Source organism: Spirillospora sp. NPDC000708 (assembly GCF_040299565.1).
In the GTDB taxonomy this organism is placed as follows: Bacteria; Actinomycetota; Actinomycetes; order Streptosporangiales; family Streptosporangiaceae; genus Spirillospora.
This window is the reverse complement of record NZ_JBEPCJ010000040.1, coordinates 1-89102: the sequence shown is the minus strand read 5'-3', so window position 1 is coordinate 89102 and position 89102 is coordinate 1. Positions and strand designations below refer to the sequence as shown.

Annotated in this window: 80 protein-coding genes and 1 pseudogene; 40 read left to right on the top strand and 41 right to left on the bottom strand. The window is 73.4% G+C overall.

The features are described from left to right. Positions 1-204: 204 nt before the first annotated feature. Positions 205-699 (bottom strand): DUF3145 family protein, encoded by a 495-nt coding sequence (locus ABT299_RS26840; protein ID WP_190862793.1) that lies wholly within the window; start codon positions 697-699, stop codon positions 205-207. A 284-nt stretch (positions 700-983) separates the two neighbouring features. On the opposite strand from ABT299_RS26840, the gene ABT299_RS26835 reads away from it, so the two are divergent. The 4 genes from ABT299_RS26835 to ABT299_RS26820 all read left to right on the top strand — a co-directional run bounded on the left by ABT299_RS26835 (position 984) and on the right by ABT299_RS26820 (position 5815). Continuing rightward, a complete protein-coding gene (locus tag ABT299_RS26835) occupies positions 984-2147 on the top strand; it encodes a S8 family peptidase (RefSeq protein ID WP_500252397.1) in 1164 nt (387 codons plus the stop codon). Positions 2148-2247: 100 nt separating this feature from the next. Then, the gene (locus tag ABT299_RS26830) at positions 2248-2778 is read left to right on the top strand and encodes an RNA polymerase sigma factor (protein WP_500252396.1); all 531 of its coding nucleotides are present in this window, start codon (positions 2248-2250) and stop codon (positions 2776-2778) included. Further along, complete coding sequence (locus ABT299_RS26825) at positions 2775-3224, top strand: hypothetical protein (RefSeq protein ID WP_500252395.1); 450 nt, start codon at positions 2775-2777, stop codon at positions 3222-3224. Before ABT299_RS26830 ends, ABT299_RS26825 begins: the two co-directional genes overlap by 4 nt. Continuing rightward, the gene (locus tag ABT299_RS26820; RefSeq protein ID WP_500252394.1) at positions 3221-5815 is read left to right on the top strand and encodes a CHAT domain-containing protein; all 2595 of its coding nucleotides are present in this window, start codon (positions 3221-3223) and stop codon (positions 5813-5815) included. The genes ABT299_RS26825 and ABT299_RS26820 overlap by 4 nt, the downstream gene beginning before the upstream one ends. Before the next feature lie 52 nt (positions 5816-5867). On the opposite strand, the gene ABT299_RS26815 is transcribed toward ABT299_RS26820, so the two are convergent. The 3 genes from ABT299_RS26815 to ABT299_RS26805 form a co-directional block, all read right to left on the bottom strand. Continuing rightward, a complete protein-coding gene (locus tag ABT299_RS26815) occupies positions 5868-6698 on the bottom strand; it encodes a sulfurtransferase (RefSeq protein WP_500252393.1) in 831 nt (276 codons plus the stop codon). A 164-nt stretch (positions 6699-6862) separates the two neighbouring features. Next, entirely contained in the window at positions 6863-7987 is a 1125-nt protein-coding gene (locus ABT299_RS26810) for an alkaline phosphatase family protein (RefSeq protein ID WP_387029775.1), read from the bottom strand. A gap of 7 nt (positions 7988-7994) precedes the next feature. Continuing rightward, positions 7995-8576 (bottom strand): DUF5998 family protein, encoded by a 582-nt coding sequence (locus tag ABT299_RS26805; protein WP_151544098.1) that lies wholly within the window; start codon positions 8574-8576, stop codon positions 7995-7997. Positions 8577-8769: 193 nt separating this feature from the next. Between ABT299_RS26805 and ABT299_RS26800 the strand changes: the two genes are divergently transcribed. Continuing rightward, positions 8770-9099 carry a hypothetical protein gene (locus ABT299_RS26800; RefSeq protein ID WP_433150528.1) on the top strand — a complete coding sequence of 110 codons (330 nt, stop codon included), beginning with the start codon at positions 8770-8772 and terminating at the stop codon, positions 9097-9099. A 27-nt stretch (positions 9100-9126) separates the two neighbouring features. Here the strand turns inward: ABT299_RS26800 and ABT299_RS26795 are convergent, their stop codons facing one another. Continuing rightward, positions 9127-11580: a bifunctional acetate--CoA ligase family protein/GNAT family N-acetyltransferase gene (locus ABT299_RS26795; RefSeq protein ID WP_387029768.1), complete on the bottom strand. Its 2454-nt coding sequence runs from the start codon at positions 11578-11580 to the stop codon at positions 9127-9129. A gap of 163 nt (positions 11581-11743) precedes the next feature. Here ABT299_RS26795 and ABT299_RS26790 point away from each other — a divergent pair, with 163 nt between their 5' ends. Continuing rightward, entirely contained in the window at positions 11744-12667 is a 924-nt protein-coding gene (locus tag ABT299_RS26790; RefSeq protein ID WP_190857913.1) for a carbohydrate kinase family protein, read from the top strand. A gap of 299 nt (positions 12668-12966) precedes the next feature. Here the strand turns inward: ABT299_RS26790 and ABT299_RS26785 are convergent, their stop codons facing one another. Beyond that, positions 12967-14004, bottom strand: a complete 1038-nt coding sequence (locus ABT299_RS26785) for a LysR family transcriptional regulator (protein ID WP_190857914.1) — start codon at positions 14002-14004, stop codon at positions 12967-12969. A gap of 171 nt (positions 14005-14175) precedes the next feature. Between ABT299_RS26785 and ABT299_RS26780 the strand changes: the two genes are divergently transcribed. After that, positions 14176-14385, top strand: a complete 210-nt coding sequence (locus ABT299_RS26780) for a hypothetical protein (protein ID WP_190857916.1) — start codon at positions 14176-14178, stop codon at positions 14383-14385. Positions 14386-15958: 1573 nt separating this feature from the next. Continuing rightward, positions 15959-16864, top strand: coding sequence for an NADP-dependent oxidoreductase (locus tag ABT299_RS26775; RefSeq protein ID WP_387029763.1), 906 nt, complete (start codon positions 15959-15961; stop codon positions 16862-16864). 47 nt (positions 16865-16911) lie between these two features. Here ABT299_RS26775 and ABT299_RS26770 read toward each other — a convergent pair whose 3' ends face one another. Beyond that, complete coding sequence (locus ABT299_RS26770; RefSeq protein ID WP_500252392.1) at positions 16912-19005, bottom strand: RecQ family ATP-dependent DNA helicase; 2094 nt, start codon at positions 19003-19005, stop codon at positions 16912-16914. A 149-nt stretch (positions 19006-19154) separates the two neighbouring features. On the opposite strand from ABT299_RS26770, the gene ABT299_RS26765 reads away from it, so the two are divergent. The 3 genes from ABT299_RS26765 to ABT299_RS26755 are packed head-to-tail and all read left to right on the top strand — an operon-like array spanning position 19155 to position 22071. Continuing rightward, the gene (locus ABT299_RS26765; RefSeq protein WP_190857925.1) at positions 19155-20525 is read left to right on the top strand and encodes a threonine/serine exporter family protein; all 1371 of its coding nucleotides are present in this window, start codon (positions 19155-19157) and stop codon (positions 20523-20525) included. Positions 20526-20580: 55 nt separating this feature from the next. Further along, entirely contained in the window at positions 20581-20907 is a 327-nt protein-coding gene (locus ABT299_RS26760; protein WP_190857927.1) for a DUF8820 family protein, read from the top strand. Between the two features lie 12 nt (positions 20908-20919). Further along, entirely contained in the window at positions 20920-22071 is a 1152-nt protein-coding gene (locus ABT299_RS26755) for a DUF6745 domain-containing protein (protein WP_500252391.1), read from the top strand. Positions 22072-22206: 135 nt separating this feature from the next. Here ABT299_RS26755 and ABT299_RS26750 read toward each other — a convergent pair whose 3' ends face one another. The 12 genes and pseudogenes from ABT299_RS26750 to ABT299_RS26695 all read right to left on the bottom strand — a co-directional run bounded on the left by ABT299_RS26750 (position 22207) and on the right by ABT299_RS26695 (position 33995). Continuing rightward, positions 22207-22593 carry an ATP-binding protein gene (locus ABT299_RS26750; protein WP_347256753.1) on the bottom strand — a complete coding sequence of 129 codons (387 nt, stop codon included), beginning with the start codon at positions 22591-22593 and terminating at the stop codon, positions 22207-22209. Between the two features lie 270 nt (positions 22594-22863). After that, the gene (locus ABT299_RS26745) at positions 22864-23718 is read right to left on the bottom strand and encodes an STM4011 family radical SAM protein (RefSeq protein ID WP_500252390.1); all 855 of its coding nucleotides are present in this window, start codon (positions 23716-23718) and stop codon (positions 22864-22866) included. After that, positions 23718-25041 (bottom strand): annotated as a pseudogene (locus tag ABT299_RS26740) (STM4012 family radical SAM protein). Before ABT299_RS26740 ends, ABT299_RS26745 begins: the two are co-directional and overlap by 1 nt. Continuing rightward, a complete protein-coding gene (locus tag ABT299_RS26735; RefSeq protein ID WP_387029755.1) occupies positions 25005-25805 on the bottom strand; it encodes an STM4013/SEN3800 family hydrolase in 801 nt (266 codons plus the stop codon). The pseudogene ABT299_RS26740 and the gene ABT299_RS26735 overlap by 37 nt, the downstream one beginning before the upstream one ends. After that, positions 25793-26878 (bottom strand): STM4014 family protein, encoded by a 1086-nt coding sequence (locus ABT299_RS26730; RefSeq protein WP_500252389.1) that lies wholly within the window; start codon positions 26876-26878, stop codon positions 25793-25795. The genes ABT299_RS26735 and ABT299_RS26730 overlap by 13 nt, the downstream gene beginning before the upstream one ends. 22 nt (positions 26879-26900) lie before the next feature. Continuing rightward, the gene (locus ABT299_RS26725) at positions 26901-27875 is read right to left on the bottom strand and encodes an STM4015 family protein (protein ID WP_500252388.1); all 975 of its coding nucleotides are present in this window, start codon (positions 27873-27875) and stop codon (positions 26901-26903) included. A 113-nt stretch (positions 27876-27988) separates the two neighbouring features. Continuing rightward, positions 27989-28804: a MetQ/NlpA family ABC transporter substrate-binding protein gene (locus ABT299_RS26720; protein WP_387029750.1), complete on the bottom strand. Its 816-nt coding sequence runs from the start codon at positions 28802-28804 to the stop codon at positions 27989-27991. Between the two features lie 32 nt (positions 28805-28836). Further along, positions 28837-29493: a methionine ABC transporter permease gene (locus tag ABT299_RS26715; RefSeq protein ID WP_387029747.1), complete on the bottom strand. Its 657-nt coding sequence runs from the start codon at positions 29491-29493 to the stop codon at positions 28837-28839. Then, complete coding sequence (locus ABT299_RS26710; RefSeq protein WP_500252387.1) at positions 29490-30554, bottom strand: methionine ABC transporter ATP-binding protein; 1065 nt, start codon at positions 30552-30554, stop codon at positions 29490-29492. Before ABT299_RS26710 ends, ABT299_RS26715 begins: the two co-directional genes overlap by 4 nt. 665 nt (positions 30555-31219) lie before the next feature. Then, positions 31220-32092: a DUF4097 family beta strand repeat-containing protein gene (locus ABT299_RS26705; RefSeq protein ID WP_500252386.1), complete on the bottom strand. Its 873-nt coding sequence runs from the start codon at positions 32090-32092 to the stop codon at positions 31220-31222. Then, the gene (locus ABT299_RS26700) at positions 32089-32736 is read right to left on the bottom strand and encodes a response regulator (RefSeq protein ID WP_190857950.1); all 648 of its coding nucleotides are present in this window, start codon (positions 32734-32736) and stop codon (positions 32089-32091) included. Before ABT299_RS26700 ends, ABT299_RS26705 begins: the two co-directional genes overlap by 4 nt. Beyond that, complete coding sequence (locus ABT299_RS26695; protein ID WP_500252385.1) at positions 32724-33995, bottom strand: sensor histidine kinase; 1272 nt, start codon at positions 33993-33995, stop codon at positions 32724-32726. The genes ABT299_RS26700 and ABT299_RS26695 overlap by 13 nt, the downstream gene beginning before the upstream one ends. A 173-nt stretch (positions 33996-34168) precedes the next feature. Between ABT299_RS26695 and ABT299_RS26690 the strand changes: the two genes are divergently transcribed. From ABT299_RS26690 to ABT299_RS26670, 5 genes are all read left to right on the top strand, one after another. Next, positions 34169-35356, top strand: coding sequence for a hypothetical protein (locus ABT299_RS26690; RefSeq protein ID WP_500252384.1), 1188 nt, complete (start codon positions 34169-34171; stop codon positions 35354-35356). Between the two features lie 95 nt (positions 35357-35451). Then, on the top strand, positions 35452-36024 hold the full coding sequence (locus ABT299_RS26685; protein WP_387029736.1) for a hypothetical protein: 573 nt from the start codon (positions 35452-35454) through the stop codon (positions 36022-36024). 39 nt (positions 36025-36063) lie between these two features. Then, entirely contained in the window at positions 36064-36645 is a 582-nt protein-coding gene (locus tag ABT299_RS26680) for a TetR/AcrR family transcriptional regulator (protein WP_500252383.1), read from the top strand. A 195-nt stretch (positions 36646-36840) separates the two neighbouring features. Next, positions 36841-37602 (top strand): SDR family NAD(P)-dependent oxidoreductase, encoded by a 762-nt coding sequence (locus ABT299_RS26675; protein ID WP_190857961.1) that lies wholly within the window; start codon positions 36841-36843, stop codon positions 37600-37602. Between the two features lie 38 nt (positions 37603-37640). Continuing rightward, positions 37641-38330, top strand: coding sequence for a class I SAM-dependent methyltransferase (locus ABT299_RS26670; protein WP_190857963.1), 690 nt, complete (start codon positions 37641-37643; stop codon positions 38328-38330). A gap of 292 nt (positions 38331-38622) precedes the next feature. Here the strand turns inward: ABT299_RS26670 and ABT299_RS26665 are convergent, their stop codons facing one another. From ABT299_RS26665 to ABT299_RS26645, 5 genes are all read right to left on the bottom strand, one after another. Then, positions 38623-39228: a response regulator gene (locus ABT299_RS26665; RefSeq protein ID WP_500252382.1), complete on the bottom strand. Its 606-nt coding sequence runs from the start codon at positions 39226-39228 to the stop codon at positions 38623-38625. Further along, on the bottom strand, positions 39225-40361 hold the full coding sequence (locus tag ABT299_RS26660) for a sensor histidine kinase (protein ID WP_500252381.1): 1137 nt from the start codon (positions 40359-40361) through the stop codon (positions 39225-39227). The genes ABT299_RS26665 and ABT299_RS26660 overlap by 4 nt, the downstream gene beginning before the upstream one ends. A 122-nt stretch (positions 40362-40483) precedes the next feature. Then, the gene (locus ABT299_RS26655; protein ID WP_500252380.1) at positions 40484-41188 is read right to left on the bottom strand and encodes an ATP-binding cassette domain-containing protein; all 705 of its coding nucleotides are present in this window, start codon (positions 41186-41188) and stop codon (positions 40484-40486) included. Positions 41189-41279: 91 nt separating this feature from the next. Continuing rightward, positions 41280-42572, bottom strand: a complete 1293-nt coding sequence (locus ABT299_RS26650; protein WP_500191111.1) for an alpha-amylase family protein — start codon at positions 42570-42572, stop codon at positions 41280-41282. A gap of 53 nt (positions 42573-42625) precedes the next feature. Beyond that, the gene (locus ABT299_RS26645; protein ID WP_500252379.1) at positions 42626-43069 is read right to left on the bottom strand and encodes a MarR family winged helix-turn-helix transcriptional regulator; all 444 of its coding nucleotides are present in this window, start codon (positions 43067-43069) and stop codon (positions 42626-42628) included. Between the two features lies 1 nt (position 43070). Between ABT299_RS26645 and ABT299_RS26640 the strand changes: the two genes are divergently transcribed. Continuing rightward, positions 43071-44654, top strand: coding sequence for an FUSC family protein (locus ABT299_RS26640; protein ID WP_500252378.1), 1584 nt, complete (start codon positions 43071-43073; stop codon positions 44652-44654). Here the strand turns inward: ABT299_RS26640 and ABT299_RS26635 are convergent. Then, positions 44608-45774, bottom strand: a complete 1167-nt coding sequence (locus tag ABT299_RS26635; protein ID WP_500252377.1) for a lactate 2-monooxygenase — start codon at positions 45772-45774, stop codon at positions 44608-44610. The genes ABT299_RS26640 and ABT299_RS26635 overlap by 47 nt on opposite strands. Before the next feature lie 175 nt (positions 45775-45949). Here ABT299_RS26635 and ABT299_RS26630 point away from each other — a divergent pair, with 175 nt between their 5' ends. After that, positions 45950-48463 (top strand): DNA gyrase/topoisomerase IV subunit A, encoded by a 2514-nt coding sequence (locus ABT299_RS26630; protein ID WP_500252376.1) that lies wholly within the window; start codon positions 45950-45952, stop codon positions 48461-48463. 52 nt (positions 48464-48515) lie between these two features. Here the strand turns inward: ABT299_RS26630 and ABT299_RS26625 are convergent, their stop codons facing one another. The 4 genes from ABT299_RS26625 to ABT299_RS26610 form a co-directional block, all read right to left on the bottom strand. Continuing rightward, a complete protein-coding gene (locus ABT299_RS26625) occupies positions 48516-49112 on the bottom strand; it encodes a cysteine hydrolase family protein (RefSeq protein WP_500252375.1) in 597 nt (198 codons plus the stop codon). Further along, positions 49109-50788 (bottom strand): purine-cytosine permease family protein, encoded by a 1680-nt coding sequence (locus ABT299_RS26620; protein WP_500252374.1) that lies wholly within the window; start codon positions 50786-50788, stop codon positions 49109-49111. Before ABT299_RS26620 ends, ABT299_RS26625 begins: the two co-directional genes overlap by 4 nt. 195 nt (positions 50789-50983) lie before the next feature. Beyond that, positions 50984-51535 carry a flavoprotein gene (locus ABT299_RS26615; protein ID WP_190857982.1) on the bottom strand — a complete coding sequence of 184 codons (552 nt, stop codon included), beginning with the start codon at positions 51533-51535 and terminating at the stop codon, positions 50984-50986. A gap of 45 nt (positions 51536-51580) precedes the next feature. Continuing rightward, positions 51581-51943: a nuclear transport factor 2 family protein gene (locus ABT299_RS26610; RefSeq protein ID WP_190857984.1), complete on the bottom strand. Its 363-nt coding sequence runs from the start codon at positions 51941-51943 to the stop codon at positions 51581-51583. Between the two features lie 137 nt (positions 51944-52080). On the opposite strand from ABT299_RS26610, the gene ABT299_RS26605 reads away from it, so the two are divergent. After that, entirely contained in the window at positions 52081-52734 is a 654-nt protein-coding gene (locus ABT299_RS26605) for a TetR/AcrR family transcriptional regulator (protein ID WP_500252373.1), read from the top strand. Here the strand turns inward: ABT299_RS26605 and ABT299_RS26600 are convergent. The 4 genes from ABT299_RS26600 to ABT299_RS26585 form a co-directional block, all read right to left on the bottom strand. Next, positions 52731-53225 (bottom strand): hypothetical protein, encoded by a 495-nt coding sequence (locus ABT299_RS26600; RefSeq protein ID WP_500252372.1) that lies wholly within the window; start codon positions 53223-53225, stop codon positions 52731-52733. The genes ABT299_RS26605 and ABT299_RS26600 overlap by 4 nt on opposite strands. 121 nt (positions 53226-53346) lie before the next feature. Continuing rightward, entirely contained in the window at positions 53347-54009 is a 663-nt protein-coding gene (locus ABT299_RS26595; protein WP_190857990.1) for a response regulator, read from the bottom strand. 28 nt (positions 54010-54037) lie between these two features. Next, complete coding sequence (locus tag ABT299_RS26590) at positions 54038-55174, bottom strand: sensor histidine kinase (protein WP_387029711.1); 1137 nt, start codon at positions 55172-55174, stop codon at positions 54038-54040. Then, complete coding sequence (locus ABT299_RS26585) at positions 55171-55653, bottom strand: hypothetical protein (RefSeq protein ID WP_387029709.1); 483 nt, start codon at positions 55651-55653, stop codon at positions 55171-55173. Before ABT299_RS26585 ends, ABT299_RS26590 begins: the two co-directional genes overlap by 4 nt. A 255-nt stretch (positions 55654-55908) precedes the next feature. Between ABT299_RS26585 and ABT299_RS26580 the strand changes: the two genes are divergently transcribed. Next, complete coding sequence (locus ABT299_RS26580; protein ID WP_500252371.1) at positions 55909-56781, top strand: hypothetical protein; 873 nt, start codon at positions 55909-55911, stop codon at positions 56779-56781. 108 nt (positions 56782-56889) lie between these two features. Here the strand turns inward: ABT299_RS26580 and ABT299_RS26575 are convergent, their stop codons facing one another. After that, a complete protein-coding gene (locus ABT299_RS26575) occupies positions 56890-58980 on the bottom strand; it encodes a DNA gyrase/topoisomerase IV subunit B (RefSeq protein ID WP_387029704.1) in 2091 nt (696 codons plus the stop codon). Positions 58981-59206: 226 nt separating this feature from the next. On the opposite strand from ABT299_RS26575, the gene ABT299_RS26570 reads away from it, so the two are divergent. From ABT299_RS26570 to ABT299_RS26560, 3 genes are all read left to right on the top strand, one after another. Then, entirely contained in the window at positions 59207-60109 is a 903-nt protein-coding gene (locus ABT299_RS26570) for an ABC transporter ATP-binding protein (RefSeq protein ID WP_190857996.1), read from the top strand. Next, entirely contained in the window at positions 60106-61179 is a 1074-nt protein-coding gene (locus ABT299_RS26565) for an ABC transporter permease (RefSeq protein ID WP_387029702.1), read from the top strand. The genes ABT299_RS26570 and ABT299_RS26565 overlap by 4 nt, the downstream gene beginning before the upstream one ends. A gap of 140 nt (positions 61180-61319) precedes the next feature. Beyond that, the gene (locus ABT299_RS26560; protein WP_347256757.1) at positions 61320-61550 is read left to right on the top strand and encodes a DUF7455 domain-containing protein; all 231 of its coding nucleotides are present in this window, start codon (positions 61320-61322) and stop codon (positions 61548-61550) included. Between the two features lie 188 nt (positions 61551-61738). Here ABT299_RS26560 and ABT299_RS26555 read toward each other — a convergent pair whose 3' ends face one another. Then, positions 61739-62482 carry a GNAT family N-acetyltransferase gene (locus ABT299_RS26555; RefSeq protein WP_500252370.1) on the bottom strand — a complete coding sequence of 248 codons (744 nt, stop codon included), beginning with the start codon at positions 62480-62482 and terminating at the stop codon, positions 61739-61741. Positions 62483-62508: 26 nt separating this feature from the next. Between ABT299_RS26555 and ABT299_RS26550 the strand changes: the two genes are divergently transcribed. After that, positions 62509-63249 (top strand): YaaA family protein, encoded by a 741-nt coding sequence (locus tag ABT299_RS26550; RefSeq protein WP_500252369.1) that lies wholly within the window; start codon positions 62509-62511, stop codon positions 63247-63249. Between the two features lie 84 nt (positions 63250-63333). Here the strand turns inward: ABT299_RS26550 and ABT299_RS26545 are convergent, their stop codons facing one another. From ABT299_RS26545 to ABT299_RS26535, 3 genes are all read right to left on the bottom strand, one after another. Next, complete coding sequence (locus ABT299_RS26545; RefSeq protein ID WP_190858002.1) at positions 63334-64986, bottom strand: RNA polymerase sigma factor; 1653 nt, start codon at positions 64984-64986, stop codon at positions 63334-63336. A gap of 261 nt (positions 64987-65247) precedes the next feature. Further along, complete coding sequence (locus ABT299_RS26540) at positions 65248-67383, bottom strand: SpoIIE family protein phosphatase (RefSeq protein WP_190858004.1); 2136 nt, start codon at positions 67381-67383, stop codon at positions 65248-65250. Positions 67384-67785: 402 nt separating this feature from the next. Further along, positions 67786-68367, bottom strand: coding sequence for an HhH-GPD-type base excision DNA repair protein (locus tag ABT299_RS26535; protein ID WP_387029693.1), 582 nt, complete (start codon positions 68365-68367; stop codon positions 67786-67788). 189 nt (positions 68368-68556) lie between these two features. Here ABT299_RS26535 and ABT299_RS26530 point away from each other — a divergent pair, with 189 nt between their 5' ends. The 10 genes from ABT299_RS26530 to ABT299_RS26485 all read left to right on the top strand — a co-directional run bounded on the left by ABT299_RS26530 (position 68557) and on the right by ABT299_RS26485 (position 79053). Beyond that, positions 68557-69258, top strand: coding sequence for a molybdopterin-dependent oxidoreductase (locus ABT299_RS26530; protein ID WP_206700019.1), 702 nt, complete (start codon positions 68557-68559; stop codon positions 69256-69258). Then, on the top strand, positions 69245-70006 hold the full coding sequence (locus ABT299_RS26525) for a cytochrome b/b6 domain-containing protein (RefSeq protein WP_387029691.1): 762 nt from the start codon (positions 69245-69247) through the stop codon (positions 70004-70006). Before ABT299_RS26530 ends, ABT299_RS26525 begins: the two co-directional genes overlap by 14 nt. 135 nt (positions 70007-70141) lie before the next feature. After that, entirely contained in the window at positions 70142-70390 is a 249-nt protein-coding gene (locus ABT299_RS26520) for a hypothetical protein (RefSeq protein WP_387029689.1), read from the top strand. 200 nt (positions 70391-70590) lie between these two features. Next, positions 70591-72141, top strand: coding sequence for a hypothetical protein (locus tag ABT299_RS26515; protein WP_500252399.1), 1551 nt, complete (start codon positions 70591-70593; stop codon positions 72139-72141). Positions 72142-72238: 97 nt separating this feature from the next. Then, on the top strand, positions 72239-74125 hold the full coding sequence (locus tag ABT299_RS26510) for a TY-Chap domain-containing protein (protein ID WP_500252368.1): 1887 nt from the start codon (positions 72239-72241) through the stop codon (positions 74123-74125). Between the two features lie 62 nt (positions 74126-74187). Next, on the top strand, positions 74188-76431 hold the full coding sequence (locus ABT299_RS26505; RefSeq protein ID WP_500252367.1) for an SseB family protein: 2244 nt from the start codon (positions 74188-74190) through the stop codon (positions 76429-76431). Further along, entirely contained in the window at positions 76428-76796 is a 369-nt protein-coding gene (locus tag ABT299_RS26500; RefSeq protein WP_500252366.1) for a UCP033725 family protein, read from the top strand. Before ABT299_RS26505 ends, ABT299_RS26500 begins: the two co-directional genes overlap by 4 nt. Before the next feature lie 48 nt (positions 76797-76844). Continuing rightward, positions 76845-77597: a LamB/YcsF family protein gene (locus ABT299_RS26495; RefSeq protein ID WP_500252365.1), complete on the top strand. Its 753-nt coding sequence runs from the start codon at positions 76845-76847 to the stop codon at positions 77595-77597. Then, positions 77594-78208, top strand: coding sequence for a 5-oxoprolinase subunit PxpB (gene pxpB, locus ABT299_RS26490; protein WP_190858023.1), 615 nt, complete (start codon positions 77594-77596; stop codon positions 78206-78208). Before ABT299_RS26495 ends, pxpB begins: the two co-directional genes overlap by 4 nt. Next, positions 78205-79053 (top strand): 5-oxoprolinase subunit C family protein, encoded by an 849-nt coding sequence (locus tag ABT299_RS26485; protein WP_500252364.1) that lies wholly within the window; start codon positions 78205-78207, stop codon positions 79051-79053. The genes pxpB and ABT299_RS26485 overlap by 4 nt, the downstream gene beginning before the upstream one ends. Before the next feature lie 47 nt (positions 79054-79100). On the opposite strand, the gene ABT299_RS26480 is transcribed toward ABT299_RS26485, so the two are convergent. The 3 genes from ABT299_RS26480 to ABT299_RS26470 all read right to left on the bottom strand — a co-directional run bounded on the left by ABT299_RS26480 (position 79101) and on the right by ABT299_RS26470 (position 83607). Next, a complete protein-coding gene (locus ABT299_RS26480; protein ID WP_433247422.1) occupies positions 79101-79796 on the bottom strand; it encodes a histidine phosphatase family protein in 696 nt (231 codons plus the stop codon). 83 nt (positions 79797-79879) lie between these two features. Continuing rightward, positions 79880-80965 (bottom strand): winged helix DNA-binding domain-containing protein, encoded by a 1086-nt coding sequence (locus tag ABT299_RS26475; protein WP_500252363.1) that lies wholly within the window; start codon positions 80963-80965, stop codon positions 79880-79882. A 47-nt stretch (positions 80966-81012) separates the two neighbouring features. Beyond that, complete coding sequence (locus ABT299_RS26470) at positions 81013-83607, bottom strand: AAA family ATPase (RefSeq protein ID WP_500252362.1); 2595 nt, start codon at positions 83605-83607, stop codon at positions 81013-81015. A gap of 185 nt (positions 83608-83792) precedes the next feature. Between ABT299_RS26470 and ABT299_RS26465 the strand changes: the two genes are divergently transcribed. The 6 genes from ABT299_RS26465 (at position 83793) to ABT299_RS26440 (ending at position 88993) form a co-directional block, all read left to right on the top strand. Further along, the gene (locus tag ABT299_RS26465) at positions 83793-84749 is read left to right on the top strand and encodes an ABC transporter ATP-binding protein (RefSeq protein ID WP_500252361.1); all 957 of its coding nucleotides are present in this window, start codon (positions 83793-83795) and stop codon (positions 84747-84749) included. Then, a complete protein-coding gene (locus ABT299_RS26460; protein ID WP_500252360.1) occupies positions 84746-85474 on the top strand; it encodes an ABC transporter permease in 729 nt (242 codons plus the stop codon). The genes ABT299_RS26465 and ABT299_RS26460 overlap by 4 nt, the downstream gene beginning before the upstream one ends. A gap of 47 nt (positions 85475-85521) precedes the next feature. Next, positions 85522-86781 (top strand): sensor histidine kinase, encoded by a 1260-nt coding sequence (locus ABT299_RS26455; RefSeq protein ID WP_500252359.1) that lies wholly within the window; start codon positions 85522-85524, stop codon positions 86779-86781. Between the two features lie 94 nt (positions 86782-86875). Beyond that, the gene (locus ABT299_RS26450; protein ID WP_190858039.1) at positions 86876-87481 is read left to right on the top strand and encodes a response regulator; all 606 of its coding nucleotides are present in this window, start codon (positions 86876-86878) and stop codon (positions 87479-87481) included. A gap of 50 nt (positions 87482-87531) precedes the next feature. Then, entirely contained in the window at positions 87532-88290 is a 759-nt protein-coding gene (gene rnhB, locus ABT299_RS26445) for a ribonuclease HII (RefSeq protein ID WP_500252398.1), read from the top strand. A 73-nt stretch (positions 88291-88363) separates the two neighbouring features. Beyond that, positions 88364-88993 (top strand): HhH-GDP family DNA glycosylase, encoded by a 630-nt coding sequence (locus ABT299_RS26440; protein ID WP_190858041.1) that lies wholly within the window; start codon positions 88364-88366, stop codon positions 88991-88993. Positions 88994-89102: the final 109 nt, after the last annotated feature.

Here is an 89102-nt window from a genome sequence, read left to right as displayed (position 1 = left end):
GCCATCACGGACGGCCGCACGCCGATCAGCGAGCGGGCTGGGAACCCATCCTACAGCCTCAGCCGTCGCGCGAGCGCGTTATCTGACCGGTGGGGACGACGCCGGAGGCGAGCCCCCACCGGGAAGCTCGCGAAACGAGGTCGCGCTCGCCCAAGCCCGGTCAAGGTGCGAGCCGCCAGGCGAGCACCTTGGGCCGGGGTTGCCTTAAACCGCAGCGTGGAGCCAGCGCACCGGAGCGCCGTCGCCGGCGCGGCGGAAGGGCTCCAGCTCGTTGTCCCACGGCGTGCCGAGGAGCCGCTCGAGCTCGTGCTCCAGGTTCGTCTTGCCGACGGCGGCGTTGGCCATGACCGAGCGCAGCCGGTCCTCGGGCACCATGATGTCGCCGTTGGCGCCGATGACGCCGCTGAACACCCCGAGGGTCGGGGTGAAGCTGTAGCGGACGCCGTCGCTGCCGGGCGTCGGATCCTCGGTGGCCTCGAACCGCACCAGCTTCCAGTTGCGCAGGGCCGAGGTGATCCCTGCCGCGGTGCCCGGCCTGCCCTCCCAATGAAGCTCGGCGCGCAGCGTCCCCGGCGCGGCCGCTTGATCAGCCCACTCAAGGGAAACGGGCACGCCGAGAACACCTGCGGCGGCCCACTCGATGTGCGGGCTCAGCGCAGGTGGCGCGGAGTGGACGTAGAAAACGCCACGTGCGGTCACCGGACCTCCTGGATCTGTACCGAGGCTCGTCTTCCCCTACGGCCTCGTACGTCCCAAGACGGCGTCCGCGTCCCTCATTGTGCATCATCGGCCCGGGTCGCACCACCGTGACTTCACCGTTTGCCGAACGCTTGACCACGGGATGCGCGCCGTTCACCGCTCTCGGCCGCCAAGCGTAGGCCCTGACCCCGCCGCCGCGCCGCCGTTTCGGCGCGTTCGGCGGTCACTTTCGGTCGCCTTTCCGGCACGATGAGTGCCGATTCCGTGGGCAGGGAGGGAACGCGATGCTCGACCAGGAGGCGCGACTGGTCCGGTTGCTGGCGCGGCACCGCGACGCGGTGATGGTGGAGCCGGTGCCGGGGCGGCGGGCGCTGGTGCGCCGCGACCAGGTCCTCGTCTCCGGCCGGGACGCGGACGCCGCGCAGGACCTGGTGCGGCGCTGGTGCGACGCGCGGGAGGACGAGGCGGGCGCGACCCGGCTGCGGCTGCGGCCGTCGGCGAAGGTGGACGTGTGCGAACTGTCCGCCCAGTTGTCCGGTGGTGGCCGCCATCGGACGCTGAGCGTGTCGCCGAACCATCTCGTCCACGGCCAGCCGATGTGGTGGAGCGGCCCGGCCGACCGGCCGCGCCCGGCGGCGCCGCTGCCCGCTCCGGTCGCGGCGGGCGCGCGCCGGGACGTGACGGTGGCGATCCTCGACACGGGCCTGTCGCCGCATCCCTGGTACGAGGACACGGCGTGGTTTCGCGAGCAGCGCGACGAGGTGGCGGAGGTGCTCGACGCCGACCTCGACCTCGAACTGGACGCGCAGGCGGGCCACGGCACGTTCATCGCCGGCGTGGTGCTGCGGCACGCGCCGACGGCGGAACTCCGCGCGCTGCGCGTCATCGGCGGGGACGGCGTCGGCGACGAGCTGGACGTCATCCGCGCGCTCGCCCGGCTCACGGCCTGGGGGCGCGCGGACGTGGTGAACATCTCGCTCGGCTGCCACACCTTCGACGACCGCCCGTCGCCGGTGCTGGCGCGGGCGATCATCGCGCTCGGCCGCCGGACGGTCGTCGTGGCGTGCGCGGGGAACACCGCGAGCGAGCGCCCGTTCTGGCCGGCCGCGATGAAGCCCGTCATCGGGGTGGCGGCGCTCGACGGGGACGACCGGGCCTGGTTCTCCAACTACGGCTGGTGGGTCGACGCGTGCGCGCCGGGGGTCGACGTGGCGAGCACCCATGTGTGGTTCGACGGCCCGCGCGCCCCCTCGGGAGGCGTCGACGCGGACCGGTTCGAGGGCTACGCGACGTGGAGCGGGACGTCGTTCGCGGCGCCTGCCGTGGCCGGGCGGATCGCCGGGCTCGCCGCGCGGGAGGGCTTGGACGCGCCGTCCGCGGCGGACCGGGTCCTCGATCCGGCGCGCTGCGTGACCCTCCCCGATCTCGGCGTACTCATCAGTTCTTGAGCACGGTCCGATGGCGAAGCGGTAACCGCGCACGGAGCGTCGCCGCATTTCAACTTAGGGTGATCAACCGATGTCGGCGGATGACGTGGTGGGAGCCCCCTTGGCGACTTTGCAGGACGACGATACGAGCGCGCTGGTGGTGCGGGCTCGGGACGGCGACGATGCGGCGTGGGCGCGGCTCGTCGAGCGGTACAGCGGGCTGCTGTGGTCGATCGCCCGCGCGCACGGGCTGGACGACGCCGACGCGGGCGATGTGGTGCAGACGTCCTGGTTGCGGCTGGTGGAACGGATCGGCGCGCTCGACGACCCGTCCGCGGCGGGATGCTGGCTGGCGACGACGGCGCGCAACGAGTGCAGGGCCCTGGTGCGGCGGCGGGCCCGGGACCTGGCGCCGGTGCCGCTCGGCACCCGTCCGGCGTCCGGCCCGGACGAGGTGGCGGTCGCCCGCGACCGGCTGGGCCGCGTCGGCGCCGCGCTGGAGGCGCTCCCCCGCCGCTGCCGGACGCTGCTGCGGCTGTTCGCGCAGGCGGCCAGCTACGCCGAGCTCGCGGCGGCGCTGGGCGTCCCGGTCGGCAGCGTCGGTCCGACGCGGGCCCGCTGCCTGGCGGCGCTGCGGAGGCTCGTCCCGTGAACGACGAGGAGCTGATGGCGGGGGCGCGGGCCGCGTTCGACGTCCTCGACCCGGTGCCGGAGGGCGTGCTCGCGGCGGCGCGTTCGGCGCTCGCGTGGCGGACGCCGGCGGCGGCGCTGGCGGAGCTGCACCGGGACGGCGCCGTGCGTCCGGCGGCGGGCGTGCGCGGCGGGACGGGCCGGTCGCTGACGTTCAGCTGCCCCCGGTCGGCGGTGGAGATCGAGGTCACCGGCGACGGGCGGCACCGCGAGATCACCGGGCGGCTCGTCCCGCCGGCGAACGCCGAGATCGTCGTCCGGCACGGCGGCCTTCCGGCGGGGCGTCCGGCCGGGCGCACCGGGCCAGCCGGAATGTTCTGCCTTCCGCAGGTGCCGGAAGGGCTGGTCAGCCTGCTGTTCCGGCTGCCGGACGGCTCGTCGGTCGTCACCAGCTGGGTCCGCGTGTGAGCGGCGAGGACGAGCGGGCGCTGCTGTGGCTGGCGGCGATCGACCCGGCGACCGCGCACGCCCGCGCGACGACGCTGCTGGAGCGCGGCGACGACATCCTCGCGCTGCGGATCGCGGGCCTGGCGTGCAAGGAGCTGGGGCGCCTGGAGGAGGGGCTGGCCTTCCTGCACCGGGCGCTCGACCTGGCGACCGGGCGCGAGACGCCCCGCGCGTCGCCCGAGGACGACGGCTGGCCGGTGTTCGCCGACGACGCGTGGACCGGTGACACCCGTCCCGACCCGTACACCGCCGCGAAGGTCCGGATGAACCTCGTGGGTCTCCTGACGGCTCGCGGCGACCTCGCCGGGGCGCTGGCCCACGCGGAGGAGGCGGAGACCGTCCTGCGCGGTGAGGAGGCGGACCGGCTGGCCGCCAACAAGGCCTGCGCCCTGGCCCGCGCGGGACGCGTCGCGGAGGCGCACGACGTCGCGGAGCGCGCGCTCGCGGGGCTGCGGCGGGGGCACGACCGGGCGGCGCTCAACGGGCTGCTGACCAACATCGGGCTCGCGCGGGCGATGCGCGGCGACTTCGGCGGCGCCGAGGAGGCCCTCGCGGAGGCCGTCGCGGTCGGCGAGGCCGCCGGGCTGCGGCACCAGACGGCGATGGCCAAGGGCAACCTGGCGTTCGCGGTGTCGCGGCGCGGGGACGTCCCGCGCGCCCTGCGGCTGTACGCGGAGGCCGAGCCGTTCCTGACCGGGGAGCGCCTGGCGCAGTGCCGCCTGGACCAGGCGGAGACCCTCATCGTCGCGGGCCTGCCGAGGGAGGCGCGGCCCCTCCTCGACGCGGCCCTGGACGCGGCGAAGGCGCACGGCTACAGGTGCGACGTCGCGGACGCCCTCCTGCTCCGCGCGCACGCGGAACTCGCGGACGGCGACCCCGGACGCGCCGCCGGGAGCGCCGCGCGGGCACGGGACGCGTTCGCCGGGCAGGAGCGCCCCGGCTGGATCCCGCTCGCCGAGCACGTGCTGATCAAGGCGCGCTGGGAGGCGGGCGAGCGGTCCGGCGCGCTGCTGGCGGACGCCTCCGCGGCGGCGGGCCTGCTCGGCGACGGCGGATGGGCCGGGCCCGCCGCCGAGACCCGCGTCATCGCGGCGCGGGTCGCGATGGCCCTCGGCAGGCCGTCCGCCCATCTGCTGGCGGAGGTCGACGGTACGGACGGCCCCGCGGCGGTCCGGATCGCCGGATGGCACGCGACCGCGCTGGCATGCTCGGCGCGCGGCGACGTCCCGGGCGCGGTCGGCGCCGTCCGCGCAGGGCTGGAGGCGGCCGCGCGGCACGCGGAGGCGTTCGGCGCGCTGGACCTGCGGGCCCGCGCGGCGGGCCTCGCCGGGGAGCTGGCCGCGCTCGGGCTCGGCCTCGCCGGGTCCGCCACGGAGTTGCTGGGCCTGGAGGAGCGGCGGCGCGCCATCGCCCGCCCGGCGCGGCTGCGGCCGCCCGCCGACCCCGAGCGCGCGGGGGCGCTGGCGGCGCTGCGGGCGCTCAGCGCCGCGCACACCTGCGACGCGGCGGGCGGCGGCGTCCCGTCCGTGCTCGCCGCCGACCTGGCGGCCCTGGAAGCGAAGGTCAGCGCGCACACCCGCCGCCGTTCCGGCGGGCCGCCCGGCCCGGAGGCCCCCGAGCCCGCCGAGATCGCCGCCGCGCTCGGCGACCGCGCCCTCGTCGAACTGGTCGCCGTCGGCGCCGAGCTGCACGCGGTGACCGTCGCCGGCGGCCGGACCCGCAGGCACCGGCTCGGCGACCGCGACGCCGCCGCCCGCGAGACGGGCCTGATCCGCTACGCGCTGGGCCGCCTCGCGAGCGCGGACGACCCCGCCGCGATCACCGCCGCCGCCGAAGCCGCCGAACGGCTCGACCGGCTCCTGCTGGCGCCGGTCCGGGCCGACGTCGGCGACCGCGACCTGGTGATCGCCCCGGCGGGTCCGCTGCACGGCCTGCCCTGGGCGGTGCTGCCGTCGCTGGCGGGACGCCCGTTCACGGTCGTCCCGTCGGCCGCGGCCTGGCTGCGCGCCCGCGCCGACCGTCCGTCCGGCGGCCGCGCCGTCCTGGTCGCGGGACCCGGCCTCGCCCACGCCGGGCGCGAGATCGCCGCGCTCCGCCGCGTCCACGCCGACGCGCACGTCATAGACGGCTTGGAGGCGCGCGCGGAACCCGTCCGCGACGCGCTGGACGGCGCCGCGCTCGCCCACATCGCCGCCCACGGCGAGTTCAGCGAGGGCAATGCGCTGTTCTCGCGGCTGCGGCTGGCCGACGGGCCGCTGACCGTCCACGACCTGGACGCGCTCGCGGCGCCGCCGCGGCTGGTGGTGCTGTCGGCGTGCGACATCGGCCGCTCCGACGAGGGCGACGCCGCTGTCGGGATGGCGGGCGTGCTGCTGGCCCTCGGCGCCGCCACGGTGATCGCCAGCGTCGCGCCCGTCCGGGACGCCACGACACCGGAGTTCATGGCGGCGTTCCACGCCGGGCTGGCGTCGGGGCTGCCGCCGTCCCGCGCGCTCGCCGCCGTGCCGCGCCCGCCCGGCGCGGCAGGCTTCCTCTGTTTCGGCTCAGGATGACGACCGGCCCGTGGCCGGCCGGGACCACCCGGACCGGCCACGGGCCGTCATGTCAGGAATCGCCCGTCGCGACGGGATGGGCAGGGTCGGCGACCCAGTTCGACCAGGATCCGACATAGAGGGCCGCGGGTATCCCCGCGAGGTGGAGCGCCAGGATCTCGTGCGCCGCCGTCACCCCGGAACCGCAGTAGGCGCCGACGTCCAGCGCGTCGGTCGCGCCGAGCTGCGCGAACCGCTCGCGCAGCAGCTCCGGCGGCAGGAACCGGCCGTCCACGCCGACGTTCCCGGACGTCGGAGCGTTCCGAGCGCCCGGGATGTGCCCGGCGACCGGGTCGACGGGCTCGGTCTCACCGCGGTACCGCTCGGCGGCGCGGGCGTCCAGCAGCACCCCCGTCGTCGCCAGCGCGGCGGCCCCCTCCGCGTCCAGCACGGGCAGCCGGCCCGGACGGGCGAAGAAGTCGCCCGGCTTGACGTCCGGCTCCTCGGTGGTGACCGGGTGGCCCGCCTCCGTCCAGGCCCGGTAGCCGCCGTTCAGTACGCGGACCTTGTCGTGGCCGAAGTAGCGCAGCGACCACCAGACGCGCGCCGCCGCCGTGGAGTCGGCGTCGTCGTAGACCACGACGAGCCGGTCCCCCGACACGCCGGCGCGGCGCATCGCGGCCTCGAAGTCACCGGACGGGGGCAGCGGATGGCGCCCGGCCGGCCCCGGCGGCCCGGCCACGTCGCGGTCCAGGTCGACGAACACGGCTCCGGGGAGGTGGCCCTTGCGGTAGGAGTCGATTCCCGGCGGCCCCGCCAGATGCCAACGCACGTCCAGCAGGACCAAGGGGGTCTGCTGCCGGAGCAGCCGGTCCAGCGCGGGCACTTCGATGAGAGGGTGCACATCGCCAGTTTGACCTTCGTCGCCCTGATTGAGGAGGGGCTCGGCGGGGTTCGTCACGACCGGCAGCCTACGCACCACCGGCCCCGGGACACGCCGTACGCACGGATTCCACGACGGCCCAGGTCAGCGCCTGGGACGGCAGCGGGTCGGAAGCGGCGGCGCGGTCAGGGGCGGGTCGCCGTCAGCAGCGGGACGATCTGCTCGGCCGCCACGAGCGAGCCGTGCATGCCGACCATCCGGGTCAGCCAGGGCTCCCGCTCGGACGCCACGATCGCCAGGTCCGCGTGCGGCACCGCGATCACGTCGCCGATCCGCTCGGCCATCCCCGGGGCGAGCGGGCCGAACCAGCCGTCCGCCACCGCCTTCTCGCGCGGCACGACCCACGCCCGGTCGCCGACCAGCGCCGTCCACGCGGCGAAGACGTCGTCATGGGCGCCCGGCTCGCTGTAGACGTACCGGCAGCGCGCGTCGCCGCCGAGCAGCGCCACGCCCTCGCCCAGCTCCGGGACGGTGTCGGCGTCGATCCGTTCCACCGGGTCCACCATGCCGTGGTCGGCGGTCACGTACAGCGCCGACCCCGGCGGCAGGACGGCGGCGAGCTCCTGCACGAGGACGTCCACGAACCGCAGCTGGTGCCGCCACTCGGCGGACCCCACCCCGAACCTGTGCCCCGTCGAGTCGAGATCCGGGTGGTAGACGGTCACGAGCGACCGGTCGCCGCGCCGCAGCGCCCGCTCGGCCCGCCCGACGAGCTGGCCCAGGCTGTCCGCCGCGACGTAGTCGGCGCCGCGGGTCGTGGCCCGGCTGAGCGGCGAGTCCCGGTACAGGCCGAGGGACACGTAGGAGGCCGCGACGCCCGCCGCCGCGGCCCGCTGGTAGATCGTCGGCGCGGGCTGGAAGCGCTCCGGGTCGACCGAGTCGTCCCGCCAGCGCAGGCAGTTCAGCAGCCGCCCCGTGCCCGGGATCGCGACCTGCACGCCCAGCAGGCCGTGCCCGCCGGGCGGCAGGCCGGTGCCGAGCGACCCGAGGCTGGTGACGGTCGTGGCGGGGAACCCCGCGCTGATCGGCCCGCCGCCCATCGCGGTCAGGTACGGCGCCTCGTCCGGATGGGCGCGGAGCTGCTCCCAGCCGAGCCCGTCGATCACCAGCACGCAGGCGCGCGGCAGCGCGGGCAGGCCGAGCGCGTTCACCGCGTCCGGGACGCCCAGCGCGGCCAGCACCGACACCGGGACGTCGGCGAGCGCGCCCGTCCCGTAGCCGGGCACGGGCGGCGGCGGGGCTCCGCTCACCGGCCGCTCACCGCGCGGTCGCCGCGGACAGCTCCTCGGCGAAGGCCAGCACCTGCGCGACGGCGTCGGCGCCGTCGGCGGCCTCGCTCACGCGCAGCGACAGGTCGTCGGCGGTGACGCTGCCGGTGTAGCCGTGGTCGGCCTCGCAGTTCTCGTCGCCGCAGGTCGCGGGCTCCAGGTCGATGTGCGCGATGGCGCCCCACCCGATCGTCAGCACCACCTCGGTCGGCGGCACCCCCGGCACGTACGAGGCCGGGTCCGGGACGACCCGCGTCACCGCGACCGACTGGACGCGCTCCAGCTTCACCGCCTCCGTGGTCGTGGACGCGTGCGGGCGCTCCATGCCCTCGCCGGGCGGGTGCTCGTCGGTGTGGCACACCAGCAGCCGGCTCGCCGACAGCACGAGCACCGTCACGTGCCGCCGGACCTCCATCGCGGGGTCGAACGTCGCCTCGTGGTGCACGACGTACGCGACGACGCGCTCGTCCCCTATGGCCGACTCGACCGCGTCCGCGACCAGGGCCGGGTAGTAGCCGCTGCGCTCGATCGCCGTGCGCAAACCATGAGCGGTCGCTCGGGTTTCCCTCATGCCCCTATCCTGCCCTGTCCGGGGCCGGACGCGCACATGCCCGGCCAGGCGGGAGATCACCGGCGCGGCTCCGTGATCACGAGCCAGGGCGGCCCCGGCCGCACGAGCCCGCGTGCCCCCTGGCGGCGGCCCCGGGCAAGGCCGGAGCGCGGGCCGCACGGGTACCCGACGGGCACGCGGGTACGGGGGTCGTATGGACGAGAAAGAGCCGCTGCCGACCCCGCAGCCGGTGCCCCCGCCGACACCGGATCCCGCCCCCGCGCCGGAACCGCTGGTCCCGCCGACCGAGCCGCCGCCCGGCCCGATGCCGGGCCCCGGCCCCCAGCCGCCGAGGCCCGTGCCGCCCGGGCCCGCGCCCGACCCCGTCCCGCCCGGTCCGCCACCGGAGCCGACCCCGCCGGGACCCGCACCGCAGCCCACGCCGCCCGCGCCGGACCCCGACCCGGTCCCGCCCGGCCCCGAGCCCGACCCGATCCCGCCGACCCCGGCGCCCAGCCCGCCGCCGCCTCCCGGACGGCCCTAGAACCGCCGACTCTGGAACCGCCGGGCCCTAGAACTGCCGTAGGCGCCGAGGGGCCAGCTCCGTGCGCGGACCCAGCGGGCGTGCCAGGCTGAGAGCGACGCCGCGCACCGCGACGCCGGACACGTCCGCCATGACCGGATTCAGTTCGAGCCGCGCCACCTCCGGCAGGTCGTACCCGAGCCGGGACACCCGCAGCAGCAGCTCCTCCAGGGCCGCGACGTCCACCGGCTCCGCACCGCGATGGCCGAGCAGCAGCGGCGCCGTCCGGATCGCCCGGATCAGCTCCGCGGCCTCCACGTCGGTGAGGGGTGCCAGGCGGTAGGCGCGGTCGTCGAGGAGGGCGGCGGTCTCGTCGGCGAGGCCGAAGGAGACGACGGCGCCGAACGACGGGTCTTCCATGGTCACGACCCGCGTCGGCACTCCCCCGCCCGCCGCGTCCCCGGAGACCTCGATGCCGTAGCAGCCGAGGAGCTCTGCGGCCTGCTCCGGCGTGGCCCGCACCGGATCGCCCGCCCCCAGCCAGTCCTCGACCAGCGCCCGCGCGCGCCTGCGGTCGATGCCGTCCAGCTCCGGCACGCGGCCCGCCGGCGTCCGCCGCCACTGCGCGTACCGGACCACGTAGGCCAGCGCGCGGACGGCGTCCTCCGGCGCGGCGTAGGACGGCACCGAGCCCTCCGCCGCCGTCCCGTCCGGACCGGTGATCCGCAGGTCGGCCGGCATGCCCTCCGACCCCAGGTACGTCGCCACGATCGGCTTGCGGCCCTCCGCCGCCAGCCGCAGGATCTTCTCCGGGACGCGCAGGTCGTACCCGCCGATCGTGGGCGGGGTGAACAGCGCCACGATCGCGTCCACGGAATCGTCGGCCAGCGCGCCCGCCAGCGCCGCCTCGTAGTCGTCGGCGTCCGCGCGCGGCCCCAGGTCGACGCGCGGGCGTACCTCCAGGCCCAGCGCCGCCGCCGCGTCCTGCGCCAGCAGCCCCAGCGAGTCGGAGTTGTCGATGATCGCGATCCGGTCGCCCGACGGCAGCGGCTGGTAGGCCAGCAGCTGCGCCACGTCGAACAGCTCCGCCAGGTCCTCCACCCGGATCAGGCCGGCCTGCTGGAACAGCGCGCTCACTGCGTGGTCCGGCAGGGTCAGCGCGCGCGCCGCGTGCCCGATCGGGACGCCCTGCGTGCTGCGACCGCTCTTCACCGCCACGATCGGCTTGCGGCGGCCCAGCCGCCGCGCCAGCCGCGCGAACTTGCGCGGATTCCCCAGCGACTCCAGATAGAGCAGCACCGCCTTGGTCGCCGGGTCCTCCTCCCAGTACTGCATCAGGTCGTTGCCGGACACGTCCGCCCGGTTCCCCGCCGACACGAACGTCGACAGCCCGAGGCCGCGCTCCGCCGTCCGCTGCAGGATCGCGATGCCGAGGGCGCCCGACTGGGAGAAGAAGCCCACCGGGCCCCGGCCCGGCATCGTCGGCGCCAGCGTCGCGTTCAGCCGCACGTCCGGGTCCGTGTTGGCGATGCCCAGGCAGTTCGGGCCGACCACCCGCATCCCGTAGGCGCGGGCCAGCCGCACCAGCTCCTCCTGGTCCGCCCGCCCCTCCGGGCCCGTTTCGCCGAACCCCGACGACACGACGACCAGGCCCCGCACCCCCTTCCCCGCGCACTGCTCCACGACCTCGCGGACCGCGTCCGCCCGCACCGCGACCACCGCGAGATCCACGTCGTCGGGGATGTCCAGGACGGACGCGTAGGCTCGCACCCCCGCCACCGCCGTCGCTGTCGGATGCACCGGATACACCGGGCCCGTGAAGTCCCCGCTCAGCAGGTTCCGCAGGACGGTCTGCCCCACGCTGTGCTCCGCGCGGCTCGCCCCGACCACCGCGACCGACGACGGGAACAGCAGCCGCTGGATCGACCGCGACTCCGCCCGGTGCTCGCGCGCCGCCATCACCTCCACCGACGTCTCCGTCGGCTCCAGGTCCAGGACGAGCTCGATCACGCCCTCCTCGAACCGCTGCTCCGCCCGGTAGCCCGCCTCGCGGAACACCCGCGTCATCCTCCGGTTGTCCGGCAGCACGCTCGCCACGAACCGGCGCACGCCCCGCTCCCGCGCCGCCGCCGCGATGTGCTCCAGCAGAACCGCGCCCAGCCCCCGCCCCTGGTGGGCGTCCTCCACCAGGAACGCGACCTCCGCCGTCTCCGGCCGGTCGCTCAGCATGTCGTACCGGACGACCGCGACCATCTCCTCGCCGATCGTGGCGATCAGCGCGACACGCCGGTCGTAGTCCACTCCCGTGAAGTGCTCGACCTCACGGTCCGTGAGGTAGGGGCGCGGCGAGAAGAACCGGTAGTAGATCGTCTCCGGCGACAGCCGCGCGTAGAAGACCCGCAGGAGATCGGCGTCCTCGCTCCGGATGGGCCGCAGATGCGCCGTCCCGCCGTCGCTCAGGACGACGTCGGCCTCCCACTGGTCCGGATAACCCTCGGTCACGTACCGAGCGTAAGGCACGCGGCGCCGGCGGCACGCTGAGGGAAAAACCAGGTTCCCGGGTTTCGCTGCGCGTTCGAGACCTAATCGGGGGCCAAGAGCTGTTACCGTCGTTCCACGCCCTGAAGCCGCTCGCGCGGGCCGTGTTGATCGAGGTGATGACTCCATGACGCGCGTGGTCGTGGTCGGCGATCTCATGACAGACACCGTGGCTCGTGCCGCGTTCCCTTTGGCGAAGGGCAGTGACACGCCCGCCGCCGTGACGACCCATGGGGGAGGATCGGGCGCCAACGTCGCGTCCTGGCTCGCCCTGGAGGGGATCGAGGTCGCCTTCGTCGGCCGCCGAGGCTCCGACATCGCGGGCCGCAACCGGGACATGGAGCTGATGGGGTACGGCGTCGACGCCCGCCTCGTCATGGACCAGGAGCGCCCCACGGGCACCTGCGTGGTCATGGTCACCCACAAGGGCGACCGCACCATGCTGTCCGACCCGGGCGCCAACGCGGCCCTCCTCCCCGAGGACATCGAGCGCTGCAAGGACCTGTTCTCGCAGGGCACCCACCTGCACATGTCCGGGTACTCGCTGATCAACGAGGGCTCGCGCAAGGCCGCCATCCACACCCTCGAACTCGCCCGCCAGGCGCAGATGTCGGTGTCGGTCGACGGCGGCTCGTCCTCCCCGCTCAAGCGGATGGGCGCCGAGCCGTTCCTGGAGTGGACGCAGGGCGCCCGCCTCCTGGTGGTCACCGCCAAGGAGGCCGAGATCCTCACCGGCCGCGAGAACCCGGCCGCCGCCGCCAAGGTGCTCACCGCCTGGTACCCGCAGGTCGTCATCAAGGTCGGCGCCGACGGGGCCCTCTGGTACACCAACGGCCGCCCCGAGCCCGTCACCGTCGCCGCCGAACCGGTCGAGAAGGTCGTCGACGGCACCGGCGCCGGCGACGCGTTCATCGCCGGGTTCCTGCCGCCCTGGCTGGACGGCAAGCAGCCCGCCGACGCCCTCACCGCCGGCTGCCGCCTCGCCGCCCAGGCCACCCAGCACCTCGGCGCCCGCCCCTCCCTCGACGTGGTCGACAACCAGATCAAGTAAGAGTGTTCGCCCAGGGGGACGACCCCCTGGAACCCCCGTCACGGCTGGCAGGCCGTTTCCCCGCTCCGCTGGAGCTCCGCGGCGAAACAGCCTGTCAGCCGTCGGGCAGGCCCGCTGCGCTCGCCGGCGCTCGCTCCGCGTGCCCGCCCGCGACCCCGGCCGGGCTCCGCTCTTCCATACCACCGCTCAACCGACTCCCCGCACTTTCGCTCGACCAGCTCCCGTGACCCCGCCCAGCCGACTCCGCGGGCCGGTGCTCAGCAACTCCCCCGATCCCGCCCGCCCGGCTGCCAAGCGGGTCAGGCCAAGGGGGTGTAGGTGCGGACGTCCTCGTGGACGGCGGCCCAGAGGCGGTTCAGCGGGTGGCCGGCGTCGTAGCGCTCCAGGTCGGCCCGGCGGACGAAGGCGCCGGTCATCAGCTCCGCCTTCGGCTCCAGGTCGTCGTGCAGCCCGATGGCGCGCAGCGGGGCGGCGTCCGGGTCGTCGCGACCCGCCATCCCGCGCCCGATCGAGCCGGTGACGATCATGCAGCCGCGGACGAAGCCGGAGCGCAGCAGCGACAGCCCGTAGTGCACGTCGTCGATGTCCGCGACGACGTTCAGCCGGTCCCGGAACGCGGGGCCGTACCAGGTGGCCAGCAGGTCGGCGACCAGGCCGGCGGGCGGCAGCACCAGCGGCACGCCGCCGAGCCGGCTGGTGCGGACCGGTCCGTCGGGCAACTCGCTCTCCGGCAGGTTGGTGAGCAGCAGCGCCTGCCCGCGCGCGTACTCGATGACCTCGTACTCCTTCAGCCGCTGGTCGCCCTCCGGCGTGCTGACGATGCTGCCGCACACCAGGTCGACCTGCTTGGTCTCCAACCGGGACCACAGGTCCTTGGTGCGGACGTGCGCGACCTTGAACTCGACCTCGCGTTGGCGGAACTCCTCCGACACCCGCGCCCAGGCGCGCGACACGATCGGCAGCGTGAACTCGGTGGTGCCGACCGTGAGCATCCGGCCGAGGCGGCGCCGGCTCCAGTGGATCGACTCCAGCCAGTTCTCGATCGTCGTCCGCGCCAGCTCCACCGTCGTCTCGCCGGTCGGGGTGAACAGGAAGTCCTTCCCGCGCCCCTGCCGGACGGTCAGCACCTCCCCGCACAGCGCCTGGCTGTTGCGGTTCAGCGTGTCGAGCTGCTTCTGGACGCTGGACTGCTCCCGCCCGAGCGCCCGGGCGGCGCGCAGCGCGGACCCCGTCTCGTGGACCACCAACAGCGTGCGGAGCTGGTCGAACGTGGCGTCCAGCAGGCCGGGCGGGCAATCGAGGAGCGCGTCGAGGGTCAATGACACGGGGAGGGACATTACTACCTGCCTCCTTCGTCCCGCCGAAATGGCCGTCCGTTCACCTGAGCGGGAAATGATGACATTTCCCGCTGAACTTATCTCAAGATGTTCTCTCAAACAGCTGGACAGGGTTTTCTAACCTCTAGAACACTTTCTCCCGTCGCCACCTATACCCGAGGAAGCAGATCCGTGACCCCGACCGCCCCCGCGCCCTCCGTCCCGTCGACCGACGGCGGACCGCCGGAGAAGATCGCCGTCCCGGTACTGCCCTCGTCCGTTCCGCAGCAGCCGGGCGACCGGCTCGTCTACTCGGGCGTGCGGAACGAGCCGGCCGGACGGCACAGCCCCCGGCCTCGGCTCTCGGGCGGCGGCCCCGGAGGCCTCGGGGTCCGCCCCTAGAGGCCGCATCGACCCCGGTTCGCCGCGGCTCTTCTCCGCCGCGGCGCCCGGACCGGTCGCCGGTCCGTGCGCGGGGCCGCGCGCACGGGCCGGTCCACCATCTCCGCCCGCGCCTACAGGGGCGCGCGGGCGGCGTCCTCAAGGTCACGGCCGGGCCGCTCCCCGCCCCACCGCGGGCCCGGCCGACCAAGAGAACGCCCACCCGGCTCACCACCCGAAACACTTACTCGTTGAGTAGGCCCCGCCCTCCTGGCTCAGAAGTCCTTCGCAAGCCAGACCCCGGCAGGCGAGCACAGCCAAGAAGCCCTCCCGCAGCTTCCTCCCCGGCGCCCGGAGTGGCACCCGTCGAGCACGCCTATCAAGGGTCCTGTCGATAGCGAGCGCCCGTGCCGCGCCTCCACGCCGCCCGTCAAGGGTCCGCAGCGCGCGTCGAGGCCAGGCGTCAACGGCGAGGCGCCCGTGACGCCACCCACCCCATGCGCCCGTGCCAGGCACCCGAGGCAGTTGCCCGGGGCAGGCGCCCGTGCCGCACGCCGTGACGGGCGTCCGTGACGGGCGCATAGGAAGGCGTCTATGGCGGACGTCCGGAGCAGTCACCCGCGCCGCGCGCACGTAGTGCACGTCCAAGCAGGCGCCCGTGCCACACGCCGTGCCGGGTGTCCGGGGCAGGCGTCCGAGGCGCGCGCCTGCCGTGGCGCACGTCTGCCGTGCCGCACGCCTGCCGTGCCGCGCGCCGTGCCGCGCGCTGGGCAGGCGTCAGTGGCGGCACCCGTGCCTCGTCCGTGGCGGGCGGCCGGGCGGCCGCCTGTGCCGCGCGTACGTAGCGGACGTCCGTGGCAGCGCCCGAGCCAGGCGTCTATGGCAGCGTCCGTGCTGCCGCACGTAGCGCACGTCCAGCCAGGCGCCCGTGCCACCCACCCCGCCATCGACGCCGCCGCCACGTACCACTTGACATTGACCGCGCCGTCGCCGACCACCAGCACGCCGCGCCGCGTCGGCGGGACGTACAGCACCGACCCGGGCGTCGCCGCCCGCACCTTCGTCCACGCCCCGGTCGCGTCGCCGTCCAGCGGCTCGCACCACGACTCGTCCCCGTCCGGGATCGCCGCGCCGCGCCGTGCGCCATGCCGCGCCGTGCCGTGCGCCGCGCCGTACGCCGTGCCGCGCCATACGCCGTGCCGCGCCGTGCCGTGCATCCAAGGCAGGCGCCTGTGCCGCGCGTCCGTGGCCGTGCCCGTGCCGTGCCCGTGGTGGGGCTTCTGTGGTGAGCGTCCACGTCGGGCGTCCGTGCCGGGCCTGCGCGGTGAGCGTCCGTGCCGAGCCTCCGCGGCGGGTGTCTGTGGTGGGTGGTGACGACGCTGGTTGTGGCGCGTCGCGGGTGGGCGTCCGGGGTGGGGATGGAGCGTCGGTAGCGAAGGTGGGCGTTGAGGGTGGGCTTGCGTTTCGTTGGCGGGGTTAGGTGGGACGTTCGGGGTGCGGGGGGAACAGAGCGCGCGTTGTTCGGCTTTGCCACCTACGCCGGCGGTGAGCGCTCGGACCGGGCGCCCGCATACGACCGAAGGAGAGAGCCGCCATGCGTGCTGTCATATTCGCCGAGTACGGTGACCCGTCCGTCCTGGAAGTGGTGGAGACCGAGCGGCCCGAGCCCGGGCCCGGGCAGGTGCGGGTGGCCGTCCGCGCCGCCGGGGTGAACCCGATCGACGTCAAGCTGCGTTCGGGGTCCATGGCGGGCGGCAAGCCGCTCGCGGCGCCCCGTCGCCTGGGCTTCGAGGTCTCCGGTGTCGTGGACGCCGTGGGAGACGGGGTCGCGGACGCGGCGGTGGGCGACGCCGTCGCGGGGTGGCCCGTCGGCGGCGGCTATGCCGAGTACGCGCTGCTGTCCGTCTACGCGGCGAAGCCGGACGCCTTGACCTGGGAGCAGGCGGCGGCGCTGCCCGTGGCGGGCGAGGCGGCGGTGCGCTCGCTGCGTGCGCTCAAGACCCGCCGAGGGGAGACCCTGTTGATCAACGGTGCGTCCGGCGCCGTGGGCGCCCTCGCGACGCAGATCGCCGTGGCCGACGGCCTCACCGTCGTCGGCACGGCGGGCGCGGCGAACCTGGACCGGGTGCGGGCGCTGGGGGCGACCGCCACCACGTACGGCCCCGGCCTGGCCGACCGCGTCCGCGAGTTGGCGCCGCAGGGGGTGGACGCGGTGCTGGACGCGGCGGGGCACGGGGCGCTTCCTGACGCGATCGCCCTGCGCGGCGGCGTGGACCGCGTGGTGACGATCGCCGACCCCGCCGCCTTCGACCTGGGCGTGCCGTTCCTGTCCGGCGGCCCGGAGGACCAGACGGCGGAGGTGCTGCGCACGCTGCTGGAGGCGGCGGCGCAGGGGCGGATCACCCCGCCCGCGACCCGCGGCATGGCGCTCGACCAGGCCGCGCAGGCGCACGAGCAGGTGGAGAAGGGCGGAGCAGGGAAGATCGTTCTGATCCCTTGAGACCGCCGGTTCCGCGGTGGGCACCGCCCGCCGCCGCGGCGGGCGGGTCAGTTGGGGGTGGCCAGGGTGAGCGGGAGGATCGCCTGGGCGCCCGCCTCTCTCAGCAGGCGGGTGGCGACGGTCATGGTCCATCCGGTCTCGATCCGGTCGTCGATCAGGAGCAGGGGTCCGGCCGCCTCCTTCACGGCGACGGCGACGGACTCGGGCAGCGCCAGCGAGTCCCAGACCGAGCGGAGGCGCTGGGCGCTGTTGTGCCGGCGCGGGACGGGCTCGCCCACGGGGACCAGTTCGCCGAGGAAGGGCAGGCGGCCGATCTCCGCGATGCGCCGACCGAAGGTGCCGACGAGGCGGGGCCGGGAGCGCGAGCCGATCGTGACGACACCGGTGGGGCGGGCGGCCCAGTCCCACGCGGCGAGGACCTTGACGACGGCGTCGACCATGTCGGCGGGGACATCGGTGTCGCCGCCGGCGAACAGCTCGCGGAGCCGGTTGCCCCAGCCGATGTCGGTGAGGCGGCCGAGGGCGCGCCCCGTCTCCGCCTGCAGCTCCGGTCGGATGCGGCCGGAGACGCCGAGGTCGTCCTTGACGCCGGTAGGCCACATTCGGCGAGGGGCGACGTCGACGCCGGGCCGGTGCAGGCGGTCGCGGGCGCGGGTGGTCCCCTCGTCGGTGACGTCGGCGGGCCAGTGCTCGCCGGTGCAGTTGTCGCAGCGCCCGCAGGGCGCCGCGGCGGGATCGTCCAGCTGGCGGCGGAGGAACTCCTCGCGGCAGGCCCCCGTCGCGATGTAGTCGAGCATCGCCTGCTGCTCGCGGCGGCGTTCCGCCGTGACGCGCTCGTAGCGCTCGCGGTCGTAGGCCCACGGGAGTCCGGTGGACGTCCAGCCGCCCTTGACGCGGCGGACCGCGCCGTCGACGTCGAGGACCTTCAGCATCATCTCCAGGCGGTTGCGGCTCAGGTCGACCTGCGGTTCCAGGGCGCCGGTCGACAGGGGGCGGTCGGCGGCGTCCAGGACGTCGAGGGTGGTGCGGACGACGGGTTCCGGCGGGAACGCGAGGCTGGCGAAGTAGGCCCAGATCTCGCGGTCCTCGCGGCCGGGCAGCAGGATCACCTCGGCGCGGTCGACGCCGCGCCCGGCGCGCCCGATCTGCTGGTAGTAGGCGACCGGGGACTGCGGCGCGCCGACGTGGACGATGAAGCCGAGGTCCGGCTTGTCGAACCCCATCCCGAGGGCGCTGGTGGCGACGAGGGCCTTCAGCCGGTTGCCCTGGAGGTCCTGTTCGGCCTGGAGCCGCTCGGCCGGCTCCGTCTGGCCGGTGTAGACGGCGACCTCGTGGCCGCGGTCGCGGAGGTAGCCGGTGATCTCGTGGGCGGCGGCGATGGTGAGGGTGTAGATGATCCCCGAACCCGGCAGCGACGCCAGGTGCTCGCCGAGCCAGGCGATGCGCTGCTCGGCGGTGGGCACGGAGACGACCGCGAGGCGGAGCGAGTCGCGCTCCAGAGGCCCCCGCAGGACGAGGGCGTCGTCGCCGGCGAGTTGCTCGGCGACGTCCTGGGTGACGCGGGCGTTCGCGGTGGCGGTGGTGGCGAGGACGGGGATGCCCGGCGCGAGCTCGGCGAGCAGGGTGCGCAGCCGGCGGTAGTCGGGACGGAAGTCGTGCCCCCAGTCGGAGATGCAGTGCGCCTCGTCGACCACGACGAGCCCGGCGCCGGCGGCGAGCCGCGGCAGGACCAGGTCGCGGAAGTCGGGGTTGTTGAGCCGTTCGGGGCTGACCAGCAGGACGTCGACCTCGCCGGCCTCGACCTCGGCGAAGATCCGCTGCCAGTCCTCGGTGTTGGCGGAGTTGATCGTGCGGGCGTGGATGCCGGCCCGGTCGGCGGCCTCGATCTGGTTGCGCATCAGCGCCAGCAGCGGTGAGACGATCACGGTGGGGCCGGCGCCGCGCTCGCGCAGCAGCCGCGTCGCCACGAAGTAGACGGCGGACTTGCCCCAACCGGTGCGCTGCACCACGAGGGCGCGGCGCCGGTCGACGACGAGGGTGCGGATGGCCGTCCACTGGTCGTCGCGGAGCCTGGCGTGCTCGCCGGCGAGGGCGCGCAGGCACCGCTCGGCGTCGTCGCGGAGTCCGTCGGGAGTGCTCATGCCCCCTTTGGTACCAGCGGCGGGCGAGCACTCGCACCAGAACCCGGTTCTGTGGATAACCCTGCGCCGACCCGGCGGTGACGGTCGGTGGCGCCATGGGTAGCCTGCGTGGAAGATCGGTTTCATGGCGGAAGGGACACCAGCGGGGGATGGGAGCGGCGGAACGCTTGCGGCGGACGTGGCATGTCCTGTGGGACGGATCGCCGCCGGAGCCCCCCGAGGACGAGCCGAGCGAGGTCGTCGACCCGCGCGCGGTGGACCTCGTCCTCCGCGTCGGCGAACTCCTTCTGGCCAGCGGCGAGACCACTGAACGCGTGAACGAGGCGATGCTGGGCCTCGCGGTCGCCTACGAGCTCCCCCGCTGCGAGGTCCAGGTGACGCTCACCAGCATCCTGGTGTCGGCCCACCCCGGCAGGGGCGCGCCGCCGGTGACGGGATCGCGCGCCATCCGGCGCCGTACGCCCGCCTACTGGCGCCTCACCAAATTGCACGCCCTCGTCCAGGAGGCGTCCATCGGGATGCTGGAGCTCGATGAGGCCCACAAGCAGCTCGCAGAAATGAAGCGGGGGCGCGGCCCGTACCCGCCTTGGCTCATCGTGGCGGCGCTGGGTCTCATCGCCGCCTCGGCCAGTGTGCTGTCGGGCGGCGGCCCCCTGGTCGCGGGGACGGCGTTCGTCGCCACCCTGCTGGGCGACCGGACGGCCGCCGCCCTCGCCCGCCGCGGCATCGCGGAGTTCTTCCAGCTGACGGTGGCCGCCGCCATCGGCGCCGCGGCCGCGGCCATCGTCGTCGCGGCGGGCAACCCGCAGCACGCCTCGACCATCGTCACGGGCGCGATCCTCGCCCTGCTGCCCGGGCGGCCCCTGGTGGCCAGCATCCAGGACGGCATCACCGGCGACCTCGTCAGCGCCGCCGCGCGCGGGCTGGAGGTCTTCTTCATGATCGCGGCCATCGTCGCGGGCCTCGGCGCGGTGGTGTACATCGCGGTGAACCTGAACGTGCCGATCGACGTGAGCCACCTGCCAACGGCCCCGGTGACGCTGAAGCCGGTCCAGCTGATGGCGGCCGCCGCCGTCTCGGTGACGTTCGCGGTGTCGCTGGCGGCGCCGCGCGACGTGCTCCTGGCGTCCGCCCTCGGCGGCGCGCTGATCTGGACGATCTACGTGCTGCTCAGAGGATGGAACGTTCCGCCCGTGCTGGCCTCGGCGGTGGCGGCGATCGTCGTCGGCGTGCTGGCGAACTGGCTGGCCCGGCGCCACGGCGCGCCCGTGATGCCGTTCGTGGTGCCGGCGATCGGTCCCCTGCTGCCGGGAACGGCGCTCTACCGCGGCATGGTCGAACTGAACACCGGCTCCCCGCAGTCCGGGGTACTGAGCCTCATCGGCGCCCTGTCCGTGGCCCTCGCGCTCGGCGCCGGCGTCAACCTCGGTGGAGAGTTCGTGCGCGCGTTCCAGCGCGTCGGGCTCACCGCGGGGGGACGCTGGGCGCGTCCTGCGGCCCGCCGGACGCGGGGCTTCTGACAGCCCGCTCTCCACGGCCCCCGAAACTGTCGGTGGCGGGCGTTACCTTCGCGGCATGTACCGACAGGGAGACATCCTGATCCTGCCCGTGCCGGAGGCGGAGGTCCCGCAGTCCGTGCGGGAACTGCCGCCGTCCCCGAGGGACGGCCGGGGGCGCATGGTGCTGGCGCTGGGCGAGGCCACCGGTCACGCGCACGCGCTCACGGCGCCGGGTTCGCTGCTGCGGGTCCCCGATCCGCTCGCGCCCGACCACCTGCACCTGCCGTCCGGCGGCCGGCTCGTGCACGAGGAGCACGCGGCGATAACCCTGCCCAAGGGCTGGTACAAGGTGATCCGGCAGCGCGAATACGTGCCGGGCGCCGTCCGGGTCGTGGCGGACTGAGGGGCGGCGTAGATGGTCACCGAGATGCTGCGCGAGCCGCACTTCGTGGTCGGCGACTGGCAGGCGGACGCCTTCCGCACCGATCCCGCCGACCGGGCGCGGGCGGAGGCCGGGGTGGCCGCCGCCTACGTGGCCGCGGGCCTGGCCGCTCCCGAGCGGTTCGTGTGGGTGCCCTCCCCCGCGCGCGGGGCCGTCGCGGCCGCCGTGCTGGGCGGGCATGAGGCGGCGCTGCGCAAGGCCGGGCTGGACGACCTGCTCGACCGGGCCCGCGCCGACCTCGGCGAAGGCGCGGCGGGGGCGAGCGTCCTGGCGGACGTGCGGACCCGCCCGTGGGAGGCCGAACGAACGGCGGCCTGCTCCGAACAGGGGCCGGAGCAGTGGCCGCGGACGTGGGCCGAGACCGGCGGCCTGCTCTGGAACCAGGTCCAGTCGCTGGTCACACGGGTGCGCAGCGCCGTCGGCGAGCAGGCACAGGGCCGGTCGGCCAGGGCGGGCGGCCTGATGTCGACGCCGGAGGAGAACGCGGCCGAGAGCATCCTGCGCGCCGCGACGCTCGACGCCGTCTTGGGCCAGCACGACGCGCCGTGGCTGGCGCTGTTCGAATCGGTGGGCCGGCTGGACGGGCCTTTGGCGGGCTTGGCGGAGGCGGCCCGCTCGTCCGGCTGGTGGTGGCCCTACGAGCGGCTGGTCATCCTGTCGGAGCGCCCTTGCGAACTGCACCGCGACGAACCGGGGCGGCTGCACCGCGGAGACGGACCGGCCCTCGCCTACCCCGACGGGTTCTCGCTGCACGCCTGGCGCGGCATGCCGATCCCGCCGGATTTCGTGGCCTCCCTCACCGGCCTCACGGCCGACCGCATCTCCGCCGAGGAGAACGCCGAGCTGCGCCGGGTGATGCTGGAGATCTTCGGCTACGACCGGTACCTGGCGGAGACGGGCGCGCGGCCCCTGCACCAGGACGAGACCGGCGTGCTGTGGTCCATCGACCTGCCCGGGGACGAGCCCGTCGTCATGGTCGAGGTGGTCAACTCCACGCCCGAACCGGACGGCACGCACCGCACCTACTACCTGCGGGTCCCGCCGTCCACGCGCACTGCGCGCGCGGGGGTGGCATGGACGTTCGGCGTCGACGAGGCCGACTACCGCCCGCAGAAGCAGACCTGACCCCTGGACGGCCTCCAGCGGGTCCGCGCCGTCCGTCCTCGTGGCGGGAGCCCCTTGGTAGCACTTCCCCAGTCACCAAGGGGCGCCCGCCCGCTCCCGTCCTCCCGTTCCCGTCCTCCCGTTCCCGTCAAGCGGTCACGTCGTCGCGGCCTGCGCCCAGGTCACCTTGCCCTCACCGGTCGGCCGCCAGCCCCAGGAGCGGGACAGAGCGCCGACGAGGAAGAGCCCGCGGCCGCTTTCGGCCTGCAGGTCGTGCGGGGGCTCGACAGGTCCCTCGGGGTTGTCGTCCCATACCTCCACCATGGCCGTCTTGTCGTCCGGCAGGTAGAGCACGAGGGTGACGGTGCTGGCGTGACGGATCGCGTTGGTGACGAGTTCGCTGGTGATCAGTTCGACGTCGCCCGTGGTGTCCGGGCGGTCCCAGCCCTCCAGCGCGGCGCGGACGACGTCGCGCGCCGCGCGCACCGACGTGTCCGCCGGCTTCAACGCGAGGAGGAAGTGGGGGCGTTCGAAATAGTCCACGGCATCGCCTAACGGTCGCCTGCTATCGCCAGCATGCGCCCTCCAGGGCGGTCGTGCACGGGAACCGCTCCCTATGTCATGACCGTCCGCGCGGCTCGACCACCGCTTGAGTCGTTCACTGTTCGCAGTCATTCAGCTCCGTTTGGTGACCATGCGGGACCATCCACAGAGTGGCGGCACGGACGGAGAATTGCAAGGCGTCCGCGAACGCCCGTCCCGTCCGCGATCGGACGGCGCCCTGGCAGGTCGCAGAGGTGGGTCACCTCGCGGCTACATCTCGCCGAGCAGGGCGGGGATGCGTTCGAGGACGCCGCCGGCGAAGGTGTCGTAGAGGCCGAGCGGCTTGAGGTGGACATAACCGATGTGACAGTCGCACGTGTCCATCGGGCAAGGGCGGGGTGCGAGGGCGTCGCGGAACGAGCCGTCGTAGAGGTTGCCCAGGACGGCCGGGACGAAGTGGCAGCGGCGGACCGTCCCCTCACCGTCGACCGACACGACGGTCTCGCCCGTGCGGCAGGCGAGACCGCGGCTGGCGTGGGGGTGCCGGCTGACCGGGAACAGCGGATCGATCGCCGTCCAGGCGGCGGCTTCCTTGTCGCTGTAGGCGCGCCCTTCCGCGGCGTTGACCCACAGGTAGGTGTCGGCCGGTAGTTCTCCGCGGAGGCGGCGCGCCGCGTCCAGGTGACTCGGCTCGCCGACGATCCCGACGCTGTGGCGGACGCCGCGTTCGGTCAGCTCGCGGCACTTCCCCAGGAAGCGGTCGTAGGTGACCTGACCGGGGTGGTACGTCGCCCACAGGGCGAGCTTGGACAAGTCTGCGTCGGACGTCCACGACACGCGGTGGCTGAGGTTCGTCTGGATCGCGACCCGCTCGACGTGCGGAAGGTGGCTCAGCTCCGTCAACGCCCGCCGGTACCAGGACCTGACGAGCCCCTCTCCCCAGGGCGTGAAGAGGACCGACACGGGGTGCTCCTGCGCGGCCACCCAAGCGGTGAAGCGTTCGAGGGCCGCACGGTCCGCGCGGAGTTGTTCCGGTGTGTCGCGCCGTTTGGCGAACGGGCAGTAGGGGCAGTCGTAATCGCAGCTGGCGAGCGGGCCCCGGTAGAGGATCGTGAGGTGCTGCATCAGCGCGCCTGGTAGGAGGCCATCAGTTCCCTGACGGGCCACGAGAAGAGCGCTGGTCCGATCGCGTCGGAATGGGCGAGCCCTTCGGGCGTGAGCCTCAGGACCGCCTCCGTGGTCTCCAGCCAGCCGAGGTCGTCGAACGGCGCCAGTTCCGTGGCGAAGTCGGCGCACGGGTCGGTGCCGAAGCGGGCCTTGTAGGAGTCCCGGTCGAGCCCGTCGGCCTGAAGGAGCGATTGGAGGAGATGGCGGCGGCGCCGCTCCCCCTCGTCCAGTTCGAATCCGACGCGCGCGGTGGTGAAGTCGTCCTCGCGCACGTAGCCGTCGATGATGGAACGGACGTGCCGCTGCTCGACCGCGTACTCGAACGAGTAATGCAGGCTGCTCGTGTACGAGCGCGCTCCCGAGCCCAGGCCGACCATCCCGTCGGTCTGGCAGCAGTATTCGGTGCCGCCGGTCGCGCCGTTCGGGAGCCGGAACATGCGCATCGAGACCTGCTCATAGCCTTCGCTCAGGAGATGGTCGCGGCCGAGCCGGTAAAGGGCGAGGCGCTCGTCGTCCCAGTCCTGCGTGCGGCGCCCCAGTCCGGTGAGGGGGCGCACATAGAGCGGGTAGAGGTAGAGCTCCTCCGGACGCCATTCCAGTGCGGCGTTCAAGGAGTGGAGCCACGTGGCGGGCGTCTGTCCGTCGATGCCGTAGATGAGGTCGATGTTGAGCGTCGGGAAGCCCACGGCGCGGATCCGGTCGAGAGCCGCCTCCACCTCCGCGCTTCTGCGGGCGGACGGCGGCGCGGGCCTCCTCGTCGATGAAGCTCTGCACCCCGATGGACACCCGGCTGGTGCCGCGTTCGGCGAGGACGGCGAGCCGGTCGGTGGTCGCGGTCGCCGGGGACGTCTCCACGCCGAGCGGGATCTCGCCGAATCCGGGGAACCTGCCGGCGATGCCGCAGAGCCGTTCCAGTTCCGCCGCGGTGAAGTAGGTGGGCGTTCCGCCGCCAAAGGCCGCGGTGGCGAACGAGGCACCGTCGCCCAGCGCTTCCAGTACGGCGGTCGCCTGCCGGTCGAGCGCGTCCAGGTAGGCGCCGGTCAGCTCTTCGGGGGCGCCCGTCCGCGTAAAGAGGTTGCAGAAGCCGCACCGCATCTCGCAGAACGGCACATGCATGTAGAGGAAGAGCGCGTCCAGCGGTTCCTTCGCCCACACCTCTCGCAATGCGGGTTGCGGCGTCAGCGGGCGGTAGGCGGTCTTGTGCGGATAGGCGTAGACGTACGCCTGGTACGGCCCGGTGGTGGTCACGATAGAACGAACTCCCCGTACGGAACGGTCCACACGACTTCGTGGCCGATGCGGTGACCGGTGTGGCCGTCCTCTCCGTACGCCGTTCCATGGTCGGAGCAGACGATGACGAAGCACGGACGGCGCATCAGGTCGAACAAGCGCCCTATATGAGCGTCGACATGGCGGAGGGCGGCGGCGTGACTGGCGCGAGTGTCCCCGTGCGCGCGCGTACCGCCGTCCAGGTAGAACCAGTTGGGCTGGTGCAGGGACGCGACGTTCAGGAGCAGGAACAGGCGACGGTCCGCGGGCAGCCGCGCCATGACGTCGGCTATCCGGTCGAGCTGGTTGGGCAGCGCGGCCGGGTCCGTCACTCCGAATCCGGGTTCCCAATGGCTCTCGGCGAAAAGCGACGGCAGAGCGGAGCCGAGCGGTGTGCGCTTGTTGAAGAAGCCGACGCCGCCGACGCACACCGTGTGGTAGCCGGCGGACGCGAGCCCGGTGGGCAGGTCGGCGGCGTCGAACGTCCATGTTCCGACGCCGGTCGTCTCGCTGCCCGGGAAGGCCCCCGCGAACAGCCGCGGGTGGGGGCCGGGGGACGCGGGTGTGGGCAGGAACCCGGCCAGCATCGCGGTGTGGGCGGCATAGGTGAAGCTGCCCGGCGTATGGCGGCGCTCCCAGCGGCCGCCGGGAAGCAACGAGGCCAGGGTGGGCGTCTCTCCGGCGGCCGCCAGTTCGGCGGCCACGTCGTAGCGCAGCGTGTCGAGCGTCACCAGCAGCACGTCGTGGCTGCCGATGACCTCGTTCATGTCGTACATACGGGGGCGATCTCCGGCAAAGCGGCTCTGACCTGGGCAGTGTAGGTGTCCAGCCCCTCGGCCGGGCCTCCGGCCAGGCCCGTGAGCCCGGGGAGCAGATCGCCGAACGCGTTGACCTCGCACACGGCGAAGCGCCTCATGCCCTGGAGCACGAGCAGGTCCACTGCCACCATCGGGCTTCGCGGAAAACAGGCGGCCGCCCGCGCGCACACGTCGAGCGCCCGGCGCCATCCGTCCGGCCTGAGCGCACGCTGGACCGCCGCCACATCGCCCCGCGTACCGCCGAGATGAAGGTTGGTCATGGGGCTGCGGCTGGTCCGCGCGACGACGTGCGTAGGCGTGCCGCCTATGACGACCACCCTCAGATCGAACACGCGCCCGCCGAGCGACGCCTTGGGCAGCCACCGCTCGACATGCAGGCCGTCGGGCGCCAGCGCGTCGACGAGCGCCGCGACATCCCTCTCCGTCTCGTACGCGCGCACCCGCAACGAGTTGAACAGGCCCATCCCGTTCATGGCGGTCGAGGTGACGGCCCTGACGCGGCCGCCCGGCGCCGTCTGCAAGGCGACCACGCCGGAAGCCGACGAACCGTGCGCCGCCTTGACGAAGACCCTCCGCTCCCCGAGTTCGTCCATGTGCGCGCGCAGTTCCTCGTAGGAGCGCACCGGTGGGAGCGCCTGGGGAACCGGTACGCCGTCCGCCGCCATGCGCGCGTGCGACCGCCGCTTGTCGAACATGACCGCGATCTCCTCGACGTCGCCGAGAAGCCGTGCGCCCGCGCGCGCGGCGGCGTCCTGGATGCGGTCAAGCGCGGCAACGAACGTCGAGTACCAGCGCGCGCCCCCGCCCACACGGGACGGGTCGCCCGGACCGCGCAGGAGCGCGTCCGCCGCCGGGTCCTCCCCTGGGGAGTCGATGCGCAGCACGTCGCCCGGAGCGAGGACGACGTCGGCGCCGCGCAGCACGTCCGTCCAGGCGATGAGGCGAGGCTCGGGCAGGCCGCAGGAGCGGCACGCCTGCGCGAAGAGCGCGGGACGCCGGTCGCCCGGCGTCCCGACCACGACGAACCTCATCGGCCCACCGCTGGGCGAACGCTCACTCCGACACCGCGATGTAGCGCCAGTCGCCGTCCGGCTTCTCCTGCTCGCTCAGGTCGACCTCGACTCCGGGGAACGCGACCTCGACCCGCTCGACCATGGCGTCGGACAGGAAGTGGTGGTGCAGGTCCAGCTTGCGCAGGTGGGTGAGGGGCTGCCCCGACAGCAGCGCCTCCGCGCCCTGGTCGGTGAGGATGCCCATCGCCAGGCTGAGGGACTCCAGCCGCGCCACGATGGGCGCGCCCGCGACCGCCGCCGCGATCTCGTCCTGGATCTGGCTGTCCTCCAGGCCGAGGTGGCGCAGCGCCGGCAGCCGCTCGCCGGACAGCAGCGGGGCCAGGTCCGCGACGGTCGCGTCACCGCCGTAGTTGTCCTCCCCCAGCCACAGGTCGAGGTGCTCCAGGTTCGGCAGCTCGCTCGCCGCCACGGCCTGGACGACCCGCGCCGGAAGGCCGCCCGACTCGAACCGCAGCACGCGCAGACGCGTGCTCTTGATCGGGGACAGGGTGAGGCCCTGCGCGCCGCGGATCTCGAAGCGCTCCAGCTCCGGGAACGCGGCGAGCAGCGGCGAGATGTCGCCGTGCTCGATCCAGGAGATCTCCGACTCCTCCCCGGTGATGTCGCCGAAGAAGAGCGACCTCAGCTTCGGGAAGGCCGCGGCGTTCTCGGTGAGCAGCGCCACCGGGTCGGACTTGCTCTCGTCGTAGGACGCGCCCCAGTAGCCGACGATGAGGGCCGTCACCTCAGTGGTGTCGACCGTCTCCAGGAACCGCGCGAACGTGTCGGAGAACGGCTCCTCGTCGAACATCGTCCCGACGTACCAGGCGGCCTCGCCGGCGGGCGGGAGACCCTCGTCGGTCTCCTCCCCGCCGGTCGCGCCGTCCTCGTCGTCCTCGTCCTCCACCCCCGTCTCGCAGTCGAAGGTGGCCACCGGAAGGCCGGCGTACTCCTCTAGATGCTGATAAACGCCCATGGGTCCCTTTCGGAAGTTCGTCGGCACCATGTCCTATCAGGACCGACGGACAAACCGCGGCGATTTCGGCGCGCCGCCGCACCCCGGGCGCTCCGGAGCCGTCCAGGAGCCGCTCAGGAGGCCATCAGCACCGAGCCCTTGTACTTGTCCTGCACGTACTTGCGCACCTCGGGGCCGCGCAGAAGCTGGACGAGCTTCTTCACGCGCGGGTCGTTCGCGTTCTCCGGCAGCGTGACGATGCCGTTGGCGTAGGGGTTGCCCTCCGGCTTCTCCGCGGCGAGCGCGTCCTTGACCGGCGACAGGTTCGCCTCCAGCGCGTAGTTGCCGTTGATGACCGCGGCGTCCACGTCGTCGAGCGAGCGCGGCAGCTGCGCGGCCTTCAGCGGCTTGAACTTCAGGTGCTTGGGGTTGCTCGCGATGTCCTTCTCCGTGGCGCTCGTGGGCGCGCCCGGCTTCAGCGTCAGCAGGCCGTTGTCGGCGAGCAGCTTCAGCGAGCGACCCTCGTTCGCCGGGTCGTTCGGCACCGCCACGGTCGCGTTCTGCGGGATCGCCTGCAGGCTCTTCACCTTGCTGGAGTACACGCCGAGCGGCTCCAGGTGCACGGGCGCGACGAACGTCAGCTTGGTCCCGGCCTTCTTCTCGTACTCCTCCATGAAGGGCACGTGCTGGAAGTAGTTGGCGGTGACCTGCTTCTCCTTCAGCGCGGTGTTGGGCTGCTGGTAGTCGTCGAAGGTCACGATGTCCAGCTTGAGCCCGGCCTTGGCCGCCAGGTTGTCCTTGACGTACTTCAGGATGTCGCCGTGCGGGACGGGGTTGACCGCGACCTTCAGCGGGGCGTCCGGATCGTCGGACGCGCCCGAGGAGCCGCAGGCCGCCAGGCCCGCGACCAGGCCGACGGAGGCGAGCGCGATGGTGAGCTTGCGAAGCACGAGGAGTGCCTTTCTGTGCGGTGAGAGCGGTGTCACTTGTGGGAGAGGCGGCGGGCGACGAGGTCCCCCACGGCCTGGATGATCAGGACGAGCACGACGAGCAGCAGCACGGTCGCGACCATGACCTTCGTCTCGAAGCGCTCGTAGCCGTAGGTGACGGCGAGGTTGCCGAGCCCGCCGCCGCCGACCGTGCCGGCCATGGCGGTGTAGCCGATCAGCGCGATCACGGTGACGGTCAGCCCGGACACCAGGCCGGGCCGGGCCTCGCGCAGCAGCACCTTGCCGACGATCTCGCGGCGGGTCGCGCCCATGGCGTCCGCCGCGGCGATCACGCCCGGGTCGACCTCGCGCAGCGCGATCTCGACGAGCCGGGCGTAGAACGGGATGGCGCCGACGGTCAGCGGGACGATCGCGGCGGCGTTGCCGATGCTGGTGCCGACGACGATCCGGGTGAACGGGATGATCGCCACCATCAGGATCAGGAACGGCAGCGACCGGCCGATGTTCACGACCACGCCGAGGACCCTGTTGACCGGCGGGGCGGGCAGCAGCCCGCCGCGCTCGGTGACCACCAGCAGCACGCCGAACAACAGCCCGAGCACGGCGGTGAACAGCGTCGCGACCCCGGTCATGTAGAGGGTCTCCCGGGTGGCCGGCCACAGCAGCGGCATGACCTCGTCCCAGCTCATCGGGCGTCCTCCTCGGCGGGCGCGGTGGCGGTCGGAGCGGCGGGCGCGCCGGTGGACGGCGCCGGGGCGGCGGTGGTGCGGGTCCGCACCTCGACCGCGAGGCCGGACTCGCGCAGGAACGCGAGCTGCGCGGCGTTCGCCGACGGGTCGCCCGGCAGCTCGAGCTGGAGCCGCCCGACCCGCTCGCCGCCGACCGTCTCGACGGCGCCGCCGAGGATGTTGACGTCCAGCGCGTACTTGCGGGCCAGCGCCGACACGAACGGCTGGTCGGTCGCCCCGCCCACGAAGGTGACCTCGACGAGCGTCGTGCCGTCGCGGGGTTCGGCGGGCGGCAGCGGGAACAGCCCGCGCGCCAGCTCGGACCCGGGACGCGCCAGCAGCTCGGTCACCGGCCCGGACTCGGTGAACCGGCCGTCGCGCATGACCGCGGCCGAGTCGCAGATGCGCTTGACGACGTCCATCTCGTGCGTGATCAGCAGGACGGTGAGGCCGAGGCGGCGGTTCAGATCGCGCAGCAGCTCCAGGATCGACGCGGTGGTCTCCGGGTCGAGCGCGGAGGTCGCCTCGTCGGACAGCAGCACCTTCGGGCGCCCGGCGAGCGCCCGCGCGATGCCGACGCGCTGCTTCTGCCCGCCGGAGATCTGCGCCGGGTACGCCTTCGCGTGCCCGGTGAGGCCGACCAGGTCGAGCAGCTCGGCGACCCGCTCGGCGCGCTCGCGCCGCGGGACGCCCATGACCTCCAGCGGGAACGCGACGTTGCCGGCCACCGTGCGGCTGCCGAGCAGGCCGAAGTGCTGGTGGATCATGCCGATGCCCTGCCGGGCGCGGCGCAGCTCGGCGCCCCGCAGCGCGAGCAGGTCGCGCCCGCCGATCACGACGCGGCCCTCGTCCGGGCGGTCCAGCAGGTTGACGCAGCGCAGCAGGGTGCTCTTGCCGGCGCCGCTCGGGCCCAGCACGCCGAAGACCTCGCCTTCGCGGACGGTCAGGTCGACGCCGTCGACGGCGGTCACCTCGCGCCCGCGGGCGCGGTGGACCTTCCTGAGTTTTTCGATCTGGATCACAGAGAATCATCCGTGCGGACGGGCGCCGCCCTGGTCGGGGCGGTGCGGGGGTGGACGGGGCAGCTCCGGTGCGTGTCCGATCAGGTGCCGCGGCGTCCGGTCGTGCGGGAGCCGGGCCCGGCGGGCCCGGGCGGCCGGCGCCGGCGGTTATCCACAGAACACGGTTCCACTTCCGCGTCCGGGACGGCCGCCCGACGATGTCCTCAGCGGGTCCGGCCGTGGCGGCCGGGTCCGGCGGAGGCGGCCTCGCGCTCGATCGGGCGCGCGGCCGGTCAGGTCCGACCGGGGGGATACGGGGCGTGGCTCAGCAGGTGGCGTTGGAAGTTCATGTGCGGCTCGGGTCTCGGAGTTCGCTCGCTTCGGGGCGCGAGGCTCAGGCGGGGGCCCTCAGCGGTCACACATTCGCCGGCAGCACGTACGCCGCATGGCCCGCTGCGTCAGCGGGCCGCGCTCACGGCGGGGGCGTACGAGGCTCATGTCAGCAGTCAACCAACCAACGACAAATGACGCAAATCGCGCCGCGGCCGCGAACGCGCCGGTCAGCCGCCCGCGGCCCGTTCCCGGACCGCCGGAGAGCCGGACGCGGCGGGCCGCCGCCGGGCACCCGGCCGACGCCCGCCGGGCGCCGGGAGCGGCGCTCACCCTGCACGGTCGCGGGGACCGGGTCAGTTGTCGTAGTAGTCGAGGTACGCCGAGCCCGAGCCGCTCCGGACCGAGATCGACCGGTCCGACCGGTCGTCGGCGAGCGCCCGGTTGAGATGCGTATCACCCGAGCCGGTCCAGCCCTGGACCCGGTAATGCGAGCCCGCAGGCACGATGATCTTCACCGAGCCCGCGTCGGCCGAGACGTCCACGGTCCGCGGCGGCTCGGCGTAGCGCAGGTCGAGCTCCCCGGCGCCCACCACCGCCTCCGTGTCGGCCGAGGCCAGCCGGGTGCCGCGGATCGTCCCCGAGCCGACCCGCGCCCGCAGCGCGCCGTGCGAGCCGACCACACTGATCTCCCCCGACCCGGTGCGCAGGTCCAGGTCGCCGTTCACGCCGCGCACGGTGATCTCCCCCGAGCCCGACGCCGCCGAGACGCGCACGCCGGCCGGAACCTGGACGTCGATGTCGGCGCCGCATTCCCAGCCACCGTAGAGGCTGGCCGCGCCGGGGCACCGCACGGCGATGGACAGCACGTCGCCATGGAGCGACTCCGCCACGACCGGCTTCCGCAGCACCCACTTCAGCCGCTTGAAGACGCGCGCCCGGCCGTCCGCGCCCGTCCCGATCGACACCTCGGCGCTGCCGGCCTCGACGCGGAGCTCCTTGATCGCGTGATGGTACGGCGTGACGTACTCCGCGGTCCGCCGCATCGCCCGTCCGCCCATCGCCAGGCAGACGGGGACGACCACGACGGCGGCGGTGGCGGCCGCGAGGAAGATCCACACGCCGCGGCGCCGCGGCCGGTCCCCTGCGGCGGCCGGCGAGCCGGTGCCCGGGCCCTCGTGGGGCGGGCCGGCCTCGGGCGCGGCGGCGCCTGTCCCGGTGGCGGTCATGTCTCCCCGTCCAGGAAGCGCAGCACGGCGAGCACGCGGCGGTGGTCGCCCTCGGCGTGCGGGAGGTCGAGCTTGGCGAAGATGTTGTTGATGTGCTTGGCGACGGCGCTCTCGCTCACCACGAGGGCGGCGGCGATCCCCGCGTTCGAACGCCCCTCCGCCATCAGCGCCAGGACCTCCTTCTCGCGCGGGGTCAGCCGGTCGAGGGGGTCGCGATGACGGCGCAGGAGCAGCTGCGAGACGACCTCCGGGTCCAGCGCGGTGCCGCCGGCGGCCACCCGGCGCAGCGCGTCCAGGAACACCGACACGTCCGCGACCCGGTCCTTCAGCAGGTACCCGACGCCGCTGGTGTTCGTCGACAGCAGGTCCGCCGCGTACCGCTCCTCGACGTACTGCGACAGCAGCAGGACGGCGACCTCCGGCGACTCCCGCCGCATCACCAGCGCGGCGCGCACGCCCTCGTCGGTGAAGCCCGGCGGCATCCGCACGTCGACGATCGCCGCGTCCGGGCGGTGCTCGCGCACGGCCGCCAGCAGGCCCTCCGCCTCGCCGACCGCCGCCGCCACCTCGAACCCCGAGGTCTCCAGCAGCTTGATCAGCCCGGCCCGCAGCAGGACCGAGTCCTCGGCGATCACAATGCGCACGGCAACTCCACGGTGACGGTCGTCGGCCCCCCGGCGGGGCTGGTGATCCGGAAGGTACCGTCCACCGACCTGACCCGGCGCCCGAGCCCGGTCAGGCCCGTCCCCCTCGCCGGGTCCGCGCCGCCCACGCCGTCGTCGGCGACGGTCACGCGCAGCTGCTCGCCCTCCCGGATCACCGCGACGTCCACCGCGGTCGCCTCGGCGTGCTTGACGACGTTGGTGAGCGCCTCCGAGACGACGAAGTACGCGACCGCCTCGACGGTCGACGAGGCGCGCGGCTCCACCTGGACGCGCAGCCGGACCTCCAGCGGCACCCGGGCCGCGACGCCGGACAGCGCTGCGTCCAGGCCCCGGTCCTCCAGCACCGCCGGATGCAGACCGCGGATCAGGTTGCGCAGCTCGGTCAGCGCCTCCTTGGCCTCCTCGTGCGCCTCGACGATCACCCGCATGGCGTCGTCGGGCACGCCGGTGAGGGTCTCGCGGGCCAGCCCGAGGTTCAGCGCGAGCGAGACGAGCCGCTGCTGCGCGCCATCGTGCAGGTCGCGCTCGATGCGGCGGCGTTCGAGGTCGGCGGCGTCCACGACGCTGGCGCGCTTCTCTGCCAGGTCCTCGACCCGCCGCTCCAGCTCGGCGGCCCGGTCGGGCCCGAGCAGCGCGACCGCCGCGCGCGCGTCCAGGCGCCTGACCCCGGCGGCGACCCACGGCGCCGCGACCAGCAGCAGCACGCCGACGACCGACAGGATCCCGACGCGGACGGCGTGCGCCTTGTCCACCGAGCTCAGCGGGCTCGTGCCGGGCAGCGCCCAGGTGTACGCGCCGGCGGACGCGAGGATCGCCCCGCCGGTCCACGCGGCGATCGTCGCCAGCCCCCCGAACGCCAGGATCGGCCCGACGAGCAGGTGGTACCGCAGCACCCGCCACACCTCCGGCCTGCGGAGCCCGCGCAGCACCTCCCACGCGCGACCCTCGTCGAAGCCCGGCATGGGCGGGATGTGCAGCCCCAGCATCGCCCAGCAGCGTTCCCGCTGCCAGCGCGTCAGCGGCCGCAGCGCCAGCAGCGTCAGCGCGCACGACCCGGCCAGCACCAGGAGAACCGGTGTCAGATCCACCGGCGCCCAGAACGGCCAGACCGAGCAGAGGACGGCCCAGCCGGCGAACTGCAGCGGCACCCCCGAGGCGACGAACGTGGTGTCGCGCCACGCCGCCGGCGACCACGGAGCGTGCGCGAGGGCACGCCGGGCCGGAGAGATGGATGCCATGGACGCAACCGTATTGCCCCAGTTGGGGCGCTGCCATGAAGCGAACATCCGGGACGAAGGTGAACCTGGTACCACCCCCGGTCGGATATGCGCGCTACTGATCGTGAGCCGGTTCGCGACCAGGCTTGATCGTGCACCCGGTCAGCGGTGCGAGATCACCAGGGAGTCCAGTCATGGTCGCGAACACCGTCCCCTTCCCCGCCCCCGGCCGCCGCCCCCGGCCCCTCTCCCGTCCCCGCCCTCGGCGGCCCCTCTCCCGTACCGCACTGACCCGTGCCGCGCTGTCCCGTCGCGGGGCGCTCGGACAGCGGGAGCGCTGGATCGGCCTGGGCTTCGCCGCCGGCGGCGTCATGATGGTGCCCTGGATGTTCGTCCTGGCCCGCACGCTGCCGTCCACCACCCAGGTGTCGAACTGGTCGATGGCCTGGGTCGGGCTGGACGTGCTGATCGGCGCCGGGCTCCTCGGCACCGGCGTGCTGCTGGCGCGGCGCGACCCGCGGCACGGCCTGCCCGCCGCCGCCACCGGCGCCCTCCTGGCCATGGACGCGTGGTTCGACGTCCTGACCTCCGCCCCCGGCGCGGAGCGCGCCCTGGCCGTGGCGATGGCCGCCGGGCTGGAGCTGCCGCTCGCCTGCGCCTGCGCAGTCCTCGCCGTCCGCTCCCTGTCCCCCACCCCGGCACCCGCCCTGCCCACCGAATCCGACGACCACCACCTGATGCCCGTCCAGCCCGCGCCATCCGACCAAGACGACCCGGCACCCATCCCGACGAACAGGACCGACGACAACCGCTCAGCGCCTGCCCAGCCCGCAGCAGCCGACCAAGACCGCCCGAAGCCCGTCCCGCCGAACGGGAGCGACGACAACCGCTCGGCGCCCATCCAGCCCGCAGGAGCCAACCGAGAACACCCGAAGCCTGTCCCGATGAGCGGAATCGACGACAACCACTCGGCGCCTGCCCAGCCCGCAGCCTCCGACCAAGACCGCCCGAAGCCCGTCCTGCCGAACGGGACCGACGACAACCGCTCGGCGCCTGGCCAGCACACCGCGACCGGCAACGCCCGCCTGACTTCCCTTCCGCCCGCACGACCGGGCGGCGAGCATCCGGCGGCCTTTCGGTGGGAGGGCCTGAGCGGCGGTGTCCGTGGGGAAGGGGCGGCGGGTGAGCACGGGGCGCCTTCGGGGCGTCAGGGAAGGGGCGGTGTTCGAGAGTACGCGGAGGGTGCTGGAGGGGCCATGGCGGACGGGTCGAAGGGCTCGGACCTCGGCGGATACGGGGGCGGAACAGGCGCTGAAGATGCGAACGACGGGGCGATGAAGGACAGATGGCAAAGCATCGACGGGAGTACGCCAGACGGGTGAAACCAGACGAGCCGGACCTCTAGAGTGAGTCGAACGTCGGGGCCCTCTCGCGGGAGGGCCCCTACCCCTGCCTGCACGATCAGAGGTCCCCGAACATGAACGACCACGAGGTGCATGAGGAGTGCCTGCGGCTCCTTCGGGACGGCATGCCCGATCCCGCCCCCGACACCTTCGACGAGGAACGGGACTTCCTTCCGCTCGGCCTCGACATGGACGGCGACGTCGCCGTTGTCACGTTCCTCCACCAGTGGGGCGGGGGCGGCGTCGACCCGTTCATCGAGGGCAGAACGTTCCACCGGCGGGACGGCGAGTGGATGGGCCTCGGCGGGGGCGGCGGCTCGGCGCCCTACGAGCCCCTGGTGCGCCGCTCGTCCGGTGAGATGGGCCGCTACCTGTACAAGTACGGCACGGGGCGGACGGTCCGGAACGCCAACCGGCTGCTGCCGTGGGGCGCGAAGTGGGTGAACGAGGCGCGGCTGCGGGCCTCGGCCGAGGTGACGCGGGTCCGGGTGGGCAAGCGGTTCCTTCACGTCCCGCCGCACGGGCACATCGTCGTGGTGTGGGGCGCCCGGCGCGGCCCCGTGGTCGAGGCGCTCGCGGCGGACGGCTCGGTGCTGGACACGCTGGACCTCGACAGTCCCGCCGTCCCGGCGCGCTCGGACGCCTGATATTTGACCGATCGTTCTCAATAGCCGTACGGTCGACCCATGGCGCGGACCAAGGAGTTCGATCCGGACGCGGCGCTGCTGCGCGCGCTGGAGTTGTTCTGGGAGCGGGGGTACGAGGCGACCTCCATGGCCGACCTCGTAGAGCATCTCGGCATCGCCCGCGCGAGCGTCTACGCGACGTTCGGCGGCAAGCACGAGCTGTTCCTGCGGGCGCTCGAGCGCTATCTCGAGACGACCGATCCGAAGATCGCCGAGGCGCTGTCGCAGCCCGGCCCGGTCCTGCCGGCCGTGCGCGCGCTGATCGACCGCTACGCCGATGAGGCGGGCCGGGATCGCCCGCGCCTCGGCTGCCTGGTGGTGAACACGGCGGTCGAGCTGGCCGCCCGGGACGCCGAGGCGGCGCGCCTGGTGGAGTCCAGCTGGAACTTCCTCGAGGCGACCCTGACGTCGGCGCTGACCCGCGCCCGCGCGCAGGGGGAGTTGCCCGGCGGCGCCGACCCGCGCGGCCTCGCCCGGCTCCTGCTGGTGATCTTCCAGGGCATGCGCGTCCTGGGCCGGGCCCCGGCGGAGGAGGCCCGGATCCGGGACGCCGCCCGCCAGGCCCAGGCCCTCCTCGCCTGACCCCTCGCGGGCGCCCCCGCGGCCTCCATACCGGCGCCGCCCCGCCCGCTCGCCGCACTGTCGCCGGGCGCCCCGCATGCCTGGCGTCACTGACGCGGCCGACGCGCGCGACCGCGCCGCCCGTACGGGTCGACGCCCATGCCTCTGACCGCTTGCCCTTATTCAAGACCGATCATTCTGAAATTGAGAGATGCCATGAGAGAACGCTTCGCCGAGCGGGTCGTCCTGGTCACCGGCGGCGCCGGCGCGATCGGCCGGGTCACCGCCCGCGCCTTCGCCGAGGAGGGGGCCACCGTGGTCCTGTCCGGACGCGACGAGAAGGCCCTCGTCCAGGCCGTCGAGGAGATCCAGGCCGGCGGCGGGCGCGCCGATCACGTGGTCGCCGACCTGACCGTCCCCGGTGACGCCGCCGCCATGGTCGCCGCGGTCACGGGCCGCCACGGCGGCCTGCACGTCGCGGTCAACAACGCCGGAACGCTCGGGCCCGTCGGTCCCGTCGCCGACCTCGACGAGGACGCCTGGCGCACGGTCCTCGACGTTAACCTGACGGGCGTGTTCCTGTCGATGAAGCACGAGATCGCCCACATGCGCGCGCACGGCGGCGGCACGATCGTGAACATCGCGTCCAACATCGGCGTGCACGGGCGCAGGCCGGGGATGGCCGCGTACGCCGCGTCGAAGGCGGGCGTCAGCATCCTGACCCGCTCCGCGGCCATCGACCACATCGCCGACGGGGTGCGCGTCAACGCGGTCAGCCCCGGCGCGAGCGACACCCCTATGTCGCTGCGTCCCGGCGAGACCAGGGCGGAGCGCGACGCGCGGCTGAAGTCGGCCATCCCGGCGGGACGGCCGAGCGACCCCTCGGAGGTGGCCGACGCCGTCCTCTGGCTGGCCTCCGACGAGTCGGCCTACCTGGTGGGCCACGACATGGTCGTCGACGGCGGCACCACCGCCTGACGAGGCATCCCCAAGGCCCCGGTGGGCAGACTCACCCTATGGCTCTGACGCCCGACTACGACGCAGACCCGGAGCGTTTCCGCCTCGCCGCGCGGGTCACCCGCCAATACCTGATCGGAGCGCGGAGCCTGCACGACCACATCGCCGCCAAGCTGCTGGCGGCCGGGGCCTCCCGCGTGCTGGACATCGGCTGCGGGGAGGGCGCGCTGCGCCGCGCCCTCCCCGACTCGCCGCGCTTCCGGTTCGTGGGCCTCGACGCGTCCGCGGCGCTCCTGCGCGCCCACCCCGCGCCGCGCCTGCGGGCCGACGCGCTGCGCCTGCCGTTCCGCGACGGCGCCTTCGACGCGGCCGTGGCGGTGAACATGCTGTACCACCTGGACGAACCGCGCATCGCCCTGCGGGAGGCGCGCCGGGTGCTGGCGCCCGGCGGGACCTTGCTGGTCTCGGCGATCTGCCGGACCGACAGCCCGGAGCTGGCGCCGGTCTGGCGTCCCGAGCCGTCCACCTTCGACGCCGAGGACGCGCCGGCGCGGGTCTGCGAGGTGTTCGACGAGGTGGAGGTGGAGCGCTGGGACGCCCCGCTGATCACGCTGCCCGACCGGGCCGCGATCCGCGACTACCTGATCGCGAGGCGGGTCCCCCGTCCCCAGGCCGCCGAGGCGGCGTCACGCCTCCCCACCCCGCTCCCGGTGACCAAGCGGGGCTCCCTCCTCCTCGCCCGCCGCTGACCCCCAGAGACCACGGCGGCCCTCAACGCCTGATCGGCTCGCGAACAACCAACCCGCAGCCCCGCCCCGCAGCCCAACCCCACGGCCCAACCCACGCCCCCAGCCCAGCAGCCCAGCCTCGACGCCGACTCCGACGCTGGTCCCGAGGCAGGTTTCCATGCCGCCCCTGAGGCCAGCCCTGAAGGCGCTCCCATAAGGCCGCCTTTTTAGGCCGCCCCTCAAGGCCAGCCCTAACGAGTCGTCCGCAATGCCGATCATCAACGTCGGTCGCCGTCGGTGGCTGGGCGGAGGGTCAGAGCCAGCCGAGATCCCGGGCGGTGGTGACGGCGGCGTGGCGGTTGTGGACGCCGAGCTTGGTGACGGCGGCGGACAGGTAGTTGCGGACGGTGCCCTCGGACAGGCCGAGCCCGCGGGCGATGCGGGAGATGGGGGCGCCGTCGGCGGCGGCGCGCAGGGTGTCGAGTTCGCGGGGGGTGAGGGGGCACTCCTCGGCGGCGAGGGCGTCGGCGGCGAGCTGCGGGTCGATGTAGCGGGCGCCGGCGGCGACCTGGCGGATGACCTCGGCGAGCCGGGCGCCGGGGGCGTCCTTGCCGAGGAAGCCGCGCACGCCGGCGGCCATCGCGCGGCGCAGGTTGCCGGGCCGGCCGTGCGCGGTGACGATCACCAGGCGGCAGCCGGGCAGGTCGCGGGAGAGGCGTTCGGCGGCGGCGAGTCCGTCGAGGCCCGGCATGTCGATGTCGAGGACGGCGACGTCGGGCCGGAGGGCGAGGGCGCGGTCGACGGCCTCGTCGCCGCGGCCGACGTCGGCGGCGACCTCGATACCGTCCTCGGTCTCCAGCAGCAGGACGAGGGCCTCCCTGATCAGCAGGTGGTCGTCGGCCAGCAGGACGCGGATCATGCCTCTCCCCTCGGTGCGGGGGCCGCCGGGACCGCGGCGGTCACCCGGAAGGTCCCGTCGCCGGACGGCCCGGCGCTGAAGCGGCCGCCGGCGGCGGCGATCCGCTCGGCGAGGCCGGTCAGGCCGCTGCCGGAGTCGCCCGCGGCGCGGCGCGGCGCGCCGTCGTTGACGATCTCCACGCGGACGCGGTCGCCGTCGGCGCGCACGGTGATCTCGCACCAGGTGGCGCTGGAGTGCCGGAGCACGTTGGTGGCGGCCTCCCTGGCGACCCAGCCGAGCGGTTCGTGCACGTGGGCGGGGAGTTCGGGGGACACCTCGGGCCGGTCGCAGCGGATGCCGGCGGCGCGCAGGACGGCGGACATCCCGTCCAGCTCGGTGCGCAGGGACGTGGCGCGGTAGCCGCGGACGACCTCGCGGACGTCGCGGACGGAGTCGCGCGCCATCGTCTGGATCTCGGTGAGCTCCTTGCGGACGCGGCCGGGGTCGCGGTCGAGGTAGCGTTCGGCGACCTCCGCGCGGAGCGCGACGGCCTGGAGGCTGTGGCCGAGGACGTCGTGCAGGTCGCGGGCGAAGCGGAGGCGCTCCTCCCCCACCGCGGACCGGGCCACCTCGGCGCGCGCCTCCCGCAGTTCCTGGACGACGTGGAACAGCCATACCTGTACGTATCCGGAGAAGGCGGCGAGCGGCACGCCGACCATCTCGTAGAGGACGCTCAAGGCGGGCAGGCCGAGGACGACGCCGTAGACGGGGGTGAGGACGGCCGCGGCGGCCGCCACCGGGATCGCCTGCCGGAGCGGCAGGACGACGGCGATCAGCCCGGCGGGGACGAGGAGGGCGTTGCCCCAGCCGTGGCCGACGCCGAGCAGCGGCAGCGTCCAGCAGATCGCGGCGATCGCGGCCAGCCCGAAGCGGTGCCCCGGGGCGGTGCGGCGCATCATGTTGAGCCACAGCATCCGGGCGTAGAGCGCGAACGCGATGGCGACTCCGGCGGCGGAGAACGCGACGCGTGCGGGGTTGTGGCGGTCGAAGACCTCGTACCAGAGCGCGGGCAGGAGGAACCCGGCGAGGGTGACCGCCGTCATCCCCACGATGATCGCGGCGATGACGGTGGGGCGCGGGATCCTCGGCTGCACGCGCCCAGAGTATGCGGGTGTCAGGGGATCGGGGCGCCGCCGAGGCCGGTGCGCGGGGACGATCCCGCCGAGCGCGCGCAGGAGCGGGGTCCGGCCGCCGTCGTCCACGCTTCCGGCGCCGGTCAGGCGGCGTGCGGGGCGTGCCGGGCGGCGCTGCCGGACGGGGCGGGGGTGCCGGACGGGGCGGGGGTGCCGAGGCGGGCGGAGGCGCGTCCGGTGACGAGGCGGCCGTCGTCGAGCACGCCGACCCGGTCGGCGCGGCACGCCTCGCCGGTGTCGCGGGTCGTGATCACGACGGTGCTGCCGTGCGCGGCCAGCAGGAGCAGGACGGACCAGACCTCGCGGGCGGCGGCCTCGTCGAGCCCGGCGGTGGGTTCGTCGAGGAAGAGCACGTCGGAGCGGCCGATGAGGGCGAGCGCGAGGTCGAGCAGGCGCCGGCGGCCCGGGTCGAGCCGTTCGAAGGGGACGTCGGCGTGGCCGGTGAGGCGGGCGAGGCGCAGCGCCTCGTCGCGGGTGACCGGGTCGAGGGTCCAGCGCCGCCAGGTGTCGATGATCTCGGCGACGGTCAGCCCGGGGAACAGGCCGCCGTCGCGCCAGACGGTGCCGGACCGGGCGGCGTCGCGGTCGGTGTAGGGGTCGGCGCCGCGGACGCGGACCGTGCCGCCGGTCGGGCGCCGCAGGCCGGCGAGCATCTCCAGCAGGGTGGTCTTGCCCGATCCGTACCGGCCGAGCAGCGCGTACACCTCGCCCTTCGCCACGGTGAACGAGACGTCTCGCACGGCCTCGTTCAGCTGCAGGTCGCGTACCTCGATCACGGGTGCCTTCATGGGTCCCATGCTGCCGACGGACGATCTCCGCGTGCAGTCACGGACGTCAGGTGCGGGCCATGAAGTTCGCAGGGGCCGGACATGACATCTGTCATGGGCGGGCGATGGCCCAGCCTCGCGGGGGTATCAGGGCGCCTTCGCCGTGGAAGTCGGCGTCTCCGGCGATGCGGGTCCATCCGGCGGCGGGGAGGTCGGCCTTGGCGGGCTCGTCGGCGAGGTTGAGGACGACGCCCAGTCGCTCATCGCCCTGCCCCACTGTGTAGGAGAGCGCCGTATTGGTCAAGGTGGCGACCTTCGTGTGCGCGCGGACAAGCCATGGGTGGCGGCGCCTCACGCCGATGAGGTCCTGGTGGAGGCGATGGTGGGGAGCGCCGTAACCGGGCGCCTCGTCGGGGCGCACAGGGAAGGCGGGACGTATGGCGTCGTCGCCGCCTTCGCGTTCCTCCTTGACGCCGTGGAAGGCGAACTCGTCACCGGCGTAGATGGAGGGAACGCCGGCGGTGGTGAGGAGGACGACGAGCGCGTGCGCGAGGTGGCGTTCGTCGTCGAGGCGGCTGGCGATGCGCGTCACGTCGTGGTTGCCGACGAAGGTCTGCGGGACGAACGTGCCGAGCATCCCGTCGTGGCGGGTGAGGGCATGGGCCAGCTCGAAGAAGTTGCGGTCGTTCAGCGAGCTCCAGATGGCCTTCCATAGTTCGTACTGGGTGACGGAGTCCAGCCCGCTGCGTTCCACGAAGCCCGCATAGTCGCCGTGGATGACCTCCCCCACGAGCCATGCGTCGGGGAAGCGCGCGCGGACGCGGTCGGTCACCGTCCGCCAGAACTCCGCCGGGACGGCGTACGCGGCGTCCAGCCGCCATCCGTCGATGCCGCGCTCCAGCCAGTGGCTCATGACCTCGACGGCGTAATCGGCGACCGCCGGTTCGTCATGGTTGAGGGCCACGAGCTTGTGGTGGCCCTCGAACGTGCGGAAGCCGCCGTCGCCTTCAGGGACGAACCATCCCGCGTACGGCGACGCGCCGCCCCGCGCCTCGACGTCGGCGAAGCGCGGGAAGCCCCGGCCGACATGGTTGAAGACCCCGTCGAGGAGGACCCGGACGCCCCGCTCCGACGCCGCTTCGACGAGCCGCCGCAGGTCGTCCTCGTCGCCGAGGCGCGGGTCGACGCGGAAGTGGTCGACGGTGTCGTAGCCGTGGGTCTCGGACGCGAACACCGGCCCGAGGGCGAGGCCGTTGCAGCCGAGCGCCACCAGATGGTCGAGCCATCCCGCGATCCGCTCCAGCCGGTGCTCGGGCGGGGAACCGGACGGGAGGGCGGCGCGTTCGGCGCCGGTGAAGCCGAGCGGGTAGACGTGCCACCAGATGGCGTGATCAGGCCAGCGCATGCGCGTCTCCTTACCCGGGAATCATCGCTCCCAAAATAGTAAGCAGTAATGAACTATTCGGCCAGCCGGTCCATCAGGCGGGCGGCCAGCCGCAGCACCTCGCGCTCGGTCTCGCCCAGCTCGCCGAGCGCCCCGGCGAGCCACGCGTCGCGCTCGTCCAGATCGCGCCTGAGCGCCTCGATCCCGGCCGGGGTGATGGTCAGCACGGCCTGCCTGCGGTCCCGCTCGTCGCGCGCGCGCAGGATCAGCCCGGACTCCTCCAGCTCGGCGAAGACCCTGGTCAGCGACTGTGGGCGCTGCTTCTCGGCGGCCGCCACCTCGCCGGCCGAGCTGGGGCCGTTGCGGGCCAGGTGCCCGAGCACGACCAGCTTGTTGCTGCTCAGCGCGTCCGGGGAGCGGGAGGCGCGCATCCGGCGCGCCATCCGCATCACCCCGCTGCGGATCTCCACCACCGCTTCCCTCGGCACCTCGGGCCGATCACTCGCCTCGCTCACCATAATGTTACGCTATTCCTTACTAATCCTTGAGAGGTGGGCCATGACGGTGGGCACGGTCCGGACATTCGCCGCCGCGAAGGCGCCGGTCGCCGTCGCGGCCGCCACGATGGCCGCAGTCCTCGCGGCCTACGGGTCGACGCTCCTGCTGGAGCACGCGGCCCACCTGCACATCGACTCCGTCATACAGGCCGTCGTCCTGTCGGTCACCCTTTCCAGGGCGCATAGAGGCGCGCCCATACCGGACCGTCTGATCGGGTTCGTCGTCATGCCCGCCGTAGCCGTCGCGTCGGTGGGCCTCGGCGACCTCATGCGCAACGACGCGTTCGCGGGCGACGCCGCCTTCGCCGCCCTCGTCGCGTCCGGAATCTGGATCCGCCGGTTCGGACCCCGCTTCACCAAGGCCGGCACGCTGATGATGCTCCCAGCCATCGCCTTGCTCGTCATCCCCCACGGCGGTCCCGGCGCGTCCTCGACCCACCTCATGTGGGCGCCCGTGATAGCGCTCATCGCCTGCTTCTGGGTGACCGCCGTACAGGTCGCTGTGGAACGCCCATGGCGCGCGGCCCGCACGAAGGCTCCCGCGACAGCGACCGCGCCCGCCGCAGGCAAAGGGGTGCGCGTCAGCACCCGCATGGCGGCGCAGACGGGGATCGGCCTCTGCGCGGCGTTCGCCGTCGGCCACTGGCTGTTCCCCGACCACTGGTCGTGGGTCGTCCTGACGGCGTTCATCGTGTGCAACGGCGCGCGCGGACGCGGCGACGCCCTCCACAAGGGCCTGCTGCGCGCGCTCGGCGCAGCCGGAGGGACGGTCCTGGCCGCGCTGGCGTCCGGGTTGTTCGCCCCCAGGGACCCCGACACGGTCGTCCTCATCTTCGTCGTGTTGGGCCTGGCGGCGTGGTTGCGTCAGCGGAGCTACGCCTACTGGGCCGGTGGCGTCACGGCCGCTCTGTCGCTGCTGTACGTGTACTACGGCCAGTCCGCGGGCCCGCTCCTCCAGACGCGTCTCGAAGCCATCCTCGTCGGCGGCGTCATCGGTGTCGCGGCGGCCTGGGCCATCCTGCCGTTCCGCACCAGGGACGTCCTGCGCCGCCGTGCAGCCGAGTGCCTGGCCGCTCTCACCGACGTCCTGCGAGACGATCCGCACGCCCGCGCGCGCTTTGAAAGCTCCGTCACCGAACTGGACACCGTCTACGGACCACTGCGGCTGCACCGGTTCGTGAGCCGCGCCCGGCCCCACCATGCCGATGTCGTGGACGTCCTACGCGAGATGGTGCCCCACGTCCGTGCCGCCGGGCCCGACGCCAGGGCGTTGCGCGCCAACGTGGGATCCGTACGGCGCGCGATCGCCCGGCGCCATGACGGCACGCCGTACAAGCGGCTCGCGCTGGACGACGCCACGGCCGCACACGCCATCGATGCGGGACTGGCCCGCATCCACGCGATCTATGCAACGCCCCCAACCGATCCCCCGGCGGCAACAGAGCCCTCCCCCACGACAGAGCCCTCAGCGGCAACAGAGCTCTCGCGCACGGCGGTCTCTAAGCGCGGACCAGAGTCTCCGGAGAAAGCTCGTCCGGCCGGGTGACACCGGACAGCGCCATGGTCAGCTCCAGCTCGGCCTGGATGCAGCGCAGGACGTGCTGGACCCCGGCCTGCCCGCCGAGCGCCAGCCCGTAGGCGTACGGGCGCGCGAGCAGCACCGCCTTGGCGCCTAGGGCGAGCGCCTTCGCGACGTCCGACCCGGTGCGGATGCCGCTGTCGAACAGCACGGTGGCCTGGTCGCGGACGGCGTCGACCACGCCGGGCAGGGCGTCCAGCGACGCGATGGCGCCGTCGACCTGCCGCCCGCCGTGGTTGGACACGATCACGCCGTCCATCCCCGCGTCCACCGCGCGGCGCGCGTCGTCGGGATGCTGGACGCCCTTCAGCGCGATCGGCCCGTCCCAGTGGTCCCGCAGGAACGCCAGGTCGTCCCAGGTCAGCGACGGGTTTCCGAAGTTGGCGACCCAGTGCAGGAGCGCGGTGTCGCGGTTGGCGTCGGTGACGGGCCCGCCGACCGCCTTCTGGAAGACGGGGTCGCTGAAGTAGTTGGCGACCCCGATGCCGCGCAGGAACGGCAGGTACGCCTGGTCCAGGTCGCGGGGCCGCCACGCCAGCGTGAACGTGTCGAGCGTGACGACGAGCGCCGTGTAGCCCGCCGCCTTGGCCCGCTCCAGGAAGCTGACGGCGAGGTCCCGGTCCTTCGGCCAGTAGAGCTGGTACCAGCGGGGCGCGCCGTCGCCGTTGGCCTCCGCGACCTCCTCGATGGAGTGGGACGAGGCGGTGCTGAGCACCATGGTGAGCCCCTCGGCGCCCGCCGCGCGCGCGGTGGCGAGCTCCCCGTCCGGGTGGAAGATCGACTGCACGCCGATCGGCGCGAGCAGGACCGGCGAGGGCATCGCGGTGCCGAGGACCTCCACCGACAGGTCGCGGTGCGCCACGTCGCGCAGGAACCTCGGGACGATCCGCCACCGGTCGAACGCGTCCCGGTTGGCCCGCGCGGTCGCCTCGCTGCCCGCCGATCCCGCCACGTACCCGAACGCCTGCGCCGACAGGACGCCCTCGGCGAGCCCCTCCAGTTTGGTCAGGTCGGTCGGCAGCGACGGCCGCACGTCACCGAGTCCCTGCAGGTAGATCGAGTTCTGGAAGTCGGCCAGCGCGCTCATCGGGTACCTCCGCGGGGGACGCGGCCGGGGTGCGGCCGCGGGGTGGGAACCGTCCGGGACCAATCTGCCACGGCCGCTGACCGGATCGCGCGGGGCGGCGGCGCCCGGATCCGATCCGCGGCCCATCCGGTGGGGCGGGCGAAAGATGTCGGCGGGACCGGCCACAATGTGGGGCATGGCACGACGCGGATCCCAAGCCCCTCCCCCGCCGCCGGACTTCGAGGAGAACATCGTCGACGTCGACGTCTCCGAGGAGATGCGCGGCAGCTACCTCGAGTACGCGTACTCGGTGATCTACCAGCGGGCGCTTCCCGACGCCCGCGACGGGCTGAAGCCCGTCCAGCGGCGGATCCTGTACTCGATGAACGAGATGGGGCTGCGCCCCGACCGCGGGCACGTCAAGTGCGCGCGCGTCGTCGGCGAGGTCATGGGCAAGCTGCACCCGCACGGCGACAGCGCGATCTACGACGCGATGGTGCGGATGGCCCAGCCCTGGGCGATGCGGATGCCGCTGGTCGACGGGCACGGCAACTTCGGCTCGCTCGGCGGCGACGACCTGCCCGCCGCCATGCGGTACACCGAGGCCCGCATGTCCCGCGAGGCGCTGATGATGGTCGCCTCCATCGACGAGGACACCGTCGACTTCCGGCCGAACTACGACGGCCAGGAGCAGGAACCGGAGGTGCTGCCCGCGGCCTTCCCGAACCTGCTGGTCAACGGCGCGTCCGGGATCGCGGTCGGGATGGCCACCAACATGGCCCCGCACAACCTCGGCGAGGTGGTCGCGGCGGCCCGGCACCTGATCGACCACCCCGACGCCACGCTCGACGACCTGATGCGCTTCGTCCCCGGCCCCGACCTGCCCACCGGCGGCATGATCGTCGGCCTGGACGGCATCCGCGACGCCTACGAGAAGGGCCGCGGGACGTTCCGCACCCGCGCCACCACGACCATCGAGAACGTCACGCCGCGCCGCAAGGGCATCGTGGTCAGCGAGCTGCCGTACGCGGTCGGCCCGGAGCGCGTCAAGGCCAAGATCAAGGAACTGGTCAACGCCAAGAAGATCCAGGGCATCGCCGACCTGAAGGACCTCACGGACCGCAACGTCGGCCTGCGCCTGGTCATCGAGATCAAGAACGGCTTCAACCCCGAGGCCGTCCTGCAGGACCTCTACCGGCTCACGCCGATGGAGGAGACCTTCGGCATCAACAACGTCGCGCTCGTCGACGGCCGGCCGCGCACGCTCGGCCTGCGCGAGCTGCTCCAGGTGTACGTCGACCACCGCATCGAGGTCGTGCGGCGCCGGTCGATGTTCCGCCGCAAGAAGCGCGAGGACCGCCTCCACCTCGTCGACGGCCTGCTGGTCGCGCTGCTCAACATCGACGAGGTCATCCAGGTCATCCGGCAGAGCGACGACGCCGGGCAGGCCAAGCAGCGGCTGATGCAGATCTTCGAGCTGTCGGAGATCCAGGCCCAGTACATCCTGGACACCCCGCTGCGCCGCCTCACCCGCTACGACCGGCTCGAGCTGGAGAAGGAGAAGGAGCAGCTGGCCAAGGAGATCGCGAAGCTGACCGCGATCCTGGAGTCGGAGCGGAAGCTGCGCGGCCTGGTGTCCAAGGAGCTCGGCGAGGTCGCCTCCGAGTACACCACCCCGCGCCGCACGATCCTGCTGGAGTCCTCCGGCCACACCGCCGCGGCCGCCGTGCCCCTGGAGGTCGCGGACGACCCGTGCACGGTGCTGCTGTCGTCCACCGGGCTGATGGCGCGCACGCACGGCCCCGAGCCGCTGCCCGACAGCGGCCCGCGCGCGCCGCACGACGTGCTGATCTCGGTCGTCCCGGCGACGGCCCGCGGCCAGGTCGGCGCGGTGACCTCGCTCGGGCGGATGATCCGCGTCGACGTCCTCGACCTGCCGACGCTGCCGCCGTCGGCGACGCCGCCGTCCCTGGCGGGCGGCGCGCCGGTGACCGAGTACGTCGACCTGGAACCGGACGAGACGGTCGTGGGCGTGGCGGCGCTGTCGGAGGAGGGCGGCGGGCTCGCCCTCGGCACGGCGCAGGGCGTGGTCAAGCGGGTCGTCCCCGACTTCCCCGCCAACCGCGACGAGTTCGAGGTCATCGGGCTCAAGGAGGGCGACCAGGTCATCGGCGCCGTCCAGCTGCTGTCGGAGGACCAGCACCTCGTCTTCATCACCACCGACGCGCAGCTGCTGCACTTCGCCGCGTCCAACGTGCGGCCGCAGGGCCGCGCCGCCGGCGGCATGGCCGGCATCAAGCTGGCCGCCGGGGCCCAGGTGCTGTGGTTCGGCGCGCTCGACCCCGGCCGCGAGGCGCGGGTGATCACGGTCTCCGGGTCGTCGTCGGCGCTGCCCGGCACCCAGACGGGCGCGATCAAGCTGGCCGACTTCGCGGACTTCCCCGCCAAGGGCCGCGCGACCGGCGGCGTCCGGGCGCACCGGTTCCTGAAGGGCGAGGACGTGCTGCTCCAGGCGTGGGCGGCGCCGACGCCGCTGCGCGCCGCCGGCGCGAACGGCAAGCCCGCGACGCTGAACGTGACGCTCGGCCGCCGCGACGGGTCGGGCGAGAAGCTGAGCACCCGCATCGTGTCGATCAGCGGCCCCATCGGCCCCGTCCCGCCGGACACCGACACCGGCACCGAGGCCGACACCGACGCCGACGAGGCATGACGGTGAGCCGGGCCCGCGGTCGGCGGGCCCGGCTCACATCGGCTCGTGGCGGTCAGGCGGCGGGGGCGGCGGCGAGGGCTTCGGTCACCGTGGTGACGGTGGCGAAGCCGCAGTCGCGCATCACCTCCAGGCCGATCTCGTGGAGGCGCGGGGTGAGGGCCGCGCAGGCGTCGCCGAGCACCGTGACCCGGTAGTCGCGCATGTAGGCGGCCCGGACGGTGGACTCCACGCAGATGTTGGTGACGACGCCGCAGACGAGAAGGTGGTCGGCGCCGAGGCCGCGGAGGAGCGGGTCGAGGGACGTCCAGAGGAAGGCGTCGAAACGGGCCTTGTCCACCACCAGGTCGTCGGGGCCGCAGCCCAGCTCGTCGGCGACCTCCGCGTCCCAGCTGCCCGCGGCCAGGGCGGAGATCTCCGCCAGGGCCGGGTGGGCGCCGCCGAGGTTGGCGCCCTCGTCGGCGCGGCCGGGCCGGTAGACGTGGCGGGTGAAGACCACGGGCGTCCCCGCGGCACGGGCGGCGGCCACCGCCGCGGCGCACTGCCGTACGGCGCGGCCCGTGTCGGCGAGGGCCATGCCGAGGGTGGGGAGCGATCCGTCCGGGTGGACGAACCCGTTCTGCATGTCGACGACGATGAGGACGCTGGTCATCGGAGTGCCTCCGGGGTCTGTTCGAGGGAGGTGGAGACGGACGGGGCCGGCGCCGTGCCGGGCATGCCGAGCAGGACGGGGCCCTTCGGCGGACGCCACGCGCTGGGCTTGCAGGCGTCCCGGCAGGAGCCCTCGGTGGAGCAGCACAGCGAGCAGATGTGCCCCTGGTGGAACGGGCAGGTGGCCATGTCCGCGACGTCGTAGGACCCGCCGCACACCGCGCAGGGCAGTTCGGTCGCGCCCTCGGGGAAGACGCTCGTCCGCGCGATGTACCAGCGGCCCCGGGTGGCCGCCGCGACGAGGGGCGGCAGCGCCAGTGCGAGGACGAAGGCGATGAAGGGCGACAGGTCGGCGGCCGTGGAGCCGAACGCCCCGTAGTAGGCGACGATCGAGACGGCCGCGGCGGCGACCATCGAGCCGAAGCCGACCGGGTTCACGTTGTACAGGTGGGCGCGGCGGAACTCCACCTCGGGCGGGCTGAGGCCCAGCCACCGCTTGTTGATGACCAGGTCGGACGCCATCGCGGCGATCCAGGCGATGCCGATGTTGGCGTACCAGGCCAGCACGGTGACGATGTGGGCGAAGATGTCGATCTCCATGAGGACCAGCGCGAGCGCGACCTGGAGGATCACCCACACCGCGCGGCCGGGGTGCCGGTGCAGCAGCCGGGAGAAGAAGTTCGACCACGACAGCGAGCCCGAGTAGGTGTTCATGATGTTGATCTTGATCTGCGAGAGCAGCACCAGGACGCCCGCGAGGACGAGCGCCACCGTGTGGTCGCCGACCGCGCGCTCGTACACGACCGTGAACAGGTCGACCGGGACCGCGACGTGGTCGGGCGTCGTCTCGGTGCCGGCGTAGCCGACGAGCAGCGTGGACGCGAAGAAGATGACGATGGCGAACAGGGACAGGCCGGGGCCGCCCATCAGCACCGCCAGCCGCCATCTGCGGCGCCCCGCCGCGCCCTTCGGGTCGGGCATCAGCCGCAGGTAGTCGCCCTGTTCACCGATCTGCACCGCGAACGACAGCTGCGCGGCGGCGATGGTGAACACCGCGGTCAGCGTGAGGCCGCCGACGGCCGCCGCCCCGTGCGCGGTGATCGGGTGGACCATGTGGTGGCCGGCGGAGGGCGAGGTCGCCGCGATGACCAGGGCGAACCCGATCAGCAGGATCCACAGCGGCCACGTCCACGCCTGGAACTTCGAGCTGAAGGTCATCCCGTAGAGCGTCAGCGGCACCATGACGGCCGAGACGATCACGTACGAGATGTGCACGTCGACGCGGAAGAGCGCGGTCACCGCCTGCGCCATGATCGCGCCCTCGTAGGCGAGGAAGATCAGCGTGTAGGTCGCGTAGACCAGCGAGGTGACCGTGGAGCCCAGGTAGCCGAACCCGGAGCCGCGGGTGAGCAGGTCGATGTCGATGTGCCTGCGGGTGATGGCGAACGCGATGACGACGGTCAGCGGCAGCGTGACCACGCTCGCGACGGCGAACCCGAGCAGCGAGCTGCCGAAGCCGAACTCGTTGACGAACGCGGCGTCCAGCGCGTATCCCGCCATGGCGGACAGGCCCACCAGGCAGCTCAGGAACACCATCCACGGCGACCAGGTGCGGAACGCGCTGGGCGTGTACCGCAGGGAGTAGTCCTCCATCTGCGGGTTCTCTGCCAGATCCAAACCCGGCTCCTTTCCTAGCGGGGCGGCGGGCACCGCAGAAGCTAGGAACGGGATGTTTCTCCGGGGTGTCGGAACCCGTTGCGCCCCGTTACGCCGATTCGTCGCGCGGCGAAGGGGCTCTGGCGTGCGGGTTCGCACCGGCGGGGGCGGCATGCGCCGGGTCGCGGCGGGTTTCGGCCGGTCCTGCCGCCGGAGTCACCCCTCTGTCAGGCGGGCGCGGAGTGAGCGCAGGTGGTCGCGCAGGTCCGCCCAGGGGAACGTCGCGCCGCTCGGTTCGTCCGAGTCGGGGTTCGGGAGGCGGTCGGTGTCGAGGAGGACGGTGACGCCCCAGGCGCGGAGCTCGGCGACGCTGCGCGAGAAGACCGGGTGGCGGGCGAGCGCCGCGTTGGGCCACGGCGCGGCGACGATCGGGCGTCCCTGGCCGACGGCCTCGTTGAGCAGGCCGAGCGCCAGCGTGTCGCTGATGCCGTGCGCCCACTTGTTGACGGTGTTGAACGTCGCCGGGACGACGGCGAACGCGTCGGCGGGCGGCAGGACGTCGGGCTCCTCGGGCCGCTTGTAGTCCGAGCGGACGGGCAGGCCCGTCAGCTCGGACAGCCGCGCGGCGTCGACGAACCTCGTGGCGGCCGGCGTCGCGACGGCGCAGACCGTCCAGCCGTCGCCGAGGAGCCGCTCGACGAACGAGGGCAGCTCCGCGGCGGGGCGCCCGCCGCAGGCGATCACGTACAGCACCGGACGTGCGGGCACCCGACCTCCTCGGTTCCGATCGGGTTCCAGCCTCCCACGTCCGGGTCAGGTCTCGACGTCGTCGGGTCCCCAGTGCGCCTCCATGCGGACGATCTTGCCGTCGGCGCCGAACGTCATGACGTCGATGACGCGGACGCGCATGCCGGGGACCGTCACGGTGAAGGCCATCGCGGCGCGGTCGCCGTGCGAGCCGCGGATGGGGGCGTCGAGCGAGAGCTTCGCGCCGGCGGCGACGGCGTTGCCGTAGAACTCGTCGATCGCGGCGCGGCCCTCCATCGGCGGGTTGCCGACCGGGTCGACCACGACGGCGTCGTCGGCGAACAGGCCGGTGACGGCCGCGGGGTCGCCGGAGTTGAAGCCGTCGACATAGGCCTGGAGCGTGCTCTTCATCTGTTCCTGGGTCGGCATGCGACCGAGGCTACCAAGCGCCCGCTTGGCTACCCGTTCGCGGCATCCGGGTCATGATGGCCACGCCTGCCCGGGCCGGAGGGCGGCGACCTTAGGCTGCTGCGTGACGGGAAGGCCCGACACGAACCGGAGGAGCGATGACGGACGCCGCACGGGCCACCGGGGAGCCGCCGAAGAAGGCGGCCTACCGGCGGTCGGCGGGATCGCCGCGCGGCGAGGCGAGGCGGCGCGAGCTGCTCGAACGCGTCACCGACGACCTCGCGGTGAACGGGCTCGTCGACTTCTCGCTGCGGCGCGCCGCCCGCGCGGCCGGAACCACGCACAAGGTCCTGCTCTACCACTTCGAGGGCGCCGACGACCTGCTCCGGCAGGCGGTCGCCCGGCTGCGCGACCGGCGCATCGGCAACGCGCTCGCCGCCGCCGCGGAGCACGGCGGCGGGACGCTGGCGGACCGGGTGCGGGCCGTCTGGCGGTCCCTGACGGACGAGGACCCGGGACTGCGGCGGGTCCTCGACCAGGCCATGGGCCTCGCCATGTACGACGTGGACCGGCACAGCGAGCTCGGCCGCGGGGCGTCCCGGCAGTACATCCCGATCCTGGGATCCTTCTGCCCGCCGGACTGGTCCGAGGCGCGCAGGCTCCAGGTCGGCGAGATGATCCTCGCGACGCTGCGCGGGTTCCTGCTGGAGCGGCTGATCAGCGGCGACGCCGGCGGCGCCGACGCCGGGTTCGAGGCGCTCGTCCGCGCGCTGGAGCGCGAGGAGGCCGCCGCCGAACCGCCGGCGCCCTAGCGCAGGCTGAAGGCGGCCGCGCGCCCGGCGCGCTCGACGGACACCGCGCGCTCGACGGACGCGGCGCGCTCGACGGACGCCGCGCGCCCGGCGGGCCCCTCGGACGTGGCGTGCTCGATGGACGCGGCGCGCACGGCGGGCTCGTCCGACGCGGCGCGCTCGGCGGGCTCGTCCGACGCGGCGCGCTCGGCGCAGGCGGCCAGGCCCTCGAGAAGGTCCGCCGCGCCGCCGGCGGCCTCGTCGTAGTGCCAGTGGCGGACGAGGGCCTCCCCCTCGGGGCCGGGGTCGAAGCGGCCCTTGGCGAAGCAGCCGGCGACGGCCATCCGGACGATCACGCGGTCGCAGTCGTCCAGCTCGGCCACGTAGGCGGCCGCGTCGATGAGCCCGATCGCGGCGCGGGCGTTGCGGCAGTCGTCGGCGGGGTCGGGGCGGGCGATCCGCCACTGCGCGTACGGGCGCAGGTACTCCGCGATCATCACGGTTCGGTGCACGCGAGGTCCTTCCGGTCTCCGGGACCTCCCATGCTGCGGACGGCGCCGCCGGCGGGCGGGCGCCTTGACCGAGGTCTTGCCGCCCGCTGACCGATTGATCGTCCCGGCCCGGCGGCGGTGCCTAGGACCCGGCCAGCCCGTGCCGGAAGGCGTAGGTGACGGCCTGCGCGCGGTCCCGCAGCCCCGCCTTGGCGAACAGGTTGTTGATGTGGGTCTTCACCGTCGCCTCGCTGATGAACAGGTCGCCGGCGATCTCGGTGTTCGACCGGCCCTGCGCGATCAGCGCGAGCACCTCCGCCTCGCGCCGGGTCAGCCCGTCGGGCAGCTCGCCGCGGGCGGCGCGCACGGGCCGCTGGTCGGCGGCGACCGCCTCGACCAACCGGCGCTGGATCGCCGGGTCGAGCTGCGCCGCGCCGCCGCGCACCGCGGCGACCGCGCGGGCGATCTCGTCGGCGCCGGCGTCCTTGGTGAGGTACCCGCGGGCCCCGGCGCGCAGCGCCGCGAAGATCGACTCGTCGTCGGCGTAGGTGGTCAGCACGACGACCTCGACCTCCGGGTGCGCCTGCTTGATCCGCCGGGTCGCCTCCACCCCGTCCACCCGCGGCATCCGCAGGTCCATCAGCACCACGTCGGGCCGCAGCTCGGCGACCATGGCGACGGCCTGCTCGCCGTCGCCCGCCGACCCGGCCACCTCGATGCCCGGCAGCAGCTCCAGCAGCAGGACCAGGCCCTCCCGCACCACCGTCTGGTCGTCGACGACCAGGATCCTCGTCTCGTCGCTCACCGTGCCTCGTCCCGTGCCCCGTCCCGCGTCACGCCGGCACCCGGAGGGCGACGCGGAACCCCTTGCCCTCCGGCCCGGTCTCCAGGGTCCCACCGATCAGCTCCGCGCGCTCCCGCATGCCGACCAGCCCGTAGCCGCCGCCCTCGATCTCCAGGACCGGCTCGGTCGCGCCGGTGTCGGTCACCTCCAGCCCGACGGCGTCGCCGAGATAGCGCAGCGTGATGCGCGCGCGGGCGCCGGGCGCGTGCTTGCGGACGTTGGTGAGCGCCTCCTGGGCGGTCCGGACGACCGCGAGCCCCGCCTGCGGGGGCAGCTCGCGCGGCACACCGGTCACCCGGACGTCGCAGGGGCGGCCGGTGCTGGCGTAGAACTCCTCCGCCAGTTCCGCGATGACCTCCTTCGGCTCGGGGATCTCGCCGCGCAGCGTCGCCAGCGCGCGCCTGGTCTCCTCCAGGCCGGACTTGGCGAGGTTGCGCGCGCGCTCGACCCGGTCGAGGGCCTGGACCCGGTCGCCGTCCCGCGACAGCAGCAGGCGCGCGCCCTCCAGGTGGACGATCTGCGCCGACAGCGAGTGGGCGAGGATGTCGTGGATCTCGCGCGCGATGTGCGACCGCTCGGCCAGGACCGCGTTGGCCGCCTCGGCGCGGCGGGTGGCCTCCTGCGCGAGGACGTTCTGCCGGCTCGCGAGGGCGCCGAGGGTCAGGCCGATGAACGCGGCCAGCAGCCCGTAGTCCGGACCGCTGTCGTAGACCTCCCCCAGCGCGGCCACGACGATCACGGTGGCTGCGCCGATGGCGAGGCCCCAGCGCACCTTCGTCCGCATCATCAGGGCCCACATGGCGGCCAGCGAGAAGAAGTACCCGCCGCCGCCGTGCGGGGCGACGGCGTACAGCGAGAGCGACGTGCCCATCGCGCCCAGGAGCAGCGCGTTACCGGCCGAGCGCAGGCGGGAGCGCTTCGCGCGCCCCACCCACAGGCCGGTCCCGAGGAGGGCGAACGTCGCGGTGTTGAGGAGGACCACCGCGAGGCCCGTGCCGTGCAGGGCCGGCGCGGGGGTCGAGTGCAGCAGCCCGCGGAGGTAGGCCACGGCTCCCCAGATCAGCGCGATCGTGATCGCGATGGTCCGGACGAGCCGGTCCTCGAGGGTGAAGGGTCCGAACCTCACGATGCGACGCTAGCCGGTGCGGTCGCGGTGATCCGCCGTCCACGCCACACCACCAGCAGGTTCTGGACGATCAGCGTCAGGGCGAGGAAGAGCAGGAAGAGGTTCGAGCCGAGCCTGAGGCCGAGCGCGTGCCCGGCGGCGAGGAACCCGACGCGGCTCAGGATCGACACGAGCCAGGCCGCGAGGGTCCAGCCGGTGCCGCGGCGCCACAGCTCGCCGTCGCTCTCGCGCCACAGCCGGACGGTCAGCGCCCGCAGCGCGCCGAACGCGACCGCGGCGACGACCTCCCCGGCGAGGAGCGCGACGCTGAGCGCCGGGTGCGCGTCGTCGAGCAGGCCGCCCTGCGCCACGCCGACCACGGCGAGGACGGCCGGGACGGTGTAGAGCCGCCGCTCGCCGACCGGCCGGGAGCGCAGCTGCCGGTAGAGGACCAGCCCGAGGACGGCGAGCGCGAGGAGCACGTTGTCGGCGGTGTTCATGGGATCGACGGTAGGCCGGGGCGGCCGGCCCGGGGATCGGCGCGCGGCTGGACATCGGGGTCTCCACCGGCGGGTGGAGAACCCTCCGTGAGCGGCGGCTCACCACTCGGACACCGCCAGTGCGAGCTGGCCGAATCCGGTCAGGTGTGCGATCTTGATTCGAGAAACGTTCGCGTTTTTGAATCGGGTACCAACCGCGCGTGGATCGCTCCAACGCCGTCCGCGCATCTCCACCGAAAGGCGCGTCCAGAACCCGTGAAATCCCTCCTCCGCGCCGCCGCCGTGGCGGCGCCCCTCACCCTGGCGCTCGGCGCGGTCGCCGCACCGGCCCAGGCGTCCCCCCAGGCCCCCGCGACGGCCACCAAGGCGCAGGCCCCCGGCGTCCCGGCGTTCGACTTCGCCAAGGACTGCCCGCCGCTGCCCGCCGGCATCGACCCGACGCTCGGCCTGTGCATGCAGATGGTGGTGACCGGCGGCTCCATGAAGCTCGGCGGGATCAGCCAGACCATCACCCAGCCGATGCGGATCACCGTCCAGTCGGTGCAGGCCGACGCCTCGTCCAACTCGGAGTTCACCAGCGTCACGCTGACCGGCAAGCCGATGACCGTCCCCGGCGGCGTGCTCGGCCTCCTCGGCCTCACCGTGCCCGGCCTCGACGACCTGCCGTTCAACAAGGTGCAGGTGCAGCCGAAGTACACCGGCGGCTTCACCTTCAACCTGCCGAACGCGGGCCTGGAGATGAAGATCAAGATCATCAACGACGCGGTCGGGAAGGGCTGCACGATCGGCTCCAAGAAGGACCCGGTCAAGCTGAACCTCGGCGTCGACCTCGGCCAGATCAGCGTGGTCGACGAGGGCGACCCCGCCGACTCGTTCCACCACCCGCCGATCCTGCACACCCTGGCCGCCGACAACGCCTTCGCCGTGCCGAAGACGGACGGCTGCGGGCTGTTCGGGCCGGTGATCGACTGGAAGGCCGGGCTGCCCTCGGCGGCGGGCAACAACGCCGCGTCGTTCGACACCTACCTCGCCCTCGCGCCGTACGCCCCGTGGCCCTCGGCCGCCGTGCGGCGCAAGGCGGCGCAGGACCCGATCCAGCAGCTGCGCAACCTGCACATCAAGGGCTGACGCGCCCCTCCCCGGGGCCGTGCACGACCTGACGGCCCCGGCCCCGCACCGGCGCGGCACCGCGTGACCCGGCCGGGGGTGGCACCCGCACCACCCCCGGTGGCCCGGCTACATGTCGATGCGCTCGGTGTCCAGCTCGGACGCGCCGGCCGTGATGAACTCCCGGCGCGGCGCCACGTCGCTGCCCATCAGCAGATCGAAGATCTTCGCCGCCGCGTCGGCGTCCTCCACCCGGATCCGGCGCAGGATCCGGTGGCGCGGGTCCATCGTCGTCTCGGCCAGCTGGTCGGCGTCCATCTCGCCGAGGCCCTTGTAGCGCTGGACGGGCTCCTTCCAGCGCTGCCCCTTGCGCTCGAACTCCACCAGCTTGCGGGTCAGCTCGCCGTCGCTGTAGCAGTAGACGTACTTGTCCTGGCCCTTCTTGGGCTTGACCAGCTCGATCCGGTGCAGCGGCGGGACCGCCGTGAACACCCGCCCCGCCTCCAGCATCGGCCGCATGTAGCGGAACAGCAGCGTCAGCAGCAGGGTGCGGATGTGCGAGCCGTCGACGTCGGCGTCCGCCATCAGGATGATCCGCCCGTAGCGGGCGGCGTCGAGGTCGAACGTGCGGCCCGACCCGGCCCCGATCACCTGGATGATCGCCGCGCACTCGGCGTTCTTCAGCATGTCCGCGACGGACGCCTTCTGCACGTTGAGGATCTTGCCCCGGATCGGCAGCAGCGCCTGGAACTCGGAGTTGCGGGCCAGCTTCGCGGTGCCGAGCGCCGAGTCGCCCTCGACGATGAACAGCTCGCTGCGGTCGTCGGCGTTGCGGCAGTCGACCAGCTTCGCCGGCAGCGCCGAGTTCTCCAGCGCGTTCTTGCGGCGCTGGTTGTCGCGCTGCGTGCGGGCCGCGATCCGGGTCTTGGCCGCCCCCGCGACCTTCTCCAGCACGGCGCGCAGCGGCTGCTTCTGGCCGCGCGGCGGGTTCTCGAAGACCGCCTTCAGCTCCCGGGTGACCACCTGCGAGACGATCCGGGTGGCCGCCGAGGTGCCGAGGATCTCCTTGGTCTGCCCCTCGAACTGCGGCTCGGGCAGCCGGACCGTCACCACGGCGGTCAGGCCCTCCAGGACGTCCTCCTTGATGACGTCCTCGTCGCCGTTCTTCAGCAGCTTCGTCGCGCGCAGCTGCTCGTTGACGACCTTGAGCACCGCCCGGTCGAACCCGCGCACGTGGGTGCCGCCCTTCGGGGTGGCGATCACGTTCACGAACGACCGGGTGGTCGTGTCGTAGCCGGTGCCCCAGCGCAGCGCGACGTCGACCTCCAGGTCGCGCTCGACGTCCGTGGGGGTCAGGTGGCCCTGCTCGTCCAGCACCGGGACGGTCTCGGTGAAGTGCCCGCGGCCCTGCAGCCGCAGCACCTCGATGAGGGCGGCGTCCTTGGCCAGGTAGGTGCAGTACTCGCTGATGCCGCCGTCGAAGCGGAACGTCTCCTCGACGACCTCCTCGCCGCGCTCGTCGCGGACGTCGATGGTGAGGCCCGGGATGAGGAAGGCGGTCTGGCGCATCCGGTCCAGGACGAGGGACTGCTCGACCGTCGCGTCCGCGAGGAAGATCTGCATGTCGGGCCAGAACCGGACGCGGCAGCCCGTGACCTTCCTGGCGACCTTGCGGATCTGCCGCAGGCCCGACTTCTTCTTGAACCGGGCGTTCGGGCGGCCCTCGTCGGCGAACTCGCCCGGCAGCCCGCGCCGGAAGCTGATCGCGTGGGTGTGGCCCTCGCGGTCGACCTCGACGTCCATCCGGGCCGACAGCGCGTTCACCACGGAGGCGCCGACGCCGTGCAGGCCGCCGGAGGCGGTGTAGGACACCCCGCCGAACTTGCCGCCCGCGTGCAGCCGGGTCATCACCAGCTCCACGCCGGGCAGGCCCGTCTTCGGCTCCAGGTCGACCGGGATGCCCCGGCCGTTGTCGCCCACCTCGAACGACCCGTCGGCGTGCAGCGTCACGCTGATGTGCGTGCAGTACCCGGCCAGGGCCTCGTCGACACTGTTGTCGACGATCTCCCACAGGCAGTGCGCCAGGCCACGGCTGTCGGTCGACCCGATGTACATTCCGGGTCGCTTCCGCACGGCCTCCAGCCCCTCCAGCACCGAGAGGTGCCGGGCGGAGTAGCCGTGCGGGTCATCGGTCATCGCTTCGGCGGTCGCGGCGGTCAACTGCGTGTGCTCCTCGGGGGTAGGACATTCGGCACGAGGGTACCCCCGAGCACCGACAAACGTTCGAAAGGCTCGCCGCCGCGGGCGTCCGGGCACCTCCGCGGCACCGAGCCCGCGGGCGCCGCCGCGCCGTCCGGGCGTTTCCCGCCCAACCCAGGGTGGAGTACCGCAACGTCCACCTCTAGGTGGGTGCACGGGGTCGCGTGATTTCCCTAATGTCCTGGTCATGGCAGAAACGATCGAGGTCAGCGGGCTCCGCAAGCGCTACGGGGACGTCAACGCGGTCGACGGGGTGACCTTCTCCGTCGCCGAGGGCGAGTTCTTCGGGATCCTCGGGCCCAACGGGGCCGGCAAGACGACGACCCTGGAGATCGTCGAGGGGCTCCGCGAGGCCGACGAGGGGGCGGTCTCCGTCCTCGGGCTCCCGCCGTGGCCGCGCAACCCCCGGCTGCTGCCCCGGATCGGCGTGCAGCTGCAGGCGTCGTCGTTCTTCGAGCGGCTCACCGCGCGCGAGCAGCTCCAGACGTTCGGGTCGCTCTACGGCGTCCCGGCGAAGAAGGCCGACGCGATGCTGGAGACCGTGGGCCTCGCCGACAAGGCGGACGTGCGGGTGGAGAAGCTGTCGGGCGGGCAGGCGCAGCGGCTGTCGATCGCCTGCGCGCTCGTGCACGACCCGGAGCTGGTCTTCCTCGACGAGCCGACCGCCGCGCTGGACCCGCAGGCCCGGCGCAACCTCTGGGACGTGCTGAGCGCCATCAACACCGAGGGCCGCACCATCGTCCTCACCACCCACTACATGGACGAGGCGGAGGCGCTCTGCGACCGCGTCGCGATCATGGACGCGGGCCGGATCCTGAGGCTCGGCCCGCCCGCGGTGCTGGTGCGCGGCCTCGACGCGCCGGCCCGGATCAGCATCGCCAGCGGCCTGCTGGACGCGGCGGACGCCCGCGCGCTGCCGGGCGCCGACGACGTCGAGGACGACGGCGTCTCGCTGATCATCTCCACCCGGGACCCCTCGGCGGTGGTGGCCGCCATGGCCGCGAAGGACGCGCTGGACGGGGTGCAGATCCGCGGCGCGACCCTCGAGGACGTCTTTCTGGAGCTCACCGGACGGGAGTACAGGGCGTGAGCACACTCGAGAGTTTCAAGAGCCTGTCCCGGGCGATGTTCCTGGGCTTCCGGCGGGACCGCGGCGCGCTGTTCTTCACCGTGCTGTTCCCGCTGATGTTCCTGGTGATCTTCGGTGGCGTGTTCGGCCACCAGAGCACCTCCAAGGTCAAGGTGCAGGAGATCGGCCGGGTGCCGATCCTGGACCAGGCGATGGCGGACAAGTCGGCCGACCTGGGCAAGACCATGAAGCTGACCAGGACCTCCGACCGGCACGACGCGCTGCACAAGGTCACCAAGGGCGACGCGGACGCGGCGGTGGAGCAGCAGGGGAACCGGCTGGTCGTGCACTACTCGGCGGCCGACCAGGTGAAGTCCGGGACCGTGCAGGGCCTGATGAACTCGATCGTCCAGGGCGCGAACCAGGCAGCGACCGGCAAGCCGCCCGCCTACCAGGTGGCCTCGCAGCAGGTGGAGGACGATTCGCTGAAGGCGATCCAGTTCTTCACCCCGAGCCTGCTCGGCTGGGCGCTGGCGTCGGCGGGCGTGTTCGGGGCCTCCCAGACGCTCGTGACGTGGCGCACGAAGGGCATCCTGCGCCGCCTCCAGCTGTCCCCGGCGCCGATCCCCACGGTGTTCGCCGCGCGCGTGGCCGTGAGCCTGGCCGTCGCGCTGGTGCAGTTCGCCCTGTTCGTGGCGGTAGCGCAGCTGCCGTTCTTCGGCCTGAAGCTCGGCCACTACTGGTGGATGGCCGTCCCGATGGTGATGTCGGGGGTGCTGGCCTTCCTGGCGATCGGGATGGTGATCGGCGCCTGGGCGAAGACGCAGGAGACGGCGCAGGCCGTGACGCAGCTGGTGGTGCTGCCGATGGCGTTCCTGGGCGGCTCGTTCTTCCCGCTGGACGCCTCGCCCACGTGGATGCGGACGCTGGCGTACATCTTCCCGCTGCGGTACCTGAACACCGGGATGCTGAACGTGATGGGCCGCGGACTGGGGCCGATGTCCGCGCTGCCGCAGATGGGAATCCTGCTCGGATTCGCGGTGGTGGGCGGGCTCGTCGCCATGCGCCTCTTCCGCTGGGACAGCGCGTGACATTCCACCATGGCGGGACGGTGTGACCTCGGTCACTAATCGAGCCATTCCGCTGTGGGCGTACGAAGAAACAGGTTGGGAACGTCCACGTCGGGTTAGATGTTGTCCTAAGTACCGACCCCGAGCATGAGGAAGGTGCCGTGACTGGAGCCCTTGCCCCGACCAAGCCGCTGACCGTCGCCGACCGGTGCGACCGCTGCGGCGCCCAGGCCTACGTCCGTGCGGTCCTTGTAGGCGGCGGCGACCTTCTGTTCTGCGCCCACCACGGGCGTAAGTACGCGGAGGCCCTGCGCGCCAACGGGGCCGACATACAGGATGAGACCGACAGGCTGACCGAAACCCCGGCTACCGCTACGGAAGATGAGCGGTAGGGATCGAATAGCACGCTCGCTGCGGCGGCCACCGGAGACGGTGGCCGCCGTTCGCATTTCAGTCGCCACCCCCATCGGCCCCCATCACGGGGCATCGCGAAATGGATTCGCAGAGTGATCAATTCCTCACTCTGCGTATCGAACTTTCACGCGCCCGGGTGACGCGCCGCCACGCGTTCGCCGTTTTCTCAGCCGCCGCTGATCGTCTTCACGCGATAGTGGTATCCGCCGGATTCGGCGAACCCCTCGGCCGCGTACATCGCGCGCGCCGCGGCGTTCCGCTCGACCACCACCAGGTACGCCCGCTCGCACCCCTGCTCCCGGCCCCAGCCGAGCAGCGCGCGCAGGACGCGCCGTCCCAGCCCGCGCCGGCGCGCCTCCGGCGCCACCGCCATCGCGTAGATCCCGAGCCACTCCCCCTGCGGCACGCCCCGTCCGACGGCGACGCCGTCCAGGGACGCGTACCCGGCCGGCACGCCGGTGAGGATCTCCGTCGCGACGGGCAGCTGGTGGTCGTACCGGCCGTCCACGGACCACCACACGTCCAGCCAGCCGGGGGACGGCTCGTCCGCGATCTCCACGCCGTCCCGCTCGTACGGGCCCGCGAGATCGGCCGCCATGCCGAGCGTGGGGTCGACCACCTCGTAGCCCCGCGCCTCCAGGACCGCGTCGAGCCCCTCCGGCCGCGCCCTCTCACTCAGCGAGAACACCGTCGGCAGCCCACGCTCCCCATAGAAGAGCTCCGCGCGCGCGAGCGCGGCGTCCAGGTCGCGGGGAGCGTCCAGGGGCAGGACGGAGTTGGCGCGCTTGGTGACACCGTCGGCGTGGCGCAGCAGCCACCCGCCAATATCCTGGACGGACCGCGCCGGCCACGCCGCGGCCACGAGTCCGTCCAGGTCCCGCGGCCCGGGGACCGCCGCGCACCGAGTCATCGAAGAGCACCGCTTTCGGGGGGATCGTGCACATCCTGCTGCCGCCGTCGGAGAAGAAGGCTATCGAGGGCGACGGCCCGCCCCTCGACCTGGCCTCGCTGAGCTTCCCGGAGCTCACCGCGGCGCGCAAGCGGGTCATCACCGCCCTGACCAGGGCGTGCCGCCGCAGGGACGCGCCCGAGACGCTCGGCCTGCCGGCGGGCCAGGTCGACGAGGCCCTCGCGCGCAACAAGGCGCTGAAGGAGGCGCCCGCGCTGCCCGTGGCACGGCTCTACACCGGCGTCCTCTACGACAACCTCGGCCTGCCGAGCCTGGACCCGGAGGCCGCCGCCGAGCGCGTCGTGGTCTTCTCGGGCCTGTGGGGCGCCCTGCGGCTCACCGACCGCGTCCCGCCGTACCGGTTGTCCATGTCGGTCTCGCTCCCGCCCCTCGGCCGTCTGGGGACGTTCTGGAAGCCGGCGATGACGAAGGCCCTCCGGCCGTCCGGGCTGATCGTCGACATGCGCTCCGGGCCGTACGCGGCGGCGTGGAAGGCCCCTATGCCGGCCGTGGCGGTCCGCGTGTTCCGCGAGACGGTCACCGGCGGAGTCCCCAAGCGGACGGTCGTCAGCCACATGGCGAAGGCGACCCGCGGGGCGATCGCCCATGACCTGCTGGACGCCGGGGCCGACCCCGCCACGCCCGAGGAACTGCTGAAGACCGTCGCCGACCTCGGATACACCGTCGAGCTCAACGGCACCTACCTCGACGTGATCCTCACGTCCTGACGAGGCCCCGCGGAGGGCCCGGCCACGGCACGTACTCGAAGGCCCCCGTCCGCTGGACGGGGGCCTTCGAGTAAGGAAAATGTGTCAGTCGAGGTAGTCCCGCAGCACCTGCGAGCGGGACGGGTGGCGCAGCTTCGACATCGTCTTGGACTCGATCTGCCGGATGCGCTCCCGGGTCACCCCGTACACCTTGCCGATCTCGTCCAGCGTCTTCGGCTGGCCGTCGGTCAGCCCGAACCGCATCGACACCACGCCCGCCTCACGCTCGCTGAGCGTGTCGAGCACCGAGTGGAGCTGCTCCTGCAGCAGCGTGAAGCTGACCGCGTCGGCCGGGACGATCGCCTCGGAGTCCTCGATCAGGTCGCCGAACTCGCTGTCGCCGTCCTCACCGAGCGGGGTGTGCAGCGAGATCGGCTCGCGGCCGTACTTCTGCACCTCGACGACCTTCTCCGGGGTCATGTCGAGCTCCTTGGCCAGCTCCTCCGGGGTGGGCTCGCGGCCCAGGTCCTGGAGCATCTGGCGCTGCACGCGGGCCAGCTTGTTGATGACCTCGACCATGTGCACCGGGATGCGGATGGTGCGGGCCTGGTCGGCCATCGCGCGGGTGATCGCCTGCCGGATCCACCAGGTGGCGTACGTGGAGAACTTGTAGCCCTTGGTGTAGTCGAACTTCTCGACCGCGCGGATCAGGCCGAGGTTGCCCTCCTGGATCAGGTCCAGGAACAGCATGCCGCGCCCGGTGTAGCGCTTGGCCAGCGAGACCACCAGCCGGAGGTTGGCCTCCAGCAGGTGGTTCTTGGCGCGGCGGCCGTCCTCGGCGATCCACTCGAAGTCCTCGAGGTCCTCCTCCGACAGCGCGGGGCCGTCGGCGGCGAGCCGCTCCTCGGCGAACAGGCCGGCCTCGATCCGCTTGGCGAGCTCGACCTCCTGCTCGGCGTTGAGCAGCGGGACCTTGCCGATCTGCTTGAGGTAGTCCTTGACCGGGTCGGCGGTGGCGCCGGCCGCGGCGATCTGCTGGGCGGGCGCGTCCTCGTCGTCGTCGCCGAGGGTGAAGCCCTCCTCCTCGGTGGGAGTGTCGCCGGGCTTCTTGCCGGCCGGAGCCTTCTCCGCGGAGACGGCCGGGGCCTCCTCCTCGTCGCTCTCCGGCGCCTCCTCGACCTCGGGCGCGTCCTCTTCGAGGTCGACCTCGAGGTCGTTCAGGTCCTCGTCGAGGTCGACGTCGACGTCGTCCTCGAGCTCGGGGTCGTCGGCGGCCTTCTTGGCCGGGGCGGCCGCCTTGGCGGCGGGCTCCGCGGCGGCCTTCTTGGCGGGCGCGGCCTTCTTCGGCTTGGCCTTGGCCGACTTCGGCGGGGCGGGCTTGGGCGCCGCGGGCCGCGGGGCCTCCCGGCGCGGCGCGGGCTCCTCGGGCGCCGCGTCGTCGGCGACGACCGCGGTCACCGTGTCGGGCTGCTCCTTCGCGGCAGCAGCGGTCCTGGGCCTACGCGCCGGCGGCGCCGCGCGCTTGCGCGAACGCTTGGGCGCCGCGGAATCGGCAGCGCTCACCACGACGGTCACACCCTCCTTGCTGAGGCTCCGCAGAATGCTGGAGGCCTTCGACACGGGGATGTCGGCCTCCTCGAACGTACGGCGTACGTCGTCGGCTTCGAGGTAACCCTGGGACCGTCCACGCTCGATCAGTTGCGCGATGACGTGATCGTGCAGATCTGACGCTTTCGAGGTCGAGCTAGCAGGCGACACAAATACCTCTCGAACGAACGTGTGGCTTGGTTGACCCAAGTGCCCTGACGGGCCCGGCCTCACACTGGGTGGGACCACACACGGCGGACCTCCGGTGCGGGACCGCAGCGTACCCGCTCTGACTGGGTCAAGCATTCTGGCACTGCTGCGCATTCCACCCTGATGTCCTACCCGGTAACACTCCACCTTAGAGGGCGCCGGACGGTCCTTCGTACGGACGGGACCGACTTCTCTCCGTCTCCGGCGGGCTTCACCCCGGTTTCACCTGGACTTGGGCGGGACGTGCAGCGCAAGCACGGTCACATCGTCTACCTGCTCGTACCCGGCAAGCATCCGATCGACCAGGAAGTCGACGAGTCTTTCGGGATCTCCTACCACTTCAGGTGGGGCGTCCGCGGCCGTGGCCACGAGTTCCTCGAGCCCGGCGTCCACCCCACGCCTACGGTTCTCCACAAGTCCATCGGAATAGAAGACCACAGTGTTGCCGGTCTCGATGGAAAAACTTGTCTGCTGCCGCTGGCTCGGCCAGCCGAGCGGCGTGCCGGGCTCCCGCGTGCTCACGCGCGCGGGGGCGTCAGGGGAGATCAGCAGGGGTGGCGGGTGCCCGGCGTTGCTGAAGGCACCGCGTCCGGTCTCCGGGTCGATGACCGCGTAGGCGACCGTGGTGAACTGCTCCTCGTCCTCGGTGGCGCTGAACAGCCGGTCGAGGCCGGCGAGCACCGCGGCGGGCCGCGGGTCGTTCAGCGCGAGCGCGCGCAACGCGTTGCGGACGCGTCCCATTCCGGCCGCGGCGAGCACGCCCTTGCCCATGACGTCGCCCACCGCGACCGCGAGCCGGTCGTCGGGGAGGCGGAACACGTCGTACCAGTCGCCGCCGACCTGGACATGGCGGGTGGCCGGGTTGTACCGGGCCGCCAGCACCATGCCGGGGAGCTGGGGAAGGTCGCTGGGCAGCAGGCTGCGCTGGAGCTCTTCGGCGGTCCTGTGCTCGCGCTCGAACAGCAGCGCGCGCTCCACCGCCAGGGCGCACTGCCCGGCGAGGGCCTCCAGGAAGACCCGCTCCTCCTCGGTGATCTCCCTGGGGCGGGTGAAGGAGAAGCGCAGCGCGCCGATCGGGGCGCCCGCCGCCAGCAGCGGCAGTCCGACCCAGGCGCGCTCCTCGGGGTGCTGGGCGAACAGCTCCTTCTCGTCACGGCCAAGCTGGAGGCGGAGGCTGTCGGGATGCTCGGCGAGGAACGGCCGGCTCTCGCGCACCGCCACCGACATGACGGTCTGGTCGGCGACCTTGATGTCGTCGCGGGCGGGCGGCCGCCCCTCGGCCTCGGCGCCGGGCTGGGACGGGGCCACGATGCTCAGCCGCAGCTTGTCGTCGTCCAGCAGCGCCACGGCCGAGTAGTCGGCGCCGATGGCGGACCGTCCGACCTCGGTGATGACCTGGACGACCTGGGAGACGGTCAGGGCCTCGGCGAGCATGGAGGTGGCCTGCTGGAGCCGCGCGGTGCGCAGCGCCGCGGCCGACAGCTGCTCGGTCAGCCGGCCGCGCATCTCCTCGGCCTCGCGCTGGCCGGTGACGTCGGTGTTGGCGCCGACCCACTCGATGACCGCGTCGCCCTGCCGGATCGGCACGGCCCGCACGTCGAAGTGCCGGTACGTGCCGCTCTTGGTGCGGATCCGGTAGTTGGTCTCGAAGACCTGGTTCTCCGCGACGCACTCGCGCCACGCCGCCTCGATGCGCGGGCGGTCCTCCGGGTGCACCACGGCCATCCAGCCGCCGGCGGCGTAGTCGTCGGGCGCCTGGCCGGTGATCGCGCGCCATTCCGGCGCGTCGTCGATCACGGCGCCGTCGGGCGCGGCCACCCACACGACCTGGGCGCTGGCCTCCACGAGCGAGCGGTAGCGCTGCTCCTTGCGCCGGATGACCTCCTCGGCGCGGCGCCGCTCGGTCACGTCCAGGGCGGTCAGGACGGCGCCGAGGCGCTCGCCGCCGGGTCCGCGGGCGGGCAGCCACGTGCAGGCCAGGATGCGCTCCTCGGTCGCCGTGGCGACCGTCCCGGAGTCGTCGGCCCGTCCGGACGGCGCGGCGGGGACGACGAGGTCGAGGTCGCTCAGCGGGCGGTCCTCGGCAAGCACGGTGCGCAGCGCCGACTCGAACGCGCTCGCCAGCGCCTCGGGCAGCACCTCCGCGGGACGCCGCTGCTGCAGGTCGCGGACGGGCACGCGGAGCAGGTCCGCGAGCGCGTCGTTGGCCCTCCGGCAGCACAGGTCGCCGTCGAAGAACGCCAGCCCGCCAGGGGCTTCCTTCAGAAGGGTCGCGTACAGCGCGGAGTCGGACGCATCCATGGGCTGCCCCTCCACCCCTGAGACGCGGGGTTGGGGAACGGACGTCTCGGTGCTCATGGACAACACCTCCGCCCCAGAGGGTCCCGTACCGCGCGGCAAGTTTTCATCACTATGAGTGAATGGGAGCAGGCTAGCGCTCCCGCCTCCATCACAACACCGTCGGAGTCAGGTATTCATCATCCCGATGGTTCGCCGCGTACGGAAGCCCTGATGGACAACGTTGTCTGCGCTTCCGTGCGATGACGCGGGATTCGGACGCCTTCTCCATCGGCCGCCGGTGGCGGCCCATGGGGAGGGCCGAGTAGGCGATGTTACGGCGCCCGGAGCTTCATGGGCGGCCAACCGCGCCGGTTCGGCGAGTTCCGGCCCGGGACCGCCCCGCACGGCTTCCGTCCGATTTGGTCTACTAAAACACGGTAAAGACTATTTTAGGGATCGGTGCCTTCTTACCCCGAGGCCCTACTTTCCGGCCTTGGCGGCCGCCTTCATCTCCTGCTTGAAGGCACGGACCTTCGCCAGCGACTCCGGGCCGGTGATGTCGGCGACCGACCGGTGCGAGCCCTCCTCGCCGTACGCGCCGGCCGCCTCCCGCCAGCCCTCCGGCCGGACGCCGTACTGCTTGCCCAGCAGCGCCAGGAAGATCTGCGCCTTCTGCTTGCCGAAGCCGGGCAGCCCGTTCAGGCGCTTGAACAGCTCCTTGCCGCTGCCCGCGTCCTTCCACACGTTCTCGGCGTCCCCGTCGTAGTTCTCCACGAGGTACTGGCACAACTGCTGCACCCTCTTGGCCATCGAGCCGGGGTAGCGGTGCACGGCCGGCTTCTCCGACAGCAGCGCGGCGAACCGCTCCGGATCGCAGGCGGCGATCTCGTGCGCGTCGAGGTCGTCCGTTCCGAGCCGCTGGGCGATCGTGTAAGGGCCCGAGAACGCCCATTCCATCGGGATCTGCTGGTCGAGCAGCATCCCGACCAATGCGGCGAGCGGGCTGCGGCCCAGCAGTTCGTCCGCCTCGGGGCGCTGCGCTAGTTGAACCTTCGTGGCCATGGGGCCAGCTTAGGACCGCCTCCAAGGGCGGGTCGGCCGGGCGCGGGAACCCGCCGCGGATCACGGTCCGTCACGGGCAGCGATCGCGGCGCGGCAACGATCATGGCATGGCGAGGCGAATCTGTCGGAAGTCTTACGAGCACCGCCGGAAGCCTGGCGGCCCGCAGGTCACGGTGCTCGAATGGAGGCGTGAACGAGGATCCGGCAGAGGGCACCCCCGTAGGACGGCGGGTCGTGCTCGGGATGCTCGGCCTTGGCGCCGCTGGAGTCGCCGTAGGTGCATCCCTACAACAGAAGGTGAACCGCGCCCTGGCGCCCGTAGGCGGCATCCAGGACGTTCTTCCGGCCGCCGGAGGCTTCCGCTATTACTCCGTCACCGGAGGCGTGAAGCGGCACAGCATCGCCACCCACCGGGTGACCGTAGGCGGGCTGGTGGACAAGCCCCAGGCGTTCACCATGGCCGACCTGGCGCGCCTGCCGCAGACCATGCTCGACAAGGATTTCCAGTGCGTGACCGGGTGGCGGGTGCCGAACGTCCGCTGGGCGGGCGTCGCCCTCCCCGACATCCTGGACGCGGTGGGGGTGTCCCCGCAGGCAAGAGCCGTCAGATTCACGTCGTTCGACGGCGTCTACACCGAATCGCTGACGCTGGACCAGGCGCGGCGCCGTGACGTCATGGTCGCGACCCAGATGGACGGGAAGCCGGTCTCCCACGACCACGGCGGACCCACCCGGCTCTATGTCGCCCCCATGTACGGCTACAAGTCCCTGAAGTGGCTCGGCGGCATCGAGCTCACCGACAAGGTCAAGCAGGGCTACTGGGAGGATCTCGGCTACGACGTGGACGCCTGGGTCGGCCGGTCGAACGGACGTGACGATGCACCCACATGACGCGGTCCGGCCCGAACCGGCGGGGTCCACCAGGCTGCTCCGGTTCACGCGGGCCGAACGGTCGATCCACCATGTGACCGCGCTGCTGATGCTGGTGTGCCTGGCCACGGCGGGGATGCTCTACCTGCCCGTGCTGTCCACGCTGGTGGGGCACCGCGAGCTGGTCAAGACCGTCCACGTGTGGTGCGGTTTCGCGCTGCCCGTCCCCATCGTCCTAGGGCTCGCCTCCAGGGCCTTCAGGGCCGACCTACAGCACCTCAACAGGTTCGCCCCACATGACTGGGAGTGGCTCAAGCGCGGCGACCGCAGAGCGGTACGGCGGGGCAGGGGCATCCTGCCCGTGGGCAAGTTCAACGCCGGGCAGAAGCTGAACGCGGCGTTCACGGCGGGCGCGATCCTCGTCATGCTCGGCACCGGCGAGGTGCTGACGTTCCCCGGGCCGTGGCCGGACCGCTGGCGCACCGGCGCCACCTTCGTGCACGACTGGCTCTTCGTCATCATCCTCATCGTCGTGGTCGGGCACCTCTGGGAGGCGCTCCGCGACCCGGGGGCGCTCGGCGGGATGCTCACCGGCCGGGTCGACCGCGGCTGGGCCGCACGGCACCACCCGGGCTGGGTGGACGCCGTCCAACGGACCGCAGCCCGGACACCGGACAGCCCATCCGGCGGAGGGTCCGAGGAGGCGGCCGCCGGCGCGTGCGGAGAAGGTCATCCGGAATTTACGAAACGACGGCCCGGTATGTCTTGACTCTCCCGGTGAACGCGCTGGAATGAGACATCGAGGCGAGGTTCGGGCGGACGCCCCGAAACGGGAACCCCCCGCGCTTCGTCTCGCCGGCGGCGTCCCCGCCCGCCGGAACCCTGTGCGCGGAGGTGTACGCAGATGCCTGCACTGGCCGATCACCGGAGCGAGACCCGCGACGCGCTCACGCGGCGGCTCACCGGCGAGTTCTCGCACTTCTCCTCGGACGCGGTGCACCAGTGCGTCGCCGACGTCCAGGCGTGCATGGCCCACCTGGGGCTCGAACCGACGCCCGCGCGCGTGGAGCGCATGGCGCGCGAACACCTCGTCGGCATGCTGAAATCCGAGCCGCCCTCAGGACGCACCCAGGGGACCGGGGTCGACGGCTGAGCCACCCGGCCGTCCCGCGCCCGAACCCCCGCCACTCGCACGCCCGAACCCGCCCGCCGGTCCCGCGCCTTACGCACACGCGACACCGCGGGATCTGAGAAACTGGGCCCGTGAGTCCTCGCAGCCGCCGCTCCCCGTCCGGAGATCCGGCGCGGGACGGCACGGCACCGCCCGGCGAGGTCTCCGAGATCTTCGACGGGATGCTGCGGCACGCCCGCGAACTGCTGGCCGTGCGCAGCCCGCTGGACGCGGAGCTGATCGTCAGCGAGATCCTCGGGTCGTGGTGGGGGCACCGGGTGTCCGCCGGAGACGTCGAGGTGGTCATCGGCGAGGCGCTCGTGGACCACGCGGCGCGCGCCGCGACCCCGGCGGCGCTGGCGCTGCTCACCGGGATGGCCTACCTCGGCACTCCGCGGCAGGCCGCCAAGGCCGAGCGCGCCGCGCTGGAGCTGATGGAGCGGGGCGTCGCCCGCCCCGGATGGGCCGACCGCGTCGGCATGGTCACGCCGGACGAGTGCTTCGTGTCGCGCGACGTGTACGGCGACCAGGACTCCATCGTCTGCACCTATACCTACGGGGGAGCCGAGCGGCACGCCCTGGTCGTCCTGGTGGACCGGAACAAGGCCGGGGCCGTCCAGTACGCCGACGCCCCGTTCCCCTCGGCGGCGCCGCCCGCGTTGCGCGCCGCGCGCCCCCCGGCCTCCGGGATGGTCCGGGACGCATGGGTGTCGTCCCAGGTCGACAAGCTCCTCGACCACTGCCGCCGCGAGGGCCGCGACAACGCCCTGATGCGGTTCGAGCAACTGGACCCGCGCGACACCAAGGCCCTCCTGCAGAGCGCCCTCGCCCTCACCAACGACACGGCCGACCCGCCGGTGAACGACAACTTCGGCTCGTACCACGCCTTCGTGCGCGCGCGCATAGGGATCCTCCCGCCGGGAGGGCGCCTGCCGCAGCCTCCGGTGTACGGGCGCGACCGCCGCGCCACGATCGCCGCGCGGTTCCTCGCGTCGGACGAGGCGGAAGGGCTCTCGGACCTGTCGGCCGCCAGCCGCTGCGTGGACCGCATCATCGCCTACGGCTGCACGTACGATTTCGGGCGGCCGCTACGGGTCAGCCCGATCAAATGCGAGATGTTCCTGCTCGACTGGCTGCCGCGCAAGGTGCTCCTGTCCCCCGCCGAGCAGGAGGCCGTACCGCACGTGCTGGCCGCCTGGGTGCGCTGGGCCGGCAAGCGCACCGGGCTCCCCGAGGAGGGCGTCAGGGCGACGCTGGACGCGGTGTGGGACGCCACGGCGAAGTTCGCCGAGGCGTACCGCGACCCGTCCGCCTTCGGCCTCGACCGGGACCTCGTCGCCCGCCTCCTCCCGGACGGGGAGCTGGAGGCGCTCCCCCGACGGGCGTTCGCGCTGCCGTTCCTGTCCGGCACCCACCGGCGCTCCGGGCGGCACGGCTCCATCGACCTGTCGACGCTCGACCCCTCCGACCCCGACGACCGGCGCGTGATCCTGGAGTTCGAGCACCCGGGCGCGGACGAGGAGCACCTCGACGCGCACGAGAGGCTCACCGACCGGCTGTGGCGGGGCGACCCGCCGCAGCTGTGGGAGACCGCGCAGGCACTGCTCGACATCGGCTACGAACGCCACGAGATCCTGCACAGACTCATCGGCGTCCTCGATCGCTGCGGCGACGACGCGGACGCCCTCCGGGAGGCGCTGCGTGTGCTGCGTCACGAACCTCCGCCCGAGTGAACTCCTGGTTTGCGCGCGGGCTCCCCGGCGACAATCATCGGATCCCGGGCATGGTCTCGCGGGGGCCCGGGGCCGCCCCCGGTCGTAGGGAGTGATCTTGTTGGAGTGGTCCGAGTTCGCCCGCCGGCTGGGCCGTGAACTGGCGGGTCTCGACCGGGACACCATCCTCATCGTGCGCGAACGCGACGAGAGCCGGCACTACGTCCAGGCGATGCGCGAGCCCGACCGGCTCTACGCCGAGGCGGTCAGCAACAACTTCCTCGACGGGCCGCTGCTGCTCACGCCGGCCGACGAGGAGGTCATGAGCGACGCGGGCTGGCGCCCGCCCGCCGACCCCGCGCCCCGCAACTGGTGGACCGAGCTGCCCGAGGCCGGCACGCCCGGCGGGATGCGGTCGGTCGCCGGCGGCGACTACTCGCGGCTGGCCGACGTGATGGTCACCGCGCTGCGCGACGTCCAGGGTGTCCGGCGCCCCTCCGACCTGGTGTACGAGTCGTTCCACCGGCACGGCAACGGCCTCATCGAGCTGCTCGACTTCGGCATCGAGACCGCCGACCCGTCGCGCGTCAGCAAGCGCCGCTCGTCGGCCGCGATCCCGCCGCCTGAGCCCTTGCCGGAGAGCGCGCCCCCGGCGCCCGGCCCGCCGCCCGCCGGCCCGCCCATGCCGCTGCCTCCGCCCGGGGTCCCCGGCACCGACGCCGACCTCCTCGAACCGCGCCTGGCCGAGGCCAAGGAGCGCGGCGACCACGCCACCTACTTCAGCCTGCTGGCGGGCGCCGATCTGGTGCTCCCCGCCACGGCGCACGCAGTGGAGAACCCCGACCGCGCCGAACTGCCGACCATCACGATCGGCACCGGCACCTACGTCACGCTGTACACGTCCCCCGGCGCGCTCGCCCGTACCGGCGACCAGCATCCGCTCTACCGGCGCACGTCGTTCGCGCTCCTCGCGGCCGGTTGGCCGGACCCGTCCTGGCAGCTCGCCGTCAACCCCGGCCTGCCGAGCGAGGTCCTGCTGGACGCGTCCGCGCTCGGCCGGCTGGAGGCCGCCCAGCGGGAGACGTCCACGGCCGCGCCGGAGGCGCCCAACCCGTACGGGACGGTCGATCCGGGCGCGCTGGCCGGGCCCGGCGCCGTCGCGGGCGGCCCTTCACCCGCGGTCAACGGTTCGGGCGTGCCCGGGTTCCCCGGCGTCCCTGGGCCGCCCCAGGGCGTCAACGGCTCGCCCGCGCAGAACGGACTGCCCTCCCTCAACGGGATCCACGGCGTCAACGGACTGGCGAGAACCGACGACTTCCACGACGACTCCGGTACCGCGATAGACCCTTACACGGCGGAGGAGCTGAGGGCGGCCCTGGAAGCCGGTACACCTGACCTGGGCAGGGCCAAGCCGGAGACCCCGGAGCCCACACCCGAGCCGTCCGTGGCCGCTCCCCTGGGCGCCCCTACGGATGGGACGCCCGCCGAAGCCGACCCTGTCGAGACGCACCAGCCCGCCGAAACGCACCAGCCCGGCGCGCCGCAACCCGACGCGCACCAGCCCAGCGCACCGCAACCTGGAGCAGCGCAGCCCGAAGCAGTGCAGCCTGAGGCACCGCAGCCTGAGGCACCGCAGCCTGAGGCAGTGCAGCCCGAAGCAATCCAGCCTGAGGTAGTGCAGCCCGAGGTACCGCAGCCTCCGGCGACGCCCCCTGGGACGCAGCAGGTCGGAACACCGCAGCCCGAGGTGCGGCCCCAGGTACAGCCCGAGACGCAGTTGCCTGAGGCGCGGCAGCCCGACGTCCGGGCGGCCGGGCAGCAGCCCATCGCGCAACACACCGTGCCGCAACCGCCCGCAGGCATTCCGATGCAGCCGCCCCACGGCACCCGACTGTGGCGCTCCACCGGAGACGACGACGAGACCCCCGTCGCGGTCTACGACGCCATCGGCGGCGTCTGGAGCCCGGCGCGGACCGACGCCGTCCCGGCTCCCCGGGCCGAGTGACGGAGCGTTCGGCTACCGTCGGGTAAGGCAATCCCACCCCCGGACGCGAGAGTGGACCCCGAGTGGACTGGAACGACTTCGACAAACGGCTGACCCTCGAGCTGTCACGGCTCCCCGTCAGGTCGTTCCTCATCGTGCAGGGGCCCAGCGGACTGCCGTATGTGCAGGCCATGCGGATCGAAGGCGGGCTGGACGCCGAGGCGGTCGGCAGCGCGTTCCTGCCCCGCCCGCTCGCGCCCCGCCAGGAGCGGCGCCTCACCACCCTCGGCTGGGAGCCGCCCGACGGCGAGGACCGGCGGAACTGGTGGAACCGCTACACCTGGCGTGAGCGCGGCAACCGCGCACCCGCCGAACTGCTGGAGTGCGCCGCGATGCTCGCGGGCCAGATGGTCGGCGCCTTCCGCGACGTCTACCGGATCGACTCCCCGCTAGGGCTCGTCTATCAGGCCAGCAAGACGGGGCCGGAGGGCGGGCCGCTGGCCCTTCCCGGCCTGGGCATCCCGCTGGCCGTGCCCGAGTCCGAGAGCCGTCCCGCCGCGCAGGACGCGCCGCGCGCGGAGCGTCCGTCCGGCACCGCCCTGGAGATCGCGCTCGCCGAGGCGCGCGAGCGCGGCGACCAGCAGGCGTACCTGCGGCTGCTGGCGCGCGCCACCCTGTACCTGCCCGCGTCCGGCGACCCGACCGCCGAGCACCGGTTCGCCACGGCGCAGTTCGGCGACGGGACGTTCGTGCTGGCGTTCACCTCGCCCGAGGCGATGGACCGGTCGCTGCAGGGGCAGGCCGTCCACCACCGGGAGGCGACGCTGTCGGAGCTGTCCCGGCACTGGCCGCATCCGGACTGGCAGCTCGCGATCGACCCGGGTCTGCCCAGCGCCTCGTACCTGGACGCGAACGCCCTGTTCGAGCCCGTCCCGGAGGAACCGCGCGCCCGCCCGGCGCCCCCGGACCCGTCCGACGTCCGGGTGGCCGGGCGATCGTCCCGGGCGTCGCGGACGTCCCGGACGGCGGCGCGGCGGCGCCGGCAGCCGGACGCGGGAGCCTCCCGGGCCGCCGCCAGAACGCCGCAGGCGCCCGCTCGCACGCAGAGCGAGCCCGCTGCACCCCAGGGCGTTCCCGCGGCCGCACAGGCGCCCTCACCGCCGGACGCCGACCTGCCCCCGCTCCCCCGCCGGCGCGAACGTCCTGGAGCGGCCCCGCAGCCCGAGTCCTCGCCCCGGCCCGCGCCTGCGGCCGCGCGGGAGACGCCGGCCGATCCTCACGGGCTTCCTGTTCCGCCGCTGCACGGCGCCCCGCACCCGACCTCCGCGCCCGCGCCCGCGTCGCAGGAGCAGAGCGTCCCGCACGGATCGCAGGCGGCCCGGCTCACCACCCCGCAGCCCGCGCCCTTCGGTTCGCAAGGCGTCCCCTCGAACCCGCAGGCTCATGGCTCACCGGCTGCGCCCGGAACGCCCCCCGGTCCGCAGCAAACGGCGCGGGACATTCCCCGTCCGTCGGACCTCGGCCGTAGAGGCGCCGCCGTTCCGCCCGGGGAGGCGCCGACCGCGTCCCCGTTCCAGCCGCCCGCCGCCCCCGCGCGCACGCACGAGGAACCCCTCGTCCAGAGCCCGCCGCCGCAGGCTCCGGCGTTCGACCGCGTAGAGCCCGTGGCCCCGCGCGAGACGACGCCGAACCAGGTCCCCCTGGACCCACCGGGACCAACGCGTCCCACTGTGGTGCCCCAGGACGTGCCCCTGCCGGTGGGCGATGCTCCCCGCGAGACCGTCCCGAGCGGCGACGCGGCTCCGGAGAACGCCGACCGCCTGGACGCCGCGTCCGAGACCGTGGTCATGCAGAAGGTCCTCCGCCGCGAACATGTGCAGCACTACCTGGAGGGCGGTTACGACCTCGTCGCCGGGTACGTGCACCGGCTCCAGGACGTGGCGGAGCTGAACACCCCCGCCGCCCTGATCCGCGGCCTCGGCCTCGTGTACGAGGGGTCGCCGTTCGCCCCCGGCGACGAGGAGATCTTCGTGGTCCGGTGGCCCGCGGTGAAGCCGTCGCTGTTCCGGCGGCCGCTGGGCGGCATCGACGAGTGGAGCATGGGGATCATCCCGGGCGGCTGGGTGATCGAGAAGGCGCCGTTCCCCGGCTCGGGGTACGCGCCGGGCGACGGCCCCGCCGTCCCCGAGTTCAAGATCGAGAGCCAGCGGCTGCCGCACGGCGCCGAGCTGTACCGGCTCGACGCGGCCGGGCGGGAGTCGCTGGTCGCGGCGTACGACGCCGACCTGCGCCGCTGGCTCGTCAGGCTCCCGGGAGGACGGGGATGAGGGTCCGGCACGGCTTCTTCGCGCGCTGGCGCGGCACCGACTACGAGGCCAGCCCGGACGGCGACCGGGTGCGGCTCTACGTCAGCGAGCACGCCGACGGGTTCCGGCAGATCAGCCCGGGCCGGTTCGTCCAGGTGGTGGCGGCCTCGGAGGTCGAGGACGTCCGGTACGTCAGCACGTACTGCACGTGGCGCGGCGAACCGTTCGTGGTGCTCGGCGAGCACCAGGGGTGGCTGCGGGTGGAGTACACCGGCGGCAAGGCGCCGGTGGCCGAGAGCCTCGGGCTGGAGCTGTTCGACCGCGGCGTCTACCAGGCATGGGCCTCCAAGCACGAGGTCGAGGACGTGCGCGAGGAGTCGGTCTGAGGCGAGCCCGGCCCCGGCCGGCCGGGCGATCGGTGGTAGGTCTTGGGCATGGCGGTCATCGACATCAACGCCGACCTCGGCGAGGGGTTCGGCATCTGGGAGCTGGGCGACGACCTGGCGTTGCTCGACGTCATCACGAGCGCGAACGTGGCGTGCGGGTTCCATGCCGGCGATCCGCTCATCATGCGGCGGGTGTGCGCCGCGTCGGTGGAGCGCGGCGTGACGATCGGAGCCCAGGTCTCCTACCGGGACCTGGCGGGGTTCGGCCGCCGCGAGATGGACGTGGCGCCGCCGGAGCTCACCGCCGAGGTGCTCTACCAGATCGCCGCTCTGGACGGCATCGCGCGCGCGGAGGGCGGCCGCGTGAGCTATGTGAAGCCCCATGGCGCGCTGTACAACCGCATCGCCCGCGACGCCGTGCAGGCCGCTGCGGTGGCGGACGCGGTGCGCGCCTACGACGCGACATTGCCTCTGCTGACGCTCCCCGGGTCGGCCGTGCACGAGGTCGCCGAAGGGCTGACGGTGGTGGCCGAATGCTTCGCCGATCGCGCCTACACGCCATCGGGCGGGCTCGTGTCGCGCCGTGAGCCCGGCGCGGTCGTGCACGATGCGGACGCCGTCGTGCAGAGGGCGGTGCGGATGGCGGTGGAGGGAACGGTCGTCGCGGTGGACGGCACCGAGGTCCCCCTTCAGGCGCGTTCCATCTGCGTGCACGGTGACACACCCGGCGCGGTGGCGCTCGCAGAGTCGGTCCGGTCCGCGCTGTCCGGCGCGGGCGTCGCGCTGGAGCCGTTCGCGTGAGAGTCCTAAGGGCCGGTGATGCGGCCCTCCTCGTGGAGACCGGTGACCTGGCGACGGCCCATCGGCTGAACGCGGCGCTGCGCGAGGCGTCATGGCCCGGCGTGGTGGACGTCGTCCCGGGCGAGCAGACCGTCCTGGTGGTGGCCGACCCGTCCGCCGACCTCGACCGTCTCGCGGCCCGGCTGCCGGACCTGGCGCTGCCCGACGACGCGGAGGGCGACGCCGAACCGGTCGAGATCCCCGTGGTCTACGACGGGGAGGACCTCGACGAGGTGGCGGCCCTCACCGGGCTGTCGCGGGAGGAGGTCGTCCGCAGGCACGCGTCCGGTGCGTACACGGTCGCCTACCTGGGCTTCTCGCCCGGCTTCGGCTACCTGACGGGCCTGGACCCGGCGCTGCACGTGGCGCGCCGCGAGTCGCCGCGCACGGCGGTCCCGGCGGGGTCGGTGGCGATCGCGGGACGGTACGCGGCCGTCTACCCGTCCCGGTCGCCGGGCGGCTGGCGGCTCCTCGGCAGGAGCCGGCTGCCGTTGTGGGACGTGACGCGCGAACCGCCGTCCCTGCTGCGGCCGGGGACGCGCGTCCGGTTCGTCCCGGAGGAGCCTTCTTGATCGAGGTCGTCCGGCCCGGCCCGCTGGCGACCGTCCAGGATCTCGGCAGGCCCGGCTTCGCCCACCTCGGCGTGCCGCGTTCGGGCGCGGCCGACGAGCGCGCCCTGCGCCTCGCCAACCGGCTCGTCGGCAACTCCGAAGGCGCGGCGTGCGTGGAGTTCACCTTCGGCGGCGGCTCCGTGCGCTTCCACGAGGACGCCTGGGTGGCCGTCACGGGTGCTCCCTCGCCGATGTGCATCGACGGGCGCGCGCACGGGACGAACGCGCCGTGCCATGTGCGGCGGGGAGGCGTGCTGGACCTGGGCACGCCCGCGCACGGTCTGCGCAGTTACCTCGCCGTGCGCGGCGGCATAACGGTCGACCCTGTGCTCGGGAGTATGTCGACCGACCTGCTGTCGGGTCTCGGGCCCGCACCGCTGTCGCCCGGCGCCCGCCTTCCGGTGGGGTCTGCGGCGGATCTGGGCGCCATCACCGTGGACGTGGCGCCGGTCCCAGGCATGCTGGAGACGCCGGCCCTGCGCATTCTGCCCGGCCCACGCGCCGACTGGTTCACCGAGGACGCGATGGCGACGCTCACGTCGGCGCCTTACCAGGTGTCACCGGACAGCAACCGGGTGGGCATCAGGCTCGACGGGCCCCCGCTGGCGCGGTCGCGGCGTGGGGAACTGGGCAGCGAGGGCATGGTCACCGGCTCGGTCCAGGTGCCGCCCAGCGGCCTGCCCATCGTCTTCCTGGCCGACCATCCGACGACCGGCGGCTACCCGGTCGTCGCGGTGCTCGCCGCGGCGTCGGTGCCGGACGCGGCGCAACTGCGTCCAGGGCAGCGCGTCCGGTTCCGGACCTGACGCCGCCCCCGGTCAGGACGGCCGCACCGGTCAGGACGGCGGCCCGGTCAGGACAGCGGCGCGGGCGCGGACCCGTCCAGATGCGAGACGTCGTTGAACCCGCGGATCGACGACAGGCCGTCCTTCCACACCAGCACCGAGATCGACCCGTTGTCGGGGGTGAGGAACGCGAACGGCCGGGACCCGGTGGCGGCCGCGAGCGCCTGCCCGATCACGCCGCCGTGGGTGAACACCGCCACGCGCCCGCCGGGGTGGGCGGCGGCGACCCGGCCGAGGCCCTCCCGGACGCGGGCGGCGAACGCCTCGTCGGACTCCGCGCCGGGGATGACGTCCCAGCGCTCCTCCGCGACCATGCGCTGGGCGACCGGGTCGTTCTCGGCGACCATCTTGCGGAACAGGCCGCCCTCCCACTCGCCGAGATGCACCTCGCGCAGGGCGGGTTCGACGCGCGGCTCGATGCCGAGCTTGCGCGCCAGCGGGGCGGCGGTCTGCGCGGTCCTGCGGAGCGGGGTCACGTAGAGGGCGTCCAGCCGGGTCGACGCGAGCCGCTCCGCGACCCGGTCGGCCTGCTCGCGGCCCTCGGGCGCCAGTTCGGGATCGCCCTGGCCGTCCACCAGCGGGAACGGCGCGTCGGGGCGGGCCGGTGCGGAGGCCCCGTGCCGGATCAGCAGCAGTTCGGTCGCGCCTTCCGGCGGCTGGTAACGCTTCTGCCGGTATTCGACCGGCTGGTCCCGCTCGTCCACGGAAGGCACCTTATGCGGGCGGTCCGTGGGCGCGTCACGCCGGGGTGCGAAGGATGCCGCGCGGCCCGGCGCGCCGCCGACGGTCAGGCCAGGAGCCGCCCCAGGCGTTCCCGCTCGGCCTGGAGAGGCTCGGCCGGGATGTCTTCGAACGCCGTCACGGCCGGGTTCCCGTCCTTCGCCTCCCACACCCCGGCGACGCGTCCCTCGTGCAGGACGACCGGGGAGATCCAGCCGCCCGTACGGCTCACCTCGGAGCGCCGCTCGACCGGGATCAGATAGAGGGCGTTGGTTCCCGCTCCCAGGACGTACTGATCGAACGACCCCAGGAGCCGTACCGACGTGGCCGGTACGGTGTCCACGAGTTCATCGAGGTGCTCCTCCAGCACGAGCATGGGCACGCCCTCGACCTCGACCGTGGACAGCCCGTCCGCGGCGGCGTCGAACCAGCCCTTCACGTCCTTCTTCCGGTTGCCCTTGCGCATGAGCCAGTTGTCGAACATCTCGGGCGTGGCGGGACCGTGCGCACCGAGGTAGGCGTGGATGACCGTACGGGCGGCCTCTTCCACGGGCGGCAGCCCCTTCCAGGCGGGCAGCCAATGCTCCGGTGCCGTGAACGTGACCCGTGTTCCCTGCGGCGGCCCGTAGCAGAGGACGCCCCACCAGGCCAGCGGCTTGAGGAGCGTGCCCCACCCGGAGCCCAGCACCTCCGCGAGGTGCCGCGAGCCGGTCTCCTCCATCACGGCGGTGGTCAGCTCCTCGCGCGTGAGAGCGCCCCCGCCCGCGAGCGCTTCGGCGGCGGCTCCGGCGATCGCCTCCAGATCGGCGGGGGTCGCGCCGAAGGTCCGCTGCCAGGTCGCCTTCTCCCAGTTGCGGACGGCGGCGCACAGCACGAGGTAGGCGGCGACCTCGTCCGCCGGAAGCAGGTGCAGCGTGCCGCGCATGGCCCACGTCTTCACGAGCGTCCTGTCGTCCAGGACCGCGCTCGCCACCTCACCGGGCCTGGGCGTCTCCTGACGGACCGCCACGGCGAGCTCGGCGGCGGAGGCGACCTGCGCCTGCACGCCCGCCAGGCGCCGCGCGATGTCGACGGCCGAGACGTCGCCGGGCGGTTCGATGTACTGCCGCCGCATCCGCCAGGCCAGCACCTGCGCCCACGTAACCGAGGTCATCACCCGATTAGACACCGGGCCGCCGACAGAATCGCCCGGCGCTGGGCTCAGGCCAGGCGGTGGCTGAGCTCGGCGAAGGCGTCGCGCACGTCGTCGGCCGTCAGCAGGGTCAGGTCGGCGGCGGTCGCGGCGGATCCGAGCCCGGCCGCCCGCAGCGCCCGGCACGCGCACGCCTTCTCGTACAGGGACCGCGCGAAGCGGCCGTTGCCGAGCTCGTCGATGCGGCCCGTCCCGCAGACGTGCTGGAAGACCAGCGCGAGGTCGTCGAGGGCGCGCTCCTCCCACTGGTCGCCGCCCTGCTCGGCTATGAGCTGGGCTATGCGCAGCAGTTCGTCGGGCCCGTAGGAGGGGAAGTCCACGCGGACGTCGAAGCGGGACGCGAGCCCCGGGTTGGACGCCAGGAAGCGGTTCATGTCGGCCTCGTATCCGGCGAGGACGACCACGAGGCGGTCCCGGTCGTCCTCGGCGCGCTTCAGCAGGACCTGCACCGCCTCGGCGCCGAACGCGTCGCCGCCCGAGTAGCCCGGGTTGGTCAGCGCGTATGCCTCGTCGACGAACAGCACGCCGCCGAGCGCCGAGTCGACGACCTTGTTCGTCTTCAGGGCCGTCGCGCCGAGGTGCTCGCCCACGAGGTCGGCGCGCTGCGCCTCGACCACCTCCGGCCGCGCGAGCAGCCCGAACGCCGCGAAGATCCGGCCGAGGACCCGCGCGACCGTCGTCTTGCCCGTCCCCGGCGGGCCGGTGAACACGAAGTGCCGCGTCGGGGGCCGCGCGACGAGCCCCTGCTCGCGGCGCATCCGCGCCACCTGGAGCTGCGCGGCGATCTCCCGGACCTGCCGCTTCACCGGTTCGAGCCCGATCATCGCGTCCAGCGAGCCGAGCGCCTCGTCCAGCGTCGGCGTCTCGGCGTAGCCGCGGTACCGCTCGGTCACCTCCGCGAATGCCGTCTCGACGTCCTCTTCGAGCAGGGTGACGAGGTCGTCCGCGCTCGGCGCGGCCGGTTCGCCGGACGACGCGACGGCGTCGACGACCCGTACGTCACGCGCGCGCGCCGCCGCCTCGGTGAGCGTGCGGACGAACCTTCCGTTGCCCAGTTCGTCGACGATGCCGCGGCGCTCGACCTCCTCGAAGCGGTCGGACAGCCGGTCGCGGGCGCCGGGCGAGAGGCGGTCCTCGCGGAGGCCCGTGTGGTACTCGGCGATCTGGAGGAGCTCGGCGGGCCGGTACGAGGGGAAGTGCACGCGGGTGCCGAAGCGGGACGCGAGGCCTGGGTTGGAGCCGAGGAACTCCTCCATCTGCGCGTCGTATCCGGCGAGGATGATCACCAGGTTGTCGCGGTCGTCCTCGGCGCGCTTGAGGAGCGCCTGCACGGCCTCGTCGCCGAACCGGTCGGGCTGTCCTTCGGCGGAGTTGACGAGGGCGTACGCCTCGTCGATGAAGAGAAGCCCGCCCAGTGCGGAGTCGACGAGCCGGTTGGTCTTGATGGCGGTGGCGCCCAGGAACTCCCCGACGAGGTCGGCTCGGTGGGCCTCCACCACCGTCTGCCGGGGCAGCAGCCCGAACGCGTAGAAGATCTTCGCGAGGACGCGCGCGACGGTGGTCTTGCCGGTGCCGGGCGGTCCCACGAACACGAAGTGCCGCATGGGCTTCTCCGTGGGGACGCCGGCGGCGGCGCGCATGTGCGCGGCCTCGATGGACGCGGCGATGGAGCGCACCTGCCGCTTGACCGGCTCCAGCCCGATCATGGCCTCGAGCTCGGCGAGGGCCTCCGCGACGGAGATGCCCGGTTCGTCCGTCCCGCCGGCGTCGCCGGTCGCCGCTGCGTCCACGGCACCGGCGGCTTCGGCCGCCTGAGCCGCCGCACGCGGCCGCTGGGCCGCCTGCGCGGCCGCCGGGGCCCCGGAGGACGGGCCGGACGCGTCGTCGCGCGAGGCGCCGGATGAGGGCCGCGCGGACCCGCCGGTATCCCGCCGGTCGGGCCGGTCGCGCTTCTCCGGGCCGGAGGGGTTCCGCCGAGATGCCACCGTCGCGTCCCCCTTCGGGGCGGCCTGCTCCTGCACCCAGCCGGTCTCGTACGCCTCGGCCGGAACCGCGCGCCGCGCCTGGTCCCAGCGGTAGGCGAGCACCGCGAAGGCCGCGGCCCATCCCGGCAGCACGCTCGCCTGCGGAAGCGGATGCGCGATCGCCGCGGTCGCCACCCCCGCCGCGCCGAGCGCGAGCAGCGCCGTCCGCCAGGGCGCGTACCCGCGCAGGCGGAAGGCCATGAACGCCACCGGCAGGGCCAGCAGCGCGAGCAGCAGTTCCGGGCCCAGGTAGGGCGGGTGCCCGCCGTCCGGGTACAGCCGGCCCAGCGGCACCGACAGCGCCAGCCATGACGCGACGACCGCGACCACCGCCATCCCGGTGGGCGAGCGGAGCGTCAGGTGGACGACGATGAGCAGGATGACCGCGAACGCCGCCGTGCCGAGGACCGGCCCGCCCGCGACGACCACCGCCGCCAGCACGAGCGCGACCAGCAGGACCCCGCCGAGGAACCGCAGCCCCGCCGGGATCTGGAAGTAGCGCCAGCGCAGGCGCTCGAAGAGATCCCGCGCCGCGGCGTCCTTCGCCGGGCGGGAGCGGGACCTGCCAAACAAAGCCATCAATAAGCGAGTAAAGCGCAGGACAGGCCCGAACGGGACTCCCCGCGCCGCGTTCATTGACTCCGGTGGAGGCCGCCCGGTCGGGAGTCCTGTTCGCACCGCCGCGAGACCAGGACATTTGTCCTGCGAAGAACCAGAGGTTCGGCTCTTCAGCCTGCCATGGCGCGGTCCGTAGCGTCACGGACATGACAGTCCAGACGACGGAGGCGGCGAGCGCGGTGGAGTTCGCCGGCGTCACCAAGAGCTACGGCGCCGTGCGGGCGGTGGACGGCCTCGACCTGCGGCTCGACCGCGGGACGTCGGTGGCGCTCCTCGGGCCGAACGGCGCCGGCAAGTCGACCGCGATCGGCATGCTCCTCGGCCTGCTGCAACCGGACTCCGGCATGATCACGCTCCTGGGCACGCCCCCTGAGCAGGCGGTGCGAGCCGGTCGTGTCGGGGCGATGCCGCAGAGCGGCAGGTTGATCGGCGGGGTCACCGTACGGGAACTGCTCGGTTTCGTCAGGCTCGCCTATGCGAGAAAGGCCAAAGCGATCGGGCGCGCCTCCACCGTGCCCGCCCTGGGCGAGTTGATGGAGACGGCGCGGATCACGGAACTCGCCGGGCGGAAGGCCGACCGGTTGTCGGGCGGGCAGGCGCAGCGGGTCAGGTTCGCGATCGCCATGGCGGGCGCGCCCGACCTCGTCGTGCTGGACGAGCCCACCACGGGTCTCGACATCGAGGCACGGCGGGAACTGTGGGCGGCCGTCCGCGGATACGCGGAAAGGGGCGGCACGGTGCTGTTCTCCACGCACTACCTGGAGGAGGCCGACGACCATGCGGACCGCATCGTCGTCATGGACCGCGGACGGGTCGTCGCCGACGGCACGAGCGACGGCATCAAGCGGCGCGTGCCGGGCCGCACGGTCAGCTTCGACCTGATAGGCCGCGCGCCGTCCCTGGACGTCCTGCCGGGCGTCGTCAGCTGCGAGGTCGGCGGCGGCCGGGCCAGGCTCCACACCACCGACTCCGACGCGACCGTCCTGGCGCTCGCCGAGGCGGGCCTCGTCCGGAACCTGGAGGTGACGGGCGCCCGGCTGGAGGAGGCGTTCCTCACCCTGACCCATGCCCGCGGCGCGCACGCGGAGGGAGGCGCACGATGATCGTGCACTACGTCCGGCTGGAGATGGTGCGTCTCCTGCGCGACCCCGGCTACCTGGTGATGAGCCTGGTCTCGCCGCTGACCATGTACCTGGTGTTCACCTCGCTGGACCTGACCGGTGACTCCGGGCAGGGCGGCGCGGTGTACTCGATGGTGGGCATGGCCGGCTTCGGCGCCATCGGCGCGGTCATGGGCAGTGGCGTCGCCATAGCCGAGGACAAGCCGATCGGCTGGATACGGCAGCTCCGCCTCCTACCGCTACGGCCACTGGACGTCGTCGTCGGGCGGGCGCTGTGCGCGATGGTCGTCACCCTCCCGCCGATCCTGTCGGTGTGCCTTGCAGGAGCCCTGGTGAACGGGGTGTCGCTCGGCGCCGGGCAGTGGGCCGCCGTTCTGGTGCTGCTGTGGGCGGGCATCGCGCCGATCGCCGTGCTCGCCATCGGGCTTGGCTATCTGCTCACGGGCCAGCAGGCGCAGATGGCGGGGCTCGTCTACTACATGGGCCTGTCCCTGCTCGGCGGCCTGTGGGTCCCCATCTCGAAGTTCCCCGGCTGGCTGGAACGCCTCGCCACCGCCACCCCCATCAACCGCTATGGGGAGCTCTCCTGGCGCGTTACCGACGGCGACGCTCCGTCCCTTACAGGGGTACTAGTCCTCGCCGGATGGGCGGTCCTGTTCGCTGCGGTCGCCGTGTACGGCTACCGGCGCTCGGCGCGTTCGGCGTGAGCGTCCCCATCCGCGTACCGTTTGCGCGTGAGCGAGGAGAGCACCGGGTGAGGCTCTGGAAGGACGCCCCGCCCCGGCGGACGCCCGACCTGGACCTGGACAAACTGGACCGCAACGGCCCCGAGGGCGGCGCGTTCGTCTTCTGGCTGATCATCCTGCTGTGGCCGCTGCGCGACATCGTCGAGGGCCGGTCGCACCCCGTGTGGCTGGCCGTCCTCGCGCTGCTCGCGTTCGCGGCCGTGCACATCGCCGTGGCCCGCACCGCGTTCGACGGGCGGGTGCCGATCAAGGTGCCGGTGGGGCTGCTGCTCGTGGAGGCGGGCGTGGCGTCCGCCGCCACAGCCGGGTTCCAGCACCGGTGGTTCACGCTGTGGCCGCTGCTGGGGCTGGCCACCGGCATCGTCGTGGGGCACATGCCGCGCCAGACGAAGGGCCCGGAACTGCCGATGCTCGTCGGCATCGGAGGCGTCTCTGCGCTGTGCATCCTCGTCTCCACGGCCGCCGGGGAGGACGCGCAGACCGTCCTGGGCAGTTGGTACGGCGTGGTCACCGCAGCGCTGGTGACGGCGGTCGTGCTGCGCCTGTTCACCGTCATCGGCATGCTCCGTGCGGCGCGCGAGGAGCTGGCGAAGGCGGCCGTCGAGCAGGAACGGCTCCGCTTCTCCCGTGACCTGCACGACCTGCTCGGCCACACGCTGTCGGTCATGGTGGTGAAGGCGCAGGCCGTCCGGCTGGTCGCCGAGCGCGATCCCGCGGTGGCCGCCGAGCAGGCCGCCGACATCGAGAAGGTCGGGCGGCAGGCCCTCGGCGAGGTGCGCCAGGCGGTCTCCGGCTACCGCGGGCGCGGCCTTGCCGAGGAGCTCGACGCGGCGGTCACCGCGCTGGCGGACGCGTGCGTGGACGCGGCCGTCCGCCGGGCCGGGCCGCCGCTGCCGCCGGAACCGGACGCGCTGCTCGGCTGGGCGGTGCGGGAGGGCGTCACGAACGTGATCCGGCATAGCGGCGCCCGGAGCTGCGCCATCGCGATCCGCAACGACGGCGGCAGCGCGACCGTGGAGATCAGCGACGACGGGACCGGCCCGGGCCGGAACGCCGCCGCCGGAGCGGTCGGCGCCGCGCACGCGGCCACCGGCCGGGACGGCGGTGACGGCGACCGGTCCCGCGCGGAGCCCCAGGGGCTCTCGCTGGGCTCCGGCGGGCACGGCCTGCGGGGGCTGGCGGAACGGATGGAGGCCGCCGGCGGCACCCTCCGCACGGGGCCCGCGCCCGGCGGCGGGTTCCTGCTGACGGCCACCGTGCCGATCTGACGGGTGCCGCCGGCGCGGACCAGCGGACCAGGGCGGCGCGGCGGCCGGACGGCGCGCCGCGACGCCGGTGGAGAATGGGGCCTGGAGGAAGCCCGTGATCAAAGTTCTGCTCGCCGAGGACCAGGGCATGATGCGCGGCGCGCTCGCGCTGCTGCTGGGCCTCGAAGAGGACCTGGAGGTCGTCGCGCAGGTCGGCGACGGCGCGCGGGTGCTCGAAGAGGCCCTGCGGACGCGCCCGGACGTGGCGGTGCTCGACATCGAGATGCCGGGCCGCAGCGGCCTCGACGTGGCGGCCGACCTGCGCCGCGAACTGCCGGGCTGCAAGGTCCTCATCGTCACCACGTTCGGCCGTCCCGGCTACCTGCGGCGGGCGATGGAGGCGGGCGCGAGCGGCTTCCTGGTGAAGGACGGCCCGATCGAGGACCTCGTCGCCGCGCTCCGGCGCGTCCTGGCCGGCGAGCAGGTCGTCGACCCCGCGCTGGCGACCGCCGCGCTGTCGGTGGGACCGAACCCGCTGACCGAGCGGGAGCGGGACGTGCTGACCGCCGCGTCCGACGGCGCGACCATCGCCGACATCGCCGGGCGGCTGCACCTGTCGGAGAGCACCGTCCGCAACTACCTGTCCTCGGCGATCGGCAAGACGGGTGCGCGCAATCGCATCGAGGCGGTGGGGACGGCCCGCCACAATGGCTGGCTGTGACCACCGAACACGTCCCTGAGGACGCCCCTTCCACCGGCCCGGCCGACGCGCTGCCCGGTCTCGATCCCGCTACCCCTGCGCATAGGGACGCCACGCGCGCGGCTGGCTACGAGATCGAGCGGGAGCTGCGGGACGCGCTCGCCGGAGGCGACCGCCCGGTCAGGATCGCGGGCGTGGACGAGGTCGGCCGCGGCGCCTGGGCGGGCCCCGTCGTGGTGTGCGCCGCGATGACCGACCTCAGCGCGCCGCCGGTGCTGCGCGGGCGCGGTGACCGGACCGTCGCGCTGACCGACTCCAAGCTGCTCACGGCCGCGCATCGCGCGTCGTTCGCCGAGGTGCTTCCGGGATGGCTCGCCGGGCACGCCATCGGCGCGTCCGCGCCGGAGGAGATCGACGAGGTCGGCATGACCGAGGCGCTGAGGCGCGCCGCCGTGCGCGCGCTGGAGGCGCTGCCGCACCCGCCGGACGTGGTGATCCTGGACGGCAAGCACGACTTCCTGCGCCGCCCCTGGCGGGTGCGCTGCGAGATCAAGGCGGACCAGCGGTCGGTGACGGTCGCGGCGGCGTCCGTCCTGGCGAAGGTCCACCGGGACGGCCTGATGGCGGATCTGGAGCACGAGCATCCCGGCTACGGGTTCGCCGACAGCGCCGGATACCCGTCTCCCGTCCACCAGCGGGCACTGGAGGAGTCCGGGCCCACCCCGCACCACCGGCTCTCCTGGTCCTACCTCGACGACCTGCCGCGATGGCGGCACCTGAAGAAGCACCGCGACCCGCTCGCCGGGGAGGGGCAGCTCAGCCTCCTGTGAGGGCGCCTCCGCGCGGGCGCATGAGTCATCCCCCTCAGCCCGGGTACGCGTCGGTCTACGGGAGGTGCAAGCCATGGACGCCGTCATCAAGAAGCTGCTGCGCGAGTCCGGCGAGACGTTCGCGGAGGAGGCCGGGATCCCGCTGAAGGACCAGCCCGCGGCGCTGTTCAAGCTGCTCGTCATGGCGAACCTGCTGAGCGCCCGCATCTCGTCGGACATCGCGCTCGCGGCCGCGCGGGAGCTGTTCGAGGCGGGCGGCGGGACGCCGCGCGGCATGGCGAAGCTGACCTGGCAGGAACGCGTGGACGCGCTGGGGCGCGGCCACTACGTCCGCTATGACGAGAGCACCGCGACGCGGCTCGGGGACATGGCGGAGATAGTCCAGGACAAGTACAAGGGGGACCTGCGCAAGCTCGCCATAGAGGCGGGACGCGATCCGCACAAGGCCGCCGAGCTGCTCCAGGAGTTCCCCGGCATCGGGCCGACGGGCGTCGACATCTTCTGCCGGGAGGCCCAGGCGATGTGGCCGTGGCTGCGCCCCTACGTCGACTCGCAGGTCAAGAAGGGCGCGGAGCGGGTGGGGCTGCCCACCGACGCCGGCAAGCTCGCCTCCAAGGTCCCGGAGAAGGACCTGGCGCGGCTGAGCGCCGCACTGGTACGCGTGGCCCGCGACAAGAAGCTTGCCGACGCCGTCAAGGCCTGATACGCGCGCCCGGCGCGCCGGCGGCGCGGCGTTATGCGGCCCAGCCCCCCGGCCGCGCGCTGGCGGCGCCCGGCCCACGCGCCTATGGTCTCGCGGGAGGCTCGTCGGA

Excerpts from the sequence above, each read along its gene's own strand:
- ABT299_RS26695 (WP_500252385.1), bottom strand. The coding sequence starts at position 33,995 with ATGGCATCCATCTCTCCGGCCCGGCGTGCCCTCGCGCACGCTCCGTGG.
- ABT299_RS26605 (WP_500252373.1), top strand. The coding sequence starts at position 52,081 with ATGACGGACGCCGCACGGGCCACCGGGGAGCCGCCGAAGAAGGCGGCC.
- ABT299_RS26465 (WP_500252361.1), top strand. The coding sequence starts at position 83,793 with ATGACAGTCCAGACGACGGAGGCGGCGAGCGCGGTGGAGTTCGCCGGC.
- ABT299_RS26500 (WP_500252366.1), top strand. The coding sequence starts at position 76,428 with ATGAGGGTCCGGCACGGCTTCTTCGCGCGCTGGCGCGGCACCGACTAC.
- ABT299_RS26585 (WP_387029709.1), bottom strand. The coding sequence starts at position 55,653 with ATGAACACCGCCGACAACGTGCTCCTCGCGCTCGCCGTCCTCGGGCTG.
- ABT299_RS26630 (WP_500252376.1), top strand. The coding sequence starts at position 45,950 with ATGGCACGACGCGGATCCCAAGCCCCTCCCCCGCCGCCGGACTTCGAG.
- ABT299_RS26765 (WP_190857925.1), top strand. The coding sequence starts at position 19,155 with ATGGGAGCGGCGGAACGCTTGCGGCGGACGTGGCATGTCCTGTGGGAC.
- ABT299_RS26755 (WP_500252391.1), top strand. The coding sequence starts at position 20,920 with ATGGTCACCGAGATGCTGCGCGAGCCGCACTTCGTGGTCGGCGACTGG.
- ABT299_RS26725 (WP_500252388.1), bottom strand. The coding sequence starts at position 27,875 with ATGGGCGTTTATCAGCATCTAGAGGAGTACGCCGGCCTTCCGGTGGCC.
- ABT299_RS26675 (WP_190857961.1), top strand. The coding sequence starts at position 36,841 with ATGAGAGAACGCTTCGCCGAGCGGGTCGTCCTGGTCACCGGCGGCGCC.
- ABT299_RS26625 (WP_500252375.1), bottom strand. The coding sequence starts at position 49,112 with ATGACCAGCGTCCTCATCGTCGTCGACATGCAGAACGGGTTCGTCCAC.
- ABT299_RS26655 (WP_500252380.1), bottom strand. The coding sequence starts at position 41,188 with ATGAAGGCACCCGTGATCGAGGTACGCGACCTGCAGCTGAACGAGGCC.
- ABT299_RS26785 (WP_190857914.1), bottom strand. The coding sequence starts at position 14,004 with ATGTCCCTCCCCGTGTCATTGACCCTCGACGCGCTCCTCGATTGCCCG.
- ABT299_RS26680 (WP_500252383.1), top strand. The coding sequence starts at position 36,064 with ATGGCGCGGACCAAGGAGTTCGATCCGGACGCGGCGCTGCTGCGCGCG.
- ABT299_RS26665 (WP_500252382.1), bottom strand. The coding sequence starts at position 39,228 with ATGATCCGCGTCCTGCTGGCCGACGACCACCTGCTGATCAGGGAGGCC.
- ABT299_RS26715 (WP_387029747.1), bottom strand. The coding sequence starts at position 29,493 with ATGAGCTGGGACGAGGTCATGCCGCTGCTGTGGCCGGCCACCCGGGAG.
- ABT299_RS26515 (WP_500252399.1), top strand. The coding sequence starts at position 70,591 with ATGCTGCGGCACGCCCGCGAACTGCTGGCCGTGCGCAGCCCGCTGGAC.
- ABT299_RS26535 (WP_387029693.1), bottom strand. The coding sequence starts at position 68,367 with ATGGCCACGAAGGTTCAACTAGCGCAGCGCCCCGAGGCGGACGAACTG.
- ABT299_RS26525 (WP_387029691.1), top strand. The coding sequence starts at position 69,245 with ATGCACCCACATGACGCGGTCCGGCCCGAACCGGCGGGGTCCACCAGG.
- ABT299_RS26640 (WP_500252378.1), top strand. The coding sequence starts at position 43,071 with ATGTTACGCTATTCCTTACTAATCCTTGAGAGGTGGGCCATGACGGTG.
- ABT299_RS26520 (WP_387029689.1), top strand. The coding sequence starts at position 70,142 with ATGCCTGCACTGGCCGATCACCGGAGCGAGACCCGCGACGCGCTCACG.
- ABT299_RS26730 (WP_500252389.1), bottom strand. The coding sequence starts at position 26,878 with ATGAGGTTCGTCGTGGTCGGGACGCCGGGCGACCGGCGTCCCGCGCTC.
- ABT299_RS26440 (WP_190858041.1), top strand. The coding sequence starts at position 88,364 with ATGGACGCCGTCATCAAGAAGCTGCTGCGCGAGTCCGGCGAGACGTTC.
- ABT299_RS26610 (WP_190857984.1), bottom strand. The coding sequence starts at position 51,943 with ATGCCGACCCAGGAACAGATGAAGAGCACGCTCCAGGCCTATGTCGAC.
- ABT299_RS26475 (WP_500252363.1), bottom strand. The coding sequence starts at position 80,965 with ATGACCTCGGTTACGTGGGCGCAGGTGCTGGCCTGGCGGATGCGGCGG.
- ABT299_RS26540 (WP_190858004.1), bottom strand. The coding sequence starts at position 67,383 with ATGAGCACCGAGACGTCCGTTCCCCAACCCCGCGTCTCAGGGGTGGAG.
- ABT299_RS26760 (WP_190857927.1), top strand. The coding sequence starts at position 20,581 with ATGTACCGACAGGGAGACATCCTGATCCTGCCCGTGCCGGAGGCGGAG.
- ABT299_RS26495 (WP_500252365.1), top strand. The coding sequence starts at position 76,845 with ATGGCGGTCATCGACATCAACGCCGACCTCGGCGAGGGGTTCGGCATC.
- ABT299_RS26835 (WP_500252397.1), top strand. The coding sequence starts at position 984 with ATGCTCGACCAGGAGGCGCGACTGGTCCGGTTGCTGGCGCGGCACCGC.
- ABT299_RS26705 (WP_500252386.1), bottom strand. The coding sequence starts at position 32,092 with ATGACCGCCACCGGGACAGGCGCCGCCGCGCCCGAGGCCGGCCCGCCC.
- ABT299_RS26470 (WP_500252362.1), bottom strand. The coding sequence starts at position 83,607 with ATGGCTTTGTTTGGCAGGTCCCGCTCCCGCCCGGCGAAGGACGCCGCG.
- ABT299_RS26670 (WP_190857963.1), top strand. The coding sequence starts at position 37,641 with ATGGCTCTGACGCCCGACTACGACGCAGACCCGGAGCGTTTCCGCCTC.
- ABT299_RS26735 (WP_387029755.1), bottom strand. The coding sequence starts at position 25,805 with ATGTACGACATGAACGAGGTCATCGGCAGCCACGACGTGCTGCTGGTG.
- ABT299_RS26775 (WP_387029763.1), top strand. The coding sequence starts at position 15,959 with ATGCGTGCTGTCATATTCGCCGAGTACGGTGACCCGTCCGTCCTGGAA.
- ABT299_RS26570 (WP_190857996.1), top strand. The coding sequence starts at position 59,207 with ATGGCAGAAACGATCGAGGTCAGCGGGCTCCGCAAGCGCTACGGGGAC.
- ABT299_RS26805 (WP_151544098.1), bottom strand. The coding sequence starts at position 8,576 with ATGAGGGAAACCCGAGCGACCGCTCATGGTTTGCGCACGGCGATCGAG.
- ABT299_RS26650 (WP_500191111.1), bottom strand. The coding sequence starts at position 42,572 with ATGCGCTGGCCTGATCACGCCATCTGGTGGCACGTCTACCCGCTCGGC.
- ABT299_RS26635 (WP_500252377.1), bottom strand. The coding sequence starts at position 45,774 with ATGAGCGCGCTGGCCGACTTCCAGAACTCGATCTACCTGCAGGGACTC.
- ABT299_RS26790 (WP_190857913.1), top strand. The coding sequence starts at position 11,744 with ATGACGCGCGTGGTCGTGGTCGGCGATCTCATGACAGACACCGTGGCT.
- ABT299_RS26460 (WP_500252360.1), top strand. The coding sequence starts at position 84,746 with ATGATCGTGCACTACGTCCGGCTGGAGATGGTGCGTCTCCTGCGCGAC.
- ABT299_RS26745 (WP_500252390.1), bottom strand. The coding sequence starts at position 23,718 with ATGCAGCACCTCACGATCCTCTACCGGGGCCCGCTCGCCAGCTGCGAT.
- ABT299_RS26690 (WP_500252384.1), top strand. The coding sequence starts at position 34,169 with ATGGTCGCGAACACCGTCCCCTTCCCCGCCCCCGGCCGCCGCCCCCGG.
- ABT299_RS26645 (WP_500252379.1), bottom strand. The coding sequence starts at position 43,069 with ATGGTGAGCGAGGCGAGTGATCGGCCCGAGGTGCCGAGGGAAGCGGTG.
- ABT299_RS26685 (WP_387029736.1), top strand. The coding sequence starts at position 35,452 with ATGAACGACCACGAGGTGCATGAGGAGTGCCTGCGGCTCCTTCGGGAC.
- ABT299_RS26770 (WP_500252392.1), bottom strand. The coding sequence starts at position 19,005 with ATGAGCACTCCCGACGGACTCCGCGACGACGCCGAGCGGTGCCTGCGC.
- ABT299_RS26800 (WP_433150528.1), top strand. The coding sequence starts at position 8,770 with ATGGACGAGAAAGAGCCGCTGCCGACCCCGCAGCCGGTGCCCCCGCCG.
- ABT299_RS26555 (WP_500252370.1), bottom strand. The coding sequence starts at position 62,482 with ATGACTCGGTGCGCGGCGGTCCCCGGGCCGCGGGACCTGGACGGACTC.